Origin of the sequence: Arthrobacter sp. MYb23, from assembly GCF_002979775.1 — a bacterium.
Classification (GTDB): Bacteria; Actinomycetota; Actinomycetes; order Actinomycetales; family Micrococcaceae; genus Arthrobacter.
In genome coordinates, this window is record NZ_PCPR01000008.1 from 57,672 (window position 1) to 169,205 (window position 111,534).

The 111,534-nt window shown below is 61.5% G+C and carries 111 protein-coding genes and 1 riboswitch (1 of these 112 cut by a window edge); of the genes, 50 read left to right on the forward strand and 61 right to left on the reverse strand.

Annotation, left to right across the window (positions count from 1 at the left end; all coding sequences use genetic code 11):
* Nucleotides 1-1,201, forward strand: partial view of an MFS transporter gene (locus CQ020_RS10805; protein WP_105691846.1) — the 3' portion only. 41 nt of this gene lie to the left of the window's left edge; the window shows 1,201 of its 1,242 coding nt (coding positions 42-1,242); the start codon falls outside the window, past its left edge; its stop codon occupies nucleotides 1,199-1,201.
* Nucleotides 1,202-1,341: 140 nt separating this feature from the next.
* Nucleotides 1,342-2,667, forward strand: coding sequence for an ammonium transporter (locus CQ020_RS10810; RefSeq protein ID WP_105691847.1), 1,326 nt, complete (start codon nucleotides 1,342-1,344; stop codon nucleotides 2,665-2,667).
* A 129-nt stretch (nucleotides 2,668-2,796) separates the two neighbouring features.
* Here the strand turns inward: CQ020_RS10810 and CQ020_RS10815 are convergent, their stop codons facing one another.
* Nucleotides 2,797-3,402, reverse strand: coding sequence for a DUF1992 domain-containing protein (locus tag CQ020_RS10815; protein WP_105691848.1), 606 nt, complete (start codon nucleotides 3,400-3,402; stop codon nucleotides 2,797-2,799).
* Between the two features lie 232 nt (nucleotides 3,403-3,634).
* Nucleotides 3,635-5,914: a bifunctional SulP family inorganic anion transporter/carbonic anhydrase gene (locus CQ020_RS10820; RefSeq protein WP_105691849.1), complete on the reverse strand. Its 2,280-nt coding sequence runs from the start codon at nucleotides 5,912-5,914 to the stop codon at nucleotides 3,635-3,637.
* A gap of 268 nt (nucleotides 5,915-6,182) precedes the next feature.
* Here CQ020_RS10820 and CQ020_RS10825 point away from each other — a divergent pair, with 268 nt between their 5' ends.
* From CQ020_RS10825 to CQ020_RS10840, 4 genes are all read left to right on the forward strand, one after another.
* The gene (locus tag CQ020_RS10825) at nucleotides 6,183-8,342 is read left to right on the forward strand and encodes an FG-GAP-like repeat-containing protein (RefSeq protein WP_105691850.1); all 2,160 of its coding nucleotides are present in this window, start codon (nucleotides 6,183-6,185) and stop codon (nucleotides 8,340-8,342) included.
* Between the two features lie 103 nt (nucleotides 8,343-8,445).
* Nucleotides 8,446-9,531, forward strand: coding sequence for an acyl-CoA dehydrogenase family protein (locus CQ020_RS10830; RefSeq protein WP_105691851.1), 1,086 nt, complete (start codon nucleotides 8,446-8,448; stop codon nucleotides 9,529-9,531).
* Entirely contained in the window at nucleotides 9,525-10,883 is a 1,359-nt protein-coding gene (locus CQ020_RS10835) for a PIG-L family deacetylase (RefSeq protein ID WP_105691852.1), read from the forward strand. The genes CQ020_RS10830 and CQ020_RS10835 overlap by 7 nt, the downstream gene beginning before the upstream one ends.
* A 2-nt stretch (nucleotides 10,884-10,885) precedes the next feature.
* Complete coding sequence (locus CQ020_RS10840) at nucleotides 10,886-11,674, forward strand: glycosyltransferase family 2 protein (protein WP_105691937.1); 789 nt, start codon at nucleotides 10,886-10,888, stop codon at nucleotides 11,672-11,674.
* Here CQ020_RS10840 and CQ020_RS10845 read toward each other — a convergent pair.
* From CQ020_RS10845 to CQ020_RS10860, 4 genes are all read right to left on the reverse strand, one after another.
* Entirely contained in the window at nucleotides 11,671-12,249 is a 579-nt protein-coding gene (locus CQ020_RS10845) for an adenylate kinase (protein WP_105691853.1), read from the reverse strand. The two genes, CQ020_RS10840 and CQ020_RS10845, sit on opposite strands and share 4 nt — an antisense overlap.
* Before the next feature lie 101 nt (nucleotides 12,250-12,350).
* Nucleotides 12,351-12,839 (reverse strand): SRPBCC domain-containing protein, encoded by a 489-nt coding sequence (locus CQ020_RS10850; RefSeq protein WP_024818070.1) that lies wholly within the window; start codon nucleotides 12,837-12,839, stop codon nucleotides 12,351-12,353.
* Complete coding sequence (locus CQ020_RS10855; protein WP_024818071.1) at nucleotides 12,836-13,198, reverse strand: helix-turn-helix transcriptional regulator; 363 nt, start codon at nucleotides 13,196-13,198, stop codon at nucleotides 12,836-12,838. The genes CQ020_RS10850 and CQ020_RS10855 overlap by 4 nt, the downstream gene beginning before the upstream one ends.
* A 48-nt stretch (nucleotides 13,199-13,246) precedes the next feature.
* A complete protein-coding gene (locus CQ020_RS10860; RefSeq protein WP_105691854.1) occupies nucleotides 13,247-14,125 on the reverse strand; it encodes a MurR/RpiR family transcriptional regulator in 879 nt (292 codons plus the stop codon).
* A 108-nt stretch (nucleotides 14,126-14,233) separates the two neighbouring features.
* Between CQ020_RS10860 and CQ020_RS10865 the strand changes: the two genes are divergently transcribed.
* The 4 genes from CQ020_RS10865 to CQ020_RS10880 all read left to right on the forward strand — a co-directional run bounded on the left by CQ020_RS10865 (nucleotide 14,234) and on the right by CQ020_RS10880 (nucleotide 18,278).
* Entirely contained in the window at nucleotides 14,234-15,622 is a 1,389-nt protein-coding gene (locus CQ020_RS10865; RefSeq protein ID WP_105691855.1) for an MFS transporter, read from the forward strand.
* 5 nt (nucleotides 15,623-15,627) lie between these two features.
* On the forward strand, nucleotides 15,628-16,128 hold the full coding sequence (locus CQ020_RS10870) for a GAF domain-containing protein (protein ID WP_105691938.1): 501 nt from the start codon (nucleotides 15,628-15,630) through the stop codon (nucleotides 16,126-16,128).
* A gap of 1 nt (nucleotide 16,129) precedes the next feature.
* Nucleotides 16,130-17,350, forward strand: coding sequence for an amidohydrolase family protein (locus CQ020_RS10875; RefSeq protein WP_105691856.1), 1,221 nt, complete (start codon nucleotides 16,130-16,132; stop codon nucleotides 17,348-17,350).
* A 214-nt stretch (nucleotides 17,351-17,564) separates the two neighbouring features.
* Nucleotides 17,565-18,278, forward strand: a complete 714-nt coding sequence (locus tag CQ020_RS10880) for an SRPBCC family protein (protein ID WP_105691857.1) — start codon at nucleotides 17,565-17,567, stop codon at nucleotides 18,276-18,278.
* 108 nt (nucleotides 18,279-18,386) lie between these two features.
* On the opposite strand, the gene CQ020_RS10885 is transcribed toward CQ020_RS10880, so the two are convergent.
* The 6 genes from CQ020_RS10885 to CQ020_RS10910 all read right to left on the reverse strand — a co-directional run bounded on the left by CQ020_RS10885 (nucleotide 18,387) and on the right by CQ020_RS10910 (nucleotide 26,178).
* On the reverse strand, nucleotides 18,387-20,048 hold the full coding sequence (locus tag CQ020_RS10885) for an ABC transporter ATP-binding protein (protein WP_105691858.1): 1,662 nt from the start codon (nucleotides 20,046-20,048) through the stop codon (nucleotides 18,387-18,389).
* Entirely contained in the window at nucleotides 20,045-21,001 is a 957-nt protein-coding gene (locus CQ020_RS10890; protein WP_105691859.1) for an ABC transporter permease, read from the reverse strand. The genes CQ020_RS10885 and CQ020_RS10890 overlap by 4 nt, the downstream gene beginning before the upstream one ends.
* Before the next feature lie 10 nt (nucleotides 21,002-21,011).
* Complete coding sequence (locus CQ020_RS10895) at nucleotides 21,012-21,959, reverse strand: ABC transporter permease (RefSeq protein ID WP_105691860.1); 948 nt, start codon at nucleotides 21,957-21,959, stop codon at nucleotides 21,012-21,014.
* A gap of 7 nt (nucleotides 21,960-21,966) precedes the next feature.
* Nucleotides 21,967-23,604, reverse strand: coding sequence for an ABC transporter substrate-binding protein (locus tag CQ020_RS10900; RefSeq protein WP_105691861.1), 1,638 nt, complete (start codon nucleotides 23,602-23,604; stop codon nucleotides 21,967-21,969).
* Nucleotides 23,601-25,016, reverse strand: coding sequence for an NtaA/DmoA family FMN-dependent monooxygenase (locus tag CQ020_RS10905; protein WP_105691862.1), 1,416 nt, complete (start codon nucleotides 25,014-25,016; stop codon nucleotides 23,601-23,603). The genes CQ020_RS10900 and CQ020_RS10905 overlap by 4 nt, the downstream gene beginning before the upstream one ends.
* Nucleotides 25,017-25,080: 64 nt before the next feature.
* A complete protein-coding gene (locus CQ020_RS10910; RefSeq protein WP_105691863.1) occupies nucleotides 25,081-26,178 on the reverse strand; it encodes an LLM class flavin-dependent oxidoreductase in 1,098 nt (365 codons plus the stop codon).
* A 36-nt stretch (nucleotides 26,179-26,214) separates the two neighbouring features.
* A riboswitch (SAM riboswitch) is annotated at nucleotides 26,215-26,324 on the reverse strand.
* A gap of 222 nt (nucleotides 26,325-26,546) precedes the next feature.
* Between CQ020_RS10910 and CQ020_RS10915 the strand changes: the two genes are divergently transcribed.
* Together CQ020_RS10915 and CQ020_RS10920 are read left to right on the forward strand one after the other, a co-directional pair.
* Nucleotides 26,547-27,686, forward strand: a complete 1,140-nt coding sequence (locus CQ020_RS10915) for an LLM class flavin-dependent oxidoreductase (protein ID WP_105691864.1) — start codon at nucleotides 26,547-26,549, stop codon at nucleotides 27,684-27,686.
* A gap of 41 nt (nucleotides 27,687-27,727) precedes the next feature.
* Entirely contained in the window at nucleotides 27,728-28,195 is a 468-nt protein-coding gene (locus CQ020_RS10920) for a rhodanese-like domain-containing protein (protein WP_105691865.1), read from the forward strand.
* Here CQ020_RS10920 and CQ020_RS10925 read toward each other — a convergent pair.
* Nucleotides 28,159-29,694, reverse strand: coding sequence for an MFS transporter (locus CQ020_RS10925; protein ID WP_105691866.1), 1,536 nt, complete (start codon nucleotides 29,692-29,694; stop codon nucleotides 28,159-28,161). The two genes, CQ020_RS10920 and CQ020_RS10925, sit on opposite strands and share 37 nt — an antisense overlap.
* 193 nt (nucleotides 29,695-29,887) lie before the next feature.
* Here CQ020_RS10925 and CQ020_RS10930 point away from each other — a divergent pair, with 193 nt between their 5' ends.
* Complete coding sequence (locus tag CQ020_RS10930; protein ID WP_105691867.1) at nucleotides 29,888-31,291, forward strand: PLP-dependent cysteine synthase family protein; 1,404 nt, start codon at nucleotides 29,888-29,890, stop codon at nucleotides 31,289-31,291.
* 196 nt (nucleotides 31,292-31,487) lie between these two features.
* On the opposite strand, the gene CQ020_RS10935 is transcribed toward CQ020_RS10930, so the two are convergent.
* The 3 genes from CQ020_RS10935 to CQ020_RS10945 are packed head-to-tail and all read right to left on the reverse strand — an operon-like array spanning nucleotide 31,488 to nucleotide 34,431.
* The gene (locus tag CQ020_RS10935) at nucleotides 31,488-32,648 is read right to left on the reverse strand and encodes an LLM class flavin-dependent oxidoreductase (protein ID WP_105691868.1); all 1,161 of its coding nucleotides are present in this window, start codon (nucleotides 32,646-32,648) and stop codon (nucleotides 31,488-31,490) included.
* 17 nt (nucleotides 32,649-32,665) lie between these two features.
* On the reverse strand, nucleotides 32,666-33,325 hold the full coding sequence (locus CQ020_RS10940; RefSeq protein ID WP_105691869.1) for a methionine ABC transporter permease: 660 nt from the start codon (nucleotides 33,323-33,325) through the stop codon (nucleotides 32,666-32,668).
* 2 nt (nucleotides 33,326-33,327) lie between these two features.
* Nucleotides 33,328-34,431, reverse strand: coding sequence for a methionine ABC transporter ATP-binding protein (locus CQ020_RS10945; RefSeq protein ID WP_105691939.1), 1,104 nt, complete (start codon nucleotides 34,429-34,431; stop codon nucleotides 33,328-33,330).
* A gap of 221 nt (nucleotides 34,432-34,652) precedes the next feature.
* Between CQ020_RS10945 and CQ020_RS10950 the strand changes: the two genes are divergently transcribed.
* The 7 genes from CQ020_RS10950 (at nucleotide 34,653) to CQ020_RS24150 (ending at nucleotide 40,418) form a co-directional block, all read left to right on the forward strand.
* The gene (locus CQ020_RS10950) at nucleotides 34,653-35,537 is read left to right on the forward strand and encodes a MetQ/NlpA family ABC transporter substrate-binding protein (protein WP_105691870.1); all 885 of its coding nucleotides are present in this window, start codon (nucleotides 34,653-34,655) and stop codon (nucleotides 35,535-35,537) included.
* 102 nt (nucleotides 35,538-35,639) lie between these two features.
* The gene (locus CQ020_RS10955; RefSeq protein WP_105691871.1) at nucleotides 35,640-36,989 is read left to right on the forward strand and encodes an LLM class flavin-dependent oxidoreductase; all 1,350 of its coding nucleotides are present in this window, start codon (nucleotides 35,640-35,642) and stop codon (nucleotides 36,987-36,989) included.
* Entirely contained in the window at nucleotides 36,986-37,528 is a 543-nt protein-coding gene (locus tag CQ020_RS10960) for a GNAT family N-acetyltransferase (protein WP_105691872.1), read from the forward strand. Before CQ020_RS10955 ends, CQ020_RS10960 begins: the two co-directional genes overlap by 4 nt.
* Before the next feature lie 139 nt (nucleotides 37,529-37,667).
* Nucleotides 37,668-38,498, forward strand: a complete 831-nt coding sequence (locus tag CQ020_RS10965) for an oxidoreductase (protein ID WP_105691940.1) — start codon at nucleotides 37,668-37,670, stop codon at nucleotides 38,496-38,498.
* A 179-nt stretch (nucleotides 38,499-38,677) separates the two neighbouring features.
* On the forward strand, nucleotides 38,678-38,848 hold the full coding sequence (locus CQ020_RS10970) for a hypothetical protein (protein WP_181151843.1): 171 nt from the start codon (nucleotides 38,678-38,680) through the stop codon (nucleotides 38,846-38,848).
* 243 nt (nucleotides 38,849-39,091) lie between these two features.
* Nucleotides 39,092-40,234 (forward strand): glycosyltransferase family 2 protein, encoded by a 1,143-nt coding sequence (locus CQ020_RS10975; protein ID WP_258141829.1) that lies wholly within the window; start codon nucleotides 39,092-39,094, stop codon nucleotides 40,232-40,234.
* Between the two features lie 7 nt (nucleotides 40,235-40,241).
* Complete coding sequence (locus tag CQ020_RS24150; protein WP_181151844.1) at nucleotides 40,242-40,418, forward strand: hypothetical protein; 177 nt, start codon at nucleotides 40,242-40,244, stop codon at nucleotides 40,416-40,418.
* 101 nt (nucleotides 40,419-40,519) lie between these two features.
* Here the strand turns inward: CQ020_RS24150 and CQ020_RS10980 are convergent, their stop codons facing one another.
* The gene (locus CQ020_RS10980) at nucleotides 40,520-41,689 is read right to left on the reverse strand and encodes a hypothetical protein (protein ID WP_258141830.1); all 1,170 of its coding nucleotides are present in this window, start codon (nucleotides 41,687-41,689) and stop codon (nucleotides 40,520-40,522) included.
* 446 nt (nucleotides 41,690-42,135) lie between these two features.
* Here CQ020_RS10980 and CQ020_RS10985 point away from each other — a divergent pair, with 446 nt between their 5' ends.
* Complete coding sequence (locus CQ020_RS10985) at nucleotides 42,136-42,615, forward strand: NUDIX domain-containing protein (RefSeq protein ID WP_105691943.1); 480 nt, start codon at nucleotides 42,136-42,138, stop codon at nucleotides 42,613-42,615.
* Here CQ020_RS10985 and CQ020_RS10990 read toward each other — a convergent pair.
* On the reverse strand, nucleotides 42,610-43,389 hold the full coding sequence (locus CQ020_RS10990) for an SDR family NAD(P)-dependent oxidoreductase (protein ID WP_105691874.1): 780 nt from the start codon (nucleotides 43,387-43,389) through the stop codon (nucleotides 42,610-42,612). The two genes, CQ020_RS10985 and CQ020_RS10990, sit on opposite strands and share 6 nt — an antisense overlap.
* 80 nt (nucleotides 43,390-43,469) lie before the next feature.
* Here CQ020_RS10990 and CQ020_RS10995 point away from each other — a divergent pair, with 80 nt between their 5' ends.
* Nucleotides 43,470-44,069 (forward strand): TetR family transcriptional regulator, encoded by a 600-nt coding sequence (locus CQ020_RS10995; protein WP_105691875.1) that lies wholly within the window; start codon nucleotides 43,470-43,472, stop codon nucleotides 44,067-44,069.
* Here CQ020_RS10995 and CQ020_RS11000 read toward each other — a convergent pair.
* The 3 genes from CQ020_RS11000 to CQ020_RS11010 form a co-directional block, all read right to left on the reverse strand.
* Nucleotides 44,066-44,845: an alpha/beta fold hydrolase gene (locus CQ020_RS11000; protein ID WP_105691876.1), complete on the reverse strand. Its 780-nt coding sequence runs from the start codon at nucleotides 44,843-44,845 to the stop codon at nucleotides 44,066-44,068. The genes CQ020_RS10995 and CQ020_RS11000 overlap by 4 nt on opposite strands.
* A gap of 66 nt (nucleotides 44,846-44,911) precedes the next feature.
* Nucleotides 44,912-45,103 (reverse strand): helix-turn-helix transcriptional regulator, encoded by a 192-nt coding sequence (locus CQ020_RS11005; RefSeq protein WP_105691877.1) that lies wholly within the window; start codon nucleotides 45,101-45,103, stop codon nucleotides 44,912-44,914.
* A gap of 12 nt (nucleotides 45,104-45,115) precedes the next feature.
* Nucleotides 45,116-45,553 (reverse strand): hypothetical protein, encoded by a 438-nt coding sequence (locus CQ020_RS11010; RefSeq protein ID WP_105691878.1) that lies wholly within the window; start codon nucleotides 45,551-45,553, stop codon nucleotides 45,116-45,118.
* A 76-nt stretch (nucleotides 45,554-45,629) separates the two neighbouring features.
* Here CQ020_RS11010 and CQ020_RS11015 point away from each other — a divergent pair, with 76 nt between their 5' ends.
* Nucleotides 45,630-46,202 carry an MOSC domain-containing protein gene (locus tag CQ020_RS11015; protein ID WP_105691879.1) on the forward strand — a complete coding sequence of 191 codons (573 nt, stop codon included), beginning with the start codon at nucleotides 45,630-45,632 and terminating at the stop codon, nucleotides 46,200-46,202.
* A 91-nt stretch (nucleotides 46,203-46,293) separates the two neighbouring features.
* On the opposite strand, the gene CQ020_RS11020 is transcribed toward CQ020_RS11015, so the two are convergent.
* The 3 genes from CQ020_RS11020 to CQ020_RS11030 all read right to left on the reverse strand — a co-directional run bounded on the left by CQ020_RS11020 (nucleotide 46,294) and on the right by CQ020_RS11030 (nucleotide 51,615).
* Entirely contained in the window at nucleotides 46,294-47,751 is a 1,458-nt protein-coding gene (locus CQ020_RS11020; protein ID WP_105691880.1) for a CCA tRNA nucleotidyltransferase, read from the reverse strand.
* Between the two features lie 166 nt (nucleotides 47,752-47,917).
* Nucleotides 47,918-49,885 (reverse strand): ABC transporter ATP-binding protein, encoded by a 1,968-nt coding sequence (locus CQ020_RS11025; protein ID WP_105691881.1) that lies wholly within the window; start codon nucleotides 49,883-49,885, stop codon nucleotides 47,918-47,920.
* Entirely contained in the window at nucleotides 49,882-51,615 is a 1,734-nt protein-coding gene (locus tag CQ020_RS11030; protein WP_105691882.1) for an ABC transporter ATP-binding protein, read from the reverse strand. Before CQ020_RS11030 ends, CQ020_RS11025 begins: the two co-directional genes overlap by 4 nt.
* Before the next feature lie 161 nt (nucleotides 51,616-51,776).
* Here CQ020_RS11030 and CQ020_RS11035 point away from each other — a divergent pair, with 161 nt between their 5' ends.
* Complete coding sequence (locus CQ020_RS11035; RefSeq protein WP_105691883.1) at nucleotides 51,777-52,775, forward strand: aldo/keto reductase; 999 nt, start codon at nucleotides 51,777-51,779, stop codon at nucleotides 52,773-52,775.
* A 6-nt stretch (nucleotides 52,776-52,781) separates the two neighbouring features.
* Here CQ020_RS11035 and CQ020_RS11040 read toward each other — a convergent pair whose 3' ends face one another.
* Nucleotides 52,782-53,450: an FMN-dependent NADH-azoreductase gene (locus CQ020_RS11040; RefSeq protein ID WP_105691884.1), complete on the reverse strand. Its 669-nt coding sequence runs from the start codon at nucleotides 53,448-53,450 to the stop codon at nucleotides 52,782-52,784.
* A 125-nt stretch (nucleotides 53,451-53,575) separates the two neighbouring features.
* Here CQ020_RS11040 and CQ020_RS11045 point away from each other — a divergent pair, with 125 nt between their 5' ends.
* Nucleotides 53,576-53,992: a helix-turn-helix domain-containing protein gene (locus CQ020_RS11045; RefSeq protein ID WP_105691885.1), complete on the forward strand. Its 417-nt coding sequence runs from the start codon at nucleotides 53,576-53,578 to the stop codon at nucleotides 53,990-53,992.
* 43 nt (nucleotides 53,993-54,035) lie between these two features.
* A complete protein-coding gene (locus CQ020_RS11050) occupies nucleotides 54,036-54,872 on the forward strand; it encodes an alpha/beta fold hydrolase (protein WP_105691886.1) in 837 nt (278 codons plus the stop codon).
* 70 nt (nucleotides 54,873-54,942) lie between these two features.
* Here CQ020_RS11050 and CQ020_RS11055 read toward each other — a convergent pair whose 3' ends face one another.
* From CQ020_RS11055 to CQ020_RS11075, 7 genes are all read right to left on the reverse strand, one after another.
* Nucleotides 54,943-56,466 carry a CYTH and CHAD domain-containing protein gene (locus CQ020_RS11055; RefSeq protein ID WP_105691887.1) on the reverse strand — a complete coding sequence of 508 codons (1,524 nt, stop codon included), beginning with the start codon at nucleotides 56,464-56,466 and terminating at the stop codon, nucleotides 54,943-54,945.
* 132 nt (nucleotides 56,467-56,598) lie between these two features.
* A complete protein-coding gene (locus tag CQ020_RS11060; protein ID WP_105691888.1) occupies nucleotides 56,599-57,210 on the reverse strand; it encodes an SRPBCC family protein in 612 nt (203 codons plus the stop codon).
* A gap of 129 nt (nucleotides 57,211-57,339) precedes the next feature.
* Nucleotides 57,340-57,693, reverse strand: a complete 354-nt coding sequence (locus CQ020_RS11065; RefSeq protein ID WP_181151845.1) for a hypothetical protein — start codon at nucleotides 57,691-57,693, stop codon at nucleotides 57,340-57,342.
* Nucleotides 57,694-57,914: 221 nt separating this feature from the next.
* The gene (locus CQ020_RS11070; protein WP_024818096.1) at nucleotides 57,915-58,118 is read right to left on the reverse strand and encodes a hypothetical protein; all 204 of its coding nucleotides are present in this window, start codon (nucleotides 58,116-58,118) and stop codon (nucleotides 57,915-57,917) included.
* Between the two features lie 115 nt (nucleotides 58,119-58,233).
* A complete protein-coding gene (locus CQ020_RS24155; protein ID WP_181151846.1) occupies nucleotides 58,234-58,407 on the reverse strand; it encodes a hypothetical protein in 174 nt (57 codons plus the stop codon).
* An 86-nt stretch (nucleotides 58,408-58,493) separates the two neighbouring features.
* Nucleotides 58,494-58,652: a hypothetical protein gene (locus CQ020_RS24160; RefSeq protein ID WP_018778776.1), complete on the reverse strand. Its 159-nt coding sequence runs from the start codon at nucleotides 58,650-58,652 to the stop codon at nucleotides 58,494-58,496.
* A 233-nt stretch (nucleotides 58,653-58,885) separates the two neighbouring features.
* Nucleotides 58,886-59,650, reverse strand: coding sequence for an IclR family transcriptional regulator (locus CQ020_RS11075; protein ID WP_105691889.1), 765 nt, complete (start codon nucleotides 59,648-59,650; stop codon nucleotides 58,886-58,888).
* A gap of 163 nt (nucleotides 59,651-59,813) precedes the next feature.
* On the opposite strand from CQ020_RS11075, the gene CQ020_RS11080 reads away from it, so the two are divergent.
* The 5 genes from CQ020_RS11080 (at nucleotide 59,814) to CQ020_RS11105 (ending at nucleotide 64,156) form a co-directional block, all read left to right on the forward strand.
* Nucleotides 59,814-61,031: a CaiB/BaiF CoA-transferase family protein gene (locus CQ020_RS11080; RefSeq protein WP_105691890.1), complete on the forward strand. Its 1,218-nt coding sequence runs from the start codon at nucleotides 59,814-59,816 to the stop codon at nucleotides 61,029-61,031.
* Nucleotides 61,028-61,846, forward strand: a complete 819-nt coding sequence (locus CQ020_RS11085) for an enoyl-CoA hydratase/isomerase family protein (RefSeq protein WP_105691891.1) — start codon at nucleotides 61,028-61,030, stop codon at nucleotides 61,844-61,846. Before CQ020_RS11080 ends, CQ020_RS11085 begins: the two co-directional genes overlap by 4 nt.
* Nucleotides 61,847-61,943: 97 nt before the next feature.
* Entirely contained in the window at nucleotides 61,944-62,537 is a 594-nt protein-coding gene (locus CQ020_RS11090; protein WP_105691892.1) for an AAA family ATPase, read from the forward strand.
* Nucleotides 62,538-62,700: 163 nt separating this feature from the next.
* Complete coding sequence (locus tag CQ020_RS11095) at nucleotides 62,701-63,144, forward strand: hypothetical protein (protein ID WP_105691893.1); 444 nt, start codon at nucleotides 62,701-62,703, stop codon at nucleotides 63,142-63,144.
* A gap of 664 nt (nucleotides 63,145-63,808) precedes the next feature.
* Nucleotides 63,809-64,156: a hypothetical protein gene (locus CQ020_RS11105; RefSeq protein WP_105691895.1), complete on the forward strand. Its 348-nt coding sequence runs from the start codon at nucleotides 63,809-63,811 to the stop codon at nucleotides 64,154-64,156.
* Between the two features lie 65 nt (nucleotides 64,157-64,221).
* Here the strand turns inward: CQ020_RS11105 and CQ020_RS11110 are convergent, their stop codons facing one another.
* On the reverse strand, nucleotides 64,222-64,611 hold the full coding sequence (locus CQ020_RS11110) for a tautomerase family protein (protein ID WP_105691896.1): 390 nt from the start codon (nucleotides 64,609-64,611) through the stop codon (nucleotides 64,222-64,224).
* Nucleotides 64,612-64,762: 151 nt separating this feature from the next.
* On the opposite strand from CQ020_RS11110, the gene CQ020_RS11115 reads away from it, so the two are divergent.
* The 4 genes from CQ020_RS11115 to CQ020_RS24165 all read left to right on the forward strand — a co-directional run bounded on the left by CQ020_RS11115 (nucleotide 64,763) and on the right by CQ020_RS24165 (nucleotide 66,951).
* Nucleotides 64,763-65,287 (forward strand): barstar family protein, encoded by a 525-nt coding sequence (locus tag CQ020_RS11115; protein WP_105691897.1) that lies wholly within the window; start codon nucleotides 64,763-64,765, stop codon nucleotides 65,285-65,287.
* A 113-nt stretch (nucleotides 65,288-65,400) separates the two neighbouring features.
* Nucleotides 65,401-65,958, forward strand: a complete 558-nt coding sequence (locus CQ020_RS11120; RefSeq protein WP_105691898.1) for a suppressor of fused domain protein — start codon at nucleotides 65,401-65,403, stop codon at nucleotides 65,956-65,958.
* A gap of 193 nt (nucleotides 65,959-66,151) precedes the next feature.
* Nucleotides 66,152-66,787: a hypothetical protein gene (locus CQ020_RS11125; protein WP_105691899.1), complete on the forward strand. Its 636-nt coding sequence runs from the start codon at nucleotides 66,152-66,154 to the stop codon at nucleotides 66,785-66,787.
* A gap of 2 nt (nucleotides 66,788-66,789) precedes the next feature.
* Nucleotides 66,790-66,951, forward strand: coding sequence for a hypothetical protein (locus CQ020_RS24165; RefSeq protein ID WP_181151847.1), 162 nt, complete (start codon nucleotides 66,790-66,792; stop codon nucleotides 66,949-66,951).
* An 879-nt stretch (nucleotides 66,952-67,830) separates the two neighbouring features.
* Here the strand turns inward: CQ020_RS24165 and CQ020_RS11130 are convergent.
* Nucleotides 67,831-68,565: an NUDIX domain-containing protein gene (locus CQ020_RS11130; RefSeq protein ID WP_105691900.1), complete on the reverse strand. Its 735-nt coding sequence runs from the start codon at nucleotides 68,563-68,565 to the stop codon at nucleotides 67,831-67,833.
* Between the two features lie 105 nt (nucleotides 68,566-68,670).
* Between CQ020_RS11130 and CQ020_RS11135 the strand changes: the two genes are divergently transcribed.
* From CQ020_RS11135 to ggt, 4 genes are all read left to right on the forward strand, one after another.
* Nucleotides 68,671-69,690 (forward strand): SPFH domain-containing protein, encoded by a 1,020-nt coding sequence (locus tag CQ020_RS11135; protein ID WP_105691901.1) that lies wholly within the window; start codon nucleotides 68,671-68,673, stop codon nucleotides 69,688-69,690.
* 10 nt (nucleotides 69,691-69,700) lie between these two features.
* Nucleotides 69,701-70,603, forward strand: a complete 903-nt coding sequence (locus CQ020_RS11140) for a hypothetical protein (RefSeq protein ID WP_105691902.1) — start codon at nucleotides 69,701-69,703, stop codon at nucleotides 70,601-70,603.
* Nucleotides 70,604-70,874: 271 nt separating this feature from the next.
* A complete protein-coding gene (locus CQ020_RS11145; protein ID WP_258141842.1) occupies nucleotides 70,875-71,648 on the forward strand; it encodes a hypothetical protein in 774 nt (257 codons plus the stop codon).
* A gap of 864 nt (nucleotides 71,649-72,512) precedes the next feature.
* On the forward strand, nucleotides 72,513-74,348 hold the full coding sequence (gene ggt / locus CQ020_RS11155) for a gamma-glutamyltransferase (protein ID WP_105691904.1): 1,836 nt from the start codon (nucleotides 72,513-72,515) through the stop codon (nucleotides 74,346-74,348).
* 24 nt (nucleotides 74,349-74,372) lie between these two features.
* Here ggt and CQ020_RS11160 read toward each other — a convergent pair whose 3' ends face one another.
* The 18 genes from CQ020_RS11160 to CQ020_RS11230 all read right to left on the reverse strand — a co-directional run bounded on the left by CQ020_RS11160 (nucleotide 74,373) and on the right by CQ020_RS11230 (nucleotide 90,067).
* Nucleotides 74,373-74,558: a SoxR reducing system RseC family protein gene (locus CQ020_RS11160; protein ID WP_105691905.1), complete on the reverse strand. Its 186-nt coding sequence runs from the start codon at nucleotides 74,556-74,558 to the stop codon at nucleotides 74,373-74,375.
* A 31-nt stretch (nucleotides 74,559-74,589) separates the two neighbouring features.
* A complete protein-coding gene (locus CQ020_RS11165; RefSeq protein WP_105691906.1) occupies nucleotides 74,590-75,282 on the reverse strand; it encodes a hypothetical protein in 693 nt (230 codons plus the stop codon).
* Nucleotides 75,283-76,032, reverse strand: coding sequence for a hypothetical protein (locus CQ020_RS11170; protein WP_181151848.1), 750 nt, complete (start codon nucleotides 76,030-76,032; stop codon nucleotides 75,283-75,285).
* On the reverse strand, nucleotides 76,029-76,739 hold the full coding sequence (locus CQ020_RS11175; RefSeq protein ID WP_105691907.1) for an ABC transporter ATP-binding protein: 711 nt from the start codon (nucleotides 76,737-76,739) through the stop codon (nucleotides 76,029-76,031). The genes CQ020_RS11170 and CQ020_RS11175 overlap by 4 nt, the downstream gene beginning before the upstream one ends.
* Nucleotides 76,736-78,364, reverse strand: a complete 1,629-nt coding sequence (mpaP, locus tag CQ020_RS11180) for a daptide biosynthesis intramembrane metalloprotease (protein WP_258141834.1) — start codon at nucleotides 78,362-78,364, stop codon at nucleotides 76,736-76,738. Before mpaP ends, CQ020_RS11175 begins: the two co-directional genes overlap by 4 nt.
* A 41-nt stretch (nucleotides 78,365-78,405) precedes the next feature.
* Entirely contained in the window at nucleotides 78,406-79,653 is a 1,248-nt protein-coding gene (locus CQ020_RS11185) for a YcaO-like family protein (protein ID WP_105691909.1), read from the reverse strand.
* Nucleotides 79,650-80,468, reverse strand: coding sequence for a daptide-type RiPP biosynthesis methyltransferase (mpaM, locus tag CQ020_RS11190; protein WP_105691910.1), 819 nt, complete (start codon nucleotides 80,466-80,468; stop codon nucleotides 79,650-79,652). The genes CQ020_RS11185 and mpaM overlap by 4 nt, the downstream gene beginning before the upstream one ends.
* Before the next feature lie 84 nt (nucleotides 80,469-80,552).
* Nucleotides 80,553-80,690, reverse strand: a complete 138-nt coding sequence (locus tag CQ020_RS24170) for a daptide-type RiPP (protein ID WP_181151849.1) — start codon at nucleotides 80,688-80,690, stop codon at nucleotides 80,553-80,555.
* Nucleotides 80,691-80,743: 53 nt separating this feature from the next.
* A complete protein-coding gene (locus tag CQ020_RS24475) occupies nucleotides 80,744-80,869 on the reverse strand; it encodes a daptide-type RiPP (protein ID WP_257613941.1) in 126 nt (41 codons plus the stop codon).
* 64 nt (nucleotides 80,870-80,933) lie between these two features.
* Complete coding sequence (locus CQ020_RS24175; RefSeq protein ID WP_181151850.1) at nucleotides 80,934-81,074, reverse strand: hypothetical protein; 141 nt, start codon at nucleotides 81,072-81,074, stop codon at nucleotides 80,934-80,936.
* Nucleotides 81,071-82,294 (reverse strand): daptide-type RiPP biosynthesis dehydogenase, encoded by a 1,224-nt coding sequence (gene mpaC / locus CQ020_RS11195; protein ID WP_105691911.1) that lies wholly within the window; start codon nucleotides 82,292-82,294, stop codon nucleotides 81,071-81,073. The genes CQ020_RS24175 and mpaC overlap by 4 nt, the downstream gene beginning before the upstream one ends.
* Nucleotides 82,291-83,520, reverse strand: coding sequence for a daptide-type RiPP biosynthesis aminotransferase (gene mpaD / locus CQ020_RS11200; protein ID WP_258141835.1), 1,230 nt, complete (start codon nucleotides 83,518-83,520; stop codon nucleotides 82,291-82,293). Before mpaD ends, mpaC begins: the two co-directional genes overlap by 4 nt.
* A gap of 59 nt (nucleotides 83,521-83,579) precedes the next feature.
* Entirely contained in the window at nucleotides 83,580-84,602 is a 1,023-nt protein-coding gene (gene mpaB, locus CQ020_RS11205) for a daptide biosynthesis RiPP recognition protein (protein WP_105691913.1), read from the reverse strand.
* 194 nt (nucleotides 84,603-84,796) lie between these two features.
* Nucleotides 84,797-85,723: a hypothetical protein gene (locus CQ020_RS11210; RefSeq protein ID WP_146116652.1), complete on the reverse strand. Its 927-nt coding sequence runs from the start codon at nucleotides 85,721-85,723 to the stop codon at nucleotides 84,797-84,799.
* Nucleotides 85,695-86,162: a DUF6301 family protein gene (locus tag CQ020_RS11215; RefSeq protein WP_105691915.1), complete on the reverse strand. Its 468-nt coding sequence runs from the start codon at nucleotides 86,160-86,162 to the stop codon at nucleotides 85,695-85,697. The genes CQ020_RS11210 and CQ020_RS11215 overlap by 29 nt, the downstream gene beginning before the upstream one ends.
* Before the next feature lie 211 nt (nucleotides 86,163-86,373).
* Nucleotides 86,374-87,696: an MFS transporter gene (locus CQ020_RS11220; RefSeq protein WP_105691916.1), complete on the reverse strand. Its 1,323-nt coding sequence runs from the start codon at nucleotides 87,694-87,696 to the stop codon at nucleotides 86,374-86,376.
* Nucleotides 87,693-89,285 (reverse strand): acyl-CoA synthetase, encoded by a 1,593-nt coding sequence (locus CQ020_RS11225; protein WP_105691917.1) that lies wholly within the window; start codon nucleotides 89,283-89,285, stop codon nucleotides 87,693-87,695. The genes CQ020_RS11220 and CQ020_RS11225 overlap by 4 nt, the downstream gene beginning before the upstream one ends.
* A 17-nt stretch (nucleotides 89,286-89,302) precedes the next feature.
* Nucleotides 89,303-90,067 (reverse strand): enoyl-CoA hydratase/isomerase family protein, encoded by a 765-nt coding sequence (locus CQ020_RS11230; RefSeq protein WP_024818126.1) that lies wholly within the window; start codon nucleotides 90,065-90,067, stop codon nucleotides 89,303-89,305.
* Between the two features lie 115 nt (nucleotides 90,068-90,182).
* On the opposite strand from CQ020_RS11230, the gene CQ020_RS11235 reads away from it, so the two are divergent.
* The 3 genes from CQ020_RS11235 (at nucleotide 90,183) to CQ020_RS11245 (ending at nucleotide 92,056) form a co-directional block, all read left to right on the forward strand.
* Complete coding sequence (locus CQ020_RS11235; RefSeq protein ID WP_105691918.1) at nucleotides 90,183-91,076, forward strand: LysR substrate-binding domain-containing protein; 894 nt, start codon at nucleotides 90,183-90,185, stop codon at nucleotides 91,074-91,076.
* Between the two features lie 79 nt (nucleotides 91,077-91,155).
* A complete protein-coding gene (locus tag CQ020_RS11240) occupies nucleotides 91,156-91,377 on the forward strand; it encodes a hypothetical protein (protein ID WP_105691919.1) in 222 nt (73 codons plus the stop codon).
* Between the two features lie 238 nt (nucleotides 91,378-91,615).
* The gene (locus CQ020_RS11245) at nucleotides 91,616-92,056 is read left to right on the forward strand and encodes a hypothetical protein (RefSeq protein ID WP_105691920.1); all 441 of its coding nucleotides are present in this window, start codon (nucleotides 91,616-91,618) and stop codon (nucleotides 92,054-92,056) included.
* 93 nt (nucleotides 92,057-92,149) lie between these two features.
* Here the strand turns inward: CQ020_RS11245 and CQ020_RS11250 are convergent, their stop codons facing one another.
* Both CQ020_RS11250 and CQ020_RS11255 read right to left on the reverse strand, forming a co-directional pair.
* Nucleotides 92,150-93,526: an APC family permease gene (locus CQ020_RS11250; protein WP_374955192.1), complete on the reverse strand. Its 1,377-nt coding sequence runs from the start codon at nucleotides 93,524-93,526 to the stop codon at nucleotides 92,150-92,152.
* Nucleotides 93,527-93,811: 285 nt separating this feature from the next.
* Nucleotides 93,812-94,225 (reverse strand): cupin domain-containing protein, encoded by a 414-nt coding sequence (locus CQ020_RS11255; RefSeq protein ID WP_258141838.1) that lies wholly within the window; start codon nucleotides 94,223-94,225, stop codon nucleotides 93,812-93,814.
* A 420-nt stretch (nucleotides 94,226-94,645) separates the two neighbouring features.
* Here CQ020_RS11255 and CQ020_RS11260 point away from each other — a divergent pair, with 420 nt between their 5' ends.
* The 3 genes from CQ020_RS11260 (at nucleotide 94,646) to CQ020_RS11270 (ending at nucleotide 97,249) form a co-directional block, all read left to right on the forward strand.
* Nucleotides 94,646-95,026 carry a cupin domain-containing protein gene (locus CQ020_RS11260; RefSeq protein ID WP_181151851.1) on the forward strand — a complete coding sequence of 127 codons (381 nt, stop codon included), beginning with the start codon at nucleotides 94,646-94,648 and terminating at the stop codon, nucleotides 95,024-95,026.
* 20 nt (nucleotides 95,027-95,046) lie between these two features.
* Nucleotides 95,047-96,447: an NAD(P)-binding domain-containing protein gene (locus CQ020_RS11265; RefSeq protein WP_105691923.1), complete on the forward strand. Its 1,401-nt coding sequence runs from the start codon at nucleotides 95,047-95,049 to the stop codon at nucleotides 96,445-96,447.
* A 214-nt stretch (nucleotides 96,448-96,661) separates the two neighbouring features.
* A complete protein-coding gene (locus CQ020_RS11270) occupies nucleotides 96,662-97,249 on the forward strand; it encodes a TetR/AcrR family transcriptional regulator (protein ID WP_105691924.1) in 588 nt (195 codons plus the stop codon).
* A 33-nt stretch (nucleotides 97,250-97,282) separates the two neighbouring features.
* Here CQ020_RS11270 and CQ020_RS11275 read toward each other — a convergent pair whose 3' ends face one another.
* From CQ020_RS11275 to CQ020_RS11305, 7 genes are all read right to left on the reverse strand, one after another.
* On the reverse strand, nucleotides 97,283-98,476 hold the full coding sequence (locus CQ020_RS11275; protein ID WP_105691925.1) for a Gfo/Idh/MocA family protein: 1,194 nt from the start codon (nucleotides 98,474-98,476) through the stop codon (nucleotides 97,283-97,285).
* Nucleotides 98,477-98,479: 3 nt separating this feature from the next.
* A complete protein-coding gene (locus tag CQ020_RS11280) occupies nucleotides 98,480-99,223 on the reverse strand; it encodes a ThuA domain-containing protein (protein WP_105691926.1) in 744 nt (247 codons plus the stop codon).
* A 1-nt stretch (nucleotide 99,224) separates the two neighbouring features.
* Nucleotides 99,225-100,328 (reverse strand): Gfo/Idh/MocA family protein, encoded by a 1,104-nt coding sequence (locus CQ020_RS11285; RefSeq protein ID WP_105691927.1) that lies wholly within the window; start codon nucleotides 100,326-100,328, stop codon nucleotides 99,225-99,227.
* A 47-nt stretch (nucleotides 100,329-100,375) separates the two neighbouring features.
* Nucleotides 100,376-101,275 (reverse strand): carbohydrate ABC transporter permease, encoded by a 900-nt coding sequence (locus CQ020_RS11290; protein ID WP_105691928.1) that lies wholly within the window; start codon nucleotides 101,273-101,275, stop codon nucleotides 100,376-100,378.
* A complete protein-coding gene (locus tag CQ020_RS11295) occupies nucleotides 101,272-102,216 on the reverse strand; it encodes a carbohydrate ABC transporter permease (protein WP_105691929.1) in 945 nt (314 codons plus the stop codon). Before CQ020_RS11295 ends, CQ020_RS11290 begins: the two co-directional genes overlap by 4 nt.
* A 2-nt stretch (nucleotides 102,217-102,218) precedes the next feature.
* Complete coding sequence (locus CQ020_RS11300; RefSeq protein WP_105691930.1) at nucleotides 102,219-103,541, reverse strand: ABC transporter substrate-binding protein; 1,323 nt, start codon at nucleotides 103,539-103,541, stop codon at nucleotides 102,219-102,221.
* 200 nt (nucleotides 103,542-103,741) lie between these two features.
* Nucleotides 103,742-104,737, reverse strand: a complete 996-nt coding sequence (locus CQ020_RS11305) for a LacI family DNA-binding transcriptional regulator (protein ID WP_105691945.1) — start codon at nucleotides 104,735-104,737, stop codon at nucleotides 103,742-103,744.
* 341 nt (nucleotides 104,738-105,078) lie between these two features.
* Here CQ020_RS11305 and CQ020_RS11310 point away from each other — a divergent pair, with 341 nt between their 5' ends.
* The 5 genes from CQ020_RS11310 to qatD all read left to right on the forward strand — a co-directional run bounded on the left by CQ020_RS11310 (nucleotide 105,079) and on the right by qatD (nucleotide 111,334).
* Nucleotides 105,079-106,527: a hypothetical protein gene (locus tag CQ020_RS11310; RefSeq protein WP_105691931.1), complete on the forward strand. Its 1,449-nt coding sequence runs from the start codon at nucleotides 105,079-105,081 to the stop codon at nucleotides 106,525-106,527.
* Nucleotides 106,528-106,655: 128 nt separating this feature from the next.
* Nucleotides 106,656-108,530, forward strand: coding sequence for a P-loop NTPase fold protein (locus tag CQ020_RS11315; RefSeq protein WP_105691946.1), 1,875 nt, complete (start codon nucleotides 106,656-106,658; stop codon nucleotides 108,528-108,530).
* Nucleotides 108,531-108,735: 205 nt separating this feature from the next.
* The gene (gene qatB / locus CQ020_RS11320; protein ID WP_308727311.1) at nucleotides 108,736-109,332 is read left to right on the forward strand and encodes a Qat anti-phage system associated protein QatB; all 597 of its coding nucleotides are present in this window, start codon (nucleotides 108,736-108,738) and stop codon (nucleotides 109,330-109,332) included.
* Between the two features lie 110 nt (nucleotides 109,333-109,442).
* A complete protein-coding gene (gene qatC / locus CQ020_RS11325; RefSeq protein ID WP_219844505.1) occupies nucleotides 109,443-110,606 on the forward strand; it encodes a Qat anti-phage system QueC-like protein QatC in 1,164 nt (387 codons plus the stop codon).
* Nucleotides 110,603-111,334, forward strand: coding sequence for a Qat anti-phage system TatD family nuclease QatD (qatD, locus tag CQ020_RS24765; protein WP_105691933.1), 732 nt, complete (start codon nucleotides 110,603-110,605; stop codon nucleotides 111,332-111,334). Before qatC ends, qatD begins: the two co-directional genes overlap by 4 nt.
* Nucleotides 111,335-111,534 lie beyond the last annotated feature (200 nt).

The window sequence follows — 111,534 nt, forward strand, 5'->3', positions numbered from 1 at the left end:
GGCGTCGCGCGCTGCAACGCAGCAACCGAAGAAGATCCCGTGGGGCGGCCTGTTGGTGTTGGCGGCTGCCGGCTTCACCGCAGTAACCACAGAACTCCTGCCGTCGGGTCTGCTCCCCCAAATCAGCCGTGATCTGGGTGTGGACGAATCTGCCGTGGGTTCTCTGACTGCGGTCTATGCTGCGATCATCGTCTTTACCGCCCTGCCGCTTTCCCGGTTCCTCGCAGGACGGGTTCCCCGCAAGACCCTGCTGATCGCCACCGTGCTGGCTTTTGCGCTCAGCAACGTCCTCCTTGCCATGAGTCCGGCACTGGGCTGGGCCATCGGGGCGCGACTCCTTGGCGGCATCGCCCACGGCATGTTGTGGTCCAGCATGGCGCCATATGTGGCCCGTATCGTTCCCGCTCATTCCGTGGGCAAAGCCATGGCTGTGGTCTTCAGCGGCAACAGCATCGCATTGGCCGTTGGCGCCCCTATCGGAACGTTGATGGGTTCCCTCATGACTTGGCGGGCCTCGTTCCTGGTCTTGGCGGGAGTTGGTGTCCTGTTGGCTGCACTGGCTTTCTGGCTTCTCCCCGGCGCCCATGACCAAGCCAGCCAAAAGACCCCTTCCCTCCGGGCAGCCATGAAACTGCCGGGCGTCGTAGCCATCGCCATCGCATGGCCTCTCTTGTTGCTGGCCCATTTCACGCTGTTCACCTACGTAGCGCCGTTCCTCCTCGCTTCAGGATTGCCGGAATCCGCCACGAGTCTCTCCCTGTCCGTGGTGGGAATTGCCAGCCTGGTGGGTATCTGGATTGCCGGCATGACCGCTGACTCCCGCCCGCGCACCTCGGTGATTGCCGCCGTCGTACTCTTGACGCTGGCGTTCGCCTTGCTTCCTGCACTGGGCGGCACCTGGGTGGGTGCGTTCGGACTGATGACGCTGTGGGGCATCGCTTTCGGCGCGGTGGGTATCTACAACCAGGCCGCGATTCTCAGAGCCGGCGGCGAGCACAAAGATGCTGCCAACGGTCTCACTGTGGTGACCATCCAGCTGGGGATCGCCGTCGGTGCTGTGTACGGCGCGTTCGCCCTCACCACCGTGGGCGCCCAATTGGTGCCTCTGGCCGCTGCCTTGCCCACGGCGATTGCCTTGGTGATCATCATCGCCAGCCGCCGCGGAGGCTACCCGGCCGGGCCCCGGGAGAAGCGCCGTTAACATCCCCGAAACATGCCAGTGACGTGATCTTCACGAACGGGGGATTTCTGTAACTTACCTGCAACTTAGCTCTTCTGAGTCGGAAACATAGCTCACCGAATATTGATCGGGGGGTTCGACTCAATGAGAAGGGAACGCAGGTGGAGATCTCTGCGCAACACGTCTGGATGATGTTGTCGGCGGCAATGGTGCTGTTCATGACCCCCGGCCTCGGCCTGTTCTACGGTGGCATGACCCGCGCCAAAGCAGCGCTCAACATGATCATGATGAGCTTCATCTCGGCGGGCATCGTCGGTGTGGTGTGGGTCCTGTGGGGCTACTCCATGACCACCGGCGACGGCTTCCTGGGCCTGTTCGGTAACCCCTTTGCACACTTCGGCCTGCAGGATCTGATTGGTTCGCCCGATCTCATCAAGGCAGGCTTCGCTGCCACGTTCGCCATCATCACGGTGGCCCTTATCAGCGGGGCCATTGCCGACCGCGCCAAGTTCGGCGCCTGGGCAGTGTTCGTACCGATCTGGATCACCGTGGTGTACTGCCCGCTGGCCTACATGATCTGGGGCGGTGGCCTCATGAGCGCCGGTGGTGCCGTTACTCAAATCTTTGGCCAGGTCATCGACTTCGCCGGTGGCGCAGTGGTTGAGGTCAGTTCCGGAACCGCCGCTTTCGTCCTCGCATTGATCGTGGGAAAGCGTCACGGATTCGCCAAAGACCCCAACCACCGCCCGCACAACGTCCCGTTCATCATGATCGGCGCCGCCATTCTCTGGTTCGGCTGGTTCGGATTCAACGGCGGCGCAGCAACCACCGCCGAGCAAGCCGGGCTCATCTGGATCAACACTCTGGTCACACCGGCGGCCGCGATGCTGAGCTGGCTTGTTGTGGAGAAAGTCCGTCACGGGCACCCCACATCGCTGGGTGCGGCATCCGGCGTCGTGGCCGGCCTGGTTGCCATCACACCTTCCTGCGCCAACATCAGCCCGCTCGCTGCCCTCGGCCTTGGTCTCGTCGCTGGCGCCGCCTGCGCCGTGTTCGTTGACCTGAAGTACAAGTTCGGCTTCGACGACTCCTTGGACGTGGTGGGCGTGCACTTCGGCGCCGGCGTCATCGGCACGCTCTCCTTGGGCTTCATCGCCTTCCCCACCGAGGGCACGGCCGGCGGCCTCCTTTACGGTGGCGGCCCTCAGCAGCTCATTGCCCAGACGGTTGCCGTGCTGATCACCATCGCCCTGTCCGGTTTGGGCACGCTGGTGATTGGCCGGATCATTCACAAGACCATCGGCTTCCGGGTCCCCTTGGAGCACGAAGTCACCGGCGTGGACCTCACCCAGCACGCCGAGTCCGCCTACGAATTCGGCCTCACCGCCCACGGCCACTTCCGTCAGCAGCAGGCACACCTCTCAGCCATGATCTCGCGGAAGCCCGCCCCAGCTGCCCCCGAGGCCAAGGAAGACAGCTTCGCCTAAAGCCTCACACGCAGAACAGCAGCCGACGGCGGAACCCGGGTTTCTCCGTCGGCTGCTGTTTGTGCCGTCTTACCCAAGTAGGTCGCAGTTCAGGCCGTTTTGAGCGCTCAAAACGGCCTGAACTGCTATTTAGTTGGGTTGCCCGGAGCCGTTCCAGAGGCGCTGCCACCACGTTCGCCTGGCTTCTGGTGCGGGTTCCGGATCCGGCGGGGATGCAGCAGCCCGGCGCCCGCGCCATCGTTCCAGCTCTGCCTCAACGTCCCGGAGCTTGGTGACCACGGGTGGGCCACCTTGAAGTTGCCGGCGGGCCTCGATAACCCGTTTGTTGAAGTCTTCGAGGATGTCCCGGGCTTGTTTCTCGGCGTACTGCTGGTCCAGCTTGGCGTCGAGCTCCGAGTCCTCGATCCGCAGCAAAATGGCGGGCGGTCCCATCCCACTGAGCCGTTCACGCTGAATAAGCCCCTTGACCCACCAGTCGGGATCATAGTGCTCCCCCAATCCGGGGATTGGCTTGCCGGCGTACTTCAGGTTGTCGAACTTGCCTTGTTTCTGGGCGTCCCTGATGAGGTACTCAACCCGAGCTGCGTCGTCTACTTTCCGGCGCTTCTCGCGTTCTTGGGCATCCGCGGCCTCGAGTTCTGCATCTTCCTCGGCGTTCCCACCCCAGGACCGCACGGCCCGCAGCTCCGCACCCCGCTCGAGTTTCCGTCTGAAGGCGTTGTTCTCGGCGCTCACGTTCCCGCCACCTCCTCACACGGCAGCCCTCGCCTGCCGGACATCGTGGTTTCTGAATCCAGTATTACGCACGCTGCTCTTGGAGGCCCGGGCCTCCACCACCCACTTTGAAACGGGACCAGCCCCGACACGCCGTGGAAGCGGAGTGTCGGGGCTGTTGTCCGCCCAAAGTGGGTGGATGGGACCCGGCGGATCGTGGAGCCGCGGTGGCCGCGGCGGCCGGCGGCCGGATCTACGCGCGAACCGCCATGCTCGGGTCCAGTTGCTCGATGCCCTCCGGTGTCACCAGGACGACCCGTGCCGTGCAAATGTCGTAGAACAAGCCAGTGGCCTCCAGTTGACCGGCCGCGAGTGCCGGTCCGGTGACCGGGTGTTCTTCCAGCTTCCGGAGTTGGAGGGCCACGTTGACCATGCTCAATTGGTCGAGCCGGCTGTAACCCTCAGCAGCAGCGGCAACCCCTACAGGGTGGCTGGCCAGCAGGGCAGTGTAGCTAGGCCGGGCATGCTCCAGCCACGTATCGAAGCCTTTGCCCATACCCGGCGAGACCCCCTCAGCATCGGCAATGACAGCTTTCATCGCACCGCAGTTGGAATGTCCACAGATCACGATCGAGTCCACGGACAACCCCTTGACTGCGAAGGACAATGCGGAGTCGATCGAAGCATCGCTGCCGTCATTGCACACCACGTTGCCAATGTTCCGGAGCGTGAGGAGGTCGCCCGGTCCGCTGCTGGTGATCAGGTTGGGATTGACCCTGGAGTCAACACAAGCGACAAAGAGCGTGTCCGGATTCTGCCCTTCGGTGAGGTCCTGAACCAGGGGTCGGACCTTGTCCGCGTGCCGCCGGTGATACTTGTCGATGCCCAGGAGGATCGACCGCAGCGGCAGCCGCCCGTCGTCGTCGGGAGCTGGGGTGGCCCCGGAAGGCAACCAGGACGTGCGGGGCGGCAGCGGGAACTCGCGAGGGTCCTGGCGCTGTGGGGTGTTGTCCTCGGCGTCGCTAAATGCCGTGGTGCCGTGTTCTTCGAGGATCACGGATGCGCCGGTGTTGCGCTGCTGCTTCTGCCACGCAACCAAGGCTTCGCGGAAGGCGTGATCCAGGTAGTCGGCGTTAAGTTCGACTACGACGTCATGGCCTTCGGGCACGGAGTGGAGGACCCGGTTAAGCCGGGGCAGCGCGAAGAAGCTGCACGAGCCGGCTATGGTCACGCGCCATGGCAGCGACTCAGCAGAGGGGGCATGCGCTTGGATCTGTGCCCGGAGCACACGCCACAGCACGCAGAGGGCGGCCAGTGCGAGGCCAATAATGACGCCTTCCAGGAGGTTGAGGGCCACCACGCAGACCAAGGTGACGCTGTAGACGAGGAGGTCGCCGGTGCGGAGGCTTGTGCGGATGTCCGCGATTTTGATGAGTTTGGCGCCGATCACCAGCAGGAGCCCGGCGAGCACGGACAACGGAATCAGTTGGATGAGGCCGGCAAAGAGAGCGGAGAACACCAGGACCCATACGCCATGCAGGATGGCTGAGCTGCGGCTGGCGGCGCCCGCTTCAACGTTGGTTGCACTGCGGACAATCACACCGGTGACGGGCAGTCCGCCGAGCATTCCGGACACAACGTTGGCCGAGCCTTGGCCCACGAGTTCCCGGTTGAGATTGGTCCGCGAGCCGCCCATCTTGTCCACGGCGACGGCTGACAGGAGCGATTCGATGCTCGCGATCAGGGCCACCGTGATGACAGCCATGGCGGCGGCACGCCAGTTCCCGTCGGGCAGGCTGGGAAGTGCGATTGCGTCGAAGATGGAGCCGCTGAAGCTGATGCGCTCCACGCTTGGCGCGACGGCGACGGACAGAGCCGTCACCGCGACGACGGCGGCAAGCGGCCCGGGGATTTTCCGCACCGCGGCTGGGAGGAACTTCCATGTCAAAAGAATCGCGACGACGGCCAGACCCAGGAGCGCCGAGTGCAGCTCTACGTTGGTGATGGCGGCGGGAAGGCCTGTGAGGTTTTCGATGGCGGACCCAGCGGCTTGACCGCCGAGGAGCACATGGAGTTGCTGCAGGATGATGGTGATGCCGATGCCCGCGAGCATCGCTTTCACCACCACCGGCGAGACCGCCAGCGCCGCCCGGCCAATGCGGCTAACTCCCATGAGCAGCTGCACGACGCCGGCAGCAGCGGTGATTGCGCATGTCACCTGCCAGCCGAACTCATCAACCAGACCGGCAACGACGACGGTCAGCCCGGCGGCCGGGCCGCTCACCTGCAGTGGGGAGCCACCCAGACTGCCTGCAACGATGCCGCCGACGGCTGCGGCAATGAGACCGGCCATGATCGGAGCACCTGAGGCGGCGGCAATGCCGAGGGAAAGCGGGAGTGCTACGAGGAAGACGACGAGCGATGCCGGGAGATCCGCGCCGAGGTTGCTCAGGAAGGTGGGCTTACGGGCCTTGGGGCCTGGCGGGCTGTGGGAGTCGGCGGGAACGGTGGCGGATTCGTTGGACTGCGGCATGGGAACTCCTAGCTCGGGACTGCTGACCCTTCCAAGCTACGGAACTTGTCACCGTTAATGACAACAAGATGTGACAAGCATGACAAAAGCTGTGAAGATGCGCTTCATGTTGGGACCAATGGGAACTTTGGCGGGGGTGGAGCGCGTTGCAACACTCGTTCAGCTCTTCCCAAGCTCCGGCGAGCACCCTTGGCGTGCGCCCGATGCCGCGTCTTCGCTTTCGGGCGTATAAACTTCGCAGGTTGACGCGATGGTCGCGCACTGAATTATGGGGGTCGAGCCTTTGGCTGCTCTGGGTATTTTCACGTTTTCTACCACCAGTCTCTGGCATCGAATCGCCGCCACCCTGGTGTCTGTGGCCACGGCTGGGACAGTCTTGGTAGGCGTCTCCCTGCCCGCTCAAGCCGACACCATGACGGATGGCATCCGCCTGGGCCCCGAGCCTTTTGCCCTAGCGGTAAATGAAGTAACAAACAAGGTGTATGTCACCAGCGAGGAGGCCAACTCCGTATTCGTCTTGGACGGGGCTACCAAGCTGGAAAGGACCATTCCGGTAGGTACGCGGCCTCGCGAACTGGCCGTCAATGAGAAAACCAACAAAGTTTATGTAGCGAACAATGGCAGTTCATCCTTGAGCGTCATCGACGGAGCAACAGGTACCACGAGGACCATCGCTTTGACGGGTGACCCTATGACAGTTGCGGTGAACGAGACCACCAACAAGGTCTACGTCTCAACATCCGGCACGAACGGCGTTACTGTCGTTGACGGTGCCACGGGTGCCACAACAGCCCTTCCGGCAACGGTCTACTCCTTCGCTGTCAACGAGAAAACCAACAAGATCTACGGAGTGAGCCGCAACAGCCAGGTGACTGTTGTGGATGGTGCAACAAACATCGTCTCGGCGATCCCCGTTTGCAGCGACACTCGCGGGGTAGCAGTGAACGATGCCACCAATACGGTTTTCGCTACGTGCCTTGCCTCCAAGGCGATCGCGGTTATTGATGGCGAAACTCTTGCGGTCACAACAGTTCCCACTGGCGTGGACTCGGGGCCCAAGGAGATTGCCCTGAATCGCAGCAATAACAAGGTCTACGCGCTGAACTCTGAGCTTGCCAGCATGACCGTCCTGGATGGCGCGACGAAGGCGACCGTCACCGTTCCCACGGGGGAATCTGCCTCAGGACTGGCGGTCAACGAAGTGACCAACAAGGTTTACGTACCCCTTTGGTACCGCTCCCGTGTGATGGTCTTTGACGGAACCACCAACGCTGCTGGAAGCCTTCCAGGCTTCAGCATGGCGGGCAAGATGGCAGTCAATACAAAGACCAATAAAATCTATGTAAGAAATCTGCCCTACAGCATCAACGAAGACAGCAAGAATGTTGTCGTCATCGACGGCACGAGCGTCGCTCCCACTTTCACGTCCGGCCCTCCACCCTCAAAGGGCGCGGTGGACGCGTACTACGAGCACAGATTCGCGGCAAAGGGGTCGCTCACCCCGACCTTCAAAGTGGCCAGCGGCTCCGTTCCGACAGGACTGACTCTCAGCGATAACGGCATCCTGTACGGGGTTCCAACTTCCGCGGGCACCTTCACCTTCAGCGTTTCTGCCACTAATGGTTACGGCCCTGACGCCGTGACGTCTGCATTCACGGTGACTATCGCAGCTGATATCCGTCACGATTTCAATGGCGACAAGAAGTCCGATGTCCTGGCCCGGACCACTAACGGCGACCTGTGGCTCTACCCCGGCAACGGGAGCGGAGGTTGGCAGACACCGTCCAAGGTGGGCCAGGGCTGGAACGCCATGACAGCCCTGGTCACGCCGGGGGATTTCAACGGTGACGGCAAGGCCGACGTGCTGGCCCGGGATGCCTACGGGGTTTTGTGGCTGTATCCGGGGAATGGCCAGGGCGGATGGCAAGCCCGGCTTCAAGTGGGCCAGGGCTGGAACGAGATGACAGCCATCACAGGAATCGGAGATCTTGACCTGGATGGAAATGCGGATATCGCAGCCCGGGACAGCTTCGGACAGCTGCGGCACTACCGCGGAAATGGCCACGGCGGCTGGTTGAGCCAGTACTCAGTTGGCAGCGGCCTGAACGGCATGAACTTCATCGCCGGTCCTGGAGACATCACCAAGGATGGAGTCCAAGACCTTCTGACCCGGGATGCCAACGGCACACTGTGGAGCTTCAACGGATATCGCAACACTTCCTTCTATACCGGTACCCAGGTCGGTTGGGGCTGGAACGCCATGACCGCCATAGCCACACCCGGCGACTTCAACGGCGACGGCAACGTGGACCTCCTGGCCCGCGACGCAGGCGGAGCCCTCTGGCTCTACCCCAGCAACGGCCAAGGAGGCTGGCTCCCCCGCGGCCTGGTCGGCTCCGGCTGGAACGCCATGAACTTGATCATCTAGCACCAAGAAACATAGCAAAGCGGACGACGGCGGGAACCTCCCGCCGTCGTCCGCTTGCTTTCCGCACACATAACCTAAGGTTCCTTAGTTTAGGCTTGGCATCATGAGCTATTCCGAAGCCCAGCCCGTCCGCATCAGTTCCGAACCCGCGCAGTTGCAAGCCCTGGAACCCGTGCTCGAAAAAGTGCGGGCAGCAGTAGGCGACGTGCCGACACTACTGACCCTGGCCGAGGACATCGGACGGACCGCCCCAAAGCCCGGCGAGGGAAACACCGCCAAGCTGTGGGAACTGTTGGCCTCCGTGACAGCCGTGGACGTGGCGGCCGGGCGGGTACTCGAACCGCACCTCGACGCTCTCGCGATCCTCGCCCAAGCCGGAGTCCCGGCCGGAGTCGAAAACGAACCTCAAGGAACTTGGGGAGTCTTCGCAGCGGAGGGCCCCGGAATGAAGCTCGAGGCCAAACGCTCGGCAGACGGCGGCTACGTCCTCAACGGCTCCAAGCCGTGGTGCTCTCTTGCCGCGCAATTGGATGGCGCCGTGATCACCGCCCACACGGAAGACAACACCAGGGCCGCCTTTGCCCTTGATCTAAAGCACCAGGGCGTGACAGCCGAAACACCTGTGTGGACCAGCCGGGGGCTGAAGGAAATTCCGAGCGGCACTGTTCACTTCGACCAAGTGGAAGCATGGCCCGTCAACCAAGGAAGCTGGTATTTCAAGCGCCCGGGCTTCGCTTGGGGTGGCATGGGTGTGGCTGCCTGTTGGTTGGGCGGCGTGGTAGCCGTGGCTCGCGATTACGAGAAAACACTCACGAAGGCCGCAGCCAACGGCCGCGAACCCGACCAGATTGCGCTGGCTTCCCTGGGCGAGATCGACCGTATCCTTGCCACAACCACGGGCTACCTCGCCCAGACGGCGGAACGCATCGACGCCGGTGATTTGGAAGGCTCAGATCCTGACGGCCCAAGCCCCTGGCCCGAAGCACTGCGCGTCCGAGGAACCGTTGCCGCCGCCGTCGAGCGTGTGCAAACCTTGGTGACGCAGAATCTGGGCCCCGGCCCGCTGGCTTTCGACGAAGCGTACGGCAAGCGCATGGCGGACTTGTCGCTGTACATCAGGCAGCATCACGCTATGCGGGACGATGCCCAGTTGGGCGCCTTGGCTCTGAAGGGAGACCGCAGTTGGTAGCTTTCTCGCACACGGACACCGGCACGTCGGAGGCGGAATGGGCCGCCAGCGGAGTTGCCGCCTTACCGGAGCTGCCACTGAGCGCAGACGAGCTCGCGGGCATGACCTTTGTTGTACTCGCCGCCCACCCGGACGATGAAACTCTGGGCGCAGGCGGTTTCCTCGCCAAGCTCCATGCCGCCGGGGCTGCGGTGGAGATTCTGCTGTGCACTGCCGGCGAGGCCTCGCATCCGGACTCGCAAACCACGACGCCGGAACAGCTTGCCGCTGTCAGGCTTACGGAGTTCAACACGGCAGTGTCCGGACTGGCTCCTGATGCCACGTGGCGGTTCCTGGAACTTCCCGATGGGCAGCTTGCGGCCAACACGGAGAGCATCGCGGAAGCCCTCCGCGCAACTGTGGCCGGAAGGCCTGCGGAGACCGTCGCGATCGTAGCCCCTTATCGCTATGACGGACACACGGACCATGACACCTTGGGCAGTATCGCCGCGGAAGTCGCGGCGCTGGGCGGCTATGGTCTGCTGGAATATCCCGTCTGGTACTGGTTGTGGGCAGGGCCGGATGACTCCACGTGGAACTCATGGGTGCGGGTGCCGTTGACCCATCAGGATCAGCGTGCGAAAGCACGGGCGATGGACGCCCACACCTCCCAAACGAAGCCGCTGTCCGATCAACCCGGCGATGAAACCCTCCTTTCGGATACGTTCCTTGAGCACTTCAGCAGGCCGTGGGAAACCTTCGCCTGGCATCCTTCCAAGGCCGGGAGCAACAGTGCCGCAGACGCTGAGCGGATCTTCGACGAGGTCCATGCCAAGGAGGACGATCCCTGGAGTTACACCACCAGCTGGTACGAACGGCGCAAAAGGGCACTGACGTTGGCCGCCCTGCCGGAGGAATTATATGAATCCGGGCTTGAACTGGGTTGTTCCATTGGCACCCTCAGCGTGGAACTCGCCCAGCGCTGCCAGCAGTTCCTTGGGGTGGACGCCAGCAGCGCCGCCCTTGCCCAGGCGACCGAGCGGCTCTCACGATTTCCCTCGGCGGAGGCCCGGCATCTGACCATGCCCGGTGAGTGGCCCGAGGGCACTTTCGATCTCGTGGTGTTGTCCGAGACGGGTTACTACCTTTCGCCGGATGAACTCACGGAACTCCTGGCACGGCTTGACGCGTCCACCCGGCCCGGCGGAACCTTGGTGTTGTGCCATTGGCGGCACCCGATTTCGGGCTGGCAACTGGACGCTGAAGCGGTTCATGCGATGGCTCGGAACCAACTCGGCTGGCCCACGCACGGTCTCTACCGTGAGAAGGATTTCATGCTGGAGATCCTTCTCGCCCCTGACAGGACACCGTGACCGTGCCGGGGCCGTTGGAGATCAACAGCGTGGCAGTGGTCATGCCTGCCCATAACGAGGACCAACACATCGGCAAAGCCCTGGTGGCGCTAAAGGCCGCCGCGGACGCACTCCAACGTGACTGCCCGGACGTGGAGACCAGAATGGTGGTGGTCCTGGATCATTGCACCGACCGATCAGCGGAGATTGCCGCGGCGCACGCCTCAGGCGACAACCGCTTCAGCGTGGTCAACGTGAACCTGCGAAGCACGGGGGCCAGCCGTGATTATGGTTTCCGCGCTGCTTTGGAAAGCCTGCGAGCTCGGGACACGGCCGGTATCTGGTTGGCCACCACAGACGCCGATTCCGCTGTTCCCCCGCACTGGCTGACGAGGCAAGTGGAACTGGCCAACGCCGGAGCGGACGCCCTCCTTGGGTCAGTGGAACCCGATCCAGAGGACATGGACCCGGCCATCCATCGCCGCTGGATGGAACTCCATCCGTTCCGGGAGGACCACCAGCACATCTACGGCGCCAACTTGGGAATCCGGGCCTCGGCATATATCAGTGCTGGCGGCTTCCCCGGGCTGCGCTCCCATGAGGACCGCGTTCTGGTGGAACGGCTCCGCCACCGAGGTTTCGCAGTGACGGCCACGGACACCATCCGCGTTGTGACCTCTGGGCGGACACATTCCCGCGCGCCGGAGGGATTCGCCGCGTACTTACGCTCCCTCGCGGCGGAGCTTCCGGCTGCCCAATTCCCGGCCGTCCAGGTACCGGCTGCCGAGCTTCCGACTCCCGCCAGCGGCTAAACCGCCAGCGCATCCTCCAAGGCGGCAATCGCAGCCTTCGTGATCGTTTGGCGTTCGCCCGTTCCGTCAACGCTGAGCAGAATCCCCCGGTTCGAGTACGCCTTCAGCACTGGCTGCGTTTGGTCCCGGTACAGCTCAAGGCGCCGCTGTATCACGGGTTCGGTGTCATCGGCGCGTCCCTGCTCCTGCGCCCTGCGGAGCATCCGGGACAGCAGCTCGTCGTCTGATGCGTTCAGCTCAAGAACCACTTCAAGGGTTTGCTGACGGTCGGCCAATATCTCGTCCAGGGCACCGATCTGAATGACCGTCCGTGGGTAGCCGTCCAACAGGAATCCGGCCGCGGCGTCCGCTTCTTCAAGCCGGACCCTCAGCATGGCCGTGGTGACATGATCCGGCACAAAGTCCCCGCGATCCATGTACCCGCTGGCTTCTGCCCCCAACTCTGTTTTGTCGCGAACGTGGGTGCGGAACAGTTCACCGGTAGAAATGGCGGGGATCCCAAAATGCCGGGCAATGTGCTCGGCCTGTGTGCCTTTTCCGGAACCCGGAGGACCCATGATGATCAATCGCGCCATGACATTGGTCCGTTTCGAGAGGCAACCGAGACTTAACCATACGCCGACGACGACGGGAGGCACCCGCCGTCGTCGGCATCTTTTTGCTTTTGGTTCAGTGTTCAGGCGCTGGCCAGCACGGCGTCGATCTGCCCGGCTGCCTCCCGCATTCCCTCATCCATGCCCATCTCGACCATCTTCTGCATCTGTTCTTCGGAGTCGAAGGTGGACGTGATGGTCATCCGGGTGCGGTTTTCCAAAGGCTCGAGCTTCACGGTGGCGTGGGTGATGCCCAGGTGGTCCACGGGTTCACCCTGCTCGTCCGCGAAGCCGTCGTCGAACTCAAGGTGGTCCGGGGAGTTGATGGCGGTGAATTTCCACCAGCCCCGCGCCTTGGTGCCGTCCGGCCCGGTCATGTAGTAGGCGGCCTTCCCACCAACGGTGAATTCATGCGTCTCAAAGGTGGCCGGCCAAGTGGGCGGTCCCCACCAGCGCTCAAGCTGCCGGGGGTCTTCCCAAACCCGCCAGACACGCTTCACGTCGGCATCGAATTCAGAAACAATGCTGAAGCTCAGGGCCTCAACATCCTTGTTTACGCTGACAACAGTCATGGCAGATCCCTTTCATCATCTTCGGCGAGTATGTCCGCAATCCGGTCGGCGCGTTGCCGCCAGACCATTTCCAGTTGATCCAGCAGATGGCGGGCTTTCTGCAACCCTTCATGGTTCCCCCGCACGATCTGCTCCCTCCCACGCTTCTCCTTGGTCACCAGGGAGGCCCGTTCCAGAACCGCAACATGCTTTTGTACGGCCGCGAAACTCATGGTGTAGAGCGCAGCAAGCCCGGAGACTGAGTACTCCCCCGCCGTCACCCGAGCCACGATGTCCCTGCGGGTGGCATCGGCCAAAGCCTGGAAGATCCGATCGATCTCGGCGTCGGAGAGAGGCTTACTGATCTGATCTACAACCATTTGGTTGTACGATATCTCCACCAGTCACGCCACGTCAATGGTTCTGCGTTAAGAACTGGAGCGGGGATGCATGATGCGCATCTGGTCCCACGTCCGCTCCGAGGCGGCGATGTTCTGGTTGGAACGCTCACGATCCAAGGAGGCAAGCTCGACGGCGATCGCCTGGACCGCGGCCACAGCGCCTGTCAGGGATGGGAAGAAGCCGGCCCCCTCGGTGGGCACCACAATCCTGTGGTCGGCGTGCACCGCCACGGGCGAACCCGCACTATCAGTGATGGAGACGATGGGTGTACCCAGATTGTGGGCGATGTCCACTGCCCTCATAGTGCTGTCGTAGACCCGCCAGAGACTGATGGCGATAACGAGGTCTTCCGCACCAAGCCGTGCAAGGGCATTGGTGAGGGCCGCGACGTCGGCATCAAGGAGCCGTACGTTGTAGCCGGCGATGATCGCGTTATGCTCCAACGCCTTGCCCGGGATCGCGTAACTTCCTGCCGCGACGATGAAGGTCTGCCGTGCACCAGCGATCGCCTTCGCAATATCATGGAGAGTTTGGGCGTCTAGCGTGCGCTCGAAATGCGCCAGATTCGCCCGGTCAGTGGATACCGCTGCCTGCGCAGGACTGCTGATGTGGCCGTTATGTTCGGCCGCAACCTCCACTGCGCTCAGCGAGGCCAGAAACCGCGAACGCAGCTCAAATTGGAAGTCGGCCCACCCCTTGAATCCCAGTGTTTGCGCGGTTCTGGTCACGGTGGAGGCGTTCGAGGCGGCTACTGCGGCAATGTCGCTGACGGAGCCGTAGGACGCAAGCCGGGGCTGGGATCGGAGGATGCCAATCACCTGCAACTGACGGGCCGCAAGCTTCCGCCCTTGGACACGACTATCCAGCCACTCGGTCAACGTTGACGAGTCGAAATCTTCTTCCACCTATTGACCTACCTCACATTTTGGCCGTACCTTCGATACATCGCTTCTGCACAGACCCGTGCATATTCCTAAAAATGTACAACTTGGCCCAATTTGGCAGGAATCCCCATGTCTCTCACAGCACGCCTGGATCGTCTGGCTCTCAGTCGACCACACTACAAGCTTCTCCTCATTGGAGGCCTCGGCTACTCGTTCGACGGTATGGACGGTGCAGTGGTCGCATTCCTGCTCCCGCGCATCCAGGAAATTTGGGGCCTCAGCACCGCCAGCCTCGGTTTGGTGGGCTCGGCCGCCCCCTTCGGCTTCTTCTTCGGCGCAATCCTGGCCGGTTGGATGGGTGACCGCTTTGGCCGCAAGAAGGTCATGCTCTGGGCTCTGGCCTTCTACTGCCTCATGTCAGTGGTGGCGGCCATGGCCCCCAACTTCGAAATTTTCCTGATTGCACGGATCTTTGCCGGCCTGGGTGCGGGCGCTGAAAGCGTGATTATCGCCCCGTTCCTGTCCGAATTCATCCCCCCGAAGCGCCGCGGCTGGTTCATTGGAACCCTGGCCGGATTCTTCTCCTTCGGCTTCGTGGCTGCCGCACTGATCGGCCGGTTCGTTGTTCCGCTGGGCGAGGACGGCTGGCGCTGGGCGCAGGTCATCACCGCAGTCCCCATCCTCCTCCTGCTCTGGTGGCGTCGCAGCCTGCCCGAATCCCCACGCTTCCTCATCAGCCAAGGCCGCATCGCAGAGGCAACCGAAGTGGTGGACCGCTTTGAGCAGAGCGTCGTCAAAGCCACTGGGAAGCCCCTTGCTCCCTTGCCCGCCGCCGAGGAAGAGATCACCAAGCACGAGCAAAAGATCAGTATCTGGAACGCCCTGAAGTTCATGTGGTCCAAAGCCATGCGCCGCCGCACCGCGGTGATCTGGTTGATCTGGTTTGTGATCACGTTCTCCTACTACGGCTTCTTCTCCTGGATTCCCACGCTCCTCGTAGGTCGCGGCATCACCATCACCAAGAGCTTTGAGTTCTCCATCCTCATTTATCTGGCACAGATCCCCGGCTACTTCTCCGCTGCTTGGTTGTGTGACCGGATTGACCGCAAGAACACCATTGCCCTGTACTTGGCGGGATCGGCCATCAGCGCCTTCTGGCTGAGCCAATCCAACGATTCCGGAATGATCCTGCTGGCCGCTGCAACGTTGTCCTTCTTCCTGAATGGCACCTACGCCGGCGTCTACGCCTACACACCGGAGCTCTTCCCCACCTGGATGCGTGCCACCGGTGTTGGCCTGGCCAGCGCAGTGGGCCGCATCGGCAGCATCCTGGCACCGTCCATCATTGGCATCTTCGCCGCGTCCCTCGGTTTCGGCGGAGTGTTCACCATGACCACCGTGGTGCTGACCATCGGCGTGTTGGGTGTGGTGATCTTCGGAGCGTCCACCGCAGGCAAATCCCTGGAGAACATCAACGCCCGGGCCGAGCATGATCCGGCCACGGCAGAAAGCAAGTGAACGCCATGAATTCAGACGAAGTTTTCCAGCAGACGCTTGAGGCGATGCAGCAGGAACCGGGAGTCATTCTGTTCACTGCACTGCAGTGGATTCCCCAACGCTCCAGCCTCAAGCGCCTGTTCACCAGCCACCCGGCCGAGTACCCGGTAGGCGGCGAAAAAACAGTGGAGATCTCCCCCGGCTGGCTGGGTACGGTCATCGAAAAGAAGGAGCCGTTCCTGGCCCCCGACCTGACGGCCCTGAGGGAAGTCTTTGCAGACTCCGAGCTCATCCAGCAACTGGGCTGTGGCGCCGTCATCAACGTGCCGGTCTTGGATCAGAAAGACAACGTTGTGGGTGTCCTTGCCCTCTTGGACGCTGAAGGCAAGTACACGCAGCAGAGTGTGGAAACCGCCGTCGACGTCATCAATGCCCACAAGGCCCGCCTGGTTCAGGCCTTCGAAGCCCATCCCACCGAAGCCGACGTCCCCGAACCCACCGAAGCACCCGCGAAGGACACTGTTTAGTATGAGCACCACCCCACTTGTCATCCGCAACGCAAGCGTCCTGGACGTTGACGCGGGCACCTACTCCACTGCCGACGTCGTAAGTGTTGACGGAAAGATCAGCGGCGTCGGCCGTGACCTTGAGGCGCCTTCGGGCGCGCGGGTCATCGATGGCACCGGTAAGTTTGTGATCCCGGGCCTGATCGATGCCCACGTTCACGTGGTGGCGTCCAGCGCGGACTTCCGCTCGCTCACCTTCACACCTGCCTCCTATGTCTACGCGCAGACGGCCCGCATCATGGGCGAGATGCTGCGACGCGGATTCACCACTGTCCGCGATCTGTCCGGCGCCGACTTCGGTCTTGCAATGGCCCAGGAGGAAGGTCTGTTGGAGGGCCCGAAGATCCACTTCTGCGGCCATGCCTTGAGCCAGACCGGCGGACATGGGGACATGCGCCTGCCCGGCGAGGACCATGATCCCAATGGTCGGGGCTGCTGCGGCATCGGCCGGGTGGCCGACGGCGTTGACGCTGTCCGCGCTGCCGCCCGCGACGAAATCCGCAAGGGCGCCCACCACATCAAGATCATGGCGTCCGGCGGTGTCTCCTCGCCCACAGACCGCATCGATTCCACCCAATACTCCATGGAAGAAATGCGCGCAGCAGTGGAGGAGGCACAGGCCGCCAACCGCTACGTGGCCGCCCACGCCTACACTGCCCGGGCCATCAACCGTGCGCTTGAGGCGGGTGTCCGCTCGATCGAACACGGAAACCTCCTGGACGACGAAAGCCTGAAGCTGTTCCTCGAAAAGGACGCCTTCCTGGTCCCCACGCTGGTGACGTACTGGGCGCTGAAGGAAGAGGGCAAGGAGTTCGGGCTCACGGAGGAAATGTGGGCAAAGGTGGACTCCGTACTCACCAGCGGCCTCGAAGCGATCGGCCGCGCCCACGAAGCCGGCGTGAAGATGGCTTTCGGTACTGATCTCCTGGGCGGCATGCACCGCCACCAAAACGAGCAGTTCAGACTCCTCGGCAAGGTGCAGCCAGCGATAGATGCCATCCGTTCCGCAACCACGACGGCGGCCCTGCTGCTGGAGCGCGAAGGTGAACTTGGCGTGATCGCGCCGGGCGCGGATGCTGACCTTCTGGTTTTGGGGGCCGACCCGGTGGCTGATATTTCGGTGCTGGCCGACATCTCCGAGCACCTGGAATACCTCATCCAGAACGGCCGGGTGATCTCCTAGTTTCTGTGCCCGCCGCGTGTGCAGTCCTTCCCGACGCTCTCTCACCTAACGCGCCATTTCCGCCGACGCTCTATCACCCGGTGATAGAGCGTTGGGCGGAAGGGGCCGTTATGTGAGAGAGCGTTGGGGCTGACCGGGCCTGTTATTACCCTCCTCAAAGACCGACAATGTAAGTATGCTGATCATTATCAGGCAAGACTAAGAGGAGGACACAGTGACCACGAAAGTGAACAAGACAATCATGGTCAACGTTCCGGTCAGCGCCGCTTACAGGCAGTGGACCAAATTCGAGGAGTTTCCGCACTTCATGGGCGGGGTGGAACGCGTCACGCGACTCAGCGACGACCGACTGGAATGGGTGGCCGAAATCGCCGGCGTCCATCGCCGTTGGGAGGCCAAGATCGTCCAACAGGACGTGGACCGGGCAGTGGCTTGGGCCGCCGTCGAGGGTGCCAAGAACGCAGGCTGGGTTGAATTCAAGGAAGCCGGTCCCAGCCAGACGTCCTTGCATCTGTCTTTGGAATACGAACCGCACGGCGTCCTCGAGTTCCTGGGCGACAAGTTGCACATTGTTGAAAGGCAGGCTGAGTCAGACTTGAAGAAGTTCAAGGAGTACATCGAGAAGCAGGCACCGGAAGCTGGCACCGATACAGAGGAGCGGACCACGGCCGGCACCACCGCAACGGCTACAGGAGCAACCGCGGCCACCGGCGCTTCCGGTACCACCGGCTCCCCTGCCCCGGACTCGCCACCGATCGTCGATCCCATCACCCACCCGTTCGATCAGACCAACGGCCTGGCCGATCTGGACGGCGACTCCGACGAGACGGCTGACAGCGACACCCGCAGCGAAGCCGAGCGGAAGGCAGACGAAGGTCACGGCGAGGGATTCATCCCACCCCTGGGCGGGATGCCGGGACAGCGGTAAAGTCCCACTCCGGACGTGGCGTCCTGACCTTCTTTGACCACCGAAGCACCGAAAGTAAACCCCCAAAGGTTGAAATAGCTGCCTCCCGAGCTCAAAGAGGGTCAGGAATCAGCCCGCTATGGGAACCCGGCCCGGGATGGCCGTGATCAGCTGCCGGGTGTAGTCCTCCGCAGGGTTTTCCAGCACTGCGGTGGCCTCCCCGAGTTCCACCATTTTCCCTGCCTGCATGACGGCCACGCGGTCGGAAATTTGCTGCACCACGGCGAGATCATGCGAGATGAACAGGTAGCTCAACGACTCCTGCACCTGCAGCTCAGCCAAGAGAGTCAGGATCTGCGCCTGCACCGAAACATCCAGGGCCGAAACCGCTTCATCCAGCACCACGAGTTCGGGCTTCAGCGCCAACGCCCGCGCGATAGCAATACGTTGCCGCTGCCCACCCGAGAGTTCGGCCGGACGCCGGGTTCCGTAGTCCACGGGGAGGTGGACCTCCTCAAGCAACGCCTTCACCCGGCTCTTTTGTTCGGCCGGGGTGCCCTCCGCAAAGGCCCGGAGCGGCTCAGCGATGATGTCCTCCACAGAGAACCTCGGATCCAGCGATGCATAAGGACTCTGGAACACCACTTGGAACCGGCGTCGGAGTTGGCGCAGCCTCTCCCCTTTCGCGCTGGCGAGGTCCACGCCGTCGAACGTCACTGAACCTGAGGTTGGCTTGTCCAACCTCAGCAGCAGGCGGGCAACTGTGCTCTTCCCGGAACCGGACTCCCCCACCAATGCCAGAGTCTCGCCTCGCCGGATGTCCAGCGAAACATCGTCGACGGCGGTCAGCGACCTTGCGCCCCCGGCTGTCCGGGGCAGGCCGAACACCTTGCGAAGCGACTTGGCCTCCACAAGAGGGAAAACGTGGACAACGTCGCCGCCCGTCGCCGTGCGTGGGTTCTGGACCGAAAGCGATGGCCGCAATCTGCGCGGGCTGAGTCCCGGGGCCGCCGCAATGAGTTGCTGCGTGTAGCTGTGCTGCGGGTCGCCCAGCACAGCCGTCGCGGACCCTTCCTCCACAATTTCGCCGCCGCGCATCACGATGATCCGGTCGGCACGGTCAGCTGCGACGCCGAGGTCGTGCGTGATCAGCAGGACGGCGGTCCCCCGCTCCGCAGTCAGGGTGGCAATGTTGTCCAGGATCTGCCGCTGGACCGTCACGTCCAGAGCACTGGTGGGCTCATCAGCAATGACCAGTTTCGGCTGGGCAGCAAGCGCAGTGGCTATAAGCACGCGTTGGCGCATGCCACCGGAGAACTGATGGGGAAACTGGCGCGCCCGGGAGGGAGCGTCGCGGATTCCGGATTCCTCCAGCAATCTGACGGCACTCTGGCGTGCAGCCTTCTTGGGCTGGAGCCGGTGGATGGTGAGCGCTTCCGCCACTTGTTCGCCCACCCGTTGGAGGGGATCCAACGACGCCGTGGGGTCCTGCGGAATCAGCCCGATGTCCTTGCCGCGCACCCCCTGCCACTCCTTGCGCGTCAGCTGCGTCAGGTCCGTGCCGTCGAAGGTCACGCTGCCGGAGGAAACCCGGGCGTTGCCGGGGAGCAGGTTGATGATGGAATGGGCCGTGGTGGTCTTGCCGGAGCCCGACTCCCCCACAATCGCCACCACCTCGCCGGCCCGGACCTCAAAACTGACACCCGCCACCGCGTTCCGCGAAGATCCGTCCACCACATAGTCCACGCGGAGGTTCTCCACCTTCAACAGCGGTTCAGCATGGGAGCTCATGGCCGGTTCCTTTCAGAGTCTTGGAAAGCATGCGAAATACGGTTGGTGGACAGCACGACGGCGGCAATCACCACGCCCGGCAACGTCACCAGCCACCACGCAGCCACCAGGTAGTCGCGGCCTCCGGCCACCAGTGAACCCCATTCCGCGGAGGGCGGTGGTGCGCCGAACCCGAGGAAGCTCAGCGATGAAATCGACAGGACTGCCATGCCGAACTCCAACGCGGACAAGGCCAGAACCGGGCCGGCAGCGTTGGGGAGGACGTGTCGGAGGAGGATGGAGTGCCACCGGACACCCGAGGACCGTGCGGCCTCAACGTACACAGCGGTGCTCACCCGCAGGGTTTCAGCCCGCATGATCCGGGCGAAGTTGGCCACACTGGCAATGCCCACCGCGATGGCGATGTTGATGGTTCCAAAGCCGAGCACCGTGATGAGAGCCAAGGAAAGCAGCAAGCTCGGAATGGCCAGCAGCACATCCATGACGCGCATGATGGCGTCATCCACCCACCCCCTGATGGAGCCAGCCAGCAAACCGAGCGCCGATCCCGCAACCAGGCCGACGGCTACCGCCACTGCCGTTGCAGCCAACGAGGTTGCCGAACCGTGGACCACACGGGAAAAGAGATCACGGCCCAGGCTGTCGGTGCCGAACCAGTGTTCCGCGGACGGTGGTTTGAGCCGCGACGACGGAACACCCGTGTCCGGAGGCCACTGGGTAAAGGCCTGGGGAACCAACGCCCACAGGATCACCAAAGCAAGGACCAGCACGGACAGCACCAATCCGGGCTTGGCCAGGAACCTCCGGGCGCCGGCCCAAGGGGAACCAGCCCAACTACCTGAAGCCTGGTCGGAGGCCGGCGGGACGGGAACTGCCGTCTCGGGTGCGGCGGCCGAGTGCCCCGTCCCGGAGCCGGCCTCGGAGGGCGTCTCCCTCACAAGTTGCTGCGTCATGATGGCCCTCCTAGACCTTGGCCCCGCGCGCTGTGTTGATACGCGGGTCCACGAGCGGATAAATCAGGTCAACGATCAAGCTGGTGATCACAAAGATGGCGGCGGCCAGGACCACCAGGGTCTGAACTACGGGGATGTCCCTGCTGTTGACGGCCGTGACGGTGAGCCGCCCGATGCCTGCGCGGGAGAACACTGTTTCGCTCACCACTGCCCCGGCCAGCAGGTTTCCCACCAGGATTCCGAGCATGGTCAGCGTGGGAATGGCTGCGTTCCGGAGGGCATGGCCAAAGTTGATCAGCGCTTCGCTGGCTCCCTTGGCCCGGATCTGTTCGATGTACGGTTCGCCCAATGTTTGGCGCAAGCTGCGCGTCAGCAGCTGGGCGATCACCGCTGAGGTGGGTATGGCCAGAGTCAGGGCTGGAAGCACGAGGCTCTGGCCGCCGTCGTTCCCTATCGCTGGGAACAATCGCAACCTGAACGAGAAGAACTGCAGCAGCAAGAGGCCAATCCAGAAAGTGGGCACGGCGATGCCCAAAGGCGGCAGCGAGGAGAAGGTCTGGCGGATCCAGCGGTTGCGGCTGAACGCCGCAACCACTGCCAGGGCACTGCCCAGGAGCACCGCGACCGCGAATCCCGCCACGGCCAACTTGATGGTCTCCGGCAAGACTTCCGCCACAGTCTGGGTCGCAGGGACACCATTCTTGATGGACAGCCCGAAGTCCAGCTGGAACGCCTTGAACAGGGCAACAAAGTATTGCTCGTAAAGAGGCCTGTCCAATCCGTACTCCGCGCGGAGTTTCTCCACGAGAGCCGGGTCCACTGCGTTCTGTTCGTCGCCGCTGGCCATGATGCTCACGGCGTCGCCGGGCAACAAGTACAGGATCAGGAAGGACACTGTGTACGCGGCCCAGAGGACGAACGCGCCCTGCAGCAACCGTTGGCCGATGTAGCGGATCATGGGATTCCTACTTGCTCAGCCAGGCGTCGTAGAAGTCCAGGCGGCTGGAAGCTTCGAACGTGAGGCCCTTGACTTTGTCGCTGGCGGAAATGGTGGTGGACAGCTCATACAGCGGGATGGAGTGGGCGTCCTTGATCAGGATTTCCTGTGCTTCGTCCACCAGTTTCTGGCGTGCGTCCTTGTCCAGCGCCGCGGCCTGCTCGCCCAGGACATCGTCCACGGGCAGCTTCTCGCGGAGGTTGCTTCCGCCACGGGCTGTGGTGGAGGCGAAGACGGTGCGCAGGACGTCCGGGTCGCTGCGGGTCAGGTTGCCGTAGGAGAAGTCATAGGTCTTGTCAGCCTGGGCAGCCGTCACGTCCGCGATGGTGGTGAACTTCAGCTGCAGGTCCACGCCGATCACCTTGAGCTGCTGCTGCACGAGCTCCAGTACTTCCTTGGGTGACTGCCAGTAGGTGACCTTGAAGGACAGTTTCTCGCCGTTCTTCTCGCGGACCCCATCCGTGCCAACCTTCCAGCCTGCATCGTCCAGGAGCTTCTTGGCGCCATCGGGATCGTTCTTCAGCAGCTGGCTGTAGTCGTTGAAGTACGGCGTGGTGTGGGAGAGAACGCCCTTGGCCGGCTGGTCTGCTTCGGTCAGCAAGGTCTTGGTAATTTCCTCGCGGTTGATGGCCTTGGAGATGGCCTGACGGACGGCGGTTTCCTTGAGCTTGGGGTTGGTCTGGTTGGCGTACAGGTTGTAGACCACGCCCGGGTTGGCCCGGGTTTCGTTCCAGAAGCCGTTGCCGTTGAACAGGCTGATGTCAGCAGCGGAGATCGCCGCCGTCGCATCGATCTGGCCGGACTGCAGGCTGCCCGTGCGGTTCCCTGCCTCAGGAATGATCTTGAAGGTGACAGTGTCCAGGTAGGCCTCGCCCTTGTTGCTGTTGGTGGCGGCGGGCCAGTTATAGCCCGCACGGCGTTCCAGGACAGCTTCCTTGTCCACGGTGTAGCTCTTCACGCTGAACGGGCCGGAGCCGGAAAACTTCCCGGCGCAACGGTCAGCTTCGGAAAGCGTGGCAGATGCCGGAGACAACAGGCCCAGCGTGAACGTGGACGTTGCCTGGAGGAACTGCGCATTCGGCTTGGAGAAATCCACCACCACGGTCTGCGGGTCCTTCACGGTGATGGCACTGACGTCGCTCAGGTAGGTGGAGCCCAGCGTCGCTTTGGCACCGAGTGCCTTGATCGCCTCGAAGTTGGTCTTCACCGAAGCAGCATCAATCGCGGTCCCGTCAGCGAAGGTGGCACCGCTGCGGAGGGTAAACGTGAAACTGGTGGCGTTCGTATTGGTTTCGAACTTCTCCGCCAGCCACGGAACGATCTCGCCCGTCGTCGGATCCTGCGACGTCAACGACGCCACTGTCTGACGGGCAATCGCGATCGCATCGTTGTTGCCCACCTGCTGCGGGTCAATGCATCCGCGGTCAACGGACACCGCGAAGTTCAGGTTGCCACCGGAGACCGGGGTGGCGTCGGCACTTTGCTGGGTGCCGGCGTTGGCCCCTCCAGCGCAAGCTGAAGCCAGGAGCGCAAAGGCTCCCAGGACGGACACGACGGCGGCGGGTTTCCGCAGCTTGCGCGCTGCAGTTGGGTTGGGGACGCTCATGCGACTTCTTCGCTTTCAGTGAGTTGGGTGCTGGAGAGTGATCCGCGGCGGGTCAGCGGGGCGCGGAGGCCGAGGTTTTCGCGGAGGTTGGTGCCTTCGTATTCGGTGCGGTAGACGCCGCGGTCCTGCAGGCGGGGAACCAGTTCGTTGACAATGTCATCCAGCCCGCCGGGCACAATCCACGGGGTGATGTTGAAGCCATCAACTGCGCCGGTGTGGGCGTACTCGGCGAGTTTGTCCGCAATATCGTCGTACGATCCCACCAGGCCGCGGCCGTTGAGCCGGGAACGGGCAGCGACGAACTGGCGGATCGACTGGCCGTTTTCCTTGGCATCCGCACGCCACTGGGCGACCAGGTCCTTGGCGCTCTTCCCGTGGAAGGCGTTGCCGCGGGTGGGGTTGGTGACGTCCACAAGGGGGTCGATATCCGGCAGCGGACCGTCGGGGTCGTATTCGGTGAGGGTGCGTCCCCAGAACTGTTCCAAGTAGGCGATGGCCGTTTCCGGACCCACTTGCAGCGAGCGGACCCACTGGTGCTTTTCCTCGGCCTCTGCCGCGGTGGCGCCAAGGATGAACTCCTGGCCGGGGAAGATCTTCACGTCATCTGCCGGGCGCCCGGCTTTGAGGGTGCGGGCCACAATGTCGTCGCGGAACTTCTTGGCGTCCTCCAGTTCCGGGTGTGCCGAGAAGATCACGTCGGCGTTCCGCACGGCGAAGTCCCGGCCGTCCGGTGAGTCCCCGGCCTGGAACAATACCGGGTGCTGCTGACTGGAGCGCGGCAATCTGCCGGTGATTTCGACGTCGAAACTCTCATCCTGACGCTTGACCGTGGTGATGGCGTCCTCGCGGAGCCAGCGTGGATCATTCCGGGACCCGGCGATTGCGCCGTCAGCCCAGGAATCCCAAATAGCCTTGGCCGTCTGAACGAACGCTTCGGCCCGGACGTAACGGTCCTCGTGCTTGAGGAACCCGCCGCGCCTGAAGTTGGCACCGGTCCATGCGTTGTCCGTGGTGACGATGTTCCATGCCGCACGGCCGCCGGACAGAAGGTCCAGGCTGGCCAAGCGGTGGGCAAGATCCGCGGGATCGTTGTACGTAGTGTTCTGTGTTGCAACCAACCCGATGTTGGTGGTGATAGCTGCGAGCGCGGCGAGGGCGGTCTGCGCGTCGGGACGGCCCACGACATCCAGATCGTGGATCTTTCCGAGGTGTTCCCTGAGGCGGAGTCCTTCTCCGAGGAAGAACGCGGAGAAGAGTCCCCGTTCAGCTGTCTGGGCCACCCGGCGGAATGACTCGAAGTCGGTTTGCGAGCCGCTCTGCGCGTCCTTCCACACGGTGGTGTGGTTGACGCCTTGGAAGAAGACGCCAAACTGGATCTGGCCGTTGCCTGCGATGCGGTGATGGTTGGTCATGGTTCTGCTCTCTGAATCTGGCTCTGTGAGTGGGCTCTTGGCGGCGGGCGTTGGTCAGCCGGCCTCAGGCCGCGGCAAAGCGGTTGGCGGGACGGGGAAGGCCGAAGGTTTCACGGAGTGTGGCGCCCGGAAGCGGCGGCACCACCAGTCCGCTGCGGTGCAGTTCGGGGAGCACCTTGTTAGCCAATTCGGGGAGGTCCACATCCAGTACTGCTGGCTTGAGGCGGACGCCGTCGGCTGCTGCGAACAGCGTGGTGAGCAGTTCCACCAAGCCTTCGGCGTTGCCCACATAGCGGGCACCGCCCGTCCACTCTTCGTACGAGTCCAGTTCGGCCAGACGGTCCTCCGCGGTCTGCCCCCGGGAATCGAGGATGACGTCCAACTCCACCAAGGTCCTCGGCGCACCCGCAGATGCTGCCGCTTGGGCAGCTTGCGGGAGGTCGTCCGTGGTGTCCGCGGAGACCAAGGCAACGTCAGCCTCGACGGCGGGGATCAGCTCAGCGGGCGCGAACACCACGAGCTGCCCTTGGAGTGGGCGGGGGATGATGGACGGTCCCTTGACGGAGAAGCGTTCACCGTCAAAGTCGGCGTAGTGCAGCTTGTCCCGGTCCAAGTACCGGCCTGTGGCAACGTCACGGATCACCGCGTCGTCTTCCCAGGAGTCCCAAAGCCGGCGGCTGGCTTGGACCACATCCGCGGCTTCGCTGACGGCCTCGCCTTCTGGCAACTGCGTGCGCCCCACGGAACGGGCTTCCTTGGCCAGGTTGTCCGCGGTGACCAGCCAACCCGCCCTCCCCAAGGAGGAGTAGTCCAAACTGGCCAGCTGCGTGGCTACATGGAACGGCTCAGTGAAGAGCGTTCCGGCCTCAGGGACAAGACCGATGGACCGGGTGATCGGTGCTGCAAAGGCCGCGCGCTGGATCGCATCAATCCGGCCCGCAATCCCGGTGCTTCCAGGATCCACCACGCGGCTGTCCTTGAACGTGGCCGCATGGAAACCGGCGATGTCCGCTGCCTGCACGGTTTCACGGATCCGCTGGCCCCCCAATAGCGCCTGCGGATCATGGTGGGCCTTGCGCCACGACGCAGGGTGGGCTCCGTCGCCGTCGAGCTCCAATGCGATAACGCGGGAGCGGAATTCGGGTACAGGTGTGGAAGTCATGATTCTCTCTTTCAGAGGCCGCACAGCGGCCGGGACGACATTCACTTGCCGCAAATGCGGCCTGGTCTGTTTCCGGAGCACCCCGCCACGTAATGCCTGAGGGTTGCCGCAGCACGAGCCGGTCCTTGGCGTGCTGACTCTTGACCTGAACTTGAATCTAGGAGGCTGTCCAAGGAATGTACAAACCGCTGGACTTGCGGCGTCAAGGCGGGAAATACCACGTCAAAGGCCTGCTGGAATCGTCATTTTCGGGCTTTTGAAGGGTCGGTTGTGACGGCCCATTTCGCCGGATTTCGTTGGATTTAGCCCGGTTGAGCGGGGTGACGGATCGGCTTTGGGCTCCGCGCGTGGCTCCGTAGTGTCGTGCCATGCCGAAGCCTCCAGTTACTCCCCTGTCCGTCCTTGACCTGAGCCCGGTGTCCGCCGGCCAGACTCCCGGCGATGCCCTGCGGAGCACCCTTGCCCTTGCCGCCGCTGCCGAGGCTTCCGGCTACTCGCGGTATTGGCTGGCCGAGCACCACCTCAACACCGGCGTTGCCGGATCAGCCCCGCACATTCTGGCCGGGTTGGTTGCCTCCGCCACCAAGACCATCAGGGTGGGGACCGCGGCCACCTTGCTGGGGAACTACAGGCCGCTCCAGATTGCCGAGAGCATTGGGACGCTGGCCGCCGTGTTCCCGGACCGTGTGGACTTGGGCTTTGGCCGCTCCGGCCCGCCCAAATCCCCCAGCGATCCGGCTCCCGGAGTGGTACCCGCTGACTCTTCGGAACCCACCGATCGGGTGGTTGACGGACTGCTGATCCCCGCGCCGCGCCCCATCTTCGGTGCGGTCCTGCCCAGGAAGTTCCGGCTGCAGGGCGAGCTGCTGGGTCGCTTCCCCGGTGATACGGACAACTTCGAGAACGACATCCAGGACATCATCGGATTTTTCACCGGCGAGTACAGGACCAAACATGGTGAGGAAGTCACGGCTACACCCGCCCTCGGCCAGGCGCCGCAGTTCTGGGTCCACGGCTCAACAGCCGGACCCAGTGCCCGCTTGGCCGGCAAGCTGGGCCTCCCCTTCGGGGCGAACTATCACGTGGCACCGGCGGGCGTCCTGGACTCCATTGCCGAATACCGGGCCCACTTCGAACCATCGGCGGCATTGCGGGAACCGCGTGTGATTGTCTCCGCGGACGTGCTGGTAGCCCCGGACGAACGCCAGGCCCAGCGCCTGGCCCGCGGCTACGCACACTGGGTCCACGGGATCCGCAGCGGCCAGGGTGCCATCCCGTACCCGTCACCGGAGGATGCGCTGGAGCTTTCCTTGGACGCCGAAGCCGGGGAGCTCATCAAGGATCGTCTGGACACCCGGTTCGTGGGCGACCCCCACCAGGTCAGCGAAGGACTCCGCACGCTGCAACGCGCCACCGGTGCCCAGGAACTTCTCATCACCACCATTGCCCATGACCCAGCCGACCGGCAGAACTCGTACCAGCTGCTGGCCGAGGTATGGGGTCTCTAGAGTTTCCGATATTTCAACCACCACCTAGATAAGGGAGCACCATGTCCATCGAAACCACCGTTCACGAGAACGAAGTCCAGGAATCAGTCCAAGACACCCAGCTGATCACCGCCGATGCCGCCGCCAAGCTCATCGAAGAAGGCGCCCTGCTGATCGATGTCCGCAGCGAAGGCGGCCGCGCCAGCACCGGCGCAGTCCCCGGCGCTGTGGTGGTGAACCGCGAGCACGTGGAGGAGGACTTCAGCCCCGAATCCGCACACCGGTTGCCCCAGGTCACCAGCACCGAACAGAAGATCGTGGTGTTCTGCGGCTCTGTCAACGGTTCACGACCCGTCGCGCAGAAGCTCCAGGTCCTCGGCTACGCCAACGCTGTCCATGTGGACGGTGGCTTCCCGGCCCTCCGCGACGCCGGCGTCCCCACCACCGGGCCCACCGCACCGCCCGTCGAAGCGGCACCGCCCGCCGCCACTACTCAGGCGTCCACCGAATCGGTGGCTTCCGAACGCTGAGTACCTGCCGCCGTCGGACCTTCCGGCGTCAGCACCAGTGCCGTCGTCGCGGCTTCCCTCCCGGAAGTCACGACGGCGGCACTTGTCTTTGTGAGGTCCCGCGCCTCGCGCAGCCAGTCGAGTCCGCCGGCGAGCAAGGCGACACCCAGCAAGATGCAGCACAGGACGATGCCTTGGTGGAAGGCGTCCTTGGAAGCTTGGCCGGTGGCCGCGCCGTGTGCCTGAAGGAACATGCCCGCCGCCGCGGCCGAGCAAAGCGCCGCAGCGAACCGCTGGCTGAGTTGGTAGAACCCTGCAGCCACTCCGGCGGCGCCCACGGGCGCATGGGCCAGGGTGAGTGTCTGGTTCGGCGCGACCACCAGGCCGGTTGACACACCTTGGAGAAGCCCGACGGCGGCCACCGCAAGAGCCGCTGTCCCGCCGTCGAGCCCCTGCACAAAAAGGTCCTTGGCAATCAGGCAGGCCAGACTGCCGAGAAGCGCGTACACGATCCCGGCCCGCCCGTACCGAGCCACGAAACGCCAGCTGAAACTCGACGCCAGCAGCATGCCGGCGGCTTGCGGCGCAAGGATGGCTGCCGCTGCCAACGGAGCCATCCCGGTTCCGGAGAGGAAATAGAAGGCGGTCACGGCCGCCATTCCGGCACCGACGCCAAACTGGCAGAGTGCCACCACTGTGCCCAGTGCGTAACCCTTGGATTTCGCCAGCGAGGCACTGAGCAACGGGGTTCGGCCACGCCGGTGGTACAGGATCTCCCAGCCGGCGAAGGCGAGGAGCGCACCGGCACCGACAGCCAACGACGTCACAGCAATGGTGCCCGCGCCGTAGATGGTGGGAATGAGTGATGCCACCACCACTCCGCCCAGCAGCAGCGCGCCCAAGATGTCGATGGACGGCTTGGCGTTTCCGGGGTGTTTGCCTGCTGGCCGCGGGAGGAGCCGGAAGGCAAGTGGCACCAGGATCAGCACCAAGGGAACGTTCGCCAGGAACAGGATCCGCCATCCGATCCCGGGGTCGCCCAGTGAGAGGACGAGTCCCCCGATCAGTGGTCCGCACACTGCAGCGGAACCACCGGCGGCGGCGTAGGCGCCCAAGGCCTTGGCACGGTCGTGTCCCTGATAGATGTCCTGCAGGAGTCCGAGCACCTGCGGGTTCAGGGTGCCTGCACCAAGTCCTTGGAGGAGCCTGGCGATGATGACCAGCGAGGGGTCTGTGGCCAGGCCACCCACCAGGCTGGATGCCCCGAAGACGGCAATGCCGGCGATGAAAAGCGTGCGCCTCCCGACAATGTCGCCCAGCCTTCCTGCGGGAACCAATGCGACTCCGAACGCCAGCGAGTAACTCGCCAGGATCCACTGCACGGACCCGGAATCGGCGTGCAGGGAGTCGGACATCGCGGGAACGGCCAGGACAAACATTGACTGGTCCAGCAGCGTGATGAATCCGGCGCCCAGGCAAAGCCAGAGGGCGGAACGTTTAGCGTGATCTCCATGGCCCATGATTGTGGACTCTAGGCGGGTTCTGCCGGGGTCCGGGCATCGCGAGACACCCGGTTAAGGGGCGTTAATCCGGGTTACCGCCGGTGACTCGTTTATGACTCTTTGGGGCTTGTTCGCCGACGCTCCGGTCACGGAAGGACGCAGCGGGAAACGCTTTTTTGTGAGGCGATGTCCGCGTCTTAGCGTGGGCCGCATGACCGTGTATGAATCAATCCTGGACGCAATCGGCGGCACTCCCCTGCTTCGGCTGAAGCGGCTGGGCGAAGGTGTCCGGCCCCGCATCTACGCGAAGCTCGAGTTCCAGAACATCGGCGGGAGCGTGAAGGACCGGGCCGCACTTTCCATGATCCGGGCCGCAGAAAGGTCCGGTTTGTTAAAGCCCGGCGGGACCGTGGTGGAAGGGACCAGCGGTAACACCGGCATCGGGTTGAGTTTGGTGGCCGCACAACTGGGGTATCGCTCCGTGATTTTCGCTCCGGCGGCCACAGCTGCTGAAAAGATCCGCCTCTTGCGCGCTTTCGGAGCCGAGGTCCATCTGGTGGCCGATTTTGTTCCACGATCCGATCCCGGCCACCTGGCCAACCGGGCTGCGGCCTTCGCGGCCTCCACTCCGGGGGCCTGGCTCGCGGTGCAGTACGACAACCCAGCCAACCCGCAGGCCCACGCAGAGAGCACCGGGCCGGAGATCTGGGCCGACACTGCGGGGTCGGTTACGCACTTTGTGGCCAGCGTCGGGACCGGCGGAACCATCAGCGGAACCGGCCGGTACTTGAAGCAAGCCAGCGACGGACTGGTACAGGTCATCGCCGCTGACCCCGAGCACTCGCGCTACGGAGGCGGCAACGGCTCGCTCAAATACACGGAGGGCGCTGGCCACCCCCTGCACCCGGCGTCGAAGGAAGACATCTGGCCCGAGGCGTTCGACACCGTGTTGGTGGACAAATACATTAGCGTCAGCGATCGCGACGCCATCTTCACCGCCCGCCGTGCCGCCCGCGAGGAAGGACTCCTCATCGGGGCCACCGGCGGGACCGCCCTGGCAGCAGCCCTGACCCTCGCCGAAACTTTGGATGAAGAGCACACCATCGTGGTGGTCCTGCCGGACTCAGGCCGGAACTACCTGTCCACCTATTTCGACGACCACTGGCTCGCCTCGCTCGGCTTCCTGGAACCCACGACGCCGGAAGGAACCATCCGTGCGCTTCTCACCACTGAGCCTGCCGGAGTGCAGCTGGTGGCGAGCGACCTGACAGCGGCGGAGGCCGTCGTCGAACTTGACTCCCGGGACGTGGCACCGGACGAACCAGTGTTTCTGGTCCTGGACCGGGGCCAGAGTTTCGGGACCGTTCACCCGCGCGAAGTAGTGGGAGTGGTGACCCTGCGTTCGCTGCGCGGCGTTGAGCCTGCCTCGCCGGCGGTCACCGCTGGTATCCCGAACCGCACGGTTGCCGCGGGACTGCCGGCTTCAGAGGCTGGAGCCGCCGCGGACCCGGAGTCTGGTGCTGGTGCTGGTGTGGCCCCGAAATCTGGTGCTGGTGCGGCCCCGGAGGTCATCGCGGTCCTGGTTGACGGCCGAATCGCCGCTACGCTCACCTAACCCCCAACGCTCTCTCACATCCCACCCCCTTCAAGCCAACGCTCTCTCACATCGAGAATGACGAAAGCATCGGGGGGACTGTCCGCTTATCGGCGGATCCGGGTGTCGACTGGGAATGCCGGGTGGCATGGCGGCTGAAAGAAAAAGCGGGACGTGAGAGAGCATCCACAGCAACCACGCGGGATGTGAGAGAGCGTCAGGAAGCGTCGGCCAGCACCCGTGCTCGGGCCGCGGCTTGGCCTGCCCGGAGTTCCTCGGCGGTGCGGCCCTGATCCCGGCGCGCCACTTCCTGCTTCAACTGCGGTATGACGTACTGGCCAAACTCCAGTGCGTCCGGGACGAAGTCGTACCCCCGGAGGCCGAAGATCTCGAAACCGAGGTCATGGTAGTCCAGGATCGCTTGGGTGACCGTGTCATAGCTGCCCACCAATGCCGTCGCACTTCCGCCTCCGCCGCCCGCTGCTTTGGCGAGGGCCGTCCAGAGGGCGCGGTCGTGCAGGTCAGCACGTTCCGCGGCGGCGAGCAGCCTTTGGGTGCCGGTAGCTTCGGGCTTCTGGTTGTAGTGGCGCACAGGATCAATGACCTCGCCGGCAGACCGTCGCGCCTCAAACGTTCCAAGGATGGCGTGTGCCTTCTCCCACGCCAATTCGTCGGTGGCAGCAACAATGGGCCGGAAGGCGATCTGCCAGCGCAACGGTTCAACTCTGCCCAAAGCAGCGGCCCGCGCAAGGATCTGCTCTTGCTGCGAAGCGGCGTCGGCCAGCGGCTCGCCGAAGAGCGCATAGATGTCTGCTTCGGCGGCGCCCACGGACCACGCGGCTTCGGAGGAGCCGCCAAAGGAAATACCTGGCCTCTTGCCGGCAAACGGCCCCAAACCAGAGGAAAAATCCTCAAAGCGGTAATGCTCGCTGTCCCAACTGAACGAATCCCCGGACCATGCCCGCCGAACGATCTGCATGTACTCCTGCGTCCGGCCGTACCGCGCATCCTTGGGCAGGAAATCGCCCTCGCGGGCCTGGTCCGCTTGGCTTCCACCGGTGATGAAGTGCACGGTCAGCCGGCCTTCGGCGATGTGGTCCAGCGTCAGGAAGGACCGGGCGGCGAACGTCGGATGGGAAACGTTGGGCCGGTGTGCCAAACGCAGCTGGATTCGCTCCGTGTTCGCAGCAACCCATGCCGCATGGACTGAGGGATCCTGCGTGGTGGAGTTGTACGCGAACAGCACGTGGTCCCAGTTGTTGTCCTCGTGGATCCGCGCAATCCTGGCAGCGTACGCGGGGTCAAAGAAAGGCGTGGTGGCAGGGGACGTCTCCGTGGAGTCGTTACCAGCCCCCATACCGAGGAATTCGATAGGCATGTTGTGGCTCCTGAAAGTTAGCGGTGGAGGATGCGCTGCGCCAGGAAGTTACCCAGCAACTGCGCGGCCTGGACCATGACGATGATGATCAGGACGGTCACCAGGGTGACTTCCCAGTTGAACTGCTGGTAGCCGTACATGATGGCGAAGTTGCCCAGCCCACCGCCGCCGATGTACCCGGCCATGGCAGACATGTCCACGATCGCGATGATCATGAACGTGTAGCCCAGGATCAGCGGCGCAAGCGACTCGGGAATCACCACGGACCACAGGATGTGCAGCCGGCTGTCTCCCATTGCCCTGGCCGCCTCAACCACGCCCGGGTCTGAGGCCACCAGGTTTTGCTCCACTACCCGCCCAATCACGACGCCGGCCATCAGCGCCATGGGCAGGATCGCCGCCGTCGTGCCAATAGTAGTGCCCATGATGATCAGGGTCAGCGGCGCAATGGCCGTGATGAAGATGATGAACGGGATGGGCCGGATGATGTTCACCAGGAAGTTCAGGAACGAGAACACGGCTTTATTGGCAAACAGGTTTCCGGGCCTGGTGGCGTAGAGGGTGACGCCCAACGCCAGTCCGGCGATGCCGCTGAGCAGGACGGTGATGACCACCATGTAGATGGTCTGTTGGAAGGATTCGCCCAGGACGGGCAGGAGTGTTGTCCAGTCGGTCATGGCTATTCTCCGGCGTTCGCGGGGACGGGAAGGTGCGGAACGGCACTGTCGGCGGGGTCCGCCGTCGGCGTTTGGCGTTCGACGGCGGTGACGTCGCCCAGGTCGGCGAGCGCGGCGTCGATCGCGGCGTCGCTGCCCGTGAGTTCGTACGTGAGTGTGCCCAGGATCTTGTTCTGGATCTCAGTGACGCCCCCGAACACTACGCTGGAGCCCACGCCGTGGCGCTCGAACGTGGCCGCAACCAGAGGGGTGGGCGCTGCCTCGGAGATACCGATGGAGACGAGCGGGCCCGGGTGCGCCGCGGCGAGGCGGCTGACGGTGTCCGATCCCGGCGTGCCGTGCACGGCTGTGGAGACGAAGCGTTGGGTGGAGTCGCTCTGGGGGTCGGCGAACACGGAGTATGTGGGCCCGGCTTCCACTACCCTGCCGGATTCCATCATCACTACGGTGTCGCAGATTTCGCGGACAACGTGCATCTCGTGGGTGATCACAACAACGGTGGTGCCGAGTTCCTTGTTGATGCGGCGGAGCAGTCGGAGGACGTCGCGGGTGGTTTCGGGATCCAGGGCGCTGGTTGCTTCGTCAGCGAGGAGGATGTCCGGGGCGTTTGCGAGTGCACGGGCAATGCCCACGCGTTGCTGCTGTCCGCCGGAGAGACGGCGAGGGTAGGAGCCTGCCTTGTCCGCGATACCCACGAACTCAAGGAGCTCCTCCACGCGCGGCTTGATCTTCTCTTTGGGCCACCCTGCCACCTTCAACGGATACGCGACGTTTCCGAACACGGTGCGGGACTTCAGGAGATTGAACTGTTGGAAGATCATGCCGATGCCGGCACGGACTTTGCGCAACTGGCCTTCAGGGAGCGAGGAGATGTCCTGGCCCTTGACGAAAACCTGGCCCTCGGTGGGACGTTCCAGGCCGTTGAGAAGGCGGACCAGCGTGGACTTTCCGGCACCGGAATATCCCACAATGCCCACCACCGTGCCCTCTTCAATGTCCAGGGTGACGTCATCAACGGCCCGCACTGGTTCGGTGCGTTGGCTGCGCTTGCTTCCTTGGACCGGGAACAGCTTGCTGACTCCGCGCAGGGAAACGATCGCGCTCACCGGAGCCTCCTTCGGGGTTGTTTGAATGCCCATTCCAGCAGCGGGGCCGCCGGGCGATCGAACCTCATGAACCCCTGTGACCTGCGGTTTCTTTCCTTGACGGTGCGCGTCGGAGTGTTGCGAAGGCGTTCGATTCCCATCAAGGCAACTGCCTAGCGTGAGGCAGGGGGAACACCCCGTGCCTTTCATTCGCATCAATACCCTTTGTACGGAGAAGCATCATGAAGAACCGCTTGTTAGTTGCCGCCGTCGGCCTGATCGCCGCCCTATCGCTCTCGGCATGCGGGGGTGCCTCAAGTGGTTCCACCACCTCCGCGAACACCAAGGTGGTCATCGGCGTGGACGACGGTGCCGAGGAGCACTGGACGCTCCTGAAGAACAAGCTCAAGGATCAGGGCATTGATCTTGAGGTCAAGAACTTCACTGATGGCGCGCAGATCAACACGGCAACCCAGCAGGGCCAGGTGGACATCAACCTGTTCCAGCACCTGAAGTACCTGTCCCAGTTCAACGTCAACAGCAACGGCACCCTGGTCCCGGTGGGCGCTACCGCCGTGTACCCACTGGCGCTGTACTCGGAGAAGTTCAAGTCCGTTGGTGAACTGCCCGCAGACGCCGAGGTTGCCATCCCCAACAACCCCACCAACCAGGCCCGCGCACTGCTGAACCTGCAGACGGCCGGATTGCTGCAGCTCAAGGATGGCGGCAACTCGCTGTCCACTCCGGCTGAGATCACCTCAAGCAAGATCAAAGTTGTCCCGGTGGACAGCAACCAGACGGTGAACGCGCTCAAGGGAACCACGGACGCCGCCGTCGTGAACAACACGCAGGCCCAGAAGGGCGGCTTGGGCGACGAGAAGATCATCTTCAAGGAAGACCTGAACTCGGAGTCCCTGGCTCCTTATATCAACGGCTTCGTGGTGAAGGCAGACCGCAAGGACGATCCCACATGGAAGAAGATCGTGGACGCTTACCACTCGCCCGAAGTTGAAGCTTCTGTCAGCAAGCTGAACGACGGCAACCTTCAGTTCAAGGCTGATTGGACCGCTGCCAAGCTGCAAGAAGTCCTCACGGCTGAAGAAGCAGCCATCAAGAAGAGCAAGTAGTACTTGAGGGGCGGCGGCCCTGCGCCACAGAGTGCCGCCGCCCCTCAACCTTCCTGCTCCCGAAGAGCACCCAAGAGTCCCGAACAGCACCGAAACAGGCCCATGAACCAGACACTCATCCGTGAACGCCAGCAGATCCATTTCTTCGCCTACCTTGTGGGCACCGGCATCCATCTGGCTTCATGGCGCCACGAGACAGCGTTCCCCCAGGCGAGCATCGACTTCGCCCACCAGGTACAACTCGCAAAAACTGCCGAGGACGCCAGGCTCGACGCGATCTTCCTGGGCGACTCCCTCGCGATCGACGAGACGTCCAATCCGGGCATCCTCAACAGGTTCGACCCCATCGGGCTGGTAACAGCCCTTGGAGCGGTCACCACCAACATCGGCCTCATCGCCACGTCCTCCACGTCCTATGACGAGCCCTTCAACTTCGCCCGCGCGGCCCTCACTGCGGACCACATCAGCGGCGGCCGTGTTGGCTGGAACATCGTCACCACGCGGGACCTGACCAACACCACCGCTGGCAACTTCAGCGCCGATGAGCACTTCGATCACAGCCTCCGCTACCGTCGCGCTGAAGAGTTCGTGGAGGTCACCCAAGGGCTCTGGAATTCATGGGATACGGACGCTTTCCTTTACAACAAAGCGCAAGGACGATTCTTTGACCGGCGCAAAATCAGCCGTCTGGACTACCAGGGCGAATTCTTCAAGGTCGCCGGGCCCCTGAACATCGGTCCCTCTCCGCAGCACTCCCCTTTGCTAGCCCAAGCGGGCACTTCCGTACCGGGCCAAAAACTGGGGGCACGTTTCGCCAACGCCCTCTTCGCGAGCCACCCCGACGTTCCGCAGGCGCGGCAGTACCGGGAATCCGTCCGGGCTCAGGCGAAGGCGTTCGGCCGGAACCCCGACGAACTCTACGTTTACCAGGCCATCTCGCCGGTTGTGGCGGACACCCGGGACGAAGCCCTGGAACGCATCCGGGAGCTGGACAGCCTCATCACCGATCAGCAGGTGCTGGACTTCCTGCAGGAATACTTTGCCGGCCAGCTGGATTTCACGGGGCTCGGAGCAGATGCAACCGTAGCCCAGTCCGGCATTCCCACCATCACGCAGCCCAGGACAGACTTCCGCTCGGCCGGGGAACAGATCTACGGCCGGGAGGAAGAGGTCACGCTCAAGGACCTCTATTCGATCCTCACGGGCGACAAACGGAATCACGACTTCATCGGGACCCCGCAGCACGTCGCGGACTCCCTGCAAAGATGGCATGCCGAAGGTGCCGCGGACGGCTTCAACCTCATGTTCTCCCTTCTTCCCCAGGACCTGGAGCGCTTCGCCACCGGCGTCATTCCCCTGCTTCAGGAACGCGGCCTTGCCCGCACCGAATATGCGGGCGCCACCCTGAAATCGCACCTTGGACTCGATCCGCAGCCGAAAGGACAATCATGACCACCACACCAACCGTTGCCACCGGCACCTATGTGATTCGCCAGGCGCGCCACGACGAGTACGACGCCGTGGGGCAGCTGACGTATCAAGGCTTCGGCCACCACCTCCCCGGAGCACACCAGCCCGACGACCAGCGTCTTGGGCTCTTGCTGGATGCCGCGGCCAGGGCCCGTGAAGGCGTGCTGTTGGTGGCCGAAGACGTGGAAACCGGACGTTTGGTGGGCACCGCCAGCCTCCTGCCCTTTGGTTCACACCTCAGCCGGCAGGCACAGGAGGGCGAAGTGGAGCTCAGGTTGCTGGCCGTGCTCCCGGAGACGCGCCGCACAGGTCTTGGCCAGAAACTTCTCGACGAATCCGCCCGCCTTGCCGCAGCCCAGGGCGCCAATCGCGTGGTGCTGGACACCGCCGTCGACAATGAACCATCCCAGCGCCTTTACCGCCGCTTGGGCTACGTCCGCCGGCTGGAGCGTGAGAAGGAACGGCCCGCGCCGAAGGTGCAGCTGGTTGTTTACACGCTGGATTTGCCCGCGAGGGGTTAGCTCTCGTCCCTTTCGCGTGCCCGTAGTGCCGAAATGTCGCCCCTCAAGGGAGGCACTGCCAGTACCCGGATAAGAGGGCACTCCCACTGAGCCGGGGAGTAGCGTTCCAATGGAATGGTCCCCTATGAAAAGGAACATCATGACTACCTGGCTCATCACAGGCTGCTCCACCGGACTTGGCCGCGCGCTGGCGCAAGCCGTCCTCGCACGAGGCGATAACGCCGTCGTCACCGCCCGCGACACCTCAACGCTCCAGGACCTGGCAACAGAATTCCCGACGACGGCCCTCGCCGTGGCGCTGGACGTCACCGAGCAGTCGCAAGTGGACGCCGCGGTTCAGCAGGCAGAGGAACGTTTCGGCTCCGTGGATGTCCTGGTCAACAATGCCGGCTACGGATATCGCGCGGCCATCGAAGAAGGCAGCGACGCGGATGTTCGTACGCTGTTTGATACCAACGTTTTCGGCCCGGTGGCAATGATCAAAGCAGTCCTCCCCGGCATGCGTTCGCGTCGCTCCGGCGCGATCGTGAACATCTCCTCCATCGGCGCACGCATCTCCCCTCCCGGCTCCGGCTACTACTCCGCTTCCAAGGCTGCTCTGGAGGGACTGTCCGGGTCCCTGCAGAAGGAAGTGAAGCCGCTGGGCATCTCGGTGACCGTGGTGGAACCCGGTGGTTTCAGGACCGACTTCGCAGGGCGTTCCCTCACCCAGTCGGCCGGGGCAATCGCCGATTACGCCGACACTGCCGGCAAGCGCCGCAAGGAGCACGACACCGTCCACGGCACACAGCAAGGCGATCCGGACAAGGCTGCCGCTGCGATTATTACGGCCGTCGAAGCACCTGAAACTCCCGGTTTCCTTCTGCTCGGCGAAGACGCGTCGAAGGCTTACGACGCCGTGGCGGAAGCCCAGCGGGCCGAGGTGGATCACTGGCGGGAACTCAGCATCAGCACGGGTTACACGGAGTAATGAGCGACGTGTAATCGGTCACACTTGGCCGGATTCGCTTGTCAACCGTGGTGGGCAGCATGAACCATGAAGGAGGGAATTCGTTCCCATACAAGCTGAATCAGCAATCCTCACCGACGAGGATGCGGCCCCTGCGAAGAAGCTTGGGGCTGTTAACGGCCTGAGTGAAAGTACTGACAATGACGACACATACTGACTCCATCACGCTGAAAATCTGGGACAAAACGGCAATCGACCACACCATCGATGCCGCAATTGAATCCCTCTCACACCGCGCAGCCGCCGAAAACTGCGGGATCGCGGTAACCCTTAGCGGCCCTAAGACCTTCACGGTCAGCCTGAACCGCTAAGCAGCTCACAGCAAAAGCAAGAGGACGACGCCGGTACTTACCGGCGTCGTCCTCTTGCGTTTAAGGCCCGCCCCGGGGTGCGTGCAAGCGGTACCAGTGGCCCTTCCACCCCGTTCGTGACGCCGTTCAGAGAGTCCTGAGCAAACCTTGAGACTTCCTTGATGGTTTCCCTCCCCTGATCTTGCGTTCGCGTTGGAACTCTAAGTGAGACAACGCTGCAACGCACGAACGGAGGGATCACAAATGCTTACGAAAACAACGGCCACTGCACCGGCCCCGGCTAACATACCGGACACGGCTTCCAGGAGGCGGCGATCCCATCGTGCGGCAGGCGGGGTAGTCACCGTCCTGGTTCCGGCGCACAACGAGTCCGCCGGCATCACCGAGACGCTTCACTCCTTGAACAACCAGACCCACCGACCGGATCGAATCATTGTGGTGGCAGATAACTGCACGGACGATACTGAAGAGCTTGCAATGGCTCAAGGCGCCGAAGTTATCCGCACTGTGGGCAACAAGGACAAGAAAGCGGGCGCGTTGAACTTCGCCCTCAGCCAGCTCCTTCCTGATGCCGACCCCGAGGACTTGTTCCTGGTTCAGGATGCCGACTCGCAGCTGGCTCTGGACTTTATTGAGAACGCCACCAGGAACCTGCTGGCCGACGACCTGCTCGGCGCCGTTGGCGGGGTGTTCAGCGGCGGTCCCGGCGGCGGTTTTGTAGGCCACCTGCAGCGCAACGAATACGCCCGCTATGCAAGGGACGTGAAGCGACTCCATGGCAAGTGCTTGGTAGTGACAGGAACGGCGGCCCTCTTCCGTGTCAAGACTTTGCGCGACGTGGTGGCCGCCCGGTTGACCGGCACACTCCCTCCCGGCAACGGCAAGGGCGGCGTTTACGACACCTCCGTCCTGACCGAAGACAACGAACTCTCCTTTGCCCTCTTGACCCTGGGCTACCGCATCAAGTCTCCATCAAACTGCACGCTGGTCACGGAGGTCATGCCAACGTGGCGTGAACTGTGGTCACAGCGGCTCCGGTGGAAGCGTGGCGCGGTGGAGAACTGCGTGCAATACGGATGGACCAAAGTGACCAGGCCTTATTGGGGACGCCAGTTTCTTTCCATGATCGGCGTCATCGTAACGCTGGCCTACTTCGGTTCACTCCTGTTCGCGTTGATATCCGGGATGGGCCTGAACCTTCAGCCCTTCTGGATTACGGTCACCGGCATTTTCATCCTGGAACGCATAGTTACTGTGCGCTTCCGGGGCTGGAGGTACATGCTCCTGGCCGCAACCATGTACGAAACCGTCATAGATATTTTCCTCCAGGCCGTTCACGCCAAGGCGTACCTGGATGCAGCATTCAACAGAAAGAAAGTTTGGTAGTCGACTCATGTACAACAACCCAGTAGCCCCAGTGACAGGGGCAGCAGCAGCCGGAGTGGGCTCCGGAACGCTCGCATATTCCGGAGCAGGGGACCTCTTCTGGTTTGCACTGGCAGCCTTCGCCATGCTGGCACTCGGCCTCGCCATCAAGAGGATCGTGCCTGTCCGAGCCCAGAAGAACTAGGCACAGCAGAACCAGTCCAGCCACCACGCCCGCAGTTGTGTCGCTACCTCCAGCGCGACACAACTGCGGGTTTGGTGCATCCGGCCTGCCGGACTACCGGCCTACGGAACCAGCGCCGTGTTGGCCGAATATTTAGCTACCGTGGTGTAGCCGGCCTTGGTACCGGTAACCCTCACGCTCATGGCATCAGCTTGGTCAGCACTCACCAGCTTGTAATTCTTAGCTGTAGCCCCGGCAATTGCTGCACCCGAGCGGTACCACTGATACGCCAAAGTGGTTCCGGACGTCCACGTCCCAGCGTTGGCAGTCAGCGTTGAACCCACTGTGAGCGTTCCGGAGATGGTAGGTGTCGGGGCCACCAAAGTCCCCGCCACCACTGCTGCTGTGGGGGCCGATTCCCTGGTAGCCGTGGCATATCCTGCCTTGGTTCCCGTCACATGGACCGTCAACGCAGCGCCCAGGTCCGCAGCGGCGAGAACCCGGGTGGCAGCGGTTGAGCCGGCAATCGCAGTCCCGTTCCGGAACCACTGGTAGCTCAGGGCGGTTCCTGAGGTCCAGGTCCCCGGAGCTGCAGTCAGCGTTGAGCCAACGGCGGCTGTGCCTGAGATGGTGGGCGTCGGTGCTATGAGCTGACTTTGATTTGCCGGCACGAAGGAGAAGTCCCGGATGGTCACAGTTTCAGGAGCAACATGCGCAGCATCCCCTCCACCACCGCCCGTCACCCACAGGTTGAAGTGGATTTGCTCCTTCGCCGGGAGCGGGACAGTAGAGCCCTCCAGAACAGTCCGCTTCAGGAGAGTACCGTCGTAGCCCTCACCTGCGAACGTCTCATAAGTCAGCTTGCCCGGTTCCCACACCATTCTGTGGGTGAGGATGGGAGCACTGCTGACATCAAAGGTGACAGTGTTGTTTCCCTGTCCCGGCGGCAACGTGGCATCAAACCAATATCCGTGCCCTTGGGTCACCGGCCAATCTTCGCCGTACGCGGCACCCCCGCCCCACGCCGAGGCCTCACACAGGTCAATTTCCGTATACCCGGGCTCCGCATTGGGATCGTAGGTGAACAGGCAACCCCACACCACTTCCTTCTGGAGGGAGCTGACATCCTTTTCCACAGTGGTGCTATAGGTGCCATAGCCGAAACCTTCACGCGTGGACTGGAATTCTGCTCCCTTCGGGGCCGAGCCGGTGGGATTGCTGATGGAGAGCGTGACGTACCCGTTGGCATCCGGGTGGCTCACATTATTGGCATCCCAACTCGCGTTATACATGGGCGCCCCGCCCCAAAATCGCTTCTGCCAGTTGAACCCTTTCCAAGCAAAACTTCCCACCGGGCCGGGATCCTCAGCCATGGGCGTGGTGTCCGCCGCATGTGAAGGCCCCATTCCTGTAAACATCGATAAACCGACCGCAACAATGACGGCCAAACCCATTGCTTTTCTTCCCCCATGTGGAAGGAGCCCCACTGACAATGCCATAGCTGTTTCCTCCTGCTGATGCGCCCAGACCCGTCAACGGCTGATGCCGGTGACCGCAACGACGTTCCACCCCCGGGAAACGCCTGTCCTCGATTATCAAGTAGGCAGGGTCCAGCCGGAAGGGTAATCGACAGGCAAAATCATCAACACAACATCAATTGGATAACGGGGCCAGCTCCACGAGTAGCCTTGACGTGTCCGAGAAATTCTCAGTGCATCGCAGAAACCCGGGAGGGCACATCACCATTCGCAGCGCGGGCATCCTCCTTCACCGACGAAACACCACCGGGAAACTGGAGCTCTGGATAGCCCATATGGGCGGACCCTTTTGGGCTCGCAAAGACGACCACGCGTGGTCCATTCCCAAGGGAGAATTCCCTGAGGACGAAGACCCGTTGGTTGCCGCGCACCGGGAATTCACCGAAGAAATAGGCACACCAGCTCCGGCGGCGGATTACGAACTTTTGGGCGTTTTCAAGCAGCCCTCCGGAAAGCTGATCACCGCGTTCACAGCGGAGGCCAGCGACTTTCAGCCTCAGGAGATTACCAGCAACACCTTTCCCATGGAGTGGCCAAAAGGCTCGGGTGTCATCAAGGATTTCCCGGAGATCGACGACGCCCGGTGGTTTGAGGAAACAGTGGCCCGGACCAAGCTCGTCAAAGGCCAATTGCCCATTGTGGACGCACTGGTCCGGCGCCTTGGCGAGAATTCCCTATAGAGCCGACCAGCCACCGTCGGACGCAAGAATGGCACCGTTGATGTTGGTGCCATCATCACTGAGCAGGAAGGTAATGGACGCTGCCAGTTGCGCGGCGGTCGCCGGCGTGGGAACCGTTGCCTGCATCAGGGGTCCTAGGCGTTCGGCGGCGAGCTGAGATCCCCAGTTAGCCACGATGTTGGTAATGGTGGGACCGGGAGCCACAGCATTGAACCGCAAGCCCTTGGGACCGTACAGCACTGCAGAATTCTTGGTCAGGCCCACCACCGCATGCTTGGACGCCGTGTAAGCAGCACCGGCGGCCGAACCGCGCAGTCCGGCCTCCGAGGCGACATTCACTACGGAGCCGGATCCGGCTTCCAGCATGAGCGGCACCACTGCGCGGGTCAGGCGCATAAGAGCCGTGACGTTGATGCGAAAAACGCGCTCCCAGAGCTCGTCATCAACCTCGTGAAGGGGCGCAAAGTTGTCCATGATGCCGGCAACGTTGGCCAAGGCATCCACGCGTCCGTCCGCAGCGGCCACGACAGCAGCCACCGTCATTTCAGTGGAGATGTCGCCCGTCACCGGTACCAGGTCCAGCCCGGCGTTCTCCTCCACAAGAGCGTCCAGACGCTCCTTGCTGATGTCCGCAGCAATGACCTTGCCGCCCTCCTTCGCAATCCGCAACGCGGTCGCCTGGCCGATTCCCGAGGCTGCGCCCGTGACGATGATGGTCTTGCCGGCAAAACGGCCGGAGGTAATGGCCTCCTGCCATGAAGCGTCGTTGCCCATGATGTCCTTCCGATGATTGCTGAGTGGTCCACCCACCTTATGACACTCTGTGTCATTATGTAAGAGTGAATACTGGAGGAATGACTTCGGAAGATGCCAAACCCCCGCGTCCCAGCGGCCGACCCGCCACCATTGACCCCGACGCCGTGGCCGGACTGGCCCTGGGCCTCTTCGCTGAACACGGCTACGAGAACACCTCCATGGAGGACATCGCCAAGGCGGCCGGAATCGGGCGCAAGAGCCTCTACCGCTACTTCGCCAGCAAAGCCGACCTCGTGTGGGGCGGAAGCGAACCGGTAGTGGAAGCTTCGACGCTCGCCTTCGGCTCGTTCCACAGTCCAGGAAAGTCCGACGGCGGCGTGCTGGCCGGATTGCGTGCGGCAGCGATCGCCGGGGTGGCCGTCATCCCGGACCTGTCCGTGACCCGCGGCAGACTCCGGCTGATTGCCGAGCACCCTGAACTGACCAGCCGGAGCTATGAGTCCCTGGCACCGCAGCGCGAAAGAGCCCTGGCTTTCCTGACGGAGAACGGCCTTTCCCCCTCAGCGGCACGCTACTTGAGCGCCGCGTACCTCGCTGCCACCTTCGAAGCATGGATGCAGTGGGCCGCGGGCTCGGAGCCAGACCCGACCCCATACCTGCTGGCCGCACTGGAGGTTTTGAACGTCGCCGGTGGTTAGCCGCTCTTTCTGGCGATGAATTGCCGGATCCACTCAACCGTCTCAGGGTGGTCCAGGTGCAAGCCATGCCCCGCTCCGGGCAGCCGCACCAGCACGGAGCCACGGATGTGCTCGCGCAGAAGGAGTGCGTTGGGCAAGGGCTTCAACGCATCTTCAGTACCGTGCAGGATCAGCGTGGGGGCTTGGATGGAGCTGAGTTGACTCCAGGCGTCGTGTTCGCGGCTCGCCTTGAAGTGGCGCGCCTTGGCCCACGCCGACGCGTGGGAGTTGAAGAAGGTGTGCGTCGCTGCGGGATTGTTCAGGACCCATTCAGCGTCGAAGAAGAGCGGCTCAAGCCGGGACATGTCACCACTGACCAGCGCTTCCAAGGCCGCCCTCTCCGGCTGGGTTCCGGCGTCGTGTGACTTTCCGCCACTCGTTGCGGCGAGGGTCAGCGTGCGGACCTTGTGCGGGTAGTCGATGGCCAACCACTGCCCCACACGGCCGCCCATCGAATGACCGTACACGTGTGCTAAATCCGCTCCGGCGGCCTCGAGGACCGCAGCAGCATCTTCCGCAAGCAGCCTCGTGGTGTAGCGCTCGGCGTCGCCCTTCCCACTCCGCCCTATCCCCCGGTGATCGAAGCGGATGACGCGGTAATAGCGGGACAGAAGCTCCGCCGTCGGGCCCCAACCGTCCATGGCCGTGGCCTGTCCTGCAATGAGCAGCATTGGCTCGCCTTCGCCTTCTGAGGTCCAGGCGAGTTCAGTGCCGTCGGCGGCCTCAGCAAAGTTCACCGTGCCACAGTATCCGGGCGGCGCTCAAAGCGCTGCGGCGCAGGACACAACGCCTCAATCAGCGGCTCAATCAGCGATGAAGATGTCCTCGATTCTGCAGTCAAAGGTCCTGGCAATCTGGAACGCCAACGGAAGAGATGGATCAAACTTCTCCCTCTCTATGGAGATCACAGTCTGCCGGGAAACTCCGAGCGCCGCAGCCAGATCCGCTTGTGTCCAGTGCCGTTCGGCGCGACGGTCCGCGAGGTTGTTCTTCATGTCAGCGGAGCCTTACTTCAGCGCACGGTAGCGGATGGCCACGTATCGCAGGCCGGCGTCAACCGCGCTCAAGGCAACAAGACCTAGAAGGACCGGAAGCGCATCGATCTCGAAGCGGCCGATGACCAGCACCAGCGAAGCGACCACAATAACCACAAGGACATCCAGGAATGCCCCCGCTCCCGCTTGGCGCATCCACTGCAACTCGACGCTCTGCTCGCCATGCGGATCGCGGGTGACCGTGTGGTTGGAAACGAAGACCTTACCGCCCAGCGACATGGCGGGGTAGGCGGCGCACAAGGCGCCGATCGCAGCAGCGAGCCAGAAGTCATCCGGATTCGACGCTCCCACTGCGACGGATACTGCCAGAGTCAGGATGACGCCGAGGATGAGCGCCTGGATGTAGTGGTGGGCCGGCGCACGCCTTGATGTAAAGGATGCTTTACTCATACAGAAAGTAAAGCATCCTTTACTTCGACGAGCAATGCTTCATGCGTAGTTTCCAAGCTGGGGCTAGCGTTAAGGAATGACCGCTGAATACAGGTACGACGTCGACGTGCTGCACCTTTTGGTATCGCCGGCCCACGCCTATTTTGGTCGCGCCAGGGAAGGAGCAGCAGACGTCCCCACCACCGACGCCAAGCAGGCCGAGTTGGTAGCAGGCAAAGGAATTGTTGGCGACAGGTTCTTCGGCAAGGCGGCGCACATGGATGCCGCAGTGACGTTGTTTGCCATGGAAGCCCTCGAATCCATCGCGGCCGAACTCGATGCCGGGCCCTTCGATCCACTGCTGACGCGGCGGAACGTCGTCCTCCGGGGAGTAGAGCTGGCTCCCTTGCTTGGCCATGAGTTCGTCATTGAATCCGGCGGAGATGAGGTGCGTCTGAAGGCAGGACGCCCTGCCCACCCCTGCGCTTGGATGGACCAGATGCTGGCCCCGGGTGCGCACAAAGCGATGCGCGGGCGAGGTGGCGTCCGATGCCAGGTGATTGCCGGTGGCTTGCTGCATCGCGGGCCGGCGGTGTTGGTCAGTCCGATTCCACTCGATCCCGGCAAGGCCGGCGAAGCCAACGTGCTGCGGCCGTCGCGGTTGCCGTAGCTTCGGTTGCCTCCTGACCTTCTTTGCGGCGCCAGGAGTCCGAATTCAACCTCCACCGGTTGGAAACCGACTGCCTGGTCGGCAAACAAGGTCAGGAAGCAGCACCCGTTGCCTTTTTCGCCTCCTCCGAAGCTTGGAATTCGCCCAGCCGGCGCAGGGCCTCGGCTACAACGGCGTCGCGGTTGGCATGCAGCCACGCCGCAGCACCTTCCTCATCGCTGAACAACCCGTCGTCCTGAGCGTCGCGGCTCTGCTCAATCACAAACCGCCAGAGCCTCCCCCGCGGGATATCCTCCGAAGCCAAGGCCGCACCCTTGAGCAACGTGGTGCCCACAACAGCCTGCTTAGTCAGCAACTCTGCTTTCGTAAGCCAAGTAGGCAGGTGGTTTACTCCCTGACGTGCACCCACCCCGCGGCCTGCTTTGTCGGCTTCCACCAGCCGTGCCCAGTCCTCTATTGAAGGCCCGCCGTTGGCGTGATCCAGACGCCGAATCAGCCTGCGGACTGCGGAGTCACTGACGGTGCCCTGCCCATCCGGTGTGTGGCACATGTGTTCCCGGATCAGCGGCAGGATCTTGTTTTCGTAGTGCCCTGGCGCTCCGATCCGGCGCAGGAAAGTCCGCGCAGGCTCCACCCCTGTGACGTTGTGTCCGTTGGAGGTGATCCGGCCGTTGGCACCAATAACGGTGGATACTGCCTTGCCGAGGTCGTGGGTGATGGCGGCCAGTACCAAGGTTGCCGTTTCATGCGCATCCAGCTGATCGCGCCGGGCGATGCGGGCTGCTTGATCGCCGGCCAAACCGAGGTGAACGTGCACGTTGCCCTCGGGGTGCCACTCCGGATCCTGCGGCACTTCCCGCGTGGCAGCCAACTCGGGGAAGTGTTCCTCCCAGCCGGAAAGGCGCAGGGTCTCCAATGCTTTGGAGAGGAAAGTGCCTTTCGAGGCCAGCTTGTAAAACTCACCCCAGATCCGCGCTTTGGGCAGGTCGGCAAAAGCGGGCACCAGACTGCGACAGAGCTGCGCCGTCTCCGGGACCAGTTCGAACCCAAAGCGACCACTGAACTGCATGGCCCGCAGCACTCTCAACGGGTCATCTCCGAAAGCCCTACTGGTGTGGCGCAGCAGGCCCGCGGCCAGGTCACGTTGTCCCCCAAACGGGTCCACCACTTCCCCGCTCCTGTCATCCCAGCCCATGGCATTAATGGTGAAATCCCGGCGGGCAAAGGCCTCTGTCTCGGACTCCTGGCGAGGGAGCGAGACATCGAATACTTGGCCACCAACAGTGGCGGAAACTATCCCGAAATGCTGCCCTACTTCCATGACGTGACCAGGCAACGCTGCCGCCACCTGAGCAGTGGTCAACCCATAGACCTCAATGTCAATGTCCTTGGAATCCACGGCAATGCCGCCGGCACGGGAGAGCAACGCGTCCCGGACGGATCCTCCAACGATGAGGGGACGGCCGCCCGCAGCACGCAGGGAGTCGAGAACCCGCCGGGCTTCCGGGGTGAGATTGATGAGATCAGGGATGGTTGTGATGTTCTTCAAGTCCTAACAACTCACAGTGACGGAAGGCGACGAGACTCGATGCCGCAGCTTCCAGCCCATCTTCGGATCTTCAGCACCCCAAAATCAACCTACCGTAGTTGGAATCCGACCCGCCGGCGTCGAAAGCTGGGCCAGAAGCGACAAGCCAGGAGCTACAGGCCAGACCTCACACCTCAGAGACAGGCGCCGCGAACTGGGCCTCGTACAGCCGCGAGTATGCCCCGCCCGTGGCAAGAAGTTCCGAGTGTGTCCCCTGCTCCACGATCTGCCCGGCTTCCATCACCAGAATGAGATCGGCGTCCCGGATGGTGGAGAGACGGTGAGCGATGACGAAGCTCGTCCGGTCCGAGCGCAAGGCATTCATGGCTTTCTGCACCAACACCTCGGTCCGGGTATCCACGGAGCTGGTGGCTTCATCCAAGATCAACACCGAGGGCCGGGACAGGAAGGCCCGGGCAATGGTGAGCAGCTGCTTCTCACCCGCGGAAACATTGCCGCCTTCGTCGTCCAGCAAGGTGTCATACCCCTCGGGCAGCGACTTCACGAACCGGTCAACGTAAGTGGCCTGAGCAGCCTCATGTATTTCAGATTCCGAAGCAGTGGGCCGACCGTACGCAATGTTGTCCCGGATCGTCCCGCCGAACAGCCAGGTGTCTTGTAGGACCATGCCCATCCGCGAGCGAAGTTCCTGCCGCGAGAGCGAGGCGATGTCCACGCCGTCGAGCGTTATTCGTCCGGAGTCGAGCTCGTAGAACCGCATCATGAGGTTCACCAGGGTGGTCTTGCCAGCTCCCGTCGGCCCAACAATCGCGATGCTCTGTCCAGGTTCAGCTACCAAACTGAGGTCCGTAATGAGCGGCTTGTCCGGCGAGTACCGGAAGGACACGTTCTCGAACACCAGCCGCCCGCGGCCTGCACCTGCCTCGGAAGGTGCAGGCTCAATAGATTCTTCTTCCTCATCCAACAGATCGAACACGCGCTCAGCCGAGGCAACGCCGGATTGCAGCATGTTGGCCATCGATCCGAGTTGGGCCAGTGGCATGGTGAATTGCCGCGAGTACTGAATGAAGGCTTGGACGTCACCCAATTGCATGGACCCCGAGGCCACCTGCAGGCCACCCACCACGGCGATTCCGACGTACACCAGGTTCCCTATAAACGTCATTGCCGGCATGATCAGGCCGCTCACGAACTGCGCCCCGAAGCTCGCCTGATACAACTCCGAGTTCTTTTGACGGAATTTCTCCTGCACCTCGTTCTGCCGCCCGAACACCTTCACCAGCGCATGCCCGGTGTACGTTTCCTCAATCTGGCCGTTGAGCTCACCGGTGTTCTTCCACTGGGCCACGAACAGTTTCTGCGAGCGCTTGGCGATCAGCAGCGTGGTTCCGAGCGTCAATGGAATGGTCACCAAGGCAATCAGGGCCAGCAGTGGCGAGAGCAGGAACATCATCACCAGCACACCCACCACCGTCAGCAACGAGGAGACCACCTGGCTGATGGATTGCTGCAGGCTTTGGGAGATGTTGTCCACATCATTGGTCACGCGGCTTAGCAGCTCGCCGCGCTGGATGGAGTCGAAATAGCGCAGGGGAAGACGGTGGATTTTCGCTTCGATCCGCTCGCGGAGGCGGTACACGGTCCGCTGCACGACGCCGTTGAGCACGTACGCCTGCATCCAGCCGAACGCTGAGGCCAGGACATACAGCGCCAGCGCCCACAGCAGCACTGACGCGAGCGCAGTGAAGTCGATTCCGACGCCGGGAGTGAGGGTCATGGCGCTCAACATGTCGGCCTTGCTGTTCTCACCGGAGGCGCGCAGGCCCGCGATCACGTCGGCTTTGGAGGCGCCGGCGGGAAGCTGTTTTGAGACGACGCCGGCGAAGATCAGGTTGGTGCCTTCGCCCAGCAGCCTCGGCCCAATGACCGACAAGGCAACGCTGGCCACGGCGAACACCAGCACCAGCGTCAGCCAGAACCGCTCCGGCCGCAAGGTTCCCAACAACCGCCGGGCTGAGGCACTGAAGTTCGAGGCTTTCTCGGCCGGAATGTTCATCCCGGCGAAGGGTCCTCCGCGGCCCGGTCCCATGGCTGGCCGTTGGGGTCCGCGTGGCCCGGCTGATACGGCACTCATGCTGCCTCCTCTGCCGCGAGCTGGGAGGACACGATTTCCCTGTAGGTTTCGGAGGTCTCCAGTAACTCATCGTGTGTTCCGCGCCCAACTATCCTGCCGTCGTCGAGCACCAGGATCTGGTCAGCGTCCGCGATGCTGGAGACGCGTTGCGCCACGATCACCAGCGTGGCGCCGTTGGTGTGGCGTTTGAGGGCCTGCCGGAGCCGGGCATCGGTGGCGGTGTCCAGGGATGAGAAGGAGTCGTCAAAGATGTAGAGCTCCGGCTGTTTCACCAGTGCCCGGGCGATTGCGAGCCGTTGACGTTGACCGCCGGAAACGTTGGTGCCGCCCTGCGAAATGACCGCATCCAGTCCGCCTTCCATCTCTTCCACAAAATCCCGGGCCTGAGCCACTGACAGCGCCTGCCACAGCTCGTCCTCGGTGGCGTCGGGCTTCCCGTAGTGGAGGTTGCTGCGGACCGTCCCAGAGAACAGGTAGGGCCGTTGCGGTACCAGGCCAATGTGGCCCCACAACAGGTCCGGGTGCAGCTCGCGGACGTCCACGCCGTCCATGCGCACTGACCCGGACGTGGCGTCGAACAGCCTCGGCATGAGGTTCACGAGCGTGGTTTTGCCGGCGCCGGTGCTGCCGATGATCGCGGTGGTCTGACCGGCCAAAGCGGTGAAAGAAAGCCCGCTCAGCACCGGCTGCTCGGCACCCGGGTAGGCGAATCCGACGTCGCGCATTTCCAGTTCGCCGCGGCGGATACCGCCGGTGACAGGGTTCGACGGCGGTTGGACACTTGATGCGGTGTCCAGCACCTCGCCGATCCGGTCGGCGGAAACGGACGCGCGCGGGATCATCACGGCCATGAACGTGGCCATCATGACGGACATCAGGATCTGCATGAGGTAGCTCAGGAACGCGATCAGGGTGCCCACCTGCATGGAGCCGTCCTCGATCCTGAAGGATCCGAACCAGATCACCGCCACACTGGAAACGTTCATCACCAGCATGACCACAGGGAACATGAGCGCCATCAACCGGCCGGCCCGCAACGCAACGTCGGTGACGTCGTCGTTCGCTTTTGCGAAACGGGCGGCTTCCATGTCCTCCCGGACGAAAGCCCGCACAACGCGGATGCCGGTCAGTTGCTCGCGGAGGACCCGGTTGACGGCGTCGATCCGGACCTGCATCTTCCGGAAGAGCGGTACCATCCGCGTCACGATCAACCCGACAGCCACCAGCAACACCGGCACGCACACCGCGATCAGCCACGACAATTGGGCGTCCTGACGCACAGCCATGATCACGCCGCCAATGCTCAGCATGGGAGCCGCGACCATCAGGGTGCAGGACATGAGCACCAACTGCTGCACCTGCTGAACGTCATTGGTGGACCGGGTGATCAGTGATGGCGCCCCGAACCTGGTGACTTCCTGCTCGGAGAACTCCCCCACCCGGCTGAAAATCGCGTCGCGGAGATCGCGGCCCATCCCCATGGCAGCCTTAGCGCCGAAGTACACGGCAACCACCGCACACGCGATCTGCACCAGGGTAATGAGCAGCATGAGTCCGCCCATGCGCATGATGTAGTCCGTATCTCCGGTGGCCACGCCGTTGTCGATAATGTCGGCGTTCAGCGTCGGAAGGTACAGGGACGCAATGGACTGCGCCAACTGGAAGACGACGACGGCGATCAGCAGCCGCTGATGCGGCCGCAGAAACCGAACAAGTACCTTCCACAGCATGGCAACTCCAAGCAGAAATCGTGTGAACCGAAGGCCAGTTTACGTCTGGTTGCTGCGGGCAACTAGAGGGATGTGAGGGGTAATGTCAGGGACTCCCTCACTCCGGTCCGGCCCCATAACGTCGAAGTAGTCAACAGCCCCAACAGCAGAGGAGAGCAAGCATGGAGAAGCGCACACTTGGCACCGGCGGCCTGGAAGTTTCCGCGATTGGCATGGGATGCATGAGCATGAGCGGGGGCTACAGCGAACGGCCTGACCGCGATGAAATGATCTCCCTCATCCGCACGGGCGTGGAGCGCGGAGTGACGTTCTTCGATACCGCCGAGATCTACGGCCCTTACGCCAATGAGGAACTCGTCGGCGAAGCATTGGCGCCGTTCAAGGATCAGGTGGTCATCGCCACCAAGTTCGGTTGGGATATCGACCCCGCCGAGCGGAAGCCAAGCGGCAAGGTCACCAGCCGTCCCGAGGTCATCAAGGAAGTAGTCGAGGGATCCCTGCGGCGGCTCGGAGTTGACGCACTGGACCTCTACTACCAGCACCGCGTCGATCCGGACGTGCCCATCGAGGACGTGGCAGGTGCCGTCAAGGATTTGGTAGATGCCGGAAAGGTCAAGCACTTCGGCATGTCAGAGGCGGCCGCAGGCACCATCCGGCGAGCCCACGCAGTCCTCCCCGTGGCTGCGGTGCAGAGCGAGTACTCCTTGTGGTGGCGCCGTCCGGAAGAAGAAGTCCTGGACGTTTGCGAAGAACTTGGAATCGGTTTCGTTCCCTTCAGCCCACTAGGCAAAGGCTTCCTGACCGGCACCATCAACGCCTCCACCAGCTTCGAATCCGGCAACGACATCCGCAGCACCATCCCCCGGTTCACCCCGGAAGCCATGCAGAACAACCAAGCCGTAGTGGACCTGCTCGCCGGAATCGCTCAACGAAAAGGCGCGACGCCGGGCCAGATAGCCCTGGCATGGTTGCTGGCACAGAAGCCTTGGATCGTGCCTATTCCGGGCACCCGGAAACTGCACCGCCTCGAAGAAAACCTGGCCGCGGCCGACGTCGAACTTTCACCTGCTGAACTGGACGAAATCGAAGCAGCCGCGGCGAAAATCACCGTGGAGGGCGGCCGCTACAACGAGGCAGGCGAGCGGTTGACCAACCTGTAAAAGACGTCAGTCGCTGACGAGTTCAAGCGACCGAAGCTTCCCTGCAAATTCAAGTGCGGCATCGCTGACATCAGTCTCGGCCGCACGGCGTGAGCCATCAACGTCCGCATTGAGCACAGTAGGTGCGAACCGGATATGTGTCGCGTCCTGGATGCCCACAAAGTTCAGCCAGTCAGCGAAGAAGGTACTGCTGAAATCGGAACCGAACGCTGCCGGAACCCCGGGAGCGTAGACGCCGCTGGTGTGGATGGCTACAGCGTGCTTGCCTTCCATGAGTCCGCTGTAGCCACTCTGGGGGTCGAATCCGAAGCTCCAGCCTGGCTGGGTGATGATGTCGATCCACTGCTTCAGCACATAGGGCACGCCGGAGTTCCACATGGGGATATTGAAAACGTAGGCGTCAGCGGCCGCGAATTGGTCGAACACTGCCCGGGCCGATTCCCACGCAGCAAGCTGTTCCGGACTCTGGTCCTGGCCGGTAAAAACGGCCATCTTCGCGGCAGCTGCGGTCCGGCCGAAAGCCGGCAACGCGCCGTCGTCGAAAAGATTCAATGTCTCCACCTCGAATGACTCCGGGGCCGCAACCTGAACTGAGTCAATGAAATGGCGGGCGAGCCGCAGGGAATCGCTGTTCGCGTATCGGGGCGAGGCGTTGATGTGGAGGATGGAGGGCACGGTGTTCCTTTCGAATCGGGGGACGTTTTGACCCCCGGTTCGATCCTCACCCGGGTATGTAACGCAGCGTAAGAACGCACTTTATTGTGCCCAAGGCACCTCGAGGTGCCTGCAATGATGAGGGCATGACACTCACAGCTGAACAGAGCCGCGAGAGAGCGCAACACCGCTACAACGCTTCTTTGGAGCTCTGCCCTGCACGCCAACTTCTGGAAGCCATCAGCAGCAAATGGGTGACGTTGGTGATGCTCGCCTTGGAGGAAAGCCCGCAACGGCACAGCGAACTGCGACGCCGCATTCCCGGTGTAAGCCAGAAAATGCTGACCTCAACGCTCCGCACCCTGGAGCGCGACGGCCTCATTGATCGGGAGGTCACCGCGTCCGTTCCGGTGCGGACTGACTACGAACTCACTGCCCTGGGACGGTCATTGCTTCCGGTCATTTTCGGCATGAAGGAGTGGGCGGAGGACAACATGGATACGGTGGCAACGTCCCGCCAACACCATGACAGAACCCATGCCGGCGTCGCCCCCAAACAGTAGGCTGGAAACGTTCGAGTAGAACCGCATCGAAGGGACTTGAGTTTTGGCTTACATCACCGTCGGAAACGAAAACAGCACTGAGATCGAGCTTTACTACGAGGACCACGGGACCGGCCAGGCAGTGGTCCTGATTCACGGCTACCCGTTGGACGGTTCCTCCTGGGAGAAGCAGACAGCCGCACTGCTCGACGCCGGTTACCGCGTCATCACCTACGATCGCCGCGGTTTCGGAAAGTCCAGCCAACCCACCGAGGGCTACGACTACGACACCTTCGCAGCAGACCTGAAGACCGTCCTGGACACCCTGGACTTGAACGATGCTGTCCTGGTGGGCTTCTCCATGGGCACCGGCGAAGTTGCGCGCTACATCAGCACGTACGGTTCGGCCCGCGTTGCCAAGGCTGTGTTCCTCGGTTCGTTGGAGCCGTTCCTCCTGAAGACCGACGATAACCCTGACGGCGTCCCGCAGGAAGTCTTCGATGGCCTTGCCGCCGCCGTCAAAGCTGACCGCTACGCCTTCTTCACCGAGTTCTTCAAGAACTTCTACAACAGCGACACTTTCCTGGGCACGGATCGGCTCAGCCAGGAATCTGTGGATGCCAGCTGGAACCTGGCCAGCAAGTCGGGTGCTCACGCCTCCGTGGCCGCCCAGCCCACCTGGCTCACAGACTTCCGTGCCGACATCCCCAAGATCGACGTCCCGGCCCTGATTGTTCACGGCACGGCGGACAACATCCTGCCCATCGACGTCACCGGACGGCGATTCAAGGATGCCCTGCCCAGCGCTGAGTACCTGGAAATCGAAGGCGCCCCGCACGGCCTGCTCTGGACGCACGGCGCCGAGATCAACGAGGCCTTGCTGGCGTTCCTTCGGAAGTAAAGCCCGGGAGTGTTTGTACAGCAGATGACCTTTAGAAGGCGTTTAAAGGGCATTTGCTGTACAAAAACTCTTACTTCTTGAGGCGAAGCTTCCGTACCTTTTTGCCCTTCCGCAGGTACTTTTCCAGCGTCGCATCAGCGGCGGTGCGTTCCATTGCATGGAGCACTCCATAGGTGAAAGCACCGTTGCTGGTGCCCGGCGCGGAACCCAGCTTCAGCAGTTCCGCACTGGCCATGACGCTGTCCTGATGGTCGCCAAGGATGGATTGAACCCTGTGGGCCGCATTTCCCAGCTTCACAGCACGCTTGCTGTGGACGGCTTCCGCAGCAGCCGCGGCAAAACGCAGCTTTTTGGCGGCCTTCCGGACTTCGTGGAACGCCTTATCGCTTTGAGGCCCGACGCCGGCACGCACCGCTGCGTCGTGCCGTTTGCGGAGCCTTTTGCCGGCCTTGTTGACGAGCTTTGCCGTGGTCTTCTTTGCCGGCGCGGAACCCTTTGGCGTCAGTGGGGGATGCTCCAGGAAGGCTTCCAGGTTGTCCAATAACGTGAAGTAGCGGGGGCTGTTCAACCGGTTCCTCACGGCAGACATCGCATTGTTGGCCCTAAGGGCCATGCGTTCTTCAAGGTCATCGCCTAGCTGACCGACAACCAGTTTCCCCGGCAGTTCATCAAGGCTGACCTTCAGGCGCTGGTGCAAGACTTCCACATCGCGGTACCGGCCAAGTGTTTTTGCGAGCGATTTAAGCTCCCGTTCCAGATCCTTTACATCCGTCGGCTCGAAGAGCGCGCTATAGCTATGGAACACGGCCCGGATCCGGCGGATCTGGGACCTCATTTGATGGACCGAATCGTCACGGGCAAGGCGGACATGGGCGTCCTGAAGGAGCATCTCGGCCACTTGTTCGTCCAGGTAATTGAGCACCGGAACCGCCGCCGGGCCCTTGCCACTGGGCTCTTCACGCTCCGTCCGCTGTGGGGCGGGCCATGAGTCGCCCAAGGCGGTGGCCAGCTTGGACGTGCGCTTGCTTGGCTTTGCTCCAGCATCGGAGAGTTGCTTCGTGAGTGTGCTCAGCATGGTGTCATCTACGTCATCGCAGGGAGCCAACTCCACCTCCCATTCCCGCCATTGCAGCTCGCGCCGTTCACCGAGCATCGACTGGGCGCGAACGTGATCGTCCACGAAATCGGCCACGCGGTGACCGTCGCTGCCATACAGGGCGTAGCTGGTCCGTTCCGTGTCCAGCGTTGCGATGGCGGCCACCGCATGGCCCCTGGTGTAGGCGAGCACGCGGTCCATGAGTTCTGACGGGACGGTGTCCGCGTTGCCCAGGGGTGCGTGGATCTCTGTTCTCTTGCCGGGGCCATGCGGGAGCTTCAGGTGCCAACCGGCATCCGGTCCACCGGCGCGGCGGCGCAGCGTGATTCCCCGGGCGGCGAGGGCCAGGTGCTGCGTATCAAAGTAGATGGCTTCCAGGGCGTGGATTGCCGGTTCACCCACTTTTTCGACTCCGACCAATTGATCCAGGGCCGGCAGAGGAGTGGTCGCCTCGGCGTCGAATTTCTGTTCAACTTCCACGTTGCCTGTGGTTGCCATGACCGCGGAACTCCTGTCTTTTGGGATGCCACGAGGGCCGGCCAGTTGTAGTGGCCGGCCCCCGTTGGAGCTATTCCATTTCTTCTGTCTCCAGTGTGAGTCAGTTCAGGGCCTCACACCAGAGAACCTCACCTAGAGTCCTGGTGAGCGTGGCTGCGGCGGTTCTGCCGGCCCTTCATTTGCAGCGGGCGCAGAGACGTCCGCGGCGGGTGCTGAGAGGTCCGGATCCACCGGCGGGAACTCGGCTGTTGCTGCTCCACTGCGAAAAGTTTCGCCCGTGTCATCAACATCTCCCCCGGACACCGTGCCACGCCAAGCACCGGTTTCGTGCCCTTGGGCTTCGATGAACTTCTTGAACTTGTCCAGATCCGCACCAACGCGCAGACTGTCCACTCCAAGGGCCGAGCCCGCCTTTTCTGCGAGACCATCCGGCTCCCAGACGATCTCCACGTTCACCCGCGTCCGGCCGGCGTCGAGGGGCTCGAAGCTCACAGTGCCGCCGTTGCGGGGACCATTCACGCTGGCCCAACTCACCAGGGAGTCCGGGACTTGCTCGATGATTTGCGCGTTGTATTCGCGCTTCACTCCGCCCACATTGGTGGAAAAGTGCAGGCCCGTTTCGTCGATTTGTTCCACGGCCTCCACTCCATTCATGAACTGGGGGAAGGCCTCGAACTGTGTCCACTGGTTGTAGGCGACAGATACGGGGACATCTACTTCGATTGACTTATTGACCGTAGCCATAGGTTTGCTCCTTCGATCACGTCTAGTTCGATCACGTCTCGGGCGCTCACGCTGTACTGCTGGTGGCGCGCCAGCCAGCTGGCTGCTTAACCAGTGGCGCGCCTGTCTAAAGCGCGCCAGCCAAAGCTCTTAGCCGGCGTCGAAACTTTCTTCGTCATCGTCGTTGGGGGACTCTTCCTGGGGAAGGTCGTTGCCGCTGCCGTCCGGCAGGCTGTCGTCGTTGCCGTCGGGCAGCGAGGATTGCTCCGCGTGGGCCTGCTCTTCGGTTCCGCCGAAACGGCCTGCACCCGGTTCGCCTGCACTATCTGAATCCTCGGGATTCAGGTGGCTGAGGTTCGGCGCGCCAGTGCCCTCGCCGAGGGCGGCCTCCTCGATGTCTTCTTCCACGCGGGGCTGTGCCTGGCCTCCGCCGGCTTCCTGCTCCGCGGTAGGAGTGCCGTAGCCTCCCACTTCCTCTTCCGGTGTGGCGTTCTGCTTGTCCATGTGAACTGTCCTTTCCCTGAGCGGTGGAACGTGTTTATGGAACACTTCGAACCTATAAGGCCCCTTGGTGGCATGTCCATGCCTTTGACGATAATAGTCAGCAAACTTAGTAAAAGGCCATTCGGGGGTCTAGGCTTCCACCATGGAGCCGCAGCCCACGTACCATCCGAGGGCCCGCTGCAGGCATGCCTGAACCAGGCCCGGCACCAGGCGGGATCTACTTAGGAGGGTTGTGGAATCTCGCAGCCACCCTGAGGATCCAGGCCCGTGTAATTCAGCGGGCCGGCAACAATATTCAACGCGATGGTGGCGAACTGTGAACACTGCGCCGGCGGGGCAGTGAAATATCCCCGCTGACCGGCCGCAACGGCCCCAATAATGAGCCACACCACCACGAACAGCCCGATGATTGAACCGATTCGCATTTAATTCCCCATCGCTAAAGACAACTCCCGCAATTAGCGGCAACCACAGATCCTTGTTTGCCGAGAGCGCGGCCGCGGACTGGATCTCTCCTGTTCGCGGCCGCGCTGGCTCCCATCAATCCGTGGGATTGGTTTCGGTGGTCAGACCACGCGAGTCCGCAGTCTTCTCGTCCTTTTCTTCGGCTGGTCCGGGCGGACTGGCCGATTCGCTGGGACCGGCATCGACGGCGTCGTCCGGACTTTCCGACGATGCATCACCTACGGGCGCCCGACTGCTCGAGCCGGGCATCCCGGGATCTCTCGGAATGGGGTTCCCGGGGGTTGTGGTCCCATCGCGAACCTGCGCAAAACCTGCTACTTCGTTTGGGTCAGTTGTCATACGCGCGACCGGCCCCGGCCCACCACCCAGCCGATTAGTGCCAGCACCAGCAGGATGATTCCCACCCACAGCAGGAAGCTGAGGGCCTGATTGAACCCGCCTACCAGGAGCAAGATGATCGCTATAACACCGGCGATTATTAAGAGAGTGTTCATTGAGCTACGCATCCCTTTCAATAACGGTTATTTATTCAGGAAGGCGTCCGCTGGTACTTCATTACTGAAGCGCCACCCATGCCAACGGGCACCGATCAGGGAATTTCTTCCCAATATCGCTTACGTACCCTCACGGAATTTTGTTCAAACGGACCATCTTCCCGTGAAGGGGCACGTACATAGCATCATGATAGGCGCGCAATACGCCGGAGCGAAGTATTTGGACAGGAAACTTAGTATCCCTTTGTGGAGAACGCTCCCAAGGCGCGGCTGATCTCCAATGCGGTACCCGCCGCCGCCTCGCCGTACTCCTCATACTTGGCCGGCACAATCCTGCTGGACGGTCCGGAAATGGAGATGGAGCCCGCCGCGACGCCACCGGAGCCCAGCAACGGAACACCGATTGAGGTGATTCCCGTGCTGAGGCCTTGCTCGTTGATGGAATACCCCCGCGCCCTGGTGTCTGCGATCATCGCTCGAAGCCGGGCAGGGTCCACCACCGTCTGGGGAGTCAGGGCTTCGAGTGGACCGGCCAAGTACTCATCTACGAATGCGTCGTCGGCCGCCGAAAGGTAGGCCATTCCCGTGGAGGAAGCGTGCATGGGAAGCCGCGAACCCAGGGGCAGGAAGGCCCGGAGGACGTGCGGGGTGTCCAGACGCTCGATGATCAGCATGTATCCGCGGTCCGGCACAGCCAAGTGAACGGTCTCGGTGGTGTCCAGCTGCAGCGCGTTCAGCGGGCCCATGGCAGCGTCACGAATGACCGAACCACTGCTTCCGCGGCTTGCAACAGCGAAGGCGTGGTTGGTCAGCACCCACTTGCTGGCCTGAGCTTCCGACTGCGCAACCCAGCCCAGCTCGGCCAATGTTCTGAGCATGCGCAAGACCGTCGCCTTGGGCACATCCACCTCGCGGCTCAGCTCTGACAAGCCCGCCGGCTGGTTGTCAGAGACCGCTTCCAACACACGAATTGCCGTGACCACGCTCTGCGTACTCATCCACACTCCCGCTTGACCGACTTCCCACAGTGCTCTACATTACAGGCGACTTCCCAAAATGAACCAACGGTTCATCCAGTGAACCAGCAAAGTTTGATTGACGAGCAAACCCGGGTGCTCTTTTCCAGCTTCTTGTCGCTTCAACGCACGAAAGGTACCCGCCATGCTCAAACCACTCCGCGGAATCACCGTCATCGACCTCAGCCGAGCCCTCGCCGGCCCCTACTGCACAGCACTCCTTGCCGATATGGGCGCCAGAATCATCAAGGTGGAAAGCGTCAACGGGGGTGACACTGCCCGCCAGTGGCCCCCGTTCCAGGACGGCCACAGCCTGTACTTCGACTCGGTCAACCGCAACAAAGTCTCCGTGTGCATCGATTTCTACTCTGACGAGGGACGCGGGATTCTCTCCAGCTTGATCGCCGAAGCGGATGTCCTGGTGGAAAACTTCAAGCCCGGCACCCTGGAGAAAATGGGGTTCACCCGTGCCAGGCTGGAAGAGCTGAACCCGGGGCTGGTGGTGGGGTCCGTGACAGGATTCGGCAACACCGGCCCCCTCAAGGACGACGCCGGCCTCGACCAAGTCATCCAAGGAATGTCCGGGCTGATGTCCGTCACCGGCCCCGGACCAGGCTCGGCTTATCGCGTGGGCGTGCCGATCGTGGACATCACCTCGGGCATGATTTGCGCGTTTGGAATCGTCGCTTCACTTCTCGGAGCCCGGAACGGCGAGCGCCCCAGCCGAGTGTCCACGTCCCTTTTGGAGACCGCACTGAATCTCTCCGCATTCCAGGGACAGAAGGCGCTTAGCCTCGGCGAGGCACCCACGCCGCAGGGCAACAACCACCCGGTGATCGCGCCCTACGGCATGTTCGCCACGGCCACGGAGTCCATCAATATTGCCGTGGGAAGCGACAAGCAATGGCGGGCGTTCTGCGGCTTAATCGGTGTTTCCGGGGCCGTAGGGGACCCCCGGTTCATTACCGGAGCGGACAGATCAGCCAACAGGGATCAGTTATCTGAACTCATTGAAACTGCCCTTGCGAGCAAAGCCGCCGACGATTGGGTTCCGCTGATCAGCCAGGCCGGAATTCCGTGCGGCCCTATTTATGACTACAAACAGGCCCTCGCCTCGGAGCAGGTTGCCGCTTTGGGACTGGTGCAGCGCCGCGAACGACTGGACGGGTCCGAGCTCCCCCTGCTGCGCGGCCCCCTCAGCCTGGACGGCGAGGCCAGCGAAATCCTCTCGCCCCCACCGCTTCTGGGCGAGCACACCGCAGATGTACTGATGGAGTTTGGAATGACGCACGACGACGTCGCACGCCTTGAGCGCGAAGGCCGCATTGTGTGCGGGACGGCAAAGATTGGAGCACAGCGATGACCACCGTTTCTGGCGTCAGGGCCAGCCGAATCGCCGTCGCAATTGCCGATGGCGTGGCCACCGTGGAAATCTCCAACTTGGCGCAGCGAAACGCCCTGACCCGGGCAATGTGCTTGGAGATCCAGGAACTGATGCCCCGCCTCGACGCTGATCCGGACGTTGCGGTGGTGGCGCTGAAGGGTGCCGGGGACACGTTCTGCGCCGGGGCCTCCATCAGTGAGCTCGCTTCGGTGCTGGTGGATCCTCAACCGGATGGCACCTCAGTGGATCATCTCAGTGGGGCCGATGCAGCCATCGCTTCCCTGTCCAAGCCCTCGGTCGCTTTGGTGGATGGTGCTTGCATGGGCGGTGGCTGGCAGATTGCCTCCGCCTGCGACTTCATCATCGCCAACGAACGTGCGGTGATCGGGCTGACTCCGGCCAAGATCGGGATCATCTACCCCCGACCGGGAATCGAACGGCTCGTCCGGCTTGTGGGGCACGCCAACGCCAAGTACATCCTCCTCACCGGACTGACGTTCAGCGCAACCGAGGCCCGGGCGCTGGGGCTGGTGGCCGACGTCGTGCCTTCAGAATCCTTTGAGGAGACGTGCGCGGCACTTCTCAGCACGCTGCGGAGCCGCTCCCGGTTCTCCATGCATTCGATGAAGCGGTTGATGGATGTGACCGGCACACCCGGCGCCGGACTGGCCCACCTTGACCAGGAATGGTCGGACGCGTGGTCGGCCATGCCGGACAGCCCGGATATGGGGATCGGCATCAGCGCATTCCTGAACCGCGAGCAGCCTGAGTTCGTCTGGCGACCTGCGGGCTGAGCTGGCTCCGGGTGTGATCTGCACCTCAACCGGCACAAGTGACGCCCTCCCCGCGTTGTACATGGAACGAGTTGTACAGAAGACGAAGGGAGGGCTCATGCTCATTGTTCTGACGGGAATTGACGGCTCAGGAAAAACGACGGCGGCCCGCGCCTTGGTCGATTCGGCTCGCGCTGAAGGACGAAGCGCCCTGCTGCTCAGTAATCACGCTGCCCGCCGGAGGATGTCGCTGTTGTCCGAGCGGTTTGGATGGACAGTGGCACCACGCGTATTGGACGTCATTGAAACCGGCGTTCGATTGTTCAACGTGCTGGTCAACCATGCACGGGCCTGGCAGTTTGATGGCCTGGTGGTGATGGACCGCCATCTCCACTGCCAACTGGCGTTACGCCAGGCCAACGGATTGGGTCGCGGCACGCTGCTTCCGTGGCTGCTGGAGAAGCTGCCCGCAGCCGACCTGCACGTCCACTTCGACACAGATCCCACCGTTGCCCACGCGCGGGTCATGGCGCGTGGCACGGACCAGGAGACAGTTGCCGACCTGAGGGCATTCAGAGATGCTTACCGTTCGCTGCCTGAGTATGAAAACTTTGTTGTGGTGGACGCCAACGGCGAACCGGGCGACGCCCTGGCCCAGCTGAACCGGGCGATCACCTCCGCCAGCAAACCACCCGCCCACTTACCCAACTAGGAGACAGATAACGCTCCATTGAGCGCCCATTAGAGCGCTTGCTGTCCCCCAGTTGGGTAGCCTGTCACGCTATGGCCACGCGACCAATTGACTAGTTCCCATCCCACGACAAGTAGGCTCGCCCCATGCGTACACTTGGCAAACACTCCCAGGGAAGTCACCAGTGATTTCAGAGGCCCGGATCAGTCGCGGCTCTCAGAAGGTCACCGCAAGTGTGGTGGGCCTGCTCTGTTTCTTCATCATTGCAACGGCCATTCCCAGCGGAGTTCTGCTGATGAGCGCGGCGCTGGTTGTAGTCATTGCGCTCCTGACAGTTTCGGTACTCCGAATAAGCGTGACCATTGAAGCGACAGGCCAGAACCTGACGGTCAGATGCCGGCCGTTCTACTCCAAGACGATCCCTCTGCAGGACATCGTTGATGCCTCCCCTGCGCCATCCAGTTCCATGATCGAAGGCTTCGGCGTCCGGTACTTGGGCCAGCGAACGTGGGGGTTGCTGGTCGGCGGTCCGGCCATCGTCCTGGAGACCCCCAGCCGCACGTGGCTCATCTCCACGCCGGACGCCGAGTCAACAGCAGCGTCCATTCTCGCCCACGCCGGCAAGTGATTGGCAGACAACGGCGGGTGGTTTTCAACCATCGTCGCAATAGTTTCGAAGTGAACGTACATGGTAGGGGCCAGCTCGAAGAGCACCGCTACTTTCGAAGTGGACGTGTAGCGTTTAGGGCACCTTCACCGGGCAGTTTTGCGGGCGGGTCTTACGGGAATCCGAATGGCCCCGAAGTCACGCGGATTTGACTTGGAGCTTCTCAGGAGTGACGCGCGGACCGTGGAGGACCGTCTAACGGGCGGGCGTCCAGGGATAGAACCCGTGAGCGCGAAACCCATATGATCCAGCTATGACCGTCACTGACCTTTCGTTCCTTCAGCCAGATCTTCAAAGCGGAGCACGGTGTGATCCGAACGGAGAAGTAAGTTGGCCGGCCTCCCAAGCCTCGGCCGTGATCGAAGCACTTGCAGGATCAGGCCGATTAATCCTCGGGCTAGATATCAGGGACTACCAAAGTGACGGCACGTTCATCGAGGTGCCGAGGTGGTCGTATACGGGATCCGATGTGCAGGAGGCTTGTAGCATTGCGCTGGCAGTTCTTAGCCACGGTGACCTTCCCGGCGAGTGGGTCCTAGTTACTTGGTAAGCCACCCGTAATGACGGGTGTGACAGACTCCAACAAGTTGCGTAGAGGGCCGCTCATTTGGAAGGAAGAAGCTACATGCTGTCACAAGCTGATAGGCGGGAAGCCGTCTATGACCTCATCCAGTTGCGGTGCCCGTTGAATGAGTCCTTGGCTCGTTTGGCCGCCTCTATTTGGTCCTATCAGGAGGACCTGGCGGCCGTCGAGGTTCGGGACATCAGCCATGCACTTGACGAGTTCGAGGCCGGGAGGATTGGTGCAGATGAGCTCTCCGTCTGGGCAGAGGAAGTGCAGGGACGCGAAGATATTGGGGTGGATTCCAGTGGGCACGATTTCATAGCTGATGCACTCTTTCAGCTGTCTACGCCTGAGATTTGTGGACCTGCGAATGAGGTAGCCCTTGCCCTCAGGCAACGGATGCCCTGACGGCAGCTTGTCGAGACCAGCGTGACGTCCGGTAGAGGATCCGTTATCGTTCACGATGCTGCCGGTCAGACCTCTACTTTGTAGCCAAGAGCGAGGTCAGCGGCGTTCGATCCTCTGATGCCCCAGTTCACCTTGGGAGTCTCGGTAATCGTGATCTCAAGACTGTGCGGCGCGATCCCGGCTTCCGCCTCGATGCGATGGAAAAGCTCTGCGATCAACGCACGTTTGGCATCATCAGAGCGCCCCTCGAACATGGAGATCTCAATAATTGTGTAGTCGGCACCGCGATCCTCAGGATGAACGAAGTCCTCATCGTCCAGCAGGATAAAGCGCTGAAAGCACTTGTCTGCCGGATACTCCAAAGCGGCCATGACCGCACCGTGAATCGCAGTCTTCAACGTCGCCCGCCGAGGGCCAAGTGTCCCTCGATGCCCGTAAACGATAATTTGTGCCATGCGAGCACCATACCTGTCTGCGGGGAATGAAGCCGGCGGCCGAACGGGCACCAAAGCGTCCGGTCAGGGATCCTCTTTCGCACGCACCTCCGGAAGACAGCACAAGCCGGCATGCGCATGAAGAGAACCGAAGGGCAATACAGTTTCACTCATGGCAATTTGGAACCTGGCTGACGAGCTGAATCATCCGCTGGACTTTCTCTTGATCCAGAACAGCTTCATCCGTCCTTTCCATCAGCAAGCGATCCTCGACGAAGCGACGTCGTGGCTGCGAAACCACCGCTACAAGGTCGTTGAGGTTGACGCCGCTGCCTGGCAATCTCAGGCTGACCTCCACCAAGACGTTGCCCGGGCTCTGGATTTCCCTGATTACTACGGCTCCAGCCTGGATGCTCTCAACGATTGCCTCGGCGACGTAGCCGTTCAAGCTTATGGATGGACCGCAGAGAATGCCGGGCTAGTTCTCGTGATTGACGGGTTTGAAGCCTTCGAAGGCAAGGACGCGTCAGCAGCCCATCACCTCTTAGACATCTTCGCGAGGCAGGCAACTTATGCCGCGTTATTCGGCCATCGCATGATGTGTCTAGTTAGAACCGGGGATCCGCGTTTGGAGATCCCTCCGGTTGGTGGCTTTTCTGTTGCTTGGAATCACCGTGAATTCCTCAGTGCCCGGTGAAGGATCCCCGAACGGGTGTCTGGCAAACCTTGGTGAGCTGACTAATTGACTAGCTGAAGGCTTCCCTTCCACCTCCAGCGCACCATTCGCCATCTCGTTGCTACTGTAACGATGTGTCCACTCGCGTTGAGCAGTTCCTGTCCCACCTCGACCACATAAGCGGCGGGATCGAGCCGCGGTACATCCCGGTTGAAACCAGTCATCCTGGTTTGCCAGGTGTGACTGTTGTCGTCTACGACGACGTTCCTGAACCCGAAATGCTCACGGGGATCACCTACGGTGTCAGCTTGGCTGACCACCCCCATTGGCGCTTCGGCAAGCCCGAACTCTCCATGACCATAAGGTCTAATGACCTTCGCTGGCTCTTTGCACCCGGCAGCATCGGCGAAGCCCAACGGGGAGACAACCCGTTTCACTACGGCGACACGATCAACTTGGGCGAGAGAATCACTCCAGATTCCGAGATGACAGCTTTTGCCATCTTCGCACCTGCAGTACTCGACCGTGACGACTACACCGGGATTAGCGTAGGAGACGCTCTGCCCGTCAATATTTGCGGACTCTACCCGATCCACGACGCTGAACGGCGTTACATCCACGACCACGGACTTGAGGCATTCTGGAAGCTCGATTGGGACCCATACGACGTCGGACGGCCGTCAGCCGTCTAACGTCATCTTCAATCCTCCGATGGCACGCACAGGGATCGGCGTACGGGCAGCCCGGGCAGCCGCGCCAGGGCAATCTTTAGCTCTGCAGTCCGGGATTAGACTGGACCTAGTACGGACGGATTGGGGGATCCAAGACGGCGCACAGCGCCGTTCCACTGGTCGGTCGCAGCCCGCGAACCCCTTAGGAACGACCGTGACCTTCTTTCAGGACTTTTCGATCCCGACACCGCCTCCTCGCCCACGGATGCCCCGGTTCACGCCGCCTCCTTGGACGGCCCCGCCCCGCTACGAACTGCCCGTTATCGTCCCTGTAGGACGGTTCGTCCACAAGTCCCAGGCCTTTGTGATGGCCATTGACGCCGTAAGGGTCCACTCCACTGGGTGCGTCATTGACCTGAACTGGATTCTCCGCCGCACTGACCAGGACGACCAAGAGTGGACGGAGATCAGTGCCGTCTTTCACCGGCACGCGCCGCAAGTGCGTGATGGGGGAATCTCGGCCGATTCCATCCTCCTACTCGGAATCCAGTTCCCGGACGGTGCAAAGGCAAGCAGCTCGTCTCTGGCAATGTACGGGCACAGGCCCCTGGACGAAGAACCTGACGGGCCGGTCTTCGAATACCGGCCCAAGGGCGGTAACGGAGGCGATGACGATATCTCAGGAAAGGCAGAACTCTGGCTCTGGCCGTTGCCGCCTTCTGGGGATCTTCGCATAGTAGCCAAATGGACCGACATGGGTCTGTCCGAAAGTTCGATCATTCTCGACGGTCGTCAGCTTCGAGAGGCCGCGGCAGGAGCCCAGAAGTACTGGCCCGAGGAAGACGCATAGAGATGAATCCACTCAACAACCCGATCCTGCTCGTAGTCTTCGCGGCAATCTTCCTCTACGTCCTCTATGGCGTCATTGTCGCCGCCGTTCGCGACGGCATCCTCCAAGCCGACAAACAGCGTGAGAAGGCACTAACCGAGCTCAATGATGGCGAACGGAGATGAGCGCCCGAGCATTGTGCGTCGAGATCCTAACTCTCATTGGGATGCTTCACTCCGGCAGCTGGCTCCCCGGCGGCGAACATACCTCCGGAACGTGCCGGTAGGGAATCACTGACAGGAGTGTGAAGCGTCCGGTGAAGGATCCACTTTCGCTCGTGGGCAGGCTATGAAGGATTCTCAGGCCACCATGACTTGGTTCTACTCCTACTCCGCCGGAGTCTACGGACGCCATGCCTGCTCGCCTGGCTGGCCCAAGGCGCCTCTTCGATAGCAATCATGACGTTGTCGTCGACGTCGCTGGCGGGAAGTGAAGCCAGCCAGGGCACGGAAAGGGAAGTCCAATAGTCCATCTGAGTCGCCACTGCTGTCGCCGGAATAGTTGCCAGCGGAACTGTTGAGAGCAGTGTCCCAGGCACCATGGACAGCTCAAGCTCGCGCGCCTCAAGTTCTGCTCGGACTTCCTCGTAAGGACGTTCCAGACACGGAAGTAGCCCAATCGGGTTCTCCAGATCGAGCTGCCTTTTAGGCCGCGTCTCATCACCTATGAAGAGGACGTCTCCAACGAGACCTAGCCATGAGTGTTGCCCAAGCCTAAGTATCCGGGTCCACGATGGGTGCATTAGACCAGTGTGAAATACGGAAGACGGGACTGCAAAGTCGAAACTAGGCTATCGCAGGTGGGGCGGAGCGCCGTCCGGTAAAGGATCCCCTTACAGGCCAACAGAAGCGTGTCCTGATTAAGCGGAGTGTCAACTGGGTGCGTAAGCGCTAGCGCCTAACGATGATCGTTGTCGGGTGAAGGTTCGTTCTTGCTGGCCCTTCAACATCTTGAACTCTGGGCGAATCCGCTACCGCGACTACTTCAGTTCAGTGTCAGCCGCTTTAGTCCCTCGGGCGCATCAGCGGCGGGTTCAGGACCGCGCGGGTGGGCTGGCCCGGCGTCGGGCGCGCCTCGGGGGCGAGTCTGAATAGCGCAGCCGGCCGCCCGGCGTCGCCCGCTGTCATCCGCCCTGTGTCTTCCAGGAAGCCGGGTGTTCCGGTGGCTTTTCTGTGAAAGTTCCGCGGGTCGAGGCGCGTCCCCCACACCGCTTCGTACACGGCGCGGAGCTGGGCGATGGTGAATTCCTCGTCGCAGAACGCGGCACCCAAGGGTGAGTATTCGAGCTTGGACTTTGCCCGCTCCAAGGCGTCGTCAAGGATCCGTGCGTGATCGAAGGCGAGCTCAAGCTTCCCTTCAAGGATGTCCCGGACCGGATACCAGGCGGCGTGTTCAGCGTCGCTTCCCGCCGACAACACCGGAAAGTCCGGCGCCATGAGCAGGTGCGCCACAGTGAGAACGTCACCGCGGGGGTCGCGCCCCTTCGGACCGTAACTACCCAACTGTTCCAGATGCCCTGGAAGATGTTCGACGCCGGTTTCCTCCGCGAGCTCCCGGCCAGCCGCCTCAAGCAGATCCTCGCCCGCCAGAACGAAACCGCCGGGGAGCGCGGGCTTGCCCTTGAAGGGTTCGATGAGGCGCGTGATGAGAAGGACGTTCAGCTGAGCTTCGCGCACAGTCAGGGCGACGACGTCGACCGTCACCGGGAAGCGCTCGGGCGCTGGATGGGATGCAGGCATGCATCAATCCTAGATAGTTATCGTCATGTTGACAATAAAGCTTGGTAGCTCCTATTGTTTAATTATCGTCAGCTTGACGAGAACAAGACGAAAGAGGCGAACATCATGGCAATCATCAAGCGCTACCCCTGGATCAGCCACTTCCTTGGCAGCCCCACCGGTTACGTCGTCCACCTACAGAAGGGGACGGTCAGGCACCAGGGCGTGGGTCAGGCATTCTTCTTCCGCCCCGCGAACTCCGTTTTGAGTGAGGTACCCGTGGACGATCAGGAACTGCCCACCCTCTTCCACGCCATCACCCGCGACCACCAGGATGTGAGCGTTCAGGCCAACGTCACCTACCGCTTCATCGATCCTGTGGCCGTTTCCACCCGCCTCGACTTCGGACTCCAGACCGCTGGCAAAGCACCCGCGACCGGACGCGAGCAGGTGTCCACCATCATCGGCCAGCTGTGCCAGAGCCACGCGATCGATCAGATCGCCACCACCACACTGGCCGAAGCGCTGGAACGCGGAGTCAGCCAGCTCCGCTTGGTCCTCACGGAGGCACTGCGGGCAGATGCACGGCTGCAGTCCACCGGCATCGAAATCCTCGGCGTGCAGGTATTGGCCATCCGGCCCGAAGCCGACGTCGAACGCGCACTGCAGACTCCGGTGCGTGAACAGCTCCAAGCCGAAGCGGACCGGGCCGTGTACGAGAGGCGGGCGGTCGCCGTCGAACGTGAACGCACTATCTCCGAGAATGAGATGGCGAGCCAGATCGAACTCGCCGTCCGGCGGGAGAACCTCGTGGCCCAGGAGGGCGCGAACGCCCGCCGCGCTGCCGAAGAGAAAGCTGCCGCCGGTCTGATTGAGGCACAGGGTTCAGCTGAACGAAAAGGTATTGGCGCCGAGGCTGAAGCGCACCAGATTAGGTTGGTGGGCGAAGCAGCCGCGGCCCGTGAGGCAGCCACCATGGAGGTCTACCGCGGCATGGAACAGGCCACGCTCCTCGCCCTGGCATTCAAGGATGCGGCCGGCAGCCTGCCGAACATCGGGAACCTCACCATCACCCCGGACCTGCTCAGCGGAGCACTTGCCGGACTGTTCAAGGAACCCGCCGCTACTGTAGAAGCCACCAAGTAAAGGACCCGTCATGGCAACCCCGCGCATCGTCATCGTCCACCGGCGAACCGAACTTCAGGAACTCCTGGACCGGCATGCCACCCGGGGCCAGGCCGAGTTCTTCCTCCGCACCCGTGGCCGCAGCATCCAGGACGTACAGGACCGGCACGATCAGCTCACCTCCGCACTCGCAACCATCAGGGCGGCAGTACCCTCCGATTGGCGCCAGGCAGAAGTGGAACGCGCGGACCTGAGCCGCTTCCTGCTCACCGCCGAGGACATCATCGCTGTAGTGGGGCAGGACGGACTCGTGGCGAACGTTGCCAAGTACCTGAACGGCCAGCCGGTGATCGGCATCGATCCTGAGCCAGGCGCAAACCCGGGCGTACTGGTCCGGCACACGCCGGCCCGCGCTGCAGCATTGCTTGGCGCCGCTGACGTTGGGCGGCTGCACTGCCAAAATCTCACCACCGTGACGGCAACGCTCGACGACGGTCAGCAGCTTTCGGCGCTCAACGAAGTCTTCGTCGGCCACGCTTCGCACCAGTCGGCAAAGTACACCCTGACGGCGCCCAGTTTCACCCAGCCCGGCGGGCAAACCGAGCGGCAGTCGTCGTCGGGCCTCATCGTTTCCACGGGAACCGGCGCCACCGGCTGGTGCGCTTCGATCGCCCTGGAACGCGGCGGCCGTGCACTGCCTGCCCCGAGCGATCCGCGGCTCGCCTGGTTCGTCCGCGAAGCATGGCCTTCACCCGTCACCGGCGCGTCCTTGACCGAAGGCGTCCTGGAAGCAGGCGAAGTCCTTCGGATTACCGTGGCCTCCGATCAGCTGGTGGTCTTCGGCGATGGCATGGAAGATGACCGGCTGACGGCGTCGTGGGGGCAAGAGATCACGGTGCAGTTGGGGCAGAGGCCGCTGCGATTGGTTGTTTGAAACCTGAGATTAATCCATTCGGTGTAGTATGAGTGGCTTGCCCGCCTAAATTAGGCTCCGGCACTCCGTTCAGACTCATACGAGGAGCCTCGTGAGCCACCCTGAGAACACTGCCCAGACTTCCGCCCCGGCCCCGAACCCTTCTGGAAAGCCCGGCCGAGACGCTCTATGGGGATGGTTGGCGGGACTTCTTGCCGGCATTCTTGGTCTGGCCCCATGGTGGATCACGGGCGGCACACTGCCTCTCCAAAACTTGTGGGCTACACAAGTGATGCCAGCTCAGATGCCTCCGGCTCTTCTGCCCCTGAGTCAGTATGAAGCGACAACCATTGTCGCGCTTCTGACAGTTGGCGGAGCATTGGCCGGGCTTGCTGTTCGCATCTGGTCACCCGCCCGCCGTCGACTCGTTATGTGGTGCGCGGCTGCCGGTGTTTTCGCAGTGCACTTCACGGCCACCGTCCAATCATTTTCTGTACTCCACGAGGGCCTCGCTCCAGGCACCTTGTCCGACCTCTACTTCTTCGGTCTCATGGCGGGCGTCATCGGTTCCGTGATCGCGGCATTTGTTGCCATGCTGCTCATCGCTTCACCTTCCCCTGTCAAAGCCACCATCGGATTCGGGCTCATGGCTGTTCCCTTCACTTCCTGGGCGGTGGTGTGGGTAGTGAGCGTGGTGGGATTTCTCAATGTACCCACTGCCGTGCCGACCATAGCACGATGGGTCCCCGCCGTCCTGGTGGGTTGTACGCTGGCTTGGTGTGGCCTCAGGCCCGCCAAGAGGGCGATTGCCTGGGTGCTCAACCTCGTCTTCCTGTGGCTACTTCCGGCGCTGTTTACCGCCGTCCAAGCCGTCCTTGGAACCCGGGTGCTGGCAGGGGATGTTCCTGAAATGCTGCTGATGGGCCGGCAAGTTTTGACGGCAGCCCTAGGCCCCGATGGAGGGGCTTTGCCCACGATATTGCTTGCCCTGGCTATCGGGCTTGTAGGCGTTGGTGTCCACGAGGTCATATCGCGCAGGGGTTCCGGACAGCGGATTGCTCAGTAGCGCCGATGGTGGCCGGTCGCATCCTGCTGCGGGACGCTCCCCTTTTAGGGTGATCGTTAGCCGGCGTTTCTTGCTGTCACTCGATGCCGCGCGAGCGCCCGTTAGGGGATCCCCTGCCGGTCGCTGTGGTCCTCTGCCGAGCGGGTAAGCCGAAGTAGGGAGATGCTCTGTTGCTGGCCGTACGCTGCAAGATAGAGTGTGCTTTTAGGGGGAATCATGGAGTGGATAATTTTAGGCGTCGGCGCGATGGTCGTCATTATTGGTTCCATTTGGCGGGACATTGCCAGAAAGTCGGTTCGACCGCCTCTGGGATCCGATCCGGATTCGGAGCGCGAGCTCCGTGATTTTCACCGGGGGCATACCTTGGGCCTTTCGCATTTTGTTGGGTTGGATAACACCGGTCATCGCCGCTAGTTCGTCGGGTAGGGAAGGCCGTCGCCTTATCGCAGGGCGCTGGGGAATTTTCGTGCCGTGCAGCCCGAAAATATCCGACTACAACGTCAAAAGAACGTGACCCCTGGCTGTCCCGCTCCCGTTTAGCCCGAGCGAGCTGTCGCAAGCGCCTGGACTCAGTGTCTCGGAAACCCTAAGGTTTCGTGGCACGCCAGGCCACTGGCCGCCGCGTTGACGATCAAGCCCACGCGTTTACTGCCGGACCCGCAGCAAGCCCGCTCATGCGTGCCCGCTACTCGGCCCGGAATGAGCCAAAACCGGCCGGTTTCAAAACGTCGGGATCTCCCTGCCCAGCCCGGCGCCGTACCCCTACCCGAAGCGAATAGCAACCATTGTTCCCTTGCAGACCCCGCGATAGGGTGACCGGACCGTCCTCCCACATCATCGTCTGGAACAACTCTGGGAGACACCATGACACATGTGCGACGTCAATTGGCTGCGGTTACGGCAGCCTTGGCACTGACCGCGACGAGCGGCGCGATGGCCAGTCCGGCCTTCGCCGATCCTCGCGAAACAGACAAGACGGCCACGGCCACCGGCTATGGCGGCGCCGTGAGCACCGTGGATCCCGAAGCTTCCGCCGCCGCTATCGAAGTATTACGGAAGGGTGGCAATGCTGCCGACGCCGCCGTCGCCGCAGCAGCAACCTTGGGTGTTACGGAGCCCTACAGCGCAGGCATCGGTGGCGGCGGCTACTTCGTGTTCTATGACGCGAAGACCAAGCAAGTGGGGACCATCGACGGCCGCGAAACCGCTCCGGCAGGCATGCCGAACGATGCCTTCATCGACCCGGCAACCAAGAAGCCGTATAACTTCACTCCTGAACTCGTGACAAGCGGCGTTTCCGTCGGCGTACCCGGCACACCCGCTACATGGGAGCGGGCGCTGGAGCGCTGGGGCACGTTGGATTTGGGCGAGGCGCTGAAGCCCGCCATCAAGGTGGCAAACCGCGGTTTTGTTGTGGACGAGACTTTCCGGCAGCAAACGTTAGACAACAAGCTCCGCTTTGACGCATTCACCTCCACCCGGGACCTGTTCCTCCCCGGCGGCGACGCTCCCGCCGTCGGAAGTGTTTTCAAGAATCACGATCTCGCAGCGACCTACCGGCAACTTGCCAAAGGGGGCACTGGCGCCTTTTATGGCGGCCCGCTCGCAGAGGAAATCGTCAAAACCGTGCAGGCTCCGCCGAAGACCGCCACAACCGAACTTCCCGTCCCTGTCGGGTTCATGACCACCCAGGACTTGGCCAACTACAAGGTCCTGGACCAGGACCCCACTAAGGCTGAGTACCGCGGCTACGAGGTCTTCGGCATGGCTCCTTCCAGCAGCGGCGGCACCACAGTGGGTGAGTCGCTGAACATCCTGGAGAATTACGACCTCAAAGGTATGACACCTGTTGATGCCTTGCACCATTACATCGAGGCCAGCTCGCTGGCATTCGCGGATCGTGGTGCCTACGTCGGCGATCCTGCTTTTGTCAATGTCCCCACCGAGACGCTGCTGGATGACGTCTTCGCCAAGGAACGCTCCTGCGAGATTGATCCGACGGCGGCAGCTCCCAAACCAGTCGCCCCGGGAGACGTGCAAAAGTACGACGGCGCGTGCCCGGCTGCCGTGGCGCCCCTCGCCAATGAGACGGATACGGAGAACATCTCCACCACCAACCTGACAGTCGCCGACAAGTGGGGCAACGTGGTGGAATACACGCTGACGATCGAGCAGACCGGCGGTTCGGGAATCGTTGTCCCGGGCCGGGGCTTCCTACTCAACAACGAGCTGACTGACTTCAGCACGGTCTATGACCCCAAGGATCCCAATCGGATTGAACCGAACAAACGGCCGCGGTCCTCAATGTCGCCCACCATCATCCTCAAGGACCAGAAGCCGTTCCTGGCACTGGGCTCCCCCGGCGGTTCGACCATCATCACCACGGTGCTGCAGACCATCCTGAACCGCGTCGACTTGGGGATGACGGTCTCGGAGGCCCTCGCTGCGCCACGTACTTCACCGCGGAACGGTGCCACGGTTAGCTCCGAACCTGCCTTTATTGAGGCCTATGGTCCTGCCCTGGAGTCATTGGGGCATGATCTAGTTCCGGCTGGCGACGCTTTCACGTCGGCTGCCGAGATTGGGGCCGCAACCGCCATTGAGTTCAATCCGGACGGATCGTTGACTGCGGCCGCGGAGCCCGAACGCCGCGGCGGAGGTTCGGCGATGGTGGTGAAGCCGGCTAAACCTCGCAGGTAACGCGTAGGGAACTGGGTGCACTGCTTAGGGTTGTCGGTTCTTCCTGACCTCCCGGCCGAACCTCCACAGCGTGAGCAATGATGCGGCCGCAATGATGATTCCGGACAGAATTGACCACCACGTTTGATCTGAGTCGGAGACGAAAATGGACACAGCATAGGTGCCCAGGACCAATGCCAGAAAGAGCCAAACCAACGGACTGCGGTTCATTGCGAATTCCTTAATTGAAGTAGATGAAATGTCATGCCAGATCCCGCTTCAGGAACATCCCGAACGCAACCGCTGTAACTACTACAAGCCACATACCGGCTCCAGTAAAAGAACCTGAAGCCGGTATGTGGATTGCTACTTGCTCAGCCCATTCGGCGGCCAAGACGGGGAAGAGGTACTGTCCGGCGCGCCCTGACGAATCAGCCAGGAGCTCCGGAAGCACCAGGCTCAGGGGCACCACAAAAAGACTCACCAGGTGGCTGCGTATAAGGGATCCGATGGCTAAGCCCCATAGCGCTCCCATGGCGGCCGTGCCCGCGAACGCCAGGACTGATTGAACGCTGAATCCCCATGCTCCGGCCAAGATCCCTGCGGACGCTCCGAACATCGCGCCCACGGTTGCGCCAACCAGGAGGGCCGACAGAAAAGTGCTGGCCGCCCGGGCAGCGAACGCCGGTCCACGCTGGAACAGCAGTACCCTCCGTGTGAAGCACCCCGTCCGATAATCCGAGGTAAAGGAGAAGGACCCCGTCACCGCAGCTGCCGTGAGCATGAGGGACAAACCTGCTTGCCGGAGAACGCGGTCAATTCCCGGCGGTTCCTGGAGTTCCAGACTCGCCATCCCAAGGAGTACACCCACGAGCCCCAGCACCAGCAGGGCACAAATGGCTGATCCCAGCCACAACCAAGGCCTTCTGATGTCAGAGAGAAAGGCGGACACCATCTACAACTCCTTCCCTTGGAGAAGTCGCACCGCACCTGAACCGGCAGCGAGGAGCCAGCCAAGCGATACAAGGAAGGCCGGCAACGGGTTCAGAAGACCTTCAAAGGGCAGGGACGCTATTCCCGCCAAAGCTCCGGAGGGAAGCCAACGGGCTATTTCAGGTGCACTTGCCAAAAGGGGCACTTCAAGGGCCAGTGGAATCAGCAAGGTGAGCATCGTCGTCGCGTAGTAGTGCCGAATGATCCAACCCAGCGAACAACCCCACAACGCACCCATGATTGAGGCAAGCACCACTCCTGGCACGTGGTTCCAGGACTCGGCAGCCAGCAGTTGGTCCAACACGCCAGGGGGTAGCGAAAACGCCATGCTGACGCCCCACAGCACTATTCCGGTGATGACCGAGGCAAGACCAACAACCGTTGCGGCCACGCACTTGGCCGTAAGCACCTGTGTCAGTCCTGACATCACCACACTGCGTCGAAGGGTTCCGTAATAGGACTCCCGCGTGACCACATAACTTCCTGCGAACATGGCCACGGGTACAACACTCGCTGAAAGGGCCCAAAATGTTTGGACGTTGTACGCCGCAGATAGCCCTTCCGAAGTACTTGGCCAGCCCAGGAAGTTGGCAACAAACCAAGGCACCAGTGCGGTGAATGCCAGGATGCCGAGTACTGAATAACCACTGACATACCGGAGGAGCTCTGAACGGAGCCCACCAGCCAAGGAACTTAGCGCGGCTCCCTTCACCGGGAGCCCTCCAGAATCTTGAAATACGCGGATTCCAGGCTGCCTCCGCCGAGCTCCTTGGCTTCCTCGAGGGTGCCTCGAAACAGCGTCCTTTGCTTGAGAATCACCACTTCATCCGCAACCTGTTCCAACTCCATGAGCTGGTGACTTGAGACCAGGGCGCTCCCGCCGGACGCGGCGAATTCCCGGAGGAACCTCCGCAGCCACTGGATGCCTTCAGGGTCCAGGCCGTTGGCAGGCTCATCAAGGACCAGCAATTCCGGGCTGCCCACCAAAGCGGAGGCAATTCCCAGGCGTTGCCGCATTCCCAGCGAGTAGTCCCGTACCTTCTTGTTTCCTTCGGCAGCGAGATCCACCAACTCAAGGACGCGCTCTACGCTCCCCGGCTCAGCTCCCGACGCGAGCCGGCAGATCTGCAGGTGCCGGCGTCCCGTCAGCCCAGGCTCCACGTCCATGCCGTCCAGGTTCACGCCAACTTTGGTGGCGGGTTTGGGCAGTGTCCGGTAGTCAAGGCCGAAGACGGTTGCGCGGCCGGACGTGGCTTCCACAAGGCCTGTCAGCCCTGCGAGCGCGGTGCTCTTTCCGGCCCCGTTGGGACCAATCAGGCCCACCACCCGTCCGGCCGCTACATCGAAAGTTAGATCTTCAACAGCGAACCGCGATCCTCGCTTCTTACTGAATGCCTCAAAACTGGCGTGGATTGTCATGAGTTCCCCCTCGTGGATTCGGTGGTTTGCCCGGACTGTCCCGGCCATAGCGGCGAGTTCATGGCCGTCTCCCACAGCCACTCCCCCAGGCTGAGCTCCCGTTGGCTGGTCACTTCGGCTCGTCCGGAGGAGGACAGGTTCATGCCTGATTCCAATTCGCTTGGATAGGCAAGGACTGGCAGGTTGTCGCCGGCCAGGGCGATCGGCGCGATGGTGTCCAGCGTTGCCATGGAGTTCGACGGCGGCGGGTCACCAATGGCGGCCTGGCCCAGTTTTTCGTGGATGATCATTCCCTGCGATTGCAATGTCACATGATCACCGGGTTCGAATGCCTTGCCGGAACCTTGCAGCGGGGTCACGATGCGCAATTGGCCGTCCGCATACGTGTAGCCGGCTACGGTCACGGACCTCATGGGCGCCAGCGCTAAGAGTGCTCCGACACCAAGCACTCCCAAACCGACAACAAGGATCCGCCTCCATGCCGGGCTTCCCTGCAGGGTTGCCACACGGAAAAACCGGAAGACACCCTTGCCAGCCATCACCAGCAGCAGGCAAAGGACAGCGAAGACAACAAGATGCCCCACGTAGCCAAGCTGCAGGAAGATCGGCACGAGTCGTTGGAAACCGATCACCATGAAGGCAATTCCTGATAGGAAGCTCGCAAGCCCAAACCACGGGAGGTAGCCCAAGTCTTGGGAAGCGCGCCGGGAACCGAGAACGCGTGAACGGACGACGTCGGCCGACTCATCCATCGACTTCTTCCGGAGGTGGGGAAGGTCCACGGCGGACATCAAAGCTACGTAGCCGTCCAATTTGATGAAGGGAAAGAGATTCAGCACCGCCACGGCGTAGCAAATCATCCCGTAGAGCACGGCGGCGTCCTTCAGTGGCGAGTCCGGGAGAAACACCTGAACCGTCATGGCAATGCTCCCTAGGGCAACGTGCACCAACGGTCCGGCAAGGGCGACGAGCACCCGCTGCTTTCCGGAACTCAAGCGCCACCCATCGGTAACGTCGCAGAAGAAGGCCGGCGAAAGGTAGAACAGCATGATCCCGATCCGCCGCGGTGTGCCGCCAAAGTAAGTGAGCGCCATGCCATGACCCAGTTCGTGCAGCAGCGTGGACACGAACATCGCTGCCACCACGTACAGATAGGCCTCCAAAGGAAGTGGCGTCGAGAGGACACACCACATGCTGGGCCCCGCGAAAAACGCACCGATCAATCCGCTGAGCAGTAGCAACAGTGCTGCGACGGCCCCAGCCGGTCTCATCATCGCTGCGACTACCGGGCGGAATGACTCCAACAGCGGCGCCGGATTGAAAAGGGTGAATTGCACGGTGAAAGGTGGCCGGAACTGGACCCGTCGAGTCTCAGCCGGCCCCGCGCCGTCGTCGAAAATTCCAGTGTGCGCCAACTGGCGCACAATCCCTTCCACGTCCGCAGGCGTCCAGACTGGTCCGAGCAGCTGCGCGATCTGGGCCGGATGCATGTCACCATCCACAGCCTTCAAGACATCGGCGACGTCGGACGAGACCCGCGCTTTCGGCACACCATTAATGGCGACGATCCACGGCCCGCCCTCCTGCAGCGGCACATCAACGGATGCATACGATGCGAGCTGCACCGGCCACTCAAGCTCACCGCGCGTAGTCTTCCCCCACCTGCTCATATCAATGGATGCGGAGTTGAAGGGCAGCCAGGCGTGACGAACAGCCCTTTGGTCTCATCCATGGTCAAAGGGACAGCCCCGGGGCAGATGGCTTTGCCGGCCACCCACCCCAACTCCTGGATCGCTGGGGGAAGCCTATGGGTGAGGTTGACCCAGTGAGTGCGGATGTTTCGTCCAGCCAAATGCTGCACCAGGACATCCACGTCAGGCGCAGGGTGGCTTCCGGGAAAGCAGGACGATGTGAAGGTTCCAACCCACTGCCGCAACTCAGCGATGGCCGGTGCTGTTGTCCAGAAGTCAGCACGGGAGTCGTCGTCCGTCACCGGTGCATCCGCCACCGGCGCATCCGTCAGTTCGGAGTGTGGCCCGGCCGAAGCCGGACGGGCAGACTGTGCCCGGGCAAGGTAGAGCTCCCGGATTTGCAGCCCTTCCTGGAGCGCTCCCCTGAGGGCAATCACAGGGTCCGAGTCTGCTTTGAGCCCCACGGCGCCAAAGCCAACGGGCCCCTCCTCCTCCGTAATGATGCAAACTGCGGTCAACAGCGGGCCGTCTTTGTTCGGAATGAAGGCAAGGGTGGGTTCCACGCCGGCCGCCCGGGCAGCAATCAGGAGCAGACTAAGTCCCCTGGTTTCCGGTGCCTGACGGGTAGCCACGGGCATGCTTTCGGCGTCGAACTTTTCCAGCGGGGTCCTTTGCCGCCACGCTGCAAGGAAGGCATCCCGTTCTACTACCTCGGTTATGCCGGAGCGCTGGGCGAAGGCTTCCGAGGGTCCGGAGGCTGCGCCGTTGGGTGAGGGGTCGAAGTATCCATCCCAGGGGTTCGACTGTCCGCGTCCAGGGGTGTAGTCCACAACAGGAGCGGGCACCAGGGTGGGGTCTCCCGTCAGCAGATCAGTGGCCCGGTACCAGGGGAAGTCGCAGTCGAGGGCCGACGCGCATCCTAGACCGGCGCCCACAAAATCGATTCTCGTGTCGAGGCTGCCGCTCCGGGCCAGCAAACGTTCGGAATCTGCCGGGACGGGAACCAACGCGAATCGTTCAACCGCTTCACCCGCCCCTCTCGTCAAGGACGCCCGCTTCGTGACGTCAAAGGCGCCTACGGCAGAAGCGAGCTGAGCACCCGGTGCGCTATTGGCTAATCGCCCCACGGTTCGCCACAGCCCCACCTCATTGGGTACGTAGACGGATGCTTCTGACACCAGTCCCAAGGAAGGGTGGAGTGTTCGTACGGCATCTACGCTCATTTGCCGCAAACCCATAGCTCCACGTCATGCACATCAGGGCTTGGTGACGCCATCCGTACCGGCCGCCGTTCCAGGATGGTGAGTCCTTCGGCAGCGATCTCCTCCTCAAGGAGGCTGTTGCTTAGAAAGGCGAGGTCGCTCGCGTATGCGGAGGACCGATAGGTCCCGTCCAGGCCGAAGCTGACATGGATCATGGTTACGTGGCGCGCTCCGTTGGCAGCGTCCCGGCCTTCCGCGGTGATCAGGAACGAATCGTCCCCCAGGGCCGAAACCGTACAGCGCCCGCCATTGCTGACCGGGGCTTGATGGTTGTCCGCATTCAGGACGGTCAGCAGGAATCGTCCGTCCGGCCTCAAACATTCACGCACCCTGCGGAACAGTTCCCACCGGCCGGCCGGATCCAGGAGCGTGATGGAACTGGCACCAAGAACCACGCAACCGAAACCGCCGTCCACCTCAAAGCGGGACATGTCCGCCTCCAACAACTCAAGCTGCACGCGGCGGGGGTTGAACGTTGTAGTGAGGGCCTTCTCCTTGAGCATCGCCAACATCTCCTGTGACGAATCGACGGCGGTGAGGGGACGCCCCAAAGCAAGGAGAGGCCGCGTGATCCTTCCGGAGCCTGCTGCAAGTTCCAAGATGGGGCCGGAGGTTTTTCGAGCGGCCGCCAGGATCTCAGGAAGCTCAGTGAGATCGTTCGCGGTGATCTGGTCATAGAGGCGCGATCCCGAAGCACTATAAAGATCCTCAGGCGGATCGACGTGTCCAAGAATCCGCAAAATGGCGTCGGTGGTCTCATCTAGTGCAGTGTTCATCAGCTCGTGTTCTCCAGGAGGTGGTGTTGTGGTCTGGGGCTCACGCGGGTGGTGGCGAACATGGCACCACCCGCGTGCACTGGCTTAGGTAGCCGCGAGGCCGACGACGACGCCGGCGATGATGATGACGTCACCAACGCGGATGTACCACGGCGTATCGTCCGGGGTGTCGAGGTTTTCCAGCTCTTCGATGCTCAGCTGAAGGTTCGAGGATGCGATCATTGACTTCTCCTTTCTTCTGGATGTGGATCTTCAGGATGCGGACGGAACCGGGGTTAGGTGATGCTGACGGCGATCACGCCGATGGCGACTCCTTGGGTCACACCGATGAACCAGTTGTTGAAGTCCGGGGTGTCCATCGACTCGATCTCCTGAACGGAGATGTTGAGCTGATTTTGCATTCGTTTTCACCTCCCTCTGTGTGCTCGTTGACGGTGTGCTCTTTGACCTTGATGGGTGGGGTGATCAGGTGATGCCTACGGCGATTCCCACCAGGGCCAGTCCCGCCGTGATGCCTTTGATTCGTTCGTCCCAGTCATCCGGGACATCCATGGCCTCCAGCTCTTGGATGTTGAGGTCCAAGGCTTTGAGTGCTGTGCTGTTCATGTACTCACCTCCTCCCTCTTGCCCGCTCGTAGATCGCCCATGGGGCCTGACAAGACGTGGTGTCCTCTCGCCGCTGCGGTGAGGACGTGGTGAATCTGCGCGGCGTCAACGCCGCGCAGCATGGGAAGCGCTCCGCCCCAATTTCGGATGGCGGCCTCCGTGGTTCGGAGCAGCGTTTCCCCGCTGATAGCCTCGAGTCCGGCGATGCCCCACCGGCGCATCAGATCGTTGATGCCAGGAGCTGGTTCCCTGTCCAGGTCTGGGACTGCCGTGGTGACCAGGGCCCACAGCTGTTGAAGGCGTCGCCGGTCACCCCAGGCTGCTGCGCCGTTAGCGATTTCCTCCCAGATGGGACCGATCACGGAGGCTGTCGCCGTCATTTTTCGCGTACCAGTCACATAAGCGAGCTCGTTCGCGAGGTACCAGTGCCTCGCCCCGTAGGGATTACGGCCCATGAGGGCCCATCCTGTGTGCGTCTCCATGCTGAGGCGGGCGGCGGTCAGCCTCAGCTCCGGCGCGTCGTGCAGCGTCAATCGCTCTCCCAAACGGACCATCCGTTGGATAAGGACCTGGCCGTCGTCGTCGAAGATGCTGCGCTGGCTGCCGACCATGGTTCCAACCACTCTCAGGAGAGCTTCAAGGAGTCCTTCAAAAACCAGATACTTGGGCAGGGTGGCGAGGTGCCCGGCGTCGAGCACTGCAACGTCACCTGCCAAGTTTGGCGAGGCCACCAGGCGGCGTCCGACGGCGGTGTCCAGGCACGCAACAGCGCTGACTTCAGCGCCGGTCCCCACTGTGGACGGCATGAGAACGGTCTTGGGACGTTCCCTGGGGTTCGTGATGGGCGGCAACACCAACAGGCCGGAGCGTTTGGCGTGACGCTCCGCAAATACGGTCAGACCAGGGTCGGCGGTGAATAGCGCGGCGAGTTTTACTGCGTCCAGCACTGAGCCGCCACCTAGTCCCACGATGGTCTGAAGTCCGTTTTCGCGGATGAAGCTGCCGACCTTCCTCAGCGTTTCCACGGTGACTGGCGCTGCGGTCAGTTCCAGGACGGCTGATCCTTTGAGGTCACCTTCAAGGAGATTGTTGCGGTGTACTTCGAGCTCTTTATCTACAACCAAGCCCGTTCTCCCGCGGGTGAGGCTGCCCATGTACTTGGGTGTCATGCCGTCGTCGGATATGACGCAACGGGTCCTCAATCCGTGATCGGCAATCATTCGAAGACGCCGTCCCGTTCAGCCGACGCCAAACCGATTTTCATTGCGGCCTGGAGCTCTTCGAAGTTCTCTTCGGTGTAGGTGAGCGCTGGCAACAGTTGGATCCGGCCAGGCCCTGGCTGCACTATGGCGCCGGTCTGGTGGATGCTCCTAACTACGTCCAGGACTCCCTCGGAAGGGAGGGGCATGCCGTTTCTGGAGTGAAGCTTCAGGCCACGCATGCAGCCCCGGCCGGTTGAGTTGCCTACGCCGGGGAAGCGTTGAAGTTCCTCCATGAGGTTGCTGAGGCTTTCCGCCACCTGCTTGTTCAGGGTGTGGTGGTCCAGCCGCTTCATCTCGGCGATGGTGCTGAGGATGGCGGCACATGTTGCCGGGGTTCCGGCTTGGGTTTCTCCGTGAACGAAGACGGCCTCCGTTGTGTCGAAGCGTCGGGTTACACGTTGGGCTACCAGGAGTGCTGCGCATGCGCTGGTGCCATTGGTCAGGCCTTTGGACGTGACAATGATGTCCGGCTGTTGGGGCCACGCATCGGAGGCGAACCAGCCGTTCACCCTGCCAAAACCGGTGGCAACCTCGTCCGCGACCAGAAGGAAGCCGTGCTGGTCCCGGTGCTTAATGACTTCCTCAACGAAAGCGTCCGGCACCGACTCCGCGCCTGAACCCAGAACCGGTTCCAGGATGACTGCAGCAATCCTGTGGCCTTCTCTTTGAATGAGGCGGCTCAATTCGGCGCCGTTGTCGTCGAATCTGACGTGGCGGATATTGCGCCGGTCCACGCCATAAAGTGCTTGGCCCAATTCATCGCCGCTGAGGGCTTGGCTTCCATACGTCAGGCCGTGGTAGCTGCCGTTGAGTCCCACTACGAGCTTTCGCTCCGGCTGCGCGTTCAACACAAAGTAGTGGCGGGCGAGCTTCATTGCTGCATCGTTGGCCGCACCCCCGGAGGTGGAGAACACCACCCGCTGGAAGCTGTGTGCAGGCAGAGTCAGAAGAGCCCCTGCGGCCTCCACAGCTTTCCGGTGGGACGTGCGGAAAAGGGGAAGGTAGGAGGCGGTGTGGAGTTCCTTGGCAATGGCCGTGGTTATCTGTTGATTCCCATAGCCGAGGTTGGTGTTCCACAGACCACTCTTTCCGCAGATCCGTTGCCGGCCGTCCTCAAAGGTGACGTGGACGCCGTCGGCGCTGACTGCCGTGTAGCTGGCCTCATCGAAGGAGTGCTGAGTCACCAGCGGAACCCAGAGTGGAAGTTGTGTTCGTGGGGTTGGAAGAACGGGTACCACCGTCATCAGCGTGCGCCGATGATGTCGATGCCGAGTTGGTCAAAGTGCGTGACCACTGCTCTGGCTGCGCCTTCAGCCACACCAGCTGAAACCTTGAGAGCGGGTGCCACCACCCTGGCGGCAACCTTGATGTCCCTCTCATTGGAGACGGCCTCAATGATGGCAGCAGCATCCGTACCGATGGTGAAGAGCCGGCCGGTTTTCGTGTCCAGCAGGGTGTGTTCTGCTGCCCGCTTCAAGATAAAGGGAGCGCTCGCCGACGGTACGTCATCCCTGAGTGTGGCGCCGTAAAGACTGACGCCGAATCCGACCAAGCTTGTGGTGGCCCTGTCTTCACGGGGGATGAACTTCCAAGCATCCAAAGCGGCAAGGTAGCGCGGGATCCAGGGCTTGGACTCAAGGGATTCTTGGATGTCGTCGGGGTAATGGACAGCGGCGACGGCGGACTCCGGCCTCAGCGAAAGGGCCCGGACTCTGATATCCGGCAGCGAATCACCCACCTTGCCGATTTTGGTTCCATAGGGCCCGGTCCTGACGGAACCATCCCACGTGATGTGAAGCCGGGTCAGCAGCAGGTTGTCCTTTGCAGCCCCGCTCAACAGGCGTCGCTCCGCCAGGACAGCGTTGACTTCTGTGAGTTGCTGGACAAAATGGCCGGAACGGAAAGCCTCGTCTGCGTCGTCGAAAAAGGCCTGCCAGTCTTCCTCTGTGGTGATCCTGACTAACGTCACGCCCACGAGGTTCACAAAAGGGATGGCCACATAGTCTTGGATTTCCAAACTGAGGGTGCCATCCACCAACAGCTCTTCCCCAGCGGCATCGAAGGACCCCGATACCGGGACGATGCCTTGGTCGGCCTTGTCCCCGTTCAAAACCAAAACAGTAGAGCCCTCACCGGCCAGCGTCTTTGCGTAATCAGTGTGCTCGGGATTCTCAACAAAAATGACGTGACCCGCAATCCGTCCGGTTACCCCTGTGATCCACTGATCCACGGCGGCGGCAATGCTCTGTTGCTGACTCAGCTTCAATTCCCCAACCCCAATAGTTGTGTTGTCCTGCCGCTGCCCCGGCTGATGATCCGGGATCGCGTTTCGAGTAGGACACTATGGGTGGGTTTGGGTGCCACAGAGCGGAATTAATCAACTAGGTGGTGAAAAGGGCTCCTGAGGGGCAAATTTAGGGGTACCTAGTGGGTGGTTGGAGGGCGTCTAGGTGGTGGGAGTCAGCGGCTGAGGCGTGGGAATTCCACAGCTTTCGATCCCTGATCCAGTTGCTTGACTCTCTCCGCGGACCACGTCACTCCGGCGGGCATCTGCTCCGGCTCACGCCATGCCCTGTAGACCAGATCTGACGGGCGCGCGATGCCATAGGAGTGACGGAGGGCAGCTATGCAACGGTCGGCCAAAGCTTTGTACTCGGTGGTCAACGCCGGCAGTTCAAGCGAAGAAGTCCAGTTTGGTTGAGCAGCGCCCGGTGCCGACCATCCGGCGTCGGCCATTATCTGTTCCTTGGCGTCCGCCACCACGTCCGCACCGGGAGCCTCGGCGTCCAGGACGCCGGACTGGCAGGCGAACTGCACGTACCGCTTGGGGTCTGCAGCGGAGGAAATGATGACGACGACGCGATCGTGAGTAGCGCGAAACGCCTCCACCAACCGGCCCCTGTAGTCATTCCAGGCTGGCATCTCTGGATCTACCCAGGGCGTCGGGACAGGGGTCCTGACTGTGGTGATTTCCAGGTCCGGATCGTCCAGAGGGATGGTTTTTATGTACTCGCCACGATCAACCTGCGTGAAGCCCTCAGCAAGTGACCTCGAGTCGCGCGTCCAGGCCATGACCGGCCCTTCAGGCGATTGGACCTCGAAGGCGAGGCCTCGGTAGGTGCCGTGGTACTTGAGCCTGAAGCACTCCAGTTCCAGCGGATCACCGACGGCGATGAGTCTCACGTACTGGCCGTGCTCATTCCGGGTGAATCCAGGAGTCCGTCCATCGGCCCGGAGTACCCAGCCTTGGCCGCGTCGATCCAGCCGGACCTTGACGCCGTCGTATAGCGCGTAGGTTCCTGCCGACAGAGCGGTCGACGGCGGTCGGTTGCCGGAGCTGTCCTTGTCACCGGCCATGTCAGTACCCCGAATTCCGATCGAGCTCAACGCCTTGTGGAGTGTGGAACATTGCGCTGAGACTCTTCGGATTGAGGTTCACAGTAACGCGCGCGCCTGAGGGCTGTAGCCAGCTCGCCGACTCCCCGCCATCGAACTTCCGGATATGTGGGCTTCCCCAGCGCTGCTGGCCAACACGGACCACGAGCGCAAAATTGTCACCCAGGAATTCAGTGGACTCCGGTGTGATCTGACGAATCACGTCCGATATCCGCAAGCTGATGTAGCTGAGGTCTCCCTTGCTCCCAATCGTCGAAACGTCCGGGATGGTGAAGCCTGAAACATGATTCATCAAGTAGGGAGTGCCATCTTCCACCTCGATGCTCCAGCCGAAACGCTCGACGGCGAGGCGCTGCACCTCCTCCTGCGTCAGCGGCCACTCGGCGGCATCCCAGAAGTCCATGAGGTCGCAGACCTCGGCTGGCGGCATTGCTTTCCAAGTTGCGGGCTGTTTCACGCGTCGTCCCCAATTCCGAGCCTTTGCCGTGATGAATTCGGCAGGTTTATCCAGTTTAGGAGACGAGTTTGATCCCGGCCCGTGGCGATCGTGCCGACCGCTCGGTGGCAACGGGTATCCGGTGGCAAGAAGATAGGGCGGGCGCTGATACGCACCCGCCCTGTCCTCGTCAGGCTAAATAGACCTACAGAACCGTGGTCCGCGAAAGAGACAGGTCCTTCGTCTCGCGGAAGAACAGGACCACAACCACCGCCGACACCAATGCCATGCCCATCAGGTAGAAGGCCGGGGCCAAGGGTGAGCCAAAACCCGCTACCAACCCGGTGGCAACAAAGGGAGCGGTTCCGCCGAACAGCACGTACGCCAGCGTGTAACCAATGGCCGAGCCGGATGCCCGGACCGAGGAGGGGAACATCTCCACCAGCGCGGGAACATTGGATGTACCAATCACGGCTACCAGGGCACCCAGAACACTCGTCCCCAGGATCGCGAAACCGAGACCCAGCGGCATGATGGAGAACGCCGGAATGGTCATCACCACGAAGCCAACACACGCCACCAGCAGCATCCGTTTGCGGCCGTACCGGTCACTGGCACGGGCGGCCAGCGGGCAGACTGCCGTGTACACCAGCATGGTGATCACACTGGTGATCATGGATTCGGCCGATGAATAGCCGAGGCTCGACGTCATGTACGCGATCATGTAACTGCTCATCAGGTAGTAAGCGATGGCGTTGGTGATGCTGTATCCGAACAGGGTGAAGATTTGGCGGGAGCACATGCGGATGGCATCGCCCAACGGCCGCTTTGCCACTTCGCCCGTCTTCTCCAGACCACGGAACACCGGGGTGTCGTCAACCTTTGACCGTATATACAGCCCGATCAGACCCAGCGGCGCAGCGAGCAGGAACGGAATCCGCCAACCCCAGGCATGCAAGTCGGCAGTGCTCAACGTGGAAGTGATCGCCACACCCAGCAGCGCACCGGCTACAGAAGCCAGGCCAACAGTGGCCGGGATAATGCTGGCGTACGTCGCCCGCTTGCCTTCCGGAGCGTATTCAACAATGAACGCTGAGGACCCCGTGTACTCACCACCGGTGGTGAACCCCTGAACCGCGCGGAACAGGAACAGCAAGATCGGAGCCCACACGCCAATCACCGCAAACGTCGGCAGGATTCCGATGCAGAACGTCGCCGCGCTCATGATCAGCACGCACAGGCCCAGCATCTTGTTGCGGCCAATCCGGTCACCGTAGCGTCCGAAGAAGGCTGCCCCGAGCGGCCTGGCGATGAATCCGCCGGCGAAGATCGCCCACACGGCCAGGAGTGACGCCGTCGTGGAGTAATCCGGGAAGAAGAGCTTCGCGATGGTGACGGACATGACCGCATAAGCCGCGGAGTCGAACCATTCCACGAAGTTTCCGACGGCGGCTGCCGCGGCGACGCGCTTCAGGCTGCGCCGGGGGGAAGACTCAGTGTCTGCAACTTTCTCGGTCATCGTATTCATGATTGTTGTCCTTCGAGGCGGGGAGAGGCTACAACGTGTGGGAGTTCGCGGAGCTGGGCCCGCTGGACTTTTCCGGTGGCCGACTTTGGCAGCGCGGAGACGTATTCAATGAATCGTGGGTACGCGAAGCGGGAGAAGTTCTCCTTCACGTGCGCCACGATGGTTTCGCTCAGTTCCGCTCCCCCAGCGTGACCGGGCATCAGTTCTATCCAGGCCTTGATGGACTGGCCGCGGAGCTCGTCGGGCACGCCGGTGACGGACACGTCCCGCACGGGATCGAGTTCGCGGATGACCGCCTCCAGCTCATAGGGTCCAACTCGGTAGCCTGACGTTTTGATGACGTCATCGGTCCTCCCCAGGAACCAGACATAGCCGTCGTCGTCCGCATAGGCCTGGTCCTTGGTGTGGTACCAGCCGCCCCCGAATGCGGTAGCGGACGCCTCCGGCATGTTCCAGTATCCCAAGGGAAATTGGGGGTTGGAGCGCGACCGGAGGCAGATCTCGCCGGTCTCGCCAGTGGGAACTTCCTGCTCGTTGTCGTCCAGCAGACGGACCTCCCATCCAGGGAGTGGGCGGCCCATGGAGCCTGGCTTCACCGGCACGTCCGGGTAGTTTCCCAGCAGCGGGTACGACTCAGTTGAACCGTAGTAATCCAGCAGCGTCACCCCGTATTGCCCCTCGAACCACGTGATCAGGTCCGGCGTCAGCGGCTCATTGGACGAGCAAACTGTCCGCAGGGACAGCGGGAAGCGAGTACCGGCGTCGGGCACGTCTTCGCGCATCTTGCGCAGGAACGTCGGGTTGACCAGCGCACTGGCGACGCGGTGGCGGCTCATGCTGTCCAGCAGGGCTACGGGGTCGAATCCACCGTTGGGTCGGAAGACCAAGTGGGTGGCACCGAGGCGGAGGGGACCCATCAGTTTGGCGAGCGACCACGCCCAATCCCCTGCCCCATAGAAGACGTCGCCGTCGCCGATCTGGTGGCAATACTCGAACTCATTGTGGCCAAGCAGCGTGCGGTGAGCGTGGACGATTCCCTTCGCCCGGCCGGTGGTGCCCGAGGTGTAGAAGATGAGTGCGGGGTCGTCGGCCTTGGTTTCGACGTCCTGGAACTCGGTGGGTGCTTGAGTGATGGCCGGGCTGTCGATGTCGATGAACGTGCCCTCGTAGTCTCCGAAGAGGTGCTTCGCGGACTCCTCGGCGATGATCACCGACGCACCGCTGTCCTCCAGCCGGAAACGGATCGGCTCGGCAGCCCAGAGCAGGGACATGGTGACCAGGATGGCGCCGGTCCGCAGCACACCGAGATACGCAGCCGGAGTGTCGGAACGCTGAGGGAGGAGGACGGCGACGCGATCGCCCTTCTTGATGCCGGCTTTTTGGAGGGTGGCTGCGATCTGCCGGGATCGGTCCTGGATTTCGCCCCAGCTCACCTCGCGTTGACCTTCGACGGCGGACTCCAGGATAAGTGCCCGCTTGTCCCTTGGGTGCCGGTCGGCGACGTCGACGGCCATGTTGTAGAACTCCGGCACCTCCCAGCGGTGGCTGTTCCGCAGTTCGGTGTAGCGGTCTTGGGTTGCGGTTTTCATGATGTTATTCCGTCCGTTCAGCGGCGGCCGGCAAGGAAGCGGGCCATCTCGCGCTGCGGTTCACCGGTGCCATAGGCCTCGCGGTGAACGCGCTTGGCTTCGGCCATCGCATCGGCGAGGTCATCGTCTTCCAAGCTGCGCAGGCGGTTCTTCGTCAGGCGGACTGCGCCCGGGGGAAGGAGGCTCAAACGGGAGGCGAGGTCCTTGGCGTAAGCCAGCACGCCGCCGTCGTCCGCCAAGTAGTTAAGGAGGCCGAGCCGCTGTGCCTCGGCAGCATCCACCAGCTCGCCGGTGAGGACGAATTGGGAGGTCTTGGATTTGCCGAGGATGCTCCACATGGCCCAGATGCCCGTGATGCTCGGGATGCCGGAGAGGACTTCGGGCTGGCCCATGCGGACTTTGGAGTCGCCGACGCGGAGGTCCGCGAGCAGTGAGTATTGGAAGCCGGAGCCGGCGGCCACTCCGTTGACTGCGGCAATGGTGATCTGGTCCAGGTTACGGACGGCGCGGTAGAGGCGGTCGAAGCCGTCGATCCAAGCTTCTGCGGACTCGTGATCCTCGGGGTTCATGGACGCGGTCTCGGCCAGGTCCTGCCCGGCGCAGAACGCGCGGCCACTGCCGGTGAGGATGACCGTGCGGATTTCGTCGTTGCCCTTCAGGCCTTCCAAGTAGCCGATGAGTTCGCCGCGCATTGCTTCGGTCCAGGCATTGAGCTTGTCCGGGCGGTTGAGGGTGATGATGGCCGTGGAGTCGATGAGTTCGAAGAGGACGTCCTGAGACATTGGGTGATTCCTTTGGGTCGTTTGGGGCTTCTTGAGTTCCAGTTGACCATCAGTAATTGTGACCCGTCTAACATCAATATCTACTCGTCTTGATACCAAACTGATATGGTGCGGCATGGACTTCCACCATCTCAAGTACTTCGTAGTCCTCTCCGAAGAACTTCATTTCGGGCGGGCAGCACAGCGTCTGCACATGGCCCAGCCTCCACTGTCGCAGCGGATCAAAGACCTGGAGAAAGAGCTCGGGGTGCTGCTGTTTCATCGGCGACGCACCGGCGTCGAACTCTCCGAGGCAGGCGCGTTGCTGTTGGAACATGCCCGCGGGGTCTTGGATCACATGGCCATGGCGCAGGAATCGATGCGGCGCATCCGGCCTGGAGCGTCGGGCATCCTGCAGGTGGCGGTGCCGCCGGACACGAACCCGGTTGCCTTGTCCACGATGGTTTCTTCTTTTGCCGCATCTGCGCCCGATGTTCTGCTCAACCTGCACGAACTCACCACCGTGGAGCAGGTTGAACGACTGCGCGACGGCGAACTGGACGTTGCGGTGGTGCGTCACCCGTTGAGCAGCGTGGGTTTCGAGTCAGGGCCGTTGTTCTCCCGGGCGCTCGGGGTGGTGCTGAATGCTTCGCACCCACTGGCTGCTTTGTCTTCTGTGCGACTGGGTGACCTTACCGGGAATCCTCTGATCATCTTCCCGCGGCACATGGCGCCAACGTTGTACGACTCGTTCCTTCAAACGTGCCGGGACACTGGGTACCTGCCTGCAGCGATTGTTCATGCCCGGAACCAACACTTCACGCACGGGTTGATCATGGCCGGCCGCGGGGTGCATTTCAACGAGGAGCCGTGGACGCCGTTGCCTTTGGGGATTGTGTGGCGGCCGTTTGTTGGTGATCCGCTGGCGTGGCGAACATCGGCTTTGTGGTTGAAGAGCAGGAGGTCAGCCGAGACGGATGCGTTTGTTGCGGCAGTCGGGGCGGGGCTGCAAGCAGGCGGGCATGAGTGATGCTGCGCCACGACGAATCTCGATTTGATGGTGCAGGGGCTTTCGCATCTCCCGAAGAGGGCCGTGTTAGTGTCGTCAAATGAAAGCGAACTCTCGCACCCTTCGCAGCCTTGCTATCTTCCTGGCAGGGTACGTACCGTTCGCGATTTTTTGGCCGATGTACGGTGCCGTGACGGCATTCGGTATCGGCCTCGGCGTCACCGCGATCGTCATTTCAATTTTCGCCATAGTTTCCCAGCACCGTAAAACCCGACTCGAGGTCCAGGTTCATCCGGTCTTGCGTGACCGCAAACCGAGCTAACGCCGACCCCGACGCCCGCGAACACTTCCGCTCGGAGGCCGGGGCGGGGCGCCATTCACAATTGCGATGTCGAAACTATACCGATGGCGGTATGGTTTCGACGTTTGAGAGGTTTGTTCAAAGGCTCCCCGGATTCCTGCCCCAGTGGGGGCCAACCGGAAATAGCCGTGACATACAATCTCGGTGAGGGCGAAGCAAAGCGACGAAATTCCGGCACCGGTGTGGGGAAGAGGTCAGGATGTTCGGTTGGAAGAAGCAGAAGCTCAACAATTTGGTGGAGCAGCTCAGGCCCGACTTGAGTCGGGAGTCGCTGGGCGTCGGTCCCACCTTCCCTGGAGTCGCCCCGAATCCACTCCTGAGCAGTGAAGCACGGAAGCGCATTGCGGAACTGCGTACTGGGACGCTTGCGCTCGGAGTCCTCGTCGACTGGCGCGAGGTCAACAACAACCCACGCATTGTCATGATGTTCGATGTAGAGACCGCCGACGGTACGTTCTTTCGCGGTATCGCAGACGAAAGCTTAACTATCACCGCTCTCACCCGACTTGCCCCAGGGCAGACGTTGCCAGTGCGCTACCGGCCTGCCGTCATGGATCACTACGTCGCACTGGCCACGGACGCGGACCCCGCGGATGTTCAGCAGCTCTCTGACGTGATCGCGAGCCGCAAGCGGCCCTGACAGGTGATGTCACCACGCTGCCACCACGCTGCAGAGTTCGGGCGCTCGGGAATGGAGGTCGCTAAAGCGTTTCGACGGCGGCCAGTTGCGGGCTCACGTCATGGTCGGCAGCTTGTCCAAGTCAGCCGCATCGTTGTCCGGATCGGGATCCGAAGAATGAGTGCTGGCCTGCCGACGCTTCGAGCGCCTGGATTCGCCCTGGGAGTAGAACCAGATGGGAATGTAGAGGGCCAGAACAATGAAGCCCAGCCATGTTGAGGTCCACCCGATCTCCAGACTGTTGAGGTACACCACACCAACCAAGCACAGCGGAAGGTTGAAAAGGCCGAAAAGCATGGCGATATGCTTCCAGCCTTTGGGTGCCCTGAAGGGCCGTTCGAGGCTGGCAAGACTTGGATGCTTGACGGCCTTTACATAGGCAAACAGGCTGATGCCGTTAGCGCAGGTGTAGCCGATGGCAGCCGCCGCGAGAATTGCCGCCATGGATCCCATCGAGATGAGGACCATGTTGAATGCTGCAGTGACGAGCAAGGCGATGAACGGGGTGCCGTGGCGGTTGGTCTTGCCAAAGACCTTGGGGAGATTTCCTTCGGCCGACATTGAGTGCATGGCACGGGAGGAACCCAGGTAAGCCGTTTGGATGATCAGGACCATCGCAGCGATCAGCATGATGATGGTGATGACAGAGCCGGCATTGCCGAAGACAGCCTGGGCTACTGGAATCAACGGCGAGATTGGTTCGGCCGCTACACCGTCAACGCCCAGGACTCCGATCACTGCTGTCTGGACCAGAACGTAGGAGAAGAAGCAGATGGTGCCGCAGGCAAACAGCGCCTTGGGGACATCTTTGGCCGGGTTCTTGTACTCCGGACCATAGATGGCGGCCGTTTCCCAGCCACAGGCGCTCCACTGTGCGATGGCGAAGATGCCAAAGAGGATCAGGACGTGGTGCATGTCCCAGGCCCAGTCGGCCGGCAGCCAATTGCTGGTGATGTTCGCCAAGTCAACATGTCCGGTGGCAAAGGGTGCCACAGACAAGATGACCAGTGGCAGCAAGGAAACCGCTGCCAGCACGTAACCCAAGATTGCGCCGTCCTTCAGGCCAAACCAGTTGACCACGAACAGGCCCGTGAATATCACCAGACCTGAAAGCAACGAGAGCTGGTATGAGGTGAACGTCGCCGCCAGCACCGGGAACAACCCATGCAGGTAGCCTCCCACCAGGATGGAGAAGATTGCCAGCACCGGGTTCCAGGCGAACCAGTAGCTCCAGGCGCTGAACCCTCCGATCAGCTTGCCCTTGTCGTACCTACCCTTGTAGTTTTCGGTCCGAAATATGTGCTGCGCATAACCGGGAAGCCCTGAGGCCTTGGGAAAAGTGGTGGCCATTTCGGCGTAGGCAGCGTTTTGCATGAAGCCTTGAATGACGGACAAACCCCAGATAACTATGGCCGCGGCGGATAAGTACATTGGAATGTATCCCAAAGAAGGCAGTATCAGCAGTGGCACCCCCAGCGAAATTGATAAGCCCTGTTTCCAATCGATTGATCTTTTTAGATCGTTCGCAAGGGGCAAACTGTTTTCACTCATTAGATTCTCCTGTGAATAGCGATGAAACCCGGGACATCTCAGTCCAATGACGGGATGGATTCCCGGGAATCAGCTACCGGGATTAAGCCCAAGAGGGCAGGAGTTCGCCTGGCGCAAAATTCTTATAGGCGAGCTGAGGCATGGAGCGGCGTGGGCCGCGGGTACTTAGAGTTCGAAGTATCTGAAGGAATGCGAGTCCACTCCACGCGGGTTGGGTCCGTAGACGGTGAGCATTCGCGCGTAAACGGGAGCCCAGTAGGTGCCGAGTTGCCCGCGGTTCACCCGCGCAGAATCGCCTGGTTTCAGAATGACTGTCTTGCCTTCACTCTCGACGTGCAGTTCTCCCTCGAGGACGAAATTGGTCTCGGTGTGCGGGTGGAAGTCTTCCCAGCCGCAGGACGTCAACTCCCATTCAGACAGGATGAATTCATCCCAACTGCCCACGGGATCAGCGTTGATGAACCTGCAGCGCAATCGTTGCCATTCAGCTTTCATGGGCTTCATGGCACTCCCCGGCCAGAGGTCGATTTTCTCCGCTGTTACGGGCGTCAGAGGCTGAGAAGAAGCGGCAGTTGACATGGATATTTCACCCTTTCTAGGCCCGCCGTCTGCTGCGGGATGATTCGTCGAATCCAGACTGGATCGCGATGCAGTGACGTAGGTCACGGCGGTGCCAACTTTGACACGAACGACTGTTCAAGTCAATGGTTCATCACGAACAATGTGCGGCATTACGGCTACGACCGAAAATCCAAAAAATAATCACATGAACGGTTGACTTGCACGCTTGTTCATGTCACCTTTTTGGTGTGAGCTCTCGTGACTGACATCACAGCACGGGAGCTTCGCCGGCCTTCTGTAAACATTCTGTAAACCGACGCAACGTTCGGTCTGGCCGCAATTCCCTTGAGCCCTACAGGGCATCTCATTAATCTTCGGCTTTTGCCATGCCGTAAATACCGTAATTCCACAATTCATTCCCACTAACAAGGAGACATCATGGAAACCACCCTCGTAGGAACGCTCAGCACAGCCGGATCCATCCATAAAGTGGAGGGCGGTTATATCGGCCTGCCCTCAATGAACGAGCCGGGATCCATCGCTGCCATCGGTGATTCCCTTCATAACCCTGCCGGCTCAGTCATGTGTGCGGGTTTCTTTGAACTCAAAGCCTCGGAGCCGCTGGTGTACACCTACACCTACGACGAGATGAAGGTTGTGGTCCAAGGCGAATTCATCCTCACGGACCAGTCCACCGGAGAAACCACCCACGCTAAAGAGCGCGACGTGTTGTTCTTCCCCAAGGGAACCACCGTCAAGTTCGAGACCCCTGACTATGCACTGGGGTTCTTCGTCGGCGATCGCAATTTCGCAGCCTAAAGCAACTACAGGAGAACACCGTGGCATTGAGAGTCGGAATCATTGGTGCCGGACCCAGCGGCCTGGCACAACTGCGCGCCTTTGAATCAGCACGTCAAAAGGGCGCCACCATCCCCGAAATCATGTGTTTCGAGAAACGCGATGACTGGGGTGGACAGTGGAACAACAGTTGGCGTATTGGTCTGGACGATCGCGGCGAGCCAGTGCACTCAAGCATGTATCGCCATCTGTGGTCCAACGGGCCCAAGGAGTGCCTGGAATTCTCGGATTACTCTTTTGACGAGCACTTCGGCCGGCCCATTTCCTCCTTCCCGCCCCGTGAAGTTCTCTTCGATTACATCAAGGGACGAGTAGAAAAGTCCGACGTCCGCAAGTACGTCAGGTTCAACAGCGTTGCCCGCCACACCAGCTACAACGAGGCCACACAGGAATTCACGCTGACGGTTGAGGACCTCAAGACGAACCTCACCGAGACCCATGTGTTCGACAAGTTGGTGGTTGCCACCGGTCACTTCTCCGTTCCCGCAGTCCCCGAGTTCAAGGGCATCAAGACCTTCCCGGGCGAGGTTCTGCACGCTCACGACTTCCGCGGTGCCGAGCGTTTTTATGGCAAGAAGCTGCTCATGATCGGCAGCAGTTATTCCGCTGAGGACATCGGCATGCAGGCCCACAAGATGGGCGCCGCGTCCATCACGCTAAGCTACCGCTCTGCGCCGATGGGCTACCGCTGGCCAGGGACAACGGTGGAGCGGCCACTGGTCACGCACTTCGAGGGGCGCACCGCATACTTCAGCGATGGCACCCAAGACGACTTTGACGCCGTCGTCCTCTGCACCGGATACCAACACAAGTATCCGTTCCTGCCCAGCGGGCTGTCGTTGAAGTCGCCGAACGTGCTGTACCCGGCTGGCCTCTACAAAGGAGTGGTGTGGCAGCAGAACACCAATCTGTTCTACCTGGGCGCCCAGGACCAGTACTACACGTTCAATATGTTCGATGCTCAGGCCTGGTTTGCCCGTGACGTCATGACCGGCCGGATCAATCTGCCACCCTTGGCTGAGCGTGAGGCCGACATCCAGCACTGGCTCCAGCGTCTGGCCGCGCTGCCGGACCATGATGCAGAAGCCGATTTCCAGACGGACTACCTGCGCGAACTCATAGCCGCGACCGACTACCCGCCGTTCGATTTGGATGCTGTCTGTCAGTTGTTCAAGGACTGGATGCATCACAAACACGACGACATTCTGGGCTACCGCGATATGCTCCACCGCTCGGTGGTCACCGGCACCATGGCCACCAAGCACCACACCCGCTGGCTGAACGCCATGGATGACTCGTTGGAGCGGTACCTGAACGGCCCTTCCCAGGATCTCGGTAACGTCTCCCCTGACGATCTCAGTGAGACCGTAACCGCCAGGTAGCTGGGCCGCATCGCTCGGGGATAGCACCTCCCCTGTGCAGGCCGCCGCCTTGGCTACCAGGCGGCGGCCCGCCGCGCCCCAACTACCTACCCGTCGCGTCTTGATGACGAATAGGTCAGTCGTTCACAACAGAGGAGCAACTTTGCACTCTCCAAGCAATAGTCTTAAGAGGGGTCCCCCAGCGGGGCCGAATCGTGAGACTGGGGAGTGAGCAATGCGGGTTTCCGCAAAAGATCGAAAAGAACAGCTGATAGCGGCAACTGTGGAACTCATGAGGCGCGAGGGCGTCCAGTCGGTGACCATGCGGGCTATCGCCAAAGAAGCCAATGCTCCTTTGGCTACGGCCAACTATTGCTTCAGCGGTAAGGACGAGCTCATGGAGGCAGCCGCCGAGGCCTGGCTGAAGAATCTCAGCAGTTTTTCCGGTGAAGTCCCTGTCCACCTAGGCCTTCGCAAGGCTGTGGAACAAGTAGCCGAAGGTTACTGGCGGGCACTCGAAGAGGAACCTGCCAGTCTCATTGCTGAGATTGAACTCATTCTGTGGGCGACTCGGAATGCTCCCGTCAGCCCGCTGGCCGCGAAAATCTATCCCGCTTACGAAGTGGAACTCGGGGACATTTTCTCTGCCGCGGCGGAAAGCAACGGCGACGAATGCCTTATCGGCATCCCTGCACTCGTGCGGTCTTTCCTGATGATCTACGACGGAGCAACTCTTCAGTATTTGACGGACCCGACGGCGGCAGATCACCGCGCGCTGTTCTTCATGACTTTGGATGCGCTACTGATCAAGGCGGGAGTCTGAGGCACCCCACCCTTCAACGGCGAAAGAGGCCAACTATTTCGCGCCCACGACCACGAGATCTTCATTTCCCGTGGTGACGGCTGGAACCTCCGTCACGACGCTCCTGTTTCGTGCCGACTCTTCGACGGCGGCCAACACCCGCTGGATCTGCAACCCATCAGCGAACGACGGCGATGGTTGGGTTCCGTCGCGAATGGCAAGCAAGAAGTCGCGAACCTGGTGCGTGAAGGTGTGTTCCCAGCCGATGACGTGACCCTGCGGCCACCATGCTGCAGCGTAGGGATGCTCGGGCTCATTGACCAGGATCCGCCGGAACCCCTGCTCCCGCACCGGAAGCGTAGCGTCCAGGAAGCCGAGCTCGTTCAGGTTCTCCAGATCGAACGTCAACGAACCCAAAGACCCGTAGATCTCTATCTTCAAAGAGTTCTTCTGTCCGGTAGCCACTCGTGACGCTTCTACCGACGCGCTGAGGCCGCCGGTCATCCCCAAAGTGGCCCACGCGGCGTCGTCGACTGTCACTTTCTCCAGACCGCCAAAACCGGGGCGTTCGGCAACAAAGGTCCGCAACGTTCCCGTCACCTCAGTGACCGTCTGGCCCGTGAGGTGCTGGACTTGGTCGATGGCGTGCGAGGCGATGTCCCCCAGCGCCCCAGACCCGGCCGTCTCCTTGCGGAGCCGCCAACTCATGGGGGTTTCGACGTCGGACAGCCAGTCCTGCAGATAAGCGGCACGGATGTGCCTCACAGTTCCGAGGCGTCCTTCGGCAATCAGCTCCCGAGCCAACGCCAGCGCAGGAACCAGCCGGTAATTGAACCCGATCATCGACTGCAAGCCCCGGGCCTGGGCGGAAGCGGCCGCTTCCGCCATCAGCTCGGCCTCTTCTAGGGTGTTGGCCAGCGGCTTCTCCACGAGCACATGCTTCCCCGCTGCCAGGGCCGCAATAGCGATCTCGGCGTGCATCCAACCGGGCGCGCAGATGTCCACAATGTCGATGTCGTCCCGCGAGATCACGGAACGCCAGTCAGTAGCGGATTCGGCCCAGCCATACTTGGCAGCGGCCTCGGCCACTGCCAAGGCGTCCCGGCCCACGAGCACTTTCTGTTCGAAGGCCGGAACGTCGAAGAAACTGGCCACATTCCGCCACGCATTCGAGTGGGCCTTGCCCATGAAGGCGTAACCGATCGCGGCCACACCCAGCGGACGGGCACTAAGAACAGAAGCGGTCATGGTTTACTCGAACCAGCCCCGCGCCGGGTTGGAGACCTCGGGCGCCTCACGGAAAACGCCGGGCTGGGCAACCCAACCAACCCCATTGGCGATGACCTTCTGGATCTGCGGCTGGTGGTACACCGGGTATTCCTGGTCGCCGGGGCTGAAGTAGAAGATCCGGCCCTTGCCGCGGGAGAACGTCACGCCGGAGCGGAACACCTCTCCCCCGGTGAACGAGCTGATGAAGATCAGGTCATCAGGCTCCGGGATGTCGAAATGTTCGCCGTACATTTCCTGCTGGGGAATGACAATAGGGCTTTCGATCCCAGCGGCGATCGGGTGCGAAGGCTTGACCGTCCACACGAGCTCGCGTTCGCCCTCGTTGCGCCATTTCAGCGAGCACGTGGTCCCCAACAGTCGAGTGAAGATTTTGGCGAAGTGGCCCGAATGCAGGACCACCAGTCCCATGCCGCCGAGCACGTGGCGTTGCACGCGCTCCACCACTTCCTCAGCGACGTCCCCATGCGCAATATGCCCCCACCACAGCAGCACGTCGGTCTGCTCCAGGACTTCCTCGGAGAGTCCGTGCTCGGGATCGGCCAGGGTGGCGGTGGAGATTTCGGAGTCCGGGTAGAAGCCGCGGAGTCCGGCGGCAATGGCGCCGTGGATCCCTTCCGGGTACATCTCGCCGATAGTTGCGGGCTCGTTGCGGGCCTCATGGACGGCCTCGTTCCAGACGACGACCTTCAATTTTGAATCAGACATTTCAGAGCACCACTTCACGTTGTTCGAGGGCGGATTTGTAGCAAGCATCAAGGACCAGCGCGCGGCTGAGGGCAAGGGACCCGTCGTGGCTTCCCCACACGGTCTCGCCACCGCGCACGGCGGCAATGAAATCGTCGACGACGGCCTGGTGGGCTCGCCCGGGTTCGGCCACCACCTCGAAGTCGGTGTTTTCGCCGTCCTTCTCCGTGAAGACATGGACGTCCGCCACTGGGTTCTCGGAGGCGCCGACCGAGCGCAAGTCCGCACCGCCGTCGGTCCCGTAAACGGTGAAGTCCATCAGGTCCCGCTCGTCGCGGTAGGTGGCCCATCCCGCTTCCAGGATCAGGGTCCCGCCGCCTTCCAGCCGGATGAACGCGGACGCGAAGTCTTCCACTTCAAACTTGTGGCTGGAGTTCGACGCCGTGTACCGGGCGTTGCCGCCGAGGCCGCGCGGGCCGAGTTCGGAATGGGTCGACGCCGAGACGGCCAGAACCTTGGGCTCACCCAGCAGGTGCAGCGAGTAGTCCAGCACGTGCACGCCGATGTCCGCCAGCGGTCCGCCGCCGGCGAGTTCCGGGTTGGTGAACCAGCTGCCCAGCATCGGAATGCCCTGCCTGCGGAGCCAGGATGCCTTGGCGTAGTACGGGCGCCCCAGCGTGCCGGCGTCGATCACTTCTTTGAGCGCCTGGATGTCCCCGCGGCGGCGGTGGTTGAACGCGACGTCCAGAACACGGCCGGCCTTGCGTGCGGCGTCCACCATCTGTTGACCTTCGACGGCGTTGCGCGCCAACGGCTTTTCGCTCAGTACATGCAGTCCCCGCTCGAGCGAAGCAATAGCGATGGGCGCGTGCAGGAACGTCGGCACGGCGACGCTGACGGCGTCGAGGCCATCGAGCTCGATCATGTCTTCCCAGCGGGCGAAGGCGTGGGGAATGCTGTATTCCTCCTTCAGCTGGGCAAGAAGGTCAGCTTCCATGCCCGCGACGGCGACAATCTCGACGCCGTCAATGTTGCTGTACGCCTTGAGGTGCTGCTGGCCGGCCCAACCGATGCCCACAACTCCCACCTTGAGGGTTGTGGACGGGGCCTGCTGCTGAATGCTCACGTTGTTCCTGTTCTTTCTGTGGTTACTTCGGATGGCTGAAAGTGGGGTTAGCCCTTGACCGCACCGGCCGTCATGCCGGATACGATGCGCTTCTGGCATACGAGCACCAGGATCACGAGCGGAACGGTGATGATCACCGACGCGGCGCTGATGGTGCCGAGGGGTTGGTCGAACTCGCTGGTTCCGCTGAAGAACGCAATCGCGACCGGCACGGGCCGGGATTCCGGCGAGGTGGTCAGCGTGACGGCCAGGAGGAATTCGTTCCAGACCGAGATGAACACCAGGATCGCCGTCGTCGCCAAGCCCGGGACCGCCAGCGGAAGGATGACCTTGCGGAAGGCGACAAACGGTGTGGCGCCATCCATGTACGCGGATTCCTCGAGCTCACGCGGGATCTCCTTGAAGAACGACGTCAGCGTGTAGATCGCCAGCGGCAACGCGAACGTCAGCTTCGGGATGATGAGGCCGAGCAATGTGTCGTACAGCCCGATATCACGCCAGATGGAGAACATCGGGGCCGCGATGGCGATGGCCGGGAACGTGGTAACCGAGAGGATGAGCGTCAGGATCATCGCCTTGCGGCGCATCTTCAGCCGGGCCAGCGCATAGGCGGCGAAGGACGCGAACACCAGCGCCACTGTTGTAGTCACGACGGCGATAATCACCGAGTTGCGCAAGGCCAGGAGGAACTCGGGGTTCTGGAAGACCACCAGATAGTTCTCAAGGGTCGGCTGGCTCGGGAAGAGCTCGCCTTGGGACAGGCTCGCGCCCTTCTTGAGGGAGGTGTTGACCAGCCAGTAGAACGGGATGAGCGAGAAAGCCATGACGGCCACCACGAACACCCACACCAAGGGATGCAGTTTCGATTCCCCACGCAAGCGACGCTTCGGCGCCTTGGGGCGCGTGGCGAGTTCCGCCGTCGGACGTTCAGCAATCAGCGTGCTCATTGTTCCTCCTTCGCGACGTCGCGGATGTTGCCGCCGGCGAAGCGGACGTAGATGACCGAGACCACCATGACGGTGAGGAAGGTCAGGATGGACAGCGCCGAGCCTTCGCCCACCAGCCGGTTTTCACGCAGCTGGGTGTAGGCGAGCATGGACATGGATTCGGTGCCGTTGGCGCCGCGGGTGAGGACGAACGGCAGGTCGAAGACGCGGAGGGCGTCCATGGTGCGGAAGATCGCGGCGAGGACGATTGCCGGGCGCAGGAGCGGCAGGGTGATGTTCACGAAGGTCTGCCATTTGCTGGCGCCGTCGAGCTCCGCGGCCTCGTACGTTTCGGCGGAGATGACCTGCAGGCCGGCCAGGATGATGAGTGCCGCGAATGGGGTGGTCTTCCAGACGTCGGCCATGACGATCACGGCCATCGCGTAGCCGTGCTCGCCGAGCCACACGACGTCGCCACCGGGCAGCCCCAGCGTGGAGAGGACGTTGGTGACCAGGCCCATGTTGGGCTGGAACATCGTTTGCCAGGTGATGGCGCTGACCACGGTGATGATCGCGTACGGCAGCAGCACCACGGTACGCAGGACGGCGCGGCCCTTGAACGCGAGGTTGAGCAGCAACGCCATGGCTGTTCCGAGGACGAGTTCCAGGCTGACGGAGAGACCCGCGAAGAGGAAGGTCTGGCCGAACGCAGCCCACCACTCTTGGCTTGCGAGGGCGTTGATGTAGTTTTCCAGGCCGACAAAGCGGGACAGCCCTGCGGTGCGGACGCTGTACTGGTTCAGCGAGAGCCAGATCGCATAGCCAATGGGAACCGCTGCCACCAAGGCCATGATCACCAGCGACGGGGCGGTCATGCGGAACGCGAGCCTGCGCTCTGCGCGGTCGCGGCCGCTTGTTTTTGCCGGTGCGGCCCGGCCCGGTTGAAGTGTCTTGGTGGCCATGATCAGAAGCTCGCCTTGGCGGTGGTGATTTCCTCGGCCATCTTCTGCACGGCGTCCTCGGTGGAGGCGGTGCCGGAGAGGACTGCGTAGACGTTCTTGTAGATCGCCTGGCTGATCTGCGGGTAGACCGGCGAGATGGGGCGCGGCTTTGCACCCTTCACGGAGGCGAGGAGTTCCGTGGCGAACGGCATCTTCTGAAGTACCGCGGCGTCAGAGTAGGCAGCTTCGTTGACCGGGGCCTGCGAGTAGTCCATGGCCACGTGCTTCTGCCACTCCGGGCTGGTGGCGTAGTCGATGAACGCTACAGCTCCAGCCTGGTTGGTGGAGTGGGCCGAGATCGCGAGGTTCCAGCCGCCGAGCACGCCGGAGGCCTTGCCGCCTTCCCATGCCGGCAGCGGCGCGACCGCGAAGCTTGATGCCAGCGGTGTCGCGTTGAGCAGCCGGTACACGTGCGGCCAGTTGCGCTGGTATCCGAAGTCGCCGGACTCGTAGGCGAGGCGGGCCGGGTCTTCGTTGTAGGTGAGGACGGCGCGGTCGGCTGAGCCGTTCTTGAGTCCGTCGCTCATGAAGTTGAGGACGTCGCGGGTTTCCTTGGAGTCGATCTTGACGTCGCCCTGGTCGTCGAGCACTTCGCCGCCTGCGCTGTAGAGCATTTCGAGGAAGTTCACCGTGAGGCCCTCGTACTGCTTGCCTTGGTAGACGTAGCCGTTGCCGGGAGCCTTGGCGGCTTCCGCGTAGAGCTGCTGCCAGGACTCGGGCTTGGCTACCTTGTCCTTCTGGTAGTAGATCAATCCGGCGTTGGTGAAGAACGGCGAGCCCCAGTACTTGTCCTGGTACTTGGTGGTTTCCACAGTGGAGGGAATGAGCCGGTCCTTGTTGGCTTCCACCAGCTTGGTCTGGTCCAGCAGCCAGCCCTGGGAGGCGAACTCGGAGGTCCAGATGACGTCCGTGATGAAGAGGTCGCACTCGGTGGACTTGCCTTCGAGCCGCTGCACGATCTGCGTGCGGGCTTCGTCCGTGGTGGCGCCGATCTCGGTGTACTTGGCCGTGACCTTACCGTTCGCCTTGGTGAACGCCTCCGCTGTGCCCTTGTAGATACCGCTCGCGTCCTTGACGCCGCAGATATTCACGGCACCGCTGGCATTAGCGCCCGACGCCGGATCGGCAGCTGCCGCTTGCTCGGCACCTTGGGGTGCTGCTCCCCCGCCGCATGCGCTGAGGAGGAGGGCTGCTGCTAGTGCGGTTGCCGCTAGGGCTTTTCTGTTTCGGGGTGCTGCGGCGTTGTTCTGGCTCTGGAGCGGGAAAGCAGGTCGGTTCAAGTCCACAAGTGGCTCCTTTGGGGTCTGTGGGCGGGTGGCGTTCAGTGCGCGTTATGGCTGTCCCGCGTCCTGAGGGTGGCTTCTTTGCCGGTAGTTCTCGTGGTCCATGGAATCGATTCCAAATGTGTCCAAAAGAATCGGCCTTTCGGCCGTGGAATCGATTCCAAAATAGTGGAACAGGGACCACTGAAGGCTGTCAACCCTCTTTATTTCGTGGAGTCCCGGATGACGAGTTGGTGCGGGAGGAAGGTTCTTCCCTTGCGATGTTCCCCTGGGACTGTCATGCGATCGAGGAGTTCAGCGAAGGCGACCCGGCCCATCTCGTAGGCCGGCTGTCTTACGGTTGTCAGCTCGGGGACGCACATTTCTGCTTGGGCAGAGTCATCGAAACCCGCTACGGCGATGTCGTTTGGTACAAGTAGGCCGGCGTCCGTGAGCTCGCGGACACACCCCGCGGCGACTACGTCGGTCCCGCAGAAGATAGCGTCCGGAAGGTCTTTTGCTTTGAGGAGCTTCTTGGCGAGGCTGCGACCGGAGTGAAAGCCGAAGTTGCCTTCTCCGAGCAGGATCCGGTCCGGTTCCAAGCCGGACTCAGTGAGTGCCTGGCGGAATCCTTCTTCACGCAGCCGGCCCGAGCGGGCTCCCCTATGGGCGAGCATGGCCAGCTTCTTGGCACCGGTGTCGATCAGATGTTTGGTGATGTCGTATGCGGCCTGCCGGTCATCTATGGACACCCCGAATGCTGCCTCCGCATCGACGATTTCACAGACCTGGATCACGCTTAGCTGCTCAGCGACTGTGTTGACGTCGTCGTCCGGCATCGTTGGCGAGAAGATCACCAGGCCGTCCACGGAGCCGTTGCGGAGCATGTCCACGAGTTGCTGTTCGCGATCGAGGTCCCCGTCGGTGGCAGCGATGAGGCTGACGTAGCCAGAGTCCGCCGCCGCGTCGCCGACACCACGGAAGACTTCACTGATCACGAGGGAGTCGAGGTTCTTGGCCAGGGCTAGGACGCGCATCGTCCTGTCTCTTCTGAGGTCCCTCGCCGAAGCAAGAGGACGATAGCTAAGCTCCTTGATGGCGGCGTTGACCTTCTCCTTGGCCGACGCACTGACAGCCGAACTACCATTCAGAACGCGCGACACCGTCCCCACGGACACACCCGCCGTTTTGGCGACGTCCTGAACTGTCGGCCGAGCCATTCGTTTGTCCTTCCGCGAGAAGTGCCGATGGTCCTTGCCGCCACGAACTACCACGCCCACCGGCGTTCCTCAGCTTAGCTGTAACGAAGAAAAACAGACGGAGTTAGGGGCTCATACAGCAGCCCCAGGCGCACCCACCCCCCTGTTCACCGTCAATGCCTCAAGGTCGAGCAAACAATTACGGCCTCCGTCTGTGGAGCATCACTCACGAGCTAGAGATTGCATAAATGTGGCCCGGAGCGCTCCTACGGGCAGGACGCAGCGGTCTAGGAAATCCGATACCTATCACATAGCTCGACTCACGCAGTGAAGAGCAGTCCACGACGATATAGTGGCCTCCCATGATCACCTTTTCGCAATTCAAACACGCAGTTCGGCGCTACGCACCCTCGGACCTTCTGCCCGCGTTGGCCGCAAGAAGTTCCCAAATCGCTGTCAAAAGGCTTTACACGAATGATCTAACAACCGAAGAACAACAACGGATCTTGGCTTACGGGACCATCGCGCGAATTAGCATGCTACATGGCAACGAGTTTCGTAGCAGTACGGTAGATGAATCTGCGATCATCAAACTAGTAAACCTCTTCTGGGAAGCAGAAGATGCCGCCCATGATCCGGAAATTAACATATGGGCTCTAGTTTCTGCATTCATGTACGAACAGTTTGCCCTGCAGGGTACTTCAAGAGACGAACTAATTCGCAGTTACCTAATGCTCTGCGAAACTAGCGTTGAAGCTCAGCTGGTCAAGCCAAACACCGAAGACTGGAAGGAGCTGCTCGGTGCATCCATTCATGATGCATTCAGCGCCGCTTTCATGTTCTACGTTGTGGCCATAAATCACAATGGTGAGATTGATGATAAATTCATTGAAAGTGATGCGTATAAAAGACTAGAAGACGGTGTACCCCGAGAATCGGCTTATAAGACCCTTGAGTTATTAACGGCCTCAATTGCCGAGATCAAAATCGATGCTGCTGCGGCGGCCGAGAGGTCCCAAGTCCCGACATCCTTAGAGCGCTTCTCATACAATCCATTGTCTCGAACTCCAGTAATTGAGCTCGAACCAGGTAGAAGACTTGCGCCGCAGCCAGAGTTCATCCTCCATACCATGAGTCCTGAGAACCTCTACTATCGAGGTATGCGTCAGTGGGCGGATCAAGAGTTCGGAAAGGCCTACGGAGCCCGAGTCGAGGCCTATACGGGTATGCAACTCCTCCATTCAGGGAAATTTACAGTAGAGGGAGAGTTCAAATACCAGAAATCAGGCAGTGAAGCACGCTCCTCCGACTGGTTCCTCATGACTCCACAGGCCACTTTTATCATTGAGTGCAAATCAGCGCGTATGAGCCTCATTGCAAAGGCGGGCTCACAATCCTTTCCAAAGGTATTCGAAGAGCACATAACGAAGGCCTATCGTCAACTCGATGAAAACGCCAAACAAATAACTAGTGGCAATAAAAGTTTTGCTCACATTCCCGCAGACAAGCCGCTCATCGGCCTCGTAGTGGCGGCAGAGCCCCTATACAGCGTCAACGATCCCAGCATTCGAGAACTTCTTCCACAAACAAAAATCCCCATACTTACGCTAACACTTCGTGATATAGAGATGATTTCAACACTAGATCCTGAAGATGCTGGACGAGCCTTGTCCTCTATTGCCAACGATGCGACTGAAGCTGGTTGGAATATCTCGGCCGCCGTCCTAACTCAGTTGGGCATGAAGGACTATCCAAAGAACCGCCTGATGGAGGAAGCCTTCGATCGAGTCTTCTTACCAACTGTCGACTGATCGCCTCAGCCCGCGCCGCAAGTTCGATCACGTGAACGACGCAGAGAGCACCTGTCGAGTGATAGCTCGAGTAATGCTCTACAGTTTGTATCTACAGGCGAGCGATGCTCTTGGGGAGGGAACAGAACTTGTGGCCGGATAACGAGACGGATCGAGACTTTCTCAATTTCGAGGGGCTCGCCGACACCGTCGCGCAGATGATCGTCCAAGCCGAGGGGCGCCCGTTATCTGTCGGCATCTCAGGTGCATGGGGTGTCGGCAAGTCGTCGATGATCAAGTTGACAAAGTCCTCTCTGAAAAAACTTGAGGACTCAGACGATCAAAAGAAATTTGTCTTCGTCGATTTCAACGCTTGGCTTTATCAAGGTTATGATGACGCTCGCGCAGCTCTCCTCGATGTAATTGCTTCCGTCCTTACTGAGGAGGCGACAAGCCAAGAATCGGGAATGGACAAGGTCGCCGACTTCCTGAAGCGGGTGCGCTGGCTACGTCTCGCAAAGTTGGTTGCTCTGCCAGTCGCAGCACTCGCGCTTGGAATCCCACCTGGCGGACTGGCAGGCCAAGCCACCGATCTTATCGGCCAGGCCGCCAGTGGAAAGATCGGGTCTGAGCAACTGGAGACCGCTGGCAGGCTGGCAACGGAAGTCAGCCGTGAGTCGTCCTCATTGATTCGCGCAAAGGAGGACTCGTCCCCCCCTAAGGAAATTCAGGCCCTTAGGGACTCATTCGAAGCCGCCTTGGAAGAACTGAATGTTACCCTGGTCGTATTGATTGATGATCTCGATAGGTGCCTGCCGGAGACGACGATCTCAACCCTCGAGGCCATCAGGCTATTTCTCTTTCTAAAAAATACTGCATTCGTAATCGCCGCCGATGACGAGATGATCAGATATGCAGTACGAAAACATTTTGGCGGTTTAGGTGATGAAAGCCTTGTTACAAACTACTTTGACAAGCTCATCCAGATACCCGTCCGGGTTCCAACCCTTGGAACCCACGAAGTCCGAGCGTATATGGCGATGCTCTACATCGAGAATAGTAGCCTTTCGGCCGATCGTAAAGAACTGATCTGGAAAGGAGTTGCTAAGCAACTCCGCGCATCATGGCAAGGCAAACGCGTCGATCGAAAATTTATTGAATCCATCGATAACCAATTGCCGGCGGACTTAGTCGCGAGACTAGATTCAGCTGAACGACTATCGTCTTTGATGACAACCTCGGCCGGTATAGTTGGTAATCCAAGACTAGTTAAGCGATTTCTGAATGCCGTTTCCATCCGTATGGCCATATCGAAAGCCCAGGGCGTCGGGGTAGACGAAGCTGTCCTCGTAAAATTATTACTATTTGAACGACTGGCCCCCACGGCTGCATACACAGCGCTAAGCTCGTCAGTCAGCGCTAGTCCGAACGGCGAGCCCTCGATACTGGCCGATTGGGAGCAGTCACTCGCTGCGGGTAAGGAACCCGCCTTAACCGATCCTTGGGATGCGCCCTTCATACGAGAATGGCTTCAATTAGCCCCGCCCCTTGCGGCCACCGACTTGCGTGGTGCGTTATATGTTAGCCGCGAGCACGCCCCTCTTGAAATTTCAGGCGGACGACTCTCCGCAGAAGGAAGCCGTATTCTCGCGGCTTTGCTTTCCAACCCAGACATGGCTGATGCTCTGAAGGAGGATTTCAGAGCCCTTCCACCGACGGACCTATCCGAAATTCTGGACAAGCTTCTTTCAGTCGCACAACAGGAGCAGGAATGGGGCACTCCGCCGGTGCTTTCAGCTTGCATTGCAGTAGTTGACGTCGACCCCAGCCAGGGAAGTCGCTTGGCAGGTTTCCTCGTTGAGCGCCCGCCAAGACAAATTCGTGCAGGTCTCATCCCCAGGATAGACGGATATTCTTGGGCCAATGAGGTCTTCGACCACTGGGCTACGTCCGCTGTAAGCAGTCCCGTCAAGAACGCCATTAAAGCCGCCAAGAAGAACAGCGCGGCGAATGGGAACCTCTAAGAGCAGTACGGGGCCCGGCGCGAACGTGCCGATGGTGCCACCGTGGGCAGAGACGATTGGTCCGAGCACTCCGGATGGGGCTGCTCAGCAGCCCCTGTTCGACGCGGACGTGCCCACTCTGACTCCAGCTACCGCACCCGCTAGGCGATTCGGCGCGGCGCGCAGGAATTTCAGCAGCTTTGCCCGCTCCGGGAACTCGGTTGATATGCGCCGCGGTCTCTCACACTACGTCTCCACCGGCTACGGCGGAAGCAGAACATTCACTCGGCGCATGGGCGGAACCGCAACCACTGGCGGTCGTTTGGGAATGCTGCTCGCCACTGGTCAAACAGTGGAAGGAATATCCCTTCGTGATCGGGCATTGGCCGGTGGTTCTGACACGAATATTATAATGGACGCCATCGTCTCAGCGGTTCGCCCCGAGGACGGAACGCAAGACGCGGAAGGGTCGCGGCGCTCCATCCGCGAAGCTCTCTCAGATTTACTCGAGCGTTTCCCCGATGCCGACCTGCTCAGGCTTGATGACGCTCAACGCTCTTTCGTCATCGAGCGCTATGCAGCCCTCGATGTATATCAACGGTTTTTTCTGGACATGGGCAAAGGTGTCATTGCGGCCGCTGCTGATACGGCCTCGGGCCTGGGACGGCTCAGGGAAATACGCGAATTCATTGCAGAGTCAGTGGCTGCAAGCTTTCGGCGGATCCGCGGCGACAAGGGCACGGCAACTAGTGCCAATATCGGGGTGCTAACTCAACACGCACTTGCGCAAACATTCAGCATCTTCGAGGAGTATCTCGGTTGACATACTATTGTGGCCCATTTAGTTTTCTGTCTTCGAAACCAACCCCGGCGCAGCGCATCCTTCTATATGGACAAGCCTCCGGAACGGCGCATGCAAGCGCCGGAGCCGCTGTGGCAGAGCGGGTTCAGCGTCATGGACTCGAACCTAGTTCCGAAGCATGGGACTTCCTGTCGCTAGCGCTTTCTGCCGTTACCGTGGATGGCATTCATAGGCGGAACCTGAGCGCCGACGGGTGGACGCGTCAGCTGGACCTGTCGATTGCGGCCGTTGATCCCGACCGCTGGAACGATGTCGGAGGTGAGATCGCACGAGCCCTCTCCTTCCTGACGACAGACATATGGTCAGTTTCATTCATGCCTGGTGGGCAATTGCCTCGTCGCCCTCGAAAGCATGCTCCCCCGAAAGCCGACGCAGTTGCACTGCTTTCTGGTGGGCTGGACAGTTTGATCGGAACAATCGATCTAGCTTCAGGCGGCTCAGCAATCCTCGGGGTCAGTCAAACAGTTCGGGGCGACAGTCATCGGCAGAAATTATTCGCAAGGCGCATGGGTCAGAATGTCCAACTCATACAGCTGAACCATAATGCCAGCACTCGTCGCAGGGAAAAGGAAACGTCACAACGGGCGCGATCGATGGTCTTCATTGCATTTGCTGTGTTAGCCGCTAGCACTCTCGACAAGTATAAGTCAGGTGCAACAATACCCATCTACATCTGCGAAAATGGCTTCATCGCAATAAATCCGCCTCTAACACTGGCGCGAATTGGAAGTCTCAGCACTCGAACAGCCCACCCACATTTTTTGTCGCAGATACAACACATCTTTGACAAAGTAGGGCTTCGAGTGAAAATTATTAACCCTTATGAGGAAAAAACAAAGGGCGAGATGATGCTTGAATGTCGCGACCAGGATATTCTGCAAGAACTAGCGACCGTGTCCACTAGTTGTGGTCGATTCCAACGATTCAATTACACGCACTGCGGCAGGTGCGTGCCATGTCAGATCAGACGCGCTTCATTTCTCACCTGGGACGGCCCTGACCAGACTAAGTACCACTTTGAAGACCTCAGTATTGCGGACAGCGACTATGCGATGTTTGATGACGTTCAGGCGGTGAAAATAGCGCTAGAAACAGCCGAATCTTATGGTCTCGATCGCTGGATCGGCAATGCGCTTAATTCACCTCACATCGATAACGCTTTGGCGCTGCGAGCCATGCTGGGAAGAGGGCTACAAGAACTGCGCACCCTCCATGAGAACCTCCGTATTCCGTGATCGATTTTCATTGCCATCTGGATCTCTACCCCAACCCCGTCGACATCGCCGAAGAGGCGCGGCGCCGCAATATCGGCGTTCTTTCCGTAACAACGACCCCGTCAGCTTGGCGCGGAACCTCTAATTTGGCTCTCGGCAACCCTGCGATACGGACTGCCCTCGGACTTCATCCCCAACTCGCATCCGAACGAATTCACGAGATGCCGCTGTTCAAGGATCTACTACCAGAGACCGATTTCGTGGGTGAGGTAGGGCTGGACGGATCTCCCGAAAATCAGGGCACTCGGCATGACCAACAAATTGTATTTCGGGATATATTGCGAGCTTGCGACCAGGCCGGCGGCAGGGTAATCAGCGTTCATAGCCGAAACGCGGCCTCTGCAGTAATGGATCAACTAGAGCGGCACCTCAGAACGGGAACAGCCATCCTCCACTGGTTCTCTGGCAACAAAACTGAACTTCGGCGGGCAATTGCTCGCGACTGCTGGTTCAGCGTGGGACCGTCCATGCTAGTTGGGGCAAAAGGGCAAAGCCTCGTCTCCGCCATGCCCCGAAACCGCGTCCTTTTGGAATCGGACGGACCCTTTACAGCTCAAAAAGGACGTTCACTGGCCCCTTGGGACGCTGCCCTCGCAATTGACGGAATCTCCCGCGCCTGGAATATCCCTCCGGAAGAGGTGGTTTCTTTGGTCCAAAGCAACGAGCGATCGGTGCTCCGAACTATCTGATCCCTTTCCTGCTGCAAAAACCACCGGCGGTGGATCTCTGGTTGTCAGCACCGAGCGCAAATCCCTACGAGCCCACAGCGTTTGACGAGATGGGGGCCGGCTCGAGCACTCGACGGCATCCTCGGGGTTCCATTCAACTCCAGTCCCGGACCTAGCTCTGCTTGGTATCCCAAACCCTCACCTCCCCACCCACCCTCTTG

Coding starts and splice junctions, on each gene's coding strand:
- CQ020_RS11110 (WP_105691896.1), bottom strand. CDS start 64,611: ATGGCACAAATTATCGTTTACGGGCATCGAGGGACACTTGGCCCTCGG.
- CQ020_RS11010 (WP_105691878.1), bottom strand. CDS start 45,553: ATGAGTAAAGCATCCTTTACATCAAGGCGTGCGCCGGCCCACCACTAC.
- CQ020_RS10875 (WP_105691856.1), top strand. CDS start 16,130: ATGAGCACCACCCCACTTGTCATCCGCAACGCAAGCGTCCTGGACGTT.
- CQ020_RS10845 (WP_105691853.1), bottom strand. CDS start 12,249: ATGGCGCGATTGATCATCATGGGTCCTCCGGGTTCCGGAAAAGGCACA.
- CQ020_RS24150 (WP_181151844.1), top strand. CDS start 40,242: ATGTACAACAACCCAGTAGCCCCAGTGACAGGGGCAGCAGCAGCCGGA.
- CQ020_RS10905 (WP_105691862.1), bottom strand. CDS start 25,016: ATGACCAACCATCACCGCATCGCAGGCAACGGCCAGATCCAGTTTGGC.
- mpaM (WP_105691910.1), bottom strand. CDS start 80,468: ATGAACACTGCACTAGATGAGACCACCGACGCCATTTTGCGGATTCTT.
- CQ020_RS10970 (WP_181151843.1), top strand. CDS start 38,678: ATGACGACACATACTGACTCCATCACGCTGAAAATCTGGGACAAAACG.
- CQ020_RS11160 (WP_105691905.1), bottom strand. CDS start 74,558: ATGAACCGCAGTCCGTTGGTTTGGCTCTTTCTGGCATTGGTCCTGGGC.
- CQ020_RS11225 (WP_105691917.1), bottom strand. CDS start 89,285: ATGAAAACCGCAACCCAAGACCGCTACACCGAACTGCGGAACAGCCAC.
- CQ020_RS11070 (WP_024818096.1), bottom strand. CDS start 58,118: ATGCGAATCGGTTCAATCATCGGGCTGTTCGTGGTGGTGTGGCTCATT.
- qatB (WP_308727311.1), top strand. CDS start 108,736: ATGCGCCGCGGTCTCTCACACTACGTCTCCACCGGCTACGGCGGAAGC.
- CQ020_RS11035 (WP_105691883.1), top strand. CDS start 51,777: ATGGAGAAGCGCACACTTGGCACCGGCGGCCTGGAAGTTTCCGCGATT.
- CQ020_RS10935 (WP_105691868.1), bottom strand. CDS start 32,648: ATGCCTATCGAATTCCTCGGTATGGGGGCTGGTAACGACTCCACGGAG.
- CQ020_RS10990 (WP_105691874.1), bottom strand. CDS start 43,389: ATGGGCAACGACGCTTCATGGCAGGAGGCCATTACCTCCGGCCGTTTT.
- CQ020_RS11165 (WP_105691906.1), bottom strand. CDS start 75,282: ATGGTGTCCGCCTTTCTCTCTGACATCAGAAGGCCTTGGTTGTGGCTG.
- CQ020_RS11185 (WP_105691909.1), bottom strand. CDS start 79,653: ATGAGCGTAGATGCCGTACGAACACTCCACCCTTCCTTGGGACTGGTG.
- CQ020_RS24170 (WP_181151849.1), bottom strand. CDS start 80,690: ATGATCGCATCCTCGAACCTTCAGCTGAGCATCGAAGAGCTGGAAAAC.
- CQ020_RS10830 (WP_105691851.1), top strand. CDS start 8,446: ATGAGCTATTCCGAAGCCCAGCCCGTCCGCATCAGTTCCGAACCCGCG.
- CQ020_RS10820 (WP_105691849.1), bottom strand. CDS start 5,914: ATGCCGCAGTCCAACGAATCCGCCACCGTTCCCGCCGACTCCCACAGC.
- CQ020_RS11115 (WP_105691897.1), top strand. CDS start 64,763: ATGGCAATTTGGAACCTGGCTGACGAGCTGAATCATCCGCTGGACTTT.
- CQ020_RS24155 (WP_181151846.1), bottom strand. CDS start 58,407: ATGCCCGGCTCGAGCAGTCGGGCGCCCGTAGGTGATGCATCGTCGGAA.
- CQ020_RS11310 (WP_105691931.1), top strand. CDS start 105,079: ATGATCACCTTTTCGCAATTCAAACACGCAGTTCGGCGCTACGCACCC.
- CQ020_RS10890 (WP_105691859.1), bottom strand. CDS start 21,001: ATGACGCAGCAACTTGTGAGGGAGACGCCCTCCGAGGCCGGCTCCGGG.
- CQ020_RS10825 (WP_105691850.1), top strand. CDS start 6,183: ATGGGGGTCGAGCCTTTGGCTGCTCTGGGTATTTTCACGTTTTCTACC.
- ggt (WP_105691904.1), top strand. CDS start 72,513: ATGACACATGTGCGACGTCAATTGGCTGCGGTTACGGCAGCCTTGGCA.
- CQ020_RS11245 (WP_105691920.1), top strand. CDS start 91,616: ATGTTCGGTTGGAAGAAGCAGAAGCTCAACAATTTGGTGGAGCAGCTC.
- CQ020_RS11230 (WP_024818126.1), bottom strand. CDS start 90,067: ATGTCTCAGGACGTCCTCTTCGAACTCATCGACTCCACGGCCATCATC.
- CQ020_RS10850 (WP_024818070.1), bottom strand. CDS start 12,839: ATGACTGTTGTCAGCGTAAACAAGGATGTTGAGGCCCTGAGCTTCAGC.
- CQ020_RS11025 (WP_105691881.1), bottom strand. CDS start 49,885: ATGAGTGCCGTATCAGCCGGGCCACGCGGACCCCAACGGCCAGCCATG.
- CQ020_RS10885 (WP_105691858.1), bottom strand. CDS start 20,048: ATGAGCTCCCATGCTGAACCGCTGTTGAAGGTGGAGAACCTCCGCGTG.
- CQ020_RS10855 (WP_024818071.1), bottom strand. CDS start 13,198: ATGGTTGTAGATCAGATCAGTAAGCCTCTCTCCGACGCCGAGATCGAT.
- CQ020_RS11005 (WP_105691877.1), bottom strand. CDS start 45,103: ATGAAGAACAACCTCGCGGACCGTCGCGCCGAACGGCACTGGACACAA.
- CQ020_RS11085 (WP_105691891.1), top strand. CDS start 61,028: ATGACCACCGTTTCTGGCGTCAGGGCCAGCCGAATCGCCGTCGCAATT.
- CQ020_RS11280 (WP_105691926.1), bottom strand. CDS start 99,223: ATGTCTGATTCAAAATTGAAGGTCGTCGTCTGGAACGAGGCCGTCCAT.
- CQ020_RS10900 (WP_105691861.1), bottom strand. CDS start 23,604: ATGAGCGTCCCCAACCCAACTGCAGCGCGCAAGCTGCGGAAACCCGCC.
- CQ020_RS11080 (WP_105691890.1), top strand. CDS start 59,814: ATGCTCAAACCACTCCGCGGAATCACCGTCATCGACCTCAGCCGAGCC.
- CQ020_RS10965 (WP_105691940.1), top strand. CDS start 37,668: ATGACTACCTGGCTCATCACAGGCTGCTCCACCGGACTTGGCCGCGCG.
- CQ020_RS11065 (WP_181151845.1), bottom strand. CDS start 57,693: ATGGACAAGCAGAACGCCACACCGGAAGAGGAAGTGGGAGGCTACGGC.
- CQ020_RS11275 (WP_105691925.1), bottom strand. CDS start 98,476: ATGACCGCTTCTGTTCTTAGTGCCCGTCCGCTGGGTGTGGCCGCGATC.
- CQ020_RS10950 (WP_105691870.1), top strand. CDS start 34,653: ATGAAGAACCGCTTGTTAGTTGCCGCCGTCGGCCTGATCGCCGCCCTA.
- CQ020_RS11215 (WP_105691915.1), bottom strand. CDS start 86,162: ATGCCGCCAGCCGAGGTCTGCGACCTCATGGACTTCTGGGATGCCGCC.
- CQ020_RS11235 (WP_105691918.1), top strand. CDS start 90,183: ATGGACTTCCACCATCTCAAGTACTTCGTAGTCCTCTCCGAAGAACTT.
- CQ020_RS11105 (WP_105691895.1), top strand. CDS start 63,809: ATGCTGTCACAAGCTGATAGGCGGGAAGCCGTCTATGACCTCATCCAG.
- CQ020_RS10960 (WP_105691872.1), top strand. CDS start 36,986: ATGACCACCACACCAACCGTTGCCACCGGCACCTATGTGATTCGCCAG.
- CQ020_RS11075 (WP_105691889.1), bottom strand. CDS start 59,650: ATGAGTACGCAGAGCGTGGTCACGGCAATTCGTGTGTTGGAAGCGGTC.
- CQ020_RS11270 (WP_105691924.1), top strand. CDS start 96,662: ATGCGGGTTTCCGCAAAAGATCGAAAAGAACAGCTGATAGCGGCAACT.
- CQ020_RS10980 (WP_258141830.1), bottom strand. CDS start 41,689: ATGTATAACGCGAGTTGGGATGCCAATAATGTGAGCCACCCGGATGCC.
- CQ020_RS10895 (WP_105691860.1), bottom strand. CDS start 21,959: ATGATCCGCTACATCGGCCAACGGTTGCTGCAGGGCGCGTTCGTCCTC.
- CQ020_RS10920 (WP_105691865.1), top strand. CDS start 27,728: ATGTCCATCGAAACCACCGTTCACGAGAACGAAGTCCAGGAATCAGTC.
- CQ020_RS11305 (WP_105691945.1), bottom strand. CDS start 104,737: ATGGCTCGGCCGACAGTTCAGGACGTCGCCAAAACGGCGGGTGTGTCC.
- CQ020_RS11140 (WP_105691902.1), top strand. CDS start 69,701: ATGGCAACCCCGCGCATCGTCATCGTCCACCGGCGAACCGAACTTCAG.
- CQ020_RS10925 (WP_105691866.1), bottom strand. CDS start 29,694: ATGGGCCATGGAGATCACGCTAAACGTTCCGCCCTCTGGCTTTGCCTG.
- CQ020_RS11135 (WP_105691901.1), top strand. CDS start 68,671: ATGGCAATCATCAAGCGCTACCCCTGGATCAGCCACTTCCTTGGCAGC.
- CQ020_RS11220 (WP_105691916.1), bottom strand. CDS start 87,696: ATGAATACGATGACCGAGAAAGTTGCAGACACTGAGTCTTCCCCCCGG.
- CQ020_RS11090 (WP_105691892.1), top strand. CDS start 61,944: ATGCTCATTGTTCTGACGGGAATTGACGGCTCAGGAAAAACGACGGCG.
- CQ020_RS10865 (WP_105691855.1), top strand. CDS start 14,234: ATGTCTCTCACAGCACGCCTGGATCGTCTGGCTCTCAGTCGACCACAC.
- CQ020_RS11055 (WP_105691887.1), bottom strand. CDS start 56,466: ATGGCAACCACAGGCAACGTGGAAGTTGAACAGAAATTCGACGCCGAG.
- CQ020_RS10915 (WP_105691864.1), top strand. CDS start 26,547: ATGCCGAAGCCTCCAGTTACTCCCCTGTCCGTCCTTGACCTGAGCCCG.
- CQ020_RS11240 (WP_105691919.1), top strand. CDS start 91,156: ATGAAAGCGAACTCTCGCACCCTTCGCAGCCTTGCTATCTTCCTGGCA.
- CQ020_RS11130 (WP_105691900.1), bottom strand. CDS start 68,565: ATGCCTGCATCCCATCCAGCGCCCGAGCGCTTCCCGGTGACGGTCGAC.
- CQ020_RS11295 (WP_105691929.1), bottom strand. CDS start 102,216: ATGGCCACCAAGACACTTCAACCGGGCCGGGCCGCACCGGCAAAAACA.
- CQ020_RS11255 (WP_258141838.1), bottom strand. CDS start 94,225: ATGTCAACTGCCGCTTCTTCTCAGCCTCTGACGCCCGTAACAGCGGAG.
- CQ020_RS10975 (WP_258141829.1), top strand. CDS start 39,092: ATGCTTACGAAAACAACGGCCACTGCACCGGCCCCGGCTAACATACCG.
- CQ020_RS24165 (WP_181151847.1), top strand. CDS start 66,790: ATGAATCCACTCAACAACCCGATCCTGCTCGTAGTCTTCGCGGCAATC.
- CQ020_RS24475 (WP_257613941.1), bottom strand. CDS start 80,869: ATGCAAAATCAGCTCAACATCTCCGTTCAGGAGATCGAGTCGATGGAC.
- CQ020_RS11290 (WP_105691928.1), bottom strand. CDS start 101,275: ATGAGCACGCTGATTGCTGAACGTCCGACGGCGGAACTCGCCACGCGC.
- CQ020_RS10870 (WP_105691938.1), top strand. CDS start 15,628: ATGAATTCAGACGAAGTTTTCCAGCAGACGCTTGAGGCGATGCAGCAG.
- CQ020_RS10930 (WP_105691867.1), top strand. CDS start 29,888: ATGACCGTGTATGAATCAATCCTGGACGCAATCGGCGGCACTCCCCTG.
- CQ020_RS10940 (WP_105691869.1), bottom strand. CDS start 33,325: ATGACCGACTGGACAACACTCCTGCCCGTCCTGGGCGAATCCTTCCAA.
- CQ020_RS11060 (WP_105691888.1), bottom strand. CDS start 57,210: ATGGCTACGGTCAATAAGTCAATCGAAGTAGATGTCCCCGTATCTGTC.
- CQ020_RS10955 (WP_105691871.1), top strand. CDS start 35,640: ATGAACCAGACACTCATCCGTGAACGCCAGCAGATCCATTTCTTCGCC.
- CQ020_RS24175 (WP_181151850.1), bottom strand. CDS start 81,074: ATGAACAGCACAGCACTCAAAGCCTTGGACCTCAACATCCAAGAGCTG.
- CQ020_RS11175 (WP_105691907.1), bottom strand. CDS start 76,739: ATGACAATCCACGCCAGTTTTGAGGCATTCAGTAAGAAGCGAGGATCG.
- CQ020_RS10995 (WP_105691875.1), top strand. CDS start 43,470: ATGACTTCGGAAGATGCCAAACCCCCGCGTCCCAGCGGCCGACCCGCC.
- CQ020_RS11015 (WP_105691879.1), top strand. CDS start 45,630: ATGACCGCTGAATACAGGTACGACGTCGACGTGCTGCACCTTTTGGTA.
- mpaC (WP_105691911.1), bottom strand. CDS start 82,294: ATGATTGCCGATCACGGATTGAGGACCCGTTGCGTCATATCCGACGAC.
- CQ020_RS11045 (WP_105691885.1), top strand. CDS start 53,576: ATGACACTCACAGCTGAACAGAGCCGCGAGAGAGCGCAACACCGCTAC.
- CQ020_RS11260 (WP_181151851.1), top strand. CDS start 94,646: ATGGAAACCACCCTCGTAGGAACGCTCAGCACAGCCGGATCCATCCAT.
- CQ020_RS11145 (WP_258141842.1), top strand. CDS start 70,875: ATGCCAGCTCAGATGCCTCCGGCTCTTCTGCCCCTGAGTCAGTATGAA.
- CQ020_RS11030 (WP_105691882.1), bottom strand. CDS start 51,615: ATGCTGTGGAAGGTACTTGTTCGGTTTCTGCGGCCGCATCAGCGGCTG.
- CQ020_RS11250 (WP_374955192.1), bottom strand. CDS start 93,526: ATGTACTTATCCGCCGCGGCCATAGTTATCTGGGGTTTGTCCGTCATT.
- CQ020_RS24160 (WP_018778776.1), bottom strand. CDS start 58,652: ATGAACACTCTCTTAATAATCGCCGGTGTTATAGCGATCATCTTGCTC.
- CQ020_RS10910 (WP_105691863.1), bottom strand. CDS start 26,178: ATGACTTCCACACCTGTACCCGAATTCCGCTCCCGCGTTATCGCATTG.